The organism is Pseudonocardia sp. NPDC049635, assembly GCF_040659795.1.
Taxonomy (GTDB): Bacteria; Actinomycetota; Actinomycetes; order Mycobacteriales; family Pseudonocardiaceae; genus Pseudonocardia.
The window spans coordinates 1-110978 of record NZ_JBFAON010000002.1 but is presented as its reverse complement, the minus strand read 5'-3'; the positions used below and the strand labels follow the sequence as shown (position 1 = coordinate 110978).

Below are 110978 nucleotides of genomic sequence, written 5' to 3'. Positions count from 1 at the left end.
CATGAAGTTCTCGATGATGCCGTTGTGGACGACCGCGACCTTGCCGTCGCTGCTGCGGTGCGGGTGCGCGTTGCGGTCGGTCGGCGGACCGTGCGTGGCCCAGCGGGTGTGCCCGATCCCGGACGTGGCGACGAACCCGTCCCGGCCGATCTCGTCGAGGCGGGCCTCCAGGTTCGCGAGAGCCCCTGCCCGGCGCTCCACCAGCAGCTCGCCGTCGTGGGGGAAGGCCACGCCGGCGGAGTCGTACCCGCGGTACTCCAGGCGGCGCAGACCGCCGAGAACCACGTCGAGTGCGACCTGATGACCGACGTAACCGACGATGCCACACATACGGCTGAGCGTATCGACGCCCGGTCCGCGATCTTCCGGCGCCGGGTGCGACCGGCGCCACGCCCGGCGGCGGCACACGGCGGGCAGGTCGTGACCTGCACCGGTACGGTGCCGACCGTGGCTCGGAGCAGCGTGACCCGTCCCCCGTCCATGAAGGGGGCCAAGGACGCCCTCGGCGTGCTCTCCCGGCCGGGTCCCCACCCGGTCCGGTTCGGCGATCTCGGCCTGGTCGGGCTGCCGGGCATCGTGTACACCCCGGCCGAGGGTTACCAGCTGCCCGCCGTCGTGCTCGGGCACGCCTGGCTGCAACCGGTCCGCCGCTACCACGAGCTGTTGCGCCACCTCGCGACCTGGGGTTTCGTGGCCGCGGCACCGAACACCCAGCGCGGCCCGGTCCCCAGCGTGTCCCGCTTCTCGGCGGACCTGAACACCGTGCTCGACGTCTGCGTCGGTGTCCGGCTCGGCGACGGTCACCTCAGCGTGGACGCCCGCCGCACCGCCCTGGTCGGGCACGGCATCGGCGGCGGCGCGGCGATCCTGGCCGCCGCGGCTCGGGAGCGCCTCGGAGCGCTGGTCACGCTCGCCCCCGCCGAGACGGCGCCGTCGGCGATCGAGGCCGCGAGCCGGGTGACCGCGCCGACGCTGCACCTGGCCGCCGCGGTCGACTCGCTGGCCCCGGCCGCCGGGCACGCCGAGCCGATCGCCAGGGCCGCCGGTGGTGAGGTGACCCTGCGCAGCATCGAGAAGGCCGGTCACCTCGGCTTCTGCGAGGGCACCCACTGGTCGAGCCTGCTGCTGCAGAACCGCCCCCAGCACCGCACCCGCAAGATCACCCGGGCGCTGGTGACGGCGTTCCTCATGCAGGAGCTGCTCGGCGAGAAGCGGGTGTCGGCGCTCACCTCGGGCGACGTCCCGGGGGCCCCGCTGGTCGATCTCACCCCGCCCGAGGACGAGCAGGAGGCCCCCGCCGAGGGCCTCCTGGGCATCGGCCGCTGAACGGGTCCGCCCGCACCTGATCCCGGATCGGGCACCGGCACGCGCGCCGGGCGAACGGTCCGGTGCCCGATCCGGGATCAGCGGTCGGGGTGCGGGTCGAGCGGCGGGAGCAGCGGGGTGACGACGCCGCGGCGGTCGGTGGTGCGGGTTCCGGTCGGGGGCGGGGGTGTGGCAGTCGGCCATGCCGGACCGGGGCCCGCCGGACCGGAGGCGGCCGGGTCGGGGGCGGCCGGATCGGGGGCGGCGTCGAGCTGTTCCCGTTCGGCCGACGCGGCGGCGGCGAGCCGGTCCGTCGCCCGCCGCACCAGATCGAGCCGATCCGCCCACTCCCGGCCCGCAGGATCGTCCCAGGCGGCGGCGAGGGCACGACGCACCGCGACCAGCACATCGGCGGTGTCGTCGAGCCGCTCGACGAGCCGGCGCAGCGCGGCACTCTGCTCGCCCACCCCGGTCACCGACGCGGCTCCGTCCGGAACGCGGCGGCCGACATCTCGTCGGCCGCGCGGGCGGTGGCGGCGCAGCACCGGGCCGTCCCGGCCAGCGACTCCAGCTCGTCGGCTATCCGCAGGGCGTCGACGCCGTGATCACCGGTCGGGCCGGCGGCGCCCGCCGCACGCAGATCCACCACGACGTCGTCGAGCCGGGCCGCCGCCCGGTCCAGTGCATCGGGGTCGCGCTGCAGGTCCGGTCGCATCCGCCCACCCTGGCCGATCCGGGCCGCCGGTGCCCCCGCCCGTTCACGACCGCGAACGGCCGCCGGTCGGGCGCCGCGGTGCGCACGACGGCGACCGCGCACCGCCCGACCGGTCGCAGCTCAGCTCGCGGTGGCGACGACGTCGGCCAGCCGGGCGGCGACGGCGTCGGCCTCCTCGGAGGTGGGGGCCTCGACCATGACCCGGACCAGCTGCTCGGTGCCCGAGGGGCGCAGCAGCACCCGCCCGGTCTCCCCGAGCTCTGCCTCGGCCTTCGCCACGGCCTCGGCGACCCGGTCGGACGCGGCGACCGCGTCCCGGTCACCGACCACGACGTTGCGCAGCACCTGGGGCAGCGGAGTCATGACCGACGCCAGCTCGGCCAGCGAGGACCCGGTCGAGGCGACCCGGCTCATCAGCCGCAGCGCGGTGAGCAGGCCGTCACCGGTGGTGGCGTGCCCCGGCATCACGACGTGCCCGGACTGCTCACCGCCGAGCGAGAACCCGCCCGCGCGCAGCCGCTCCAGCACGTACCGGTCACCGACCTTGGTGGTGTCCAGGGTGATCCCGGCCTCGCGCATGGCGATGTGCAGGCCCAGGTTGCTCATCACGGTCGCGACGAGCGTGTCGTGGGCGAGCTCGCCGGCCTCGCGCATGGCGAGCGCGAGCACCGCCATGATCCGGTCGCCGTCGACGACGTTGCCGGCGCCGTCCACCGCGAGGCAGCGGTCCGCGTCACCGTCGTGGGCGATGCCGAGATCGGCCCCCTGCTCGACGACCGCCCGCCGCAGCGGCTCCAGGTGGGTCGAGCCGACGCCGTCGTTGATGTTCAGGCCGTCCGGCTCGGCGTGCAGCGCGATCACGTCAGCACCGGCCTGGCGGTAGGCCTCCGGCGCGGCGACCGACGCGGCGCCGTGCGCGCAGTCGACGACCACCTTCAACCCGTTCAACGAACCGGGGGCGGCCGACAGCAGGTGGTCGACGTAGACGGTGGTCGCGTCCGGCGCGTCCCACACCCGCCCGATGGCCTCCCCGGTGGGGCGGGTCGCGGCGTGGCCGATCCCGCGCTCGATCTCGGCCTCGACGTCGTCGGGCAGCTTGTGACCCCCGGCGGCGAACAGCTTGATGCCGTTGTCGGGCATCGGGTTGTGCGACGCGGAGATCATCACGCCGAGGTCGGCACCCGCCTCGACCACCAGGTGCGCGACACCCGGGGTGGGCAGCACGCCGACCCGGATCGCGTCGGCGCCGGCCGAGGTCAGGCCCGCGACGACGGCGGCTTCCAGCATCTCCCCGCTCGCGCGCGGGTCCCGGCCCACCACCGCGACGGGGCGGCGACCGGCTCCGTTCGACAGGGTTCGCGCGGCCGAGGCGCAGACACCAACGGCGAACTCCGGAGTGAGGAGTTCGCCGTTGGCCAGGCCCCGGACGCCGTCTGTCCCGAAAAGGCGACGCATCCGGTTCGCGATCAGCGCTTGGAGTACTGGGGCGCCTTGCGGGCCTTCTTGAGGCCGTACTTCTTGCGCTCGACGGCGCGAGCGTCCCGGGTGAGGAATCCGGCCTTCTTCAGGGCCGGGCGGTCCTCGGAGTCGAGCTCGACCAGCGCACGGGCGATGGCCAGGCGCAGCGCGCCGGCCTGACCCGCGGTGCCGCCGCCGCGCAAGTTCGCGAAGATGTCGAACCGCTCCGTCTTCTCGACGGTGACCAGCGGCTCCTTCACGATCTGCTGGTGCAGCTTGTTCGGGAAGTAGGTCTCGAGCGGCTTGCCGTTCAGCGTGAACCCGCCGGTGCCGGGCAGCACCCGGACACGGACGACGGCCTCCTTGCGGCGGCCGACGGTCTGCACCGGACGGTCACCCTGCAGCGGCGCCTCGGCGGCGAACGAAGCACCGTCGAAGTCGGCGTTCTCCTCGATCGAGTAGTCGACCTCGTCGACGGCCTCGAACCCTGCGGCCTCACCGACGGTCTCGGTCAGCTCGGTCTCGGTCTCGGTCGCCTCGGCGGCCGCACCCTCGGTCTCGACCGCGTCGACGACCTCGTCGGGTCCGTTCTCGGGGCTGGTCACGGGCTGTCCCTCTTCGTTGCTCGGGGTGGTCACTGGCTGACCTGGGTGATCTCGAACGGCTGCGGCTTCTGCGCGGCGTGCGGGTGGTCCGGGCCGGCGTACACCTTCAGCTTCTTGGCCATCGCCCGCCCGAGACGGTTCTTCGGCAGCATGCCCTTGATCGCCTTCTCGACCAGGCGGTCGGGCTGGCTGTCGATCATCTCGCCGACGGAGCGCTGGCGCAGGCCGCCCGGGAAGCCGGAGTGGCGGTAGACGTACTTGTCGGTCCGCTTGTTGCCGGACACCGAGATCTTCTCGGCGTTCACGATCACCACGAAGTCGCCGGTGTCGACGTGCGGCGCGTAGGTCGGCTTGTGCTTGCCGCGCAGCAGCGTGGCGGCGTGCGTGGCGAGCCGACCGAGGCGCACGTCGTCGGCATCGATCACGTGCCAGGCGCGGGTGATGTCGCCGGGCTTGGGGCTGTACGTGGGCACGGATCTACCTCGTCGTCGTTCTCGGCTGCGGTGGGCGGTACCGGCGGAATCGTCCGCTCGGCTCCGGCCCACACTGGTGTGGTTCCTAGCGTGCCGCTGGTGGACGCCGGAGGGACGCTCGCCCGCCGGAGTTCGCTGCCTCGTACCTGCTCGAGGAACGACGGTCGGCGCCCGCGGGTCTCCACCGCTGCACAACGAGTGTCAAGAGTACCGGGCGATCCCGGGAGCGGGCGCGAGGGGGGTCGGTCACCCGCTCCCGGGATGGTCAGACGCCGAATCGGCCCGCGTTGCGCCGTTCCACGTCCTGGTAGCTCTGACCGGCCGTGGACACGAGCGTCCGGATCCGCTGCAGCGTCGCGGTGAGGTCGGTCGCCGAACGGTCCCAGCGTTGCTGGGCCTCGTTGTAGCGACCCGCCGCGTCACCGGTCCAGCCCGCCACCACCGGGCTCAGATACTGCCGCAGGTCACCCAGCTGCCCGGTGATCCTCGCGCTGGCCCCGTCGATGTCCGCCGCCGCCTGGTCGATCGCCGCGAACGTGACCCTGATCTCCGATCCCATGACCCGTCCCTTCAGCCCAGCACCGATGTGATCGCGGAGACGTTCCGCGCGTTCTCGTCCTCCACCTGCTGATACGCGGCGGCCGTCCCGCCGAGCTGCTCGGCGATGTCGGCGAGTGCGACGTTGAGCCGCTTCGCCTCGGTGTCCCATTCCGCCATCAGCGCGGTGAACGCCGTCGCGGCCGCCCCCGTCCACTGCCCGCGGGTCGCCTCCAGCCGCGAGCGGAGCCCGCCCAGCTCACCGTTGACCGCCTCGCTCACCTCCCGCACCTGGCCCGCCGCGAGGGCCATCTCCTCGGTCGTCGTCCCGAATCCCTGGGCCATCCGCCTCACCCCGTCCCGTTCCGGCCGGGCGGTCGCCCGGCCGGCGCACCGTGGCAGGGCCACCGCGCGGGCGCTGCCGTTCCCGGGAGGACGTTCGCGGGCGGGAACGCCTCACGGCACCCGTCGCACCGATCCGGCGACCTCGGCGCAGGCGTCCGGCGGTTCGGCGGCGACCGGTCTGCGGCATCCGACGACGAGCTGATCGGTGCCGGTGAACAGCACGAACCAGTCGACGACGGTGCCGTCCCCCGGGCGCTGGGTGTAGTGGTGCGTGCCGGGAGCAGCACCGGGTCCCGGCGGGCTCACCCCGTCGGCGCCGGACAGTCCCGCGGCCAGCTCACGGCGGGCGCGGTCCGGCTCGCGGTCGGCATCGAAGCCGAGCAGGCTGCGTTCGACCAGCACGAGCTCGGCCCCGTCCGGGCGCCCCACCGGGGTGAGCAGGATGCGCCGGCGCGCCGGGTCGCCACCGGAGTGCTCCCATCCGGCGGGCAGCGCGACCGCGTACCCGTACTGGACGACGGTCCCGTCGTACTGCGGTGCCGGCCCCGGGCCACCGGCCAGCAGGCCCGCGGCGAGCAGGACCACCCCGAGCGCGACGACCGAGGGCAGCGCGGCCCGGCGCAGCGCCCGGTGTGCTCCGTGCCGGGTGCTGCGCCCCCGGCTCCCCGCCCCGGGCCACGACCGCCCGGTGACCACCGCTCCCGGCGGGCCGGGCCCGGTCGGTCCGGTACCCGGCCGCCCGGCTCCGGCCGGGCCCGCCCCGGGCGGCCGCGGCCCGCGTCCCACGCCGTCGAGGTCCCACCGCTGCGGGGTCTCCCCCGGCTGCCCGGCGACCAGCAACCCGGCACCCAGCAGCGCGGCACCCAGCACCGCGGCGGTGTCCGGCCCCGCTCCGGTGACCGCGGCCGGATCCTCCGGGTCACCCGGATCCGCCGGCCCGGCCGGTCGCACCGGGCAGGGTGCTGCCGGGACCGCCCCGGCCGGTTCGCCCGGCCACGCGCCCACCAGCACGATCTCCACCGCCCCGACCGCCCGTGCCGTGGCCGCGAGCGACTGTGGCTGAGAATATGGCTGGAGATGTGGCTGGAACTGTGGCCGGAGCTGCGGCTCGATCGTCCCGTCCCGGACCACCACCGTCTCGACCCGGCCCGACCTGGCCTCGGCCACCAGGACCGGCCCCGCCGGCGGGACCGGCCCGACCGCGAGCGCGGCCACCGCGACCGGGACCGTCTCCACCCGCGCGGTGCCGGGGAACGCGCCACCGGGGGTCGCCCCGACCCGCACGACGACCGACGGTGGGTGATCGCCGAAGAAGTCCGCGACGGCGACCGCGGGGGTGGTGCCGCCCGGCGCGGCGGTGAGCAGCCGGACCCCGTCCGCGTCCGCCGCGGCGAGCAGCACCCGGTCCGGGTGGGCGTGCACGGCCACCGCGTACCCGCTCATCCCGGTTCGGCCCAGGCGAGTTGCATGCGGCGGGCACCGTGCCTGCGGTCGACCAGCACCGTCCGCCCCGGCGGCCCGGGCCGCGGCTTCACCTTCTCCAGCAGCGCCCCCTCGTCGGGGCTCCCGGACCCGACCAGGCCCGGTGCGCCGAGCTCGCGCAGCCTGCCCAGCACCGGATCGAACAACGCCCTCGCCGCGCCACCGGTCCGACGGGTCAGCACCACGTGCAACCCGACGTCGCGGGCCTGCGGCAGGTACTCGGCCAGCGGCAGCAGCGGGTGCGGGGCCGCCCCGCCGGACGGGACGACCAGGTCGTAGTCGTCCACCAGCAGCCACAGCTCCGGCCCGCTCCACCACGACCGGTCGCGCAGCTGCTGTGCGGAGACGTCGGGCCCCGGCAGCCGTCGGCCCAGCGAGCCCGCGATGTCGGCACACGCCCGGGCGGTGGCCTGCGCGGTCGAGGTGTGCGCCAGCAGGTGCGCGGCGCCGATGCTCCCGAGCAGCGTCCGCCGGTGGTCGACGGCGACGATGCGGGCCTGTTCGGGCGTCCACCGGCGGGCGATGTCGCGGGCCAGCAGCCGGAGCAGGTTCGTCTTGCCGCCACCGGAGTCGGCGAAGCAGAGCAGGTGCGGCTCGTCCGGATCGAGCTCGACCGTCGCGAGCCGGTCCTCGTCGACCCCGACGGCGGCCCCGCGGCCGGGCCCGGCCGGCAGCTCCTCCACCGCGATCCGCTCCGGGAGCAACCGGACCTCCGGCATCGGTGGCCCCTCCCAGGCGGCCGCGATGCCGGGCGCGAGGTCACCGCCGGGCTCGGGCCACGGGGCGGCGACCACGGCGGGGGCGCCGTCCGGGGCGAGCCCGTGTCCGGGACGGACCGGCACCGACGCGGCCCGGCGACGGTCCACCTCGGACTCGCCGGGGTCACCGAGGCGCAGCTCGATCCGGGTGCCGAGCTGGTCCTTGAGCGCCGGCCGGAACTCGGCCCACCGGGCGGCGGTCACCGCCACGTGCACGCCGTAGGCCAGACCTGCCGACGCCAGCGCGGTGAACCGCTCGTCGAGGTCCTCGAACCCGGACCGCAGCGCCGCCCATCCGTCGATCACGAGCAGCAGGTCGGTGCACGGTTCGTCGGGCAGGGCCCCGGCCGCGCGCCGGGTCCGGAACTCCTCGATCCCGGTGATCCCGTGCGTGGCGAACAGCTGCTCGCGCCGGTCGACGGTCGCGACCACCTCCGCGACGACCCGGCGTACCAGGTCGGGTCGCCGCCGGTCGGCGACCGTCCCGACGTGCGGCAGCCCGGTGAGCGGCCCGAGCCCGCCGCCGCCCAGGTCCAGCACGTGCACACCCAGCTCGTGCGGGGTTCGGGTGAGCGCGAGCGCGGTCACGATCGTGCGCAGCGTCGTCGACTTGCCCGACCGCGGACCGCCGACGACGGCGAGATGCCCGGCCGCTCCCGACAGATCGACCGTGAGCAGGTCCCGTCTCTGCAGGTAGGGCCGGTCGACGAGGCCGACGGCCACCGCGGTCCAGCCGGGCGGGCCCGGTGCCTGCAGGCCACGTCCCGGCCGCGGGACCGGGTCACCGAGCACCGTGGTCAGCGGTGGCGGTTCCTCCAGCGGTGGCAGCCACACCCGGTGTGCCCGAGGGCCGGGGCCGTTCATCGCGGCGACCAGCCGGTCGAGCACGCTCGGCGCCGTGACCTGGTCGGGCACCGGGCCCGGGACCACCTCCGGACCCGGCAGCACGACCGGTGCGGTCGAGAACGGCAGCGCCCGGCGCGGCGCCCACGGCCCGCCCCGGCTGCCGGGGGCGTCGTCCTCCGGACCGGAGACGTAGGCGGCCCGGAAGCGGACCAGCTCGTCGGTCCCCGCCGACAGGTACGCCGAGCCGGGGGTCGGCGGGAGCAGATGGGCGTCCGGCACGCCGAGCACCGCACGGGACTCCGCGGCCGAGAACGTCCGCAGGGCGATCCGGTACGACAGGTGCGACTCCAGGCCGCGCAGCCGCCCCTCCTCCAGCCGCTGGGACGCGAGCAGCAGATGGATCCCCAGCGACCGGCCGAGCCTGCCGATGGTGACCATCAGGTCGATCATCTCGGGGCGCTGGGCGAGCAGCTCGGAGAACTCGTCGACGACCACCAGCAACGACGGCAGCGGATCCAGTGCCGCCCCGTCCCGCCGGGCCGCGTCGTGCTCGGCCAGCGAGGCGAGGTTCCCGGCGGCCCGCAGCAGCTCCTGCCGCCGGGTGATCTCACCGGCGAGCGCGTCGGCCATCCGGTCGACCAGCGTCAGCTCCTCGGCCAGGTTCGTGATCACCGCCGAGACGTGCGGCAACCCGGCCAGCCCGAGGAACGTCGCCCCGCCCTTGAAGTCGACCAGCACCAGGTTCAGCTCGTCCGGACCGGCGGTGGCGACCAGGCCGAGCACCAGCGTCCGCAGCAGCTCGGACTTGCCGGAGCCGGTCGCGCCGATGCACAGCCCGTGCGGCCCGGACCCGCCCTGTGCCGACTCCTTGAGGTCGAGCAGCACGGGCCGGCCCGCGGTGTCGGTGCCCAGGGGCACGCGCAGCCGCTCCACCGGCCCGCGACGCCCGCGCAGCGCCGCGATCCCGTCGACGTCCGGTGGCGCGAGGCCGAGCAGCGCCCCCAGCCCGGGGGGCCGGTCGTCCACCGGGCCGCCGGTGGGATCGGCGGCCCCGTCCGGCCGGTAGCGGGCCAGCCGTCGCGCGAGCGCGCGCGCCTCCGCCCCGGTGACCGCGTCCGGGACTCCGACGAGCCTCCCGCCGGGGCCGCCGCGACGCAGCGTCCGGACGCCGGACGGCCCGGTTCCGACCGCGAGCCGCAGCACCGACACCGCGGGCCGGCGCCCGCCGGCCGGGCCGATCCGCAGCACGGTGACGCCGGGCACGCCGGCCCACGCACCGGGGGTGTCGGCGGTGCCGTCGAGCACCACCACCAGGTGCCGGCCACCCGATGACGGCTCGTCCACCCACCAGCGACGGACCCGGTCCGGGTCGTCGGTGACCATCCGCAACGGACCGACCGCGTCGAATCGGCTCGGGTGCCCGTTGTGCGGCAACCACTTGACCCAGTCCCAGCGCCCGGCGGCCGATCCGGACGCGACGACGGCCAACCGCGCGTCGTCCGGGCCGTGCCACAGCACGTACTGCACGACGAGCGCGCGGGCCAGGTCGAGGGCGGCGCCGGCCGGGTCCGCGGGACCGGCGGGACCGGCCGGGCCCGCACCGGGGTCGGGCTCCACCCAGATCGTCGCCGACGCCCTGGCGTCCACCGCGACGGGGAGGTCGTCCACGGTGGAGTGACGCCGCAGGAAGCGGCGCAGCGCGAGCGCCGAGAGCGGTTCGAGGCTCTCCAGCGGACCGGTGTGCGGCGCACTGATCCGGGACGCGAGTCGCTGGGTGCCGCGGCCCGCGCGGAGCCGGCCGAAGTCGTCGGCGGGGCGGCGCTCCCAGAGCCGCCCCGCGGCCAGCACGTCCGGCCAGGCGGCCGGGTCGGGGTGCACGAACTCCAGCGCACGGCGCTGCCGGGCCGCGGTCTCCCGCGCACGCCCGGCGAGGACCTCGAGGTAGCGCAGGTAGTCGCGGCGGTCCTCGTCCATCGTGGCGGTGCGCGCGCCCGCCCCGCGGCCGGCGCCGGTGAACAGCATGCCCAGCGCGGAGAGCGCGAACATCCCGCCGAACAGCCACGTCCCGGTGTCCCCGCGGCCGAGGACCACGAACAGCACCGCGCCACCGACCATCAGCAGCGGCAGCAACCGCTGGGCCAGGCCGCCGGGGACCGGCCGCTCCGGCTCCGGCGGCGGTTCCGGTACCAGCTCGCCGCCGGGCAGCTCCGGCACCGACCGGCGGGGCCGCCGCAACCCGATCGTCCCGCCCACCACGAACCTCCTTCGTGGACCCGCGTCCCGTGGGCCCGAGTTGTCCCGAACGCCCACGGCCGTCACCGGGACCGGCGAATACTCGCAGCGGCCCGGCCCCGACGCGGCCGTTTCCGACAACTCCCCGGAGCCCGCCCGTGACCCTCCCCCCGCCCCCGGCCATCGAACCGACCGGCCGCTGGGTGCGGCTGTCCGTGCTCACCCCGCGCGGGCGGGCCGACCTGGCGCTTCCGGCGGACGTACCGGTCGCCGAGCTCGTCCCGATGGTCCGCGAGCTCGTCGGCGGCGCCGGCCAGGGCGGGGTGCCGCAGGCGTGGCGGTTCACCGGCCCGGCCGGGGGGCCGCTGCCGGCCGACGCCACCCTCGACGAGCTCCGGGTACGCGAGGGCGAACTGCTCCACCTCGGGCCCGCGCGACCGGCGCCGGCGCCCCCGCGCTTCGACGACGCCGCCGAGGCCCTCGCGCACGCCGTCGGCGAGGCCCGGGACCGGTCCCGTGCGGGCCGCGGCGGGGGGCTCGGTGCCGCGGTGCTCGGCACGGTCGCCGGTTGCGCGGCGCTCACCACGGTCGCCGGTCCGCTGCGGCCGGTGGCGGCCGCCGCGGCGGCGGTCGCGGCCCTGGCCGCGCTCGCCGTGACCCGACGCTGCGGCCGGTCCGAACCGGACACCGGGGCAGCTGCGGCGTGGTGTGCCGTGCCGGCCGCGGCGACCGCCGGGGCGCTGCTGGCACCCGGCCCGCCCGGGGCGGGTGCCGTGCTGCTCGCCGCCACCGGTGCGGTGATCGCCGCCGCGCTCGGCCAGATCCCGGCCCGCGCGGTCTCCCCGGTGCTGGTCGCGATCGCGGTCGCCGGGACCGGCACCGCGCTCGCCGCGCTCGCCCGGTTGCTGCTCGACGCGCCCGCGGCGGCCGTCGCGGCCGGACTGGCCGCCCCGGCGCTCGCGGTGGGGCCGCTGCTGCCGCGGCTGGCGCTGCGCCTCGCCGGCACGCCCGCACCACCGGTGCCGGCCGACGCCGGTGAGCTCGCGGCCGCCGAGCGGATGCCGCCCGGCGACACGCTCACCGTCCGTGCCGGGCTGGCCCGCACGCTGCACTCCGGCGCGCTCGCCGGGACCGCGGTCACCGCCGCCGGGGGCGCGCTGGTGGCCACCGTGTCCGGTGGTCCGGCCGGGGGTGTGCTGCTCGCCGTCACCGCGGCGGTCCTGCTGATGCGGTCCCGGGCACTCGCCGAACCGGTCCCGGCCCGGGTGCTCGCCGGGACCGCGGTGCTGGCCGTCGCGGTGGCCGCCGTCCCGGTCGCGCTCGCGTTCGGACCGGTGCCGCGGCTCGCCGTCGGTGCCGCCCTGCTGCTGGTGACGGCGGTCGGCGCGGTGGCGGTCCGAGCCACCCCGTCACCGCCCGCCCGCCGCGCCCTCGACATCGCCGAGCTGGTGCTGACCGCCGCGGCGATCCCGGCCTCGCTGGCCGCGATGGGACTGTTCACCCTGGTCCGCGGGCTGTGAGCCGCCCACGGAGGACGACACGGGGGGTGGCGGCGGTCACCGTCGGGGTCCTCGGCCTGCTCGGTGCCCTGTGGGGCCCCGCCGCCCCCCACGCACCCGCCGGGCCGGTCACGGCCGGCCGGGTCGCCCCGGGTCCGCCCGGCCCGGCCGACGGGCTCCGGCAGACCGTCGAGTGCACGCCGCCCGGCCCCGGCGGGCCGGGGGCCGCGCCACCGGCCGCGCCCCCACCGGACGGTCTGGCCACCGGAGCGGGCGAGCTCGTCGCGGTGATCGACACCGGGATCGCGCCGCTGCCCCGGCTCGCCGGCAGGTTGCGGGGCGGCGGGGACTACCTGACCGGTGGCGACGGGCTGTCCGACTGCGACGGTCACGGGAGCGCCGTCGCGCTGGTCCTCGCCGGGGCGGCCGATCCGGAGACCGGCACCGGGGCCGGGATCGCACCGGGCGCCGAGCTGCTGTCGCTGCGCCAGTCGTCGGCCCGGTTCGTGGTGAGCGACCCCGACGGGTCCGAACGCCCGGCCGGTGAGATCGCGACGCTCGCCTCGGCGATCGGACGGGCCGTCGCGCTCGGCGCATCGGTGATCAACGTGTCGCAGGTGGTGTGCGTGCCGGCGGACGAGGCCGACCGGGCCGGGGCCGCACTGCACGCCGCCGTCGCCGGGGCCGTCGCCGCGGACGTGCTCGTCGTGGCGGCGGCCGGCAACATCGACCCCGCGGGGACCTGTACCGACACCCCCGGGCTGCGGCCGCTGCCCGCGTCGTACGAGGAGGTGCTGGCGGTCGGCGCGGTGGACGCCCTCGACCGGCCGGCGGCGTTCTCGATACCCGGGCCGTGGATCGACGTCGCGGCGCCGGGTGTCGACCTGCCCGCTCCGGCCGGGCCGGACGGGGCGGTCGTCAGCGGCACGTCGTACGCGGCTCCGCTGGTCGCCGGAACGGCGGCGCTGCTGCGTGAACGGTTCCCGATGCTCACCGCGGACCAGGTCGCCGACCGGATCCTGACCACCGCACGTCCCCCGGCAGCCGGCCGCGACGACCGGGTCGGGACCGGCGTCGTCGATCCGGCGGCCGCGCTCACGGCTGAACCGTTGTTGCTGGTCCCGGGTCACCACGGTGGTGGTGCGAGCGGGGACCGGGCCCCGCTGCCCACTCCGGCGCCGCCACCGCCCGGGCTCCCCCCGGCGGCCGGGGTGGGTGCGGTCACCGCGGCGGGTGGTGCGCTCGCGCTGGCGCTCACCGCCGCGCGCCGCCGCGGCGCGGACCGCGACGGGCGTCCGGGTGCGTCAGCCGGGGACGTCGGTCGTGTCGCGCGCGGTCGCCAGGTCCAGCGATCCGGCTTTCGGCAGTAGCCGCACCAGCTCGGCCGGGGCGGCACCCGGTGCGGCCGCCCCGAGCGCGGCGGCCGTCGGATCGTCGGCGATGCCGTACACCGCCCCGGAGGACGCCAGCAGCCAGCGGGTGCCCCCGGCGCCCCCGGCCGGCACGGCCCGCAGCGGCCCGGGCCCCGTCCGGGGCAGCACCACCCGGTCGAGCCGCGGGCCGGGCCCGTCGGCACCGGTGAGTTCCACCGGCACCGAGCCGTCCCCGACCGGGAGCCGGTCACCGAGGTACAGCCCGCCGCGGCCGTCCCGCCAGGTCCGGCACAGCACCGCTGCGGCGGTCACGTCCACCCGGGCCGTGGGCCACGCGTCCACCCCCGGCAGGCTCCGCCCGACGGCGCCCGCTACCCCGCCGGGCGGGAGTTCGGCCGGGGAGCCCTGCCCGGTGCGGGAGAGCACGGCGTCGGCGAGAGTGACCGGGATCGGGGCCAGGCCGTCACCGGTCCTCAGGTGGTAGCCGGCCGGGCCGCCCTGCGGGCGGTCGACCACCACCTCCCCGGGGTCCTCCGGCAGCCGCAACGGCGGTCCCTCCGGGATCGCCGACAGCAGGCCGTCACCGACCCGGCGGGCCTCGGCGCCGAGCAGGCCGAGCCCGTCGAGGACGGCCCGGTCCTCGACGTCCAGCCGGTGTCGGCGGCCGCCGTGCACCAGGTAGGTCGCGCCGCCGTCGACGGTCAGCAGCGCCGTGTGCGGCGCGGCGTCGGGTACGGCACCGAGCGAACCGGCGAGCACGCTCGTGATCCCCGGCCCGGTCCCGCCGGGCGCGCCCGTGGTGCCGGTCCCGGCCGCGCTGTCGCAGACGGCCCATGCGGGCGGCACCGCGAGCCCGTCCAGGGGGGCGCCGATCGACGGCGGCACGGTGGCGGGCGGGGTGCGGGGGGCGGTGGCGAGCGCGTCGTCGGGGACCGCGACCGGTACCGCAGCCGCCCCGTCGGTGCGGCCGAGGGCGGCGAGCACCAGCCGGCCGCCGACCGCGTCCGGCACCGGGACCAGCCGCGGCGGGTCGGGGGTCACGGCGTACAGCACGCCGGACCGCTCCCCGCGGACCAGCGCCTGTGCACGCCAGTCCGGTGCCGGGTCGTGGCGGGCCAGTACCGCGGTGACCCCGAGCCCCAACAGCCCGACGAGCAGGCCCGCGAACACCGCACGACGCTGCGAACGGAGCTGCTCGTGCAGTGGCACCGGATCGGCCCGGACCAGCGCGGCCTCCATCCGGCGCAGGCCGAAGCGGTAGGCGTCGACCTGGTCGCGGGTGGTCGCCGGGGCCCGCTGCGGGCGGACCGCCGGACCTGCGGGGTCGGGATCGGGGCTCATCGCCCGGACGGTAGGCGGACCTTCACCCGCCCGCGGCGGTTCGGTGCGCCCTGCGTGGAACTACCCCTGGCCGTCCGGTCCGGGATCGTTGCCAGTGCACTGCAGTTGCCCATAACGTGCCACAGCGTGATCACGCTGCGGAACATCGCGGTCCCGTTGCTGGTGGGCCTGGTCGTCGCGGGTTGTTCCGCGCCGACCCCGGGGCCCGGCGAGACCGCCCCCGGGGGCGACGGCTCCACCATGACGCTCGCCGACGGGTACGAACCCGACGACCTCAACCCGTTGCTCGGGTACGGCGCGGAGGGGGCGAGCAAGTTCTACGACGGCCTGTACGCGCGTGACGCCGAGCGGACGCTGCAGCCCGCGCTGGCCTCCGGCCCGGCGACCCCGTCGGCCGACCAGCGGTCCTGGACCGTCCCGCTGCGCCAGGGCGTCACGTTCCACGACGGTTCGATGTTCGGCCCGGAGGACGTCGTCGCCACCTACGCTGCGGTGCTCGACCCGAACCGGGCGGCGACCATCCGGTCGAGCGTCCCGATGCTCACCGGTGTGGAGGCCGCCGGCCCGGACGCGGTCCGGTTCGATCTGGCATATCCCTACGGGGCGTTCCCGGAGCGGCTGACCTCAGGGATCCTGCCGTCCGAGGTGCTCGACGGCGGCGGCCCGGTCGCCGATCTCCCGGTGAACACCGAGGCGCTCGGGACCGGCCCGTACCGGCTCGCCGAGTGGCGTCGCGGGGACACGATGGTCATGGAGGCGAACGAGCAGTACTGGGGCGGCGCACCGGCGGTGAAGCGGGTCACGGTCGTCTTCGCCGCCGACGACAACACCCGCGCCCAGCGCACCGCCGCAGGCGAGTTCGACGGGACCGTGCTGCCGCCCGCGCTGGCCCGGGCGGTCGCCGAGCAGAGCGGCCTGACGCTGCGCGAACACGCCTCCGCCGACTACCGCACCATCGCCTTGCCGTTCGCGGACCCGGTCGCCGCCGACCCCGCGATCCGGGCTGCGCTGAACCGCTCGGTGGACCGTGAGGGCATGATCGACGCGCTGCTCGCGGGCCAGGGCGAACCCGCCTACCACCCGATCCCCGGTGTGCTGCCGGAACAGGTCGAGCCGTCCGCGACGTTCACCCACGACCCGGCCGAGGCCGCCCGGATCCTGGACGAGGCGGGCTGGGTCGCCGGGGCGGACGGCGTGCGGACCCGGGACGGGCAGGCGGCGAGCTTCACCCTGATGTACCCGGCCACCGACACCGTCCGGCGCGATCTCGCGCAGGCGTTCGCCTCGGACGTGCGCGCGGCCGGCATCGACGTCCGGCTGGAGGGGCTCGGCTGGGAGGCGATCGAACCGCGGATGGGGCAGGACGCCGTGGTCCTCGGTGGCGGGGACCCGTTCGACCCGGGGTTCAAGGCATGGCAGCTGCTGCACTCCGCGAACGCCGCCGACGGCTTCAACAACCCGGGTTCCTACTCCGACCCCCAGGTGGACGCGGCACTCGACGCGGCGCTGCGGGCACCCGACGAGACCACCCGGCACGAACGGATCAAGGACTTCCAGCGGGCCTACGTCGCCGATCCCGGCATGGTGTTCCTGGCCTTCCTCGGCCACAGCTACGTCTCCCGGGACGCCTGGGACGGCTACGTCGAGGTGGTCGAACCGCACACCCACGGGGTCACCTGGGGCCCGTGGTGGAACCTCGAGGACTGGACACCCCGGCAGTGATCACACCACCGACCGCGCCGGCGGCCGGGGCCCGCGGTCGCGGACGGGCCGTCGCCCGCCTCGTCGGGCTCCGGGCACTGCTCGGTGTGCCGACCGTGCTGCTGGTGGCGGTCGGAGTGTTCCTGCTGGCCGCGGCCTCGCCGTTCCGGCCGGTGTACCAGTACTTCGGGGTCGGGATCTTCTCCGCGAGCGACGCCGACATCGCCGCCGCCGAGCGGGCGCTCGGCCTGGACGGCGGCGTGTGGGTGCAGCTCGGTCGCTGGCTCGGCGGCCTGCTCGGCGGTGATCTCGGGCAGAGCCTGTCGATGCGTCAGCCGGTGACCCAGGTGATCGCCGAACGGCTGCCGTGGACGCTGCTGCTGGTCGGGTGCGCGCTGCTGGTGTCACTGGTGCTGGCGCTGGTGGCGGGCACGGTGGCCGCCTGGCGCCACGGTGGCTGGTTCGACCGGTGCGTGACCGCCGTCGGGCACACGCTGGAGGGGTTGCCGCCGTTCGTACTGGCGCTGGGCGCGATCGCGGTGTTCGCGGTGGCGTGGCCGGTGCTCCCGGTCGCCGGGCTCACCGACGCCGGTGCGGCGCCGACGCCCGAACAGGTGAGCCGCCATCTCGTGCTGCCGGCGGTGGTGCTGGGCGTCTCCCAGACGCCGTGGCTGGTACTGCACGTGCGGGCGTCGCTGATCTCCTCGCTGGACGACGACCACGTCACCGGGGCCCGGGCCCGTGGCCTTCCGGAGACGGCCGTGGTGCTGCGGCACGCGTTGCCGACGGCGCTGCTGCCGTTCGTGACGGTGCTGGGGAACCGGTTGCCCGAGCTGGTCACCGGCGCGGTGCTGGTGGAGACGGTCTTCTCCTGGCCGGGGATCGCCGCAGCGGTGGTGACGGCCGCGCTGGCGGTGGACTTCCCGCTGCTCGCCGCGCTCACCCTGCTCTCCGCCGCGGCGGTGCTGGCCGGGTCGCTGGTGGCGGACCTGATCGTGTTGCTGCTCGATCCGCGGGTGGACGCCGATGTCTGAGCACACCGCACTCGCGCCGCGCGGAACCCGCCCGGAACGGACGGACGGATGGCGGCCCGCGGGGCGGCCCCGGCCGGGGTCGCCGCGCGGCCGACGCTCCCCGGGCCGCGTCCGCCTCGTCGCCGGGGCGGCCGGGTTGGCGTTGCTGGTGCTGTCGGCGCTGCTGGTCCCCCGGCTCGGCGGGCTCGACCAGGGACTCGTGGACTACACCGCGATCCGCCTGCCGCCCTCGCCTGCGCACCCGTTCGGCACCGACTCGGTCGGGCGGGACGTGCTGCTCCGCTCGTTCGCGGGGCTCTGGGTGTCGCTGCAGGTCGCAGCGGCCTGCGCGGTGCTCTCGACGGTGATCGGGACGCTGTTCGGCGCGGTGTCCGGGCTGCTCGGCGGCTGGTCCGACCGGCTGCTGATGCGGCTGGTGGACGCCGTGAACGCCGTCCCGCACCTGCTGCTCGGCATCGTGATCGTCGCGCTGTACCGGGGCAGCGTGCTGGCGGTGATCGCCTCGATCGGGCTCACCCACTGGACGACGGTGGCCCGGGTGGTGCGCGCGGAGATCCTCTCGCTGCGGTCCCGGCCGTTCGTCGACGCCGCCGTCTCCGGTGGGGCGTCCCGGTGGCGGGTGCTGTCCCGGCACCTGCTGCCCGCGGTGCTGCCGCAGGCGGTGCTGTCGGCGGTGCTGATCCTGCCGCACGCGGTGTGGCACGAGACGGCGCTCAGTTTCCTCGGGCTCGGCCTGCCACCGCACCTGGCCAGCCTCGGGACGATCCTCGGTGAGGGCAGGCAGGCGGTGTTGCTCGGCTCCTGGTGGATCGTGGTCTTCCCGAGCGTGCTGCTGGCGGCGACGACGCTGTGCGTCGCCGGGATCGCCGCCTGGTGGCGGGACCGGTCGTTGCCGCGGCGGCGGTCGGAGCAGGCGCTGTGAGCGCGCCGGTGCTGTCGGTGCGCGGGCTGGACGTCGCGTTCCGGGTGGGCCGCGGCGCCAGGGCCCGGACCGTGCGGGCGGTGACCGGCGCCGACCTGGATCTGCGTCCCGGCCGGTTGACCGCGCTGGTCGGCGAGTCCGGTTGCGGCAAGTCGGTGCTCACCGAGGCGCTGACCGGCCTGCTGCCCGCGACCGCGGCCGTCCGCGGGTCGGCGACGCTGTCCACACCGGACGGCGATCTGGAGCTGCTGGACGCCCCGGAGAGCGACCTGCGCGACCGGGTCCGTGGGCGGTTGCTGGGGCTGGTCCCGCAGTCGGCCGCCACTCACCTCACCCCCACCAGGACGGTCGGGGCGCAGCTGCGCGAGACCCTCGCCCGGCTCGGCGCGGGCATCCCGGTGGCGGAGCTGATGGAGCGGGCCGCGTTGCCGCGCCACGTGCTGGAGCTGTACCCGCACGAGCTGTCCGGCGGGCAGGCCCAGCGGGCCGGGCTCGCGGCTGCACTGGCCGGGGACCCGCCGGTGCTGCTCGCCGACGAGCCGACCGCCGGGCTGGACCGGCCGCTGGTCGAGCACGTCACCGCGCTGCTGGCCGGGCTGGCCGACGAGGGCCGTGCCGTCCTGCTGATCACCCACGACCTGCGGGCGGCCCGCGACGTCGCCGACGACGTCGCCGTCATGTACGCCTCGCGGCTGGTCGAGACGGGCCCGGCCACCGAGGTGTTCACCGGCCCGTGGCACCCCTACACCGCCGGCCTGCTCGGGGCGCTCCCGGACGCCGGGTTCACCCCGGTCCCGGGGCATCCCCCCGAGCTGTCGGCGCTGCCCCCGGGGTGTCCGTTCGCGCCGCGCTGCCCGGAGCGCGAGAGCTGCTCGGGTGATCCCGAACCGGTCCGCCACGGCGACCGCACGGTGTCCTGCAGCGGGCCGGTGGGGTCATGAGCCTGCGTGCCGATGCGGTGACGGCCGGCTGGCGGCGCGGCCGGCCGGTGGTCGACCGGGTCGATCTCGCGGTGCCACCCGGGTCGGTGCTCGGGCTGGCCGGCCCGTCGGGCTGCGGCAAGTCCACGCTGACCCGGGTGCTGGCGCTGCTGCACGCCCCGTGGTCGGGCACGGTATCGGTGGACGGCGAGCCGGTGCACCGGTTCCGGTTCGCCGCCCCGGCGGCCCTGCGCCGCCGGATCGGTGTGGTCTTCCAGTCCCCCCGGGCCGCCACCGACCCGCGGCTCACCCTGGAACGGATCGTCGCCGAGCCGCTGCGCGCCGCGCGGGTGCCGGCCGCCGAGACGGCGCTGCGGGTCGCCGAGGTCGCCGACCTGGTCGGCCTGACCGGTGAGCTGCGCGGCCGCCGACCGCACGAGGTGTCGGACGGGCAGCTCCAGCGGGCCTGCCTGGCCCGCGCGCTCGCCCCCCGCCCGGACTACCTGCTGTGCGACGAGATGACCGCGATGCTGGACGCCTCGACGACGGCCGCGCTGGTCTCGGTGGTGTCGGCCGAGGTGACCGGCCGGGGTCTCGGCGTGCTGGCGGTCAGCCACGACGAGCAACTGCTCGACGCCTGGGCGGGCGAGGTGCTGCGCCCCTGGAGCTGACGCGTCAGTTCAGGACGTCCGCCACCGGGCCCAGCGGCGGCGCCCACTCCCGGATCTGCACGTCGGCGATGACGCCCGCCGTCGAGTACGGGTCGGAGTCGACGACGGCCTGCACCTCGGCCCGGTCCTGCGCGCGGAAGATCAACAGTCCGCCCGCGGGCTCGTCCGGGGCCCAGGCACCGGCGACGAGCAGCGTCGGCTGGGCGGCCAGGTACTCGCGGTGCGCCGGGCGGGTACGGAGCCGCAGCTCGTCGTCGTCGGTGTAGGTGTAGATCACGGCGAAGGTCGTCACGCCTTCACCCTACGATCTCCGGCCCCGGACCGGGGACGTCCGCCGGAGCGGGCCGAGCCTGCGCAGCAGCGTCGGATCGCCGGCTCCGCGCCGGCCGAACCGGAAGTTCTCGCCGACGACCACGTCCGTCGCCCGCAGGCGGCTTCCGACCGCGCGACGGGGCCCGGCATCACGTCCGCGGTGCACCGATGTCCTCGTTCCACAGCTCGGGTCGCTCGGCGACGAAGCGCTCCATCATCGCCACGCATCGCTCGTCGTCGAGCACCCGCACCCGGACGCCGTGCTCGCCAGCCAGCCGTGGCCGCCGTGGAAGGTCCGCGCCTCGCCGACCAGTACCGCGCCGATCCCGAACTGGCGGACCAGCCCGGAGCAGTACCAGCACGGCGAGAGGGTGGTGACCATCGTCGTCGAGCGGTAGTCACGCTGCCGGCCGGCGTCCCGGAACGCGGTGATCTCGGCGTGCGCCGACGGATCGCCGTCCTGCACGCGGCGGTTGTGGCCGCGACCCAGCACCCGGCCGTCCGGACCGACCAGAACGGCACCGATCGGGATCCCGCCCGAGGCCAGACCCACCCGTGCCTGCGCGACCGCCTCGTCCAGCCACACCGGGTCCACAGCGGTCAGCCTAGTGCCGATCCCGGGCGCCGCCACCGTTGCCGGACGAACCGATCGAACCAGCCCGACCGGCGTTGTGCATGGCGGACAGGGCCGGACGGAGGTACCGGGGGGCACCGCCACCGGCGGCTCCGACCGACCGCACAGGCCCTTCGGTATCAACCAGATAGATCACGGTGACATCGCCGCCCGCGCGTGATCCACTCCTCCCCGGCCCCGCAGTGGGGCAGCACCACCTGCACGTGGGAGGTCCTACTTGTCGCTCCGTATCCACATGCTCGCTGCGCTGACGGCTGCCACCGTCGTGCTCGGAAGCGGCGTGGCGTTCGCCGACACCGACGAGATCTCCTCCCGGGACGATGCACTGCAGTCTATCTCCGACGGTCTGGAGCTCATCGACGCGGGTACCCGTTCCGCCGCACTCGGGCACGCGAAGGTCACCGCCGGCCAGAACTGGCTCGTGGCCAACCCCGATACCGACACCCCGACGCAACCACCGGACACCGAGGTCACCGCGACCGCGACCCAGGTCGACGACCGGCGGGCGCGGGTCGACTGGGTGTCGACCCGCAACGATGTCACCGGTTGGCTGATCGGTCGCGACGGCACCGACACCCGAGGTCACGGCAGCTGGTCCACCGAGTTGCCCGCCGACGCCCGAACCTTCACCTTCGACCTGCTCGCCACCGGCAGCACCTACCGTTTCACCCTGCTCCCGCGCACGGACTCGGGTGAGCCGGTACCGGTGGTCACCACGGTGCGGATGACCGGCGGGCCGGTCACCCCGCCCACCACACCGCCGACCACACCGCCGACGACCCCGCCCAACACTCCGCCCACGACCCCGCCCACCACGGCCACCGAGGCCGCGGTGCGGTACGGCTGGGGCACCCCGATCCCCGGCTCCGACGAGTTCGACTACACCGGCCGGCCCGACCCGAACCGGTGGCACTCCGCGGGCGAGTGCTGGCCCGGACACGACGGCAACGGTCGCCGCTGCGCCTCGCGCAGCACCGTGAACGGATCCACGCTGGTCATGACCGGCCTGGCCAACGGTGACTCGGGATGGCTCGGCCACAAGGTGGACCGGCAGTACGGCCGCTGGGAGGCCCGCGTCCGCAGCCAGGGCACCGGCACCGGGCACGCCTACCGGCCGCTGCTCATCATCTGGCCGACGTCGAACCGCTGGCCGCAGGACGGCGAGTACGACTTCTGGGAGAACCGGACGCCGAACAGCGCCTGCGCCGGGCACTTCATCCACTATCCGCACCCGCCGGGTGCGGTGCAGCAGGAGGGTGGCTGGTGCGAGCGGCAGAACGTCGATCTGAACCAGTGGCACAACGTCGCCATCGAATGGACACCCCAGCACGTCAAGGGCTTCATCAACGGTGAGGAGTGGTTCTTCTACTCCGGTGGAGCCGGCCCCGGGGGGCGCAACGCCATCCAGGCGATGCCCTCGGGCCACCTGACCATCCAGCTCGACAACTTCCACGGCAGCGGCATGCAGCCGGCCAGCTACGAGGTGGACTGGGTACGGCTCTACCGCTGAGCCACCCCTCCGGCCCGGGACGACCGATCGGTCACCCCGGGCCGGGGTCGTCGACCGGCCGGTCGTCCTCGCGTGGCGCGATCTCCCGCGTCATGTCGCGCAGGAACCGGATCACCACGTCGCGCTCCCGCCTGCTCAGGCGAGCCGCGGCGTGGAATCGCCGCGCGTGCTGGCGGCCGATGCCCTCCCGGGCGGCGAGATGGGTACCCGGTGTGATCCGCACGGCCAGTGCCCGCCGATCCGTCGGGTGCGGCTCGCGGGTCACGTGCCCGGCCCGCTCGAGCCGGTCGAGCATCTTCGTCGTCGAGGCGCTGGAGATGTCCAGGTGCTTCGCCAGCCCGCCGGGCGTGGCGACCACGTCGCGGTTCGTGCAGACGATGAGGTAGTGCAGCGCCATCATGTCGGTCTCGTTGAGCTGCATGTACCGGCGGGACGCCTCGGCGATCCGCTTCTCGGTCGCCCGGAGCTCGCCGAGCGCGGCCATCAGCTCGGAGATGTGTGCGACGTCCTCGGGCGCCACCCCGGACCGGTCGACGAGGTCGCCGTCCGGGTCGTTGGCCACGACGTCGTAGACGGCACCCGGGCCCGGATCGAGGTCGGTCGTCCGCGCACCGTCCGGAGCGGCCCGCCGCCCTGATCGCCGCCCGTCCCCGGGAGACCCTGCGTCCGCCACGGACCGATCATAGGGCGAGAAATGTATCTAGCCTAGCTAGCATCTAGCCGCGCTAGGTATATGGTGCGGTGGCGGAGCGCCACCGCTCCCGGCCCCACCCGACTCGCCGACAGGGATCCACGAGCATGACACCGTCACACCTCCCGAGCGGGCGGACCCCGGCCGGGCGGACCACCAGGTCCTGGCCCAGGGTGCTGCTGCCCGCCCTGCTGATCCTCGCCTGGCTGGTGGCCGCGTCCTTCGGGGGCCCGCTGTTCGGGAAGATCGACGAGGTCTCCTCGAACGACCGGACCGCCTACCTGCCGGAGTCGGCCGAGGCGACCCGGGTCCAGGAGCTGCTCGGAGGCTTCCGCGACACCGACGAGATCCCGGCGATCGTCGTCGTCGCCGCACCGTCCACGCTCTCGGCCGAACAGCTGACCGCCGTCTCCGACGCGGTGGCGGCGCTGTCCGCGATCGACGGCGTCGGCGCCGAGGTCTCCCCCGCGCTGCCGTCCGAGGACGGCCTGGCCGTCCAGGCATTCGTCCCGATCAGCGCGGACGCCGAGATCGGTGAGGTCGTCGACGAGATCAGGGAGCAGCTCCGGGCGGGTGTCCCGAGCGGATTCGCCGTGCACCTGACCGGCCCCGCGGGTTTCACCGCCGATCTCGCGGCCGGCTTCGCCGGCATCGACGGCCTGCTCCTCGGGGTCGCGCTGCTCGCGGTACTGATCATCCTCCTGGTGGTCTACCGGTCGCTGCTGCTCCCGGTCGTGGTGCTCTCGACCAGCCTGTTCGCGCTCTGCGTCGCGCTGCTGGTGGTGTGGTGGCTGGCCAGGGCCGGTGTGCTGCTGCTCAGCGGCCAGACCCAGGGCATCCTGTTCATCCTGGTCATCGGCGCGGCCACCGACTACGCACTGCTCTACGTCGCACGGTTCCGGGAGGCGCTGCGCTCGCACCGCGACACCGGGGCCGCGATCGTCGCCGCCTGGAAGGGGACGGTCGAACCGGTCCTGGCGTCCGGCGGCACCGTCATCGCCGGTCTGCTGTGCCTGCTGCTGAGCGACCTGAAGTCGAACAGCGCCCTCGGCCCGGTCGCCTCGATCGGGATCGTCTTCGCGATGCTCTCCGCACTCACCCTGCTCCCCGCCCTGCTGTTCCTCCTCGGGCGGGCCGCGTTCTGGCCCCGGCGCCCGGTCCACGAACCGGATGCCGTCGCGGCCGAGGACGGCATCCCGGCCCGGGGCGTGTGGGCACGGTTGCCCGAGCTCGTCCGGCGCAGACCCCGGGCGGTCTGGATCGTGACCACCATCGTGCTGCTCTGCGGGGCGGCGGGCATCGTCCGGCTGGACGCGGTCGGGGTGGAGCAGTCCGAGCTCGTGCTCGGGGCCTCGGACGCGCGGGACGGCCAGGCCGTCCTGGGGGAGCACTTCCCCGGCGGTTCGGGCAGCCCGGCCTATGTGGTCGTCGCCGAGTCCGGGCTCCGGGCGGCCGCGGACGTCCTGCTCGCACATCCGGGGGTCGACGGGGTGACCGTCGCGACCGCCGACACCCCCGGTGGCGCCGCACCGGTCACCGGAACCGGGATCACCGCGTTCGGCCCGCCGGGGACCGCCCCGCCCGCACCGACCGTCGTCGACGGCGAGGTGCTGCTGCAGGCCACGCTGACCGACGCGGCCGACTCCGCCGCGGCCGCCGACACCGTCCGGGAGCTGCGCGTCGAGCTCGACGACGTCGGCGCCCTGGTCGGCGGGACCACGGCGACCTCGGTCGACACCAACGCCGCGTCCGTCCACGACCGCAACCTGATCATCCCGGTGATCCTGGTGATCATCCTGCTGATCCTCATGGTGCTGCTGCGCTCGGTACTCGCGCCGGTGCTGCTGATCCTCACCACCGTGCTGTCGTTCGGCACCGCGATGGGGGTGTCGGCGGTCGTCTTCGACACCGTGTTCGGCTTCCCCGGCGCGGACCCGGCCGTCCCGCTCTACGGCTTCGTGTTCCTGGTGGCCCTGGGGATCGACTACAACATCTTCCTGATGACGCGGGTCCGGGAGGAGTCGCTGCGGCACGGCACCCGGCCCGGGGTGCTGCGGGGGCTGGCCATCACCGGCGGCGTCATCACCTCGGCCGGGCTGGTCCTCGCGGCGACCTTCGCCGCGCTGGCGGTCATCCCGATCCTGTTCCTGGTCCAGCTGGCCTTCATCGTCGCGTTCGGCGTGCTGCTGGACACCTTCGTGGTGCGCAGCCTGCTGGTCCCCGCGCTCGTCCACGACATCGGGCCCCGGGTGTGGTGGCCCTCGCGGCTCGACCGGCGGGTGGATCCCGAACCCGCCGCCGCGGCGCCGGCCGGGACCCGCACCGGTCCGTGACCGGGCCGGCGTACTACTCGCCGCGGACCCGCACCCTGCGGGTGAGATCGGCACGGGCGGCGAGCTCGTCGTCGGGCGGGTAGTCGACGCCGGTCAGCGACAGCCCGTGCGGCGGCGCGACCAGCACCTCCGACGCCCGGGCCGCGCGGCTGAGCAGACCGGCGGGCCAGTCCACCGCACGGTGCCCCCGCCCGACCTCCAGCAGCGCGCCGACCAGGCTGCGGACCATCGAATGACAGAACGCGTCCGCCGAGACCGAGGCGACCAGCACCCCCGGTTCGCCGTCGGCGGGGGCCCAGTCCAGGCGCTGCAACGCGCGTACCGTCGTCGCGCCCTCGCGGCGCTTGCAGAACGCGGCGAAGTCATGCTCACCGAGCAGCAACCGGGACGCGGCGTTCATCGCGTCCGGGTCGACCGGGTGGGGCCAGGCGACGGTGTCCCGGGCGCGCAGCGGCTCCGCACCGTAGGGGGCGGTGCTGACCCGGTAGCGGTAGTGCCGGCGCAGCGCCGAGAAGCGGGCGTCGAACGCGTCCGGCACCCGGGTGACGCCGCGGACCCGGACGTCGGTGGGCAGGTACCGGTTGATCCGGCGGAGCAGTCCGTCCAGCTGCGGCGCGAGCGACCCGGCGAGGTCGAGATGGGCGACCTGTCCGCAGGCGTGCACCCCGGCGTCGGTCCGCCCGGCGACGGTCAACCGGACCGGGGCCCGCAGCACCGTGGCCAGCGCATCGGTCAGCACACCCTGCACGGTGCGGCGGGTCGGCTGCTGAGCCCACCCGGAGAAGTCGGTGCCGTCGTAGGCGATGTCGAGCCGCACCCGGAACGGATCGGGAACGCCGACGGGCCCGCCGTCCTGGTGGACGGCGGGCCCGCTCGGGTGGTGCGGCTGGCTCAGGAGTCGGACTCCTGCTGGGACGCCGGCTTCGAGAAGCCGGCGGCCTCGGCGGCCTCCTCGGTGGCGAACCAGACCTCGGCCACGGTGCGGTCGTAGTGCGACGAACCGGGCACGTGGTACAGCATCGAGTCGGCGTTGCCCTTGATCTCGAAGCCGTCCGGGGCCTGCGCCGGGTCCTCCAGCGGGGCGTGCGAGCCCTCGCCGTAGGGAGCCTCGGCGGGCTCGGTGACCTCGGCGGTCCCGGCCGGGGCCTCGGAGACCTCGGTGGCCTGCGAGGACTCCGCAGCCTCGGTGGCCTCCGGGGCGGCGGCCTGCGACGCGGCCGCGCGGCGGGCGCGGTTCGCCTCGTCGGTCACCGTCTTCTGCTGGACCAGCTCGATGACCGCCATCGGGGCGTTGTCGCCCTTGCGCGGCATCGTCTTGGTGATCCGGGTGTAGCCACCGTCGCGGTCGGCGAAGAACGGACCGATCTCGGTGACCAGCCGGTGCACGACCGACTTGTCGCGGATCACCTTCATGATCTGCCGACGGTTGTGCAGGTCACCGGCCTTGGCCTTGGTGATCAGCCGCTCCGCGTACGGACGCAGCCGCCGGGCCTTGGCCTCGGTGGTCGTGATCCGGCCGTGTTCGAACAGCGAGGTCGCCAGGTTGGCCAGGATCAGCCGCTGGTGCGCGGGCGACCCGCCGAGGCGGGCCCCCTTGGTGGGCTGGGGCATGGCTACAACTGCTCCGTTTCTGCGTAGTCCTGACCGTCGTCACCGAAGGTGCCGGGGTCGAACCCGCTGTCACCGTCGGCGCCGTAGTCGCTCGCCGCCGCCGACGGGTCGAACCCGGGGGGGCTGTCCTTGAGGGCCAGGCCGAGGCCGACGAGCTTCATCTTGACCTCGTCGATCGACTTGGCGCCGAAGTTGCGGATGTCGAGCAGGTCCGCCTCGCTGCGGCCGACGAGCTCGCCGACCGTGTGGATGCCCTCACGCTTGAGGCAGTTGTAGGACCGGACGGTGAGGTCCAGCTCCTCGATCGGCATCGCGAACGCCGCGATGGTGTCCGCCTCCTGGGGGGAGGGGCCGATCTCGATGCCCTCGGCGTCCACGTTCAGCTCGCGGGCCAGGCCGAACAGCTCGACCAGGGTCTTGCCGGCCGAGGCCAGCGCGTCCCGCGGGGTGATGGACGGCTTCGACTCGACGTCGAGGACGAGCTTGTCGAAGTCGGTGCGCTGCTCGACTCGCGTGGCCTCGACCTTGTAGGTCACCTTCAGCACCGGCGAGTAGATCGAGTCGACCGGGATCCGGCCGATCTCGGCACCGGTGGCCTTGTTCTGCATGGCCGGGACGTAGCCGCGACCGCGCTCGACGACCAGCTCGACCTCGAGCCGGCCCTTGTCGTTGAGCGAGGCGATGTGCAGGTCCGGGTTGTGCACGGTGACACCGGCGGGCGGCACGATGTCGCCGGCGGTGACGGCGCCGGGGCCCTGCTTGCGCAGGTACATCGTCACCGGCTCGTCCTCCTCGGAGCTCACGACGAGCTCCTTGAGGTTCAGGATGATGTCGGTGACGTCCTCCTTGACCCCCGGCACGGTGGTGAACTCGTGCAGGACGCCGTCGATCCGGATGGAGGTGACGGCGGCACCGGGGATGGAGGAGAGCAGGGTCCGGCGCAGGGAGTTGCCGAGGGTGTAGCCGAAGCCCGGCTCCAGCGGCTCGATGACGAACCGGGAACGGGTCTCGGTGACGACGTCCTCGGTGAGGGCGGGTCGCTGAGAGATCAGCATGGGTGTGTGCCTCCTTACGACACCTGCGGCAACCGCTATTTGAAGCCGCAGCGAGCCGCCGCCCCTCCCTGCGGGGCGGCGGGATGTCGAGCTACTTCGAGTAGAACTCGACGATGAGCTGCTCGGTGACCTGCGTGTCGATCTGAGCGCGCTCGGGCAGCTGGTGGACCAGGATCCGCAGCGTCGAGGGAACGACCTGCAGCCAAGCCGGAACCGGACGGTCGCCCTGGGTCTCCCGGGCGATCACGAACGGGTCGGCGTTCCGCGACTTCTCGCGGACGTCGATGATGTCGTAGCGCGAGACCCGGAAGCTGGGGATGTCGACGCGCTTCCCGTTGACCAGGAAGTGGCCGTGGTTCACCAGCTGGCGGGCCATCCGCCGGGTGCGGGCGAGGCCCGCCCGGTACACGACGTTGTCGAGGCGCGACTCGAGGATCTGCAGCAGCTCGTCGCCGGTCTTGCCCTCCCGGCGGTGCGCCTCCTCGTAGTAGCGACGGAGCTGCTTCTCCTGCAGCCCGTAGCCGAAGCGCGCCTTCTGCTTCTCCTGCAGCTGCAGGAGGTACTCGGTCTCCTTGATCCGGATCCGGCCGTGCTGGCCGGGCGGGTAGGGACGACGCTCGAACGCCTGGTCGCCGCCGACGAGGTCGGTCTTCAGTCGGCGCGACTTGCGGGTCATGGGGCCGGTGTAGCGAGCCATGGTTGTAGTCCCCTTCCCCTAGACCCGGCGCCGCTTGGGCGGACGGCAACCGTTGTGCGGCTGCGGGGTGACGTCGGAAATGGTGCCGACCTCGAGGCCGGCGGCCTGCAGCGACCGGATCGCGGTCTCGCGACCCGAGCCCGGGCCCTTCACGAAGACGTCGACCTTCTTCATGCCGTGCTCGGCGGCCTTGCGGGCCGCGTTCTCGGCGGCCAGCTGCGCGGCGAACGGCGTCGACTTGCGCGAGCCCTTCAGGCCGACGTTGCCGGACGAGGCCCAGGCGATGACGGCACCGGTCGGGTCGGTGATCGACACGATCGTGTTGTTGAACGTGCTCTTGATGTGGGCGTGGCCGTGCGCGACGTTCTTCTTCTCGCGACGGCGGACCTTCTTGGGTCCGGTGCCCTGGCGTGCGCGGGGCGGCATTACTTCTTACCTGCCTTCTTCTTACCGGCGACGGTCTTCTTCGGGCCCTTGCGGCCGCGCGCGTTGGTCTTCGTGCGCTGGCCGCGGACCGGGAGACCGCGACGGTGGCGGATGCCCTGGTACGAGCCGATCTCGATCTTGCGGCGGATGTCCGCCTGCACCTCGCGGCGCAGGTCACCCTCGACCCGCAGGTGCTCCTCGATGTAGTCGCGGAGCTTGGTGACGTCCTCGTCGGTCAGGTCCTTCGACCGCAGGTCAGGGCTGATCGCCGTGGCCTCGAGGATCTCCTTGGACCGGGCTCGTCCGACCCCGTAGATGTAGGTGAGCGCGATCTCCATCCGCTTCTCGCGGGGGAGGTCGACGCCGGCAACACGTGCCATGCGGCGTTGTCTCCGTTCGGTTCTCGTGCCAGGTCTTCCCGACGTCCGTCCCGCTCCGCCGCTGCGATGCGGGCCCCGGCCTGGTTCCGGGGGTGCCTCCGGGCCCTCGTGGCCCGGCGGGTACGTCGGGGGCTTCTCGCGAAAGCGATCAGAGGATCGCGACGCGTGTCCCGCCGTGTCCGGCGGTGATCAGCCCTGGCGCTGCTTGTGGCGCAGGTTCGAGCAGATCACGATGATCCGGCCGTTGCGGCGGATCACCTGGCACTTGTCGCAGATCTTCTTGACGCTCGGCTTGACCTTCACGTCGTCTGCCTCTGTCCGTTGTCGTGTGTCACTTGTAGCGGTAGACGATGCGGCCGCGGCTGAGGTCGTAGGGCGACAGCTCGACCACCACCCGGTCCTCCGGAAGGATCCGGATGTAGTGCTGGCGCATCTTCCCGCTGATGTGCGCGAGAACCCGGTGGCCGTTCTCCAGCTCCACCCGGAACATCGCGTTCGGCAGGGGTTCGACGACCCGGCCCTCGACCTCGATCGCCCCGTCCTTCTTGGCCATGTCCTCCGCTATCCGTGACAGGTGTCAGTTGCTCCGCCCTGCCGACCGGCACGGCCGGCGGGACGGCGGTGCGCGCGAGCCTGCGCGGACCCGGGGTGTGTGGTACACGACGGAACCGGCGCCGAAGGGCGCACCGACGGTCCAGTGTACGGACGCGCGGAGGAACGGGTGCACGCGGGGTGACCCCGCCCGCGGCACCGGCCCCGGCGCGGGGTGGCCGGGACACCGCGGCCGGGTAGGCCCGACACTTCACGAGCGTACCGGTCCGGGCGTCCCCGGGCACGGTGTCCGGGGCGAGCCGGCCGGCCGGGTCAGCGAGCCTCTCCGTACCGTCGTGTCGCCACCGCGTCGAGCAGGGCCGAGGACACCGGCCCGGGCCGGATACATCACCGAGCTGGTCACCGACGCCCCGACCGCCCGGTCGCTGATCGACGCCGCCGGCCCTACAGGGCCTTCAGCTCCTCGCTGACCTCGGTGACGCTCTTCTTGGCGTCCCCGAACAGCATCGAGGTGTTCTCCAGGAAGAACAGCGGGTTCTCGATGCCGGCGAAGCCCGAGCCCATCGAGCGCTTGAGCACGATGACGTTGCGCGACTCGTCCACGTTCAGGATCGGCATCCCGTGGATCGGGCTGGACGGGTCGTTGCGCGCGGCCGGGTTGGTGACGTCGTTCGCCCCGATCACCAGCGTCACGTCGGTGCGGGAGAACTCGTCGTTGATGTCGTCCATCTCCTTGAGCGCGTCGTAGGAGACGTCGGCCTCGGCGAGCAGCACGTTCATGTGCCCGGGCATCCGACCGGCCACCGGGTGGATCGCGTACTTGACCTCGACCCCCTTGCTCTCCAGCAGCTTGGCCATGTCCTTCACCGCGTGCTGTGCCTGGGCGACGGCCATGCCGTAACCCGGGACGACGATCACCTGCGAGGCGTACGCCATCTGGATCGCCGCGTCGGCCGCCGAGGTCGACCTGACGGTCCGCTCCACCCCGTCGCCGGTCGTCGCGGCCTGTGTCCCACCGAAGCCACCGGCGACGATGGACGGGATCGTCCGGTTCATAGCGACGGCCATCTGGTTGGTCAGGATCGAACCGGAGGCGCCGACGATCATGCCGGCGACGATCATCGCCGTGTTGTCCAGCGCGAGACCCGCGGCCGCCGCCGAGAGCCCGGTCATGGCGTTGAGCAGCGAGATGACCACCGGCATGTCGGCACCGCCGATCGGCAGCACGACGAGCACGCCGACGACCGCCGCGAGCAGCAGCACCGCGATGATCCAGATCTCGGACGCCCCGCCGAGCCCGGCCACCACGGCCGCGGCGACGGCGAGCACCAGCAGCAACAGGTTCAACGGTTGCTGCGCCCGGCCCAAGCCGATCGGGCGGCCGGGCAGGATCTCCTGCAGCTTGCCGAACGCGATCAGCGAGCCCCAGAACGAGATCGACCCGACGATCGCGGCGAACATCGTGGCGATGACGATGTAGAGGGCCGTGTCGACGAACCCGTCGGTGTGGCGGAACTCGGCCCAGGCGATCAGCGCGACGGCGCCACCGCCGACACCGTTGAACAGCGCCACCATCTGCGGCATCTGCGTCATCTTGACGTTGCGCGCGGACGGGACGCCGAGGATCGTGCCGACGACCAGGCCGAGGATGATCAGCCACCAGTTGGCCTGCACCAGCAGCAGGGTCGCGCCGACGGCGATCGCCATGCCGACCGCGGCGATCCAGTTGCCGCGCACCGCGGTCTTCGGCCCGGTCAGTCCGGACAGGCCGTAGATGAACAGGGCGAACGCGATGATGTAGAGAATGGGGACGATCACGGCCAGCGGGCCGGAGCCCGTCGTGTCGGTGGCCGCGAGGACCTGCACGTCGCCGCTCACGAGCCGCTCCCGTTCTTCTCCGCGCCGGCGTCGGCACCGGCCCTGCCCGGCTGCTTGCCCTTGAACATCCCCAGCATCCGGTCGGTGACCAGGAAGCCGCCGACCACGTTGATCACGCCGAACGCGATCGCGACGACCAGGATGATCGCGTCGACGACCCCGACCTCGGCCCGGCCGAGGACGACGATGGCCCCGAGCAGGACGATGCCGTGGATCGCGTTGGTCCCCGACATCAGCGGCGTGTGCAGGGTGTTCGGCACCTTCGAGATGACGGCGAAGCCCACGAACCCGGCCAGCACCAGGATGGCGATGTTCGCCAGCAGTCCGGAGTCCATCAGGAATCCTCCTCGTCACGCGTCACGCAGGATCTCGCCAGCACCTCGTCGGTGAAGTCCGGGGACAGCTCGCCGTCGGCGAGCATCAGCTCCAGCAGCGCGGTGACGTTGCGCGCGTAGAGCTCGGAGGCGTGCTCGGGCATCGTGGCGGGCAGGTTCAGCGGGGACAGGATCGTCACGTCGTGGCGCACGACGGTCTCACCGGGCTCGGTCAGCTCGCAGTTGCCGCCTGCCTCGCCCGCCATGTCGACGATGACGCTGCCCGGCCGCATCCCCTGCACCGCCGCCGCGCTGACCAGCCGCGGCGCGGGGCGGCCCGGCACCAGGGCGGTGGTGACGACCACGTCGAAACCGGTGATCGCGTCCTCCAGCGCCTTCTGCTGGGCGGCTCGCTCGTCGTCGGTGAGCTCCCGGGCGTAACCGCCCTCGCCCGCGGCGTCGATGCCGAGATCGAGCCATTGCGCACCCAGTGAGCGGACCTGGTCGGCGACCTCGGGCCGCACGTCGTAACCGGTGGTCCGGGCGCCGAGCCGTTTCGCGGTCGCCAGCGCCTGAAGGCCGGCGACCCCGACGCCGAGCACCAGCGCGGTCGCCGGCTTCACGGTGCCGGCCGCCGTGGTCAGCATCGGGAAGAAGCGGGTGGAGTGCTCCGCGGCGGCCAGGACCGCCTTGTACCCGGCCACGTTGGCCTGTGACGACAGCGCGTCCATGCCCTGGGCCCGGGAGATCCGCGGGATCGACTCCATCGCGAACGCGATCACCCCGGCGTCCCGCAGCTTCTGCACGGTCTCCGGATGCGTCAGCGGGGACAGGAACCCGATCACGACCTGGTCGCGGCGCAACCGCCCGATCTGCTCGTCGGTCGGCGGGTTCACCACCGCCACCACGTCGCACGACCACGGGTCGCCGATCGTCGCGCCCGCCCGGCTGAACTCCTCGTCCGGGATCAGCGCACCCGCCCCGGCGCCGGCCTCGACCACCACGGTCGCGCCGCGGCCCGCGAGCTTCCCGAGCACCTTCGGGACGACGGCGACCCGCCGCTCGCCCCGCCTGGTCTCCTTCGGTACACCGACCGTGACCGTCCTGCGCGGGTCGTCCCGCCCGGCCTCATCGCCCATGCCGGGAACCTAGACCACCCACGACTCCCCGTGGCCCCGCTACGTGACCGGAACTACCCGGTGGGCGAGCTCTTGATCGAACCCGGAATCGACCTGCATCGATCAAGAGCTGTGCGGCGCCCGTACGGTCAGGCGCCGGGACGGTCGGGAGCACCGGCCGGGGCGGTCAGCAGCCACGGCCCGTCCTCGGTCACGGCGACGGTGTGTTCCCAGTGCACCGCACGCCCGCCGGCGGCCGTGACGACGGTCCAGCCGTCGTCGAGCTCCCGGGTCTCCGGGTCCCCGGCGACGAGCATCGGCTCGATCGCCAGTGCCATCCCCGGCCGCAGCCGCGGGCCGCGGCCGGGCTCGCCGTGGTTGGGCAGGAACGGGTCCATGTGCATGGACGTCCCGATGCCGTGGCCGCCGTACTCGGCGACGATCCCGTAGTCGGCCCCGTCCGCCTCGGCCGCGGCGCGACACGCCTCCTGCACCGCGTAGGAGATGTCGGTGAGCCGCCCGCCCGGCCGCACGGCGCGGATCCCGGCGTCCAGCGCGGAACGGCAGGCCTCGGACAGCGCCAGGTCGGCGGCCGACACCGCACCCACCGCGATCGTCACCGCCGAGTCACCGTGCCAGCCGTCCAGGATCGCGCCGCAGTCCACCGACAGCAGGTCACCGTCGTCGAGCACCTGCGCCGCCGAGGGGATCCCGTGCACGATCTGCGAGTTCACGGATGCGCAGATACTGGCCGGGAAACCGTGGTAGCCCAGGAACGACGGGACACCGCCGCCGTCCCGGATCGTCTGCTCGGCCAGCGCGTCGAGCTCGGCCGTGCTCACACCCGGCTTCGTGTGCTCGGTGACCGCGGCGAGGGTGGCCGCCACCAGCGCGCCCGCCTCCCGCATCGCCTCGAGCTGACGCAGCGTCTTGAGCTCGATGTCCCGGCCCCGGTAGCGGGCGATGGCGCCACGGAGGCCGCCCCGTCCGTTCATGCGTTACCTCGGTTCCTCGCGGTGCGGGCCGACGCCGCCCGTCCGGGTCTCAGGCGCTGCGGTTCTCCAACGCCCTGAACACCCGCTCGGTGATCTCGTCGACCTCACCGACCGCGTCGATGGTGACCAGCTGGTCACGGTAGTGGTCCAGCAGCGGCGCGGTCTCCTCGCGGTACACGCGCTGCCGGTTGCGGATGGTGTCCTCGTTGTCGTCGCTGCGGCCGCGACCCAGCAACCGCTGCACGACGACCTCGTCCTCGACGTCGAACTGCACGACCGCGTCGAGCTCGAGGCCCTTCTCCTGGAGGATCTCGCCGAGCGCCGCCGCCTGGGCGGTGTTGCGCGGGAAGCCGTCGAGGATGAACCCGTTCGCGGTGTCGGCGTCGCCGAGGCGGTCACGCACCATCCCGACCGTCACCTCGTCGGGGACCAGGTCCCCGGCGTCCATGTACCGCTTCGCCTCGCGACCGAGTTCGGTCTCGTCGCGGAGGTTGGCGCGGAACAGGTCACCTGTCGAGATGTGCGGGACGTCCAGCCGCTTGGCCATCTGCTCAGCCTGGGTCCCTTTGCCGGCACCGGGCGGTCCCACCAGAACGAGTCGCACGCGAACCCGACCTCCTGAAGTCTCATCTGCTCGGCACCGGCATCACCGCCGGCGCCACGGTGCCCGAGGACACCCGATCCGGGGCCGGGGCCCCGACCGGGGATCCCGCACGGCCACGCTGCGGGGCAGCCTAACGCAGGAAACCTTCGTAGTTCCGCTGCATGAGCTGGCTCTCGATCTGCTTCAGGGTGTCGAGGCCCACTGTGACCATGATCAGGACGGCCGTCCCGCCGAACGGGAAGTTCTGGTTCTGACCGGTGCCGGTGATGCCGAGGAAGAAGTTCGGGAGCACCGCGATGATGCCGAGGTAGAGCGATCCCGGCAGCGTGATGCGGCTGAGCACGAAGTTCAGGTACTCGGCCGTGGGACGGCCCGGCCGGATGCCCGGGATGAAACCGCCGTACTTCTTCATGTCCTCGGCGCGGTCGTCCGGGTTGAAGGTGATCCCGACGTAGAAGTACGTGAAGAAGATGATCAGAGCCATGTACATGACGATGTGCACAGGACTGGACTGATCGACCAGATAGGTCTGCACGAACTGCTGGAACCAGCCGCCCTCGTTCCCGGCCAGCCGGGCCACCAGGTCGGGCAGGTACAGCAGCGAGCTGCCGAAGATCACCGGGACGACGCCGGCCTGGTTCACCTTCAGCGGGAGGTAGGTCGAGGTGCCGCCGTACATCCGGCGCCCGACCATCCGCTTGGCGTACTGGACCGGGATCCGGCGCTGGCCGTTCTCGACGAAGACAACGCTGGCGATGATCGCCAGACCGAACACGCAGACGCCGGCGAACACCAGGGCGCCGGAGTTCTCCAGGATGAGCCGGCCCTCGGCCGGGATCCGGTGCGCGATCGAGGCGAAGATCAGCAGCGACATGCCGTTGCCGACGCCGCGCTCGGTGACCTGCTCGCCCAGCCACATCACCAGCGTGGTGCCGGCGACCATCGTGGTCACGATGACGACCAGGGTGAATACCGACGAGTCCGGGATGATCGGCAGCACACAGCCCTGGAACAGCTGCCCGCGCTCGGCGAGCGCCACGAACCCCGTCGCCTGGAGGATCGCGATGCCGATCGTCAGGTAGCGGGTGTACTGCGTCAGTTTCGCCTGGCCGGACTGGCCTTCCTTCTTCAGCTGCTCGAACCGCGGGATGACGACCTGCAGCAGCTGCACGATGATGCTCGCGGTGATGTAGGGCATGATGCCCAGCGCGAAGATCGATAGCTGGAGCAGTGCCCCGCCGGAGAACAGGTTGATCAGCGAGTAGACGCTCGCATTGTCGCCGCCCTCGACCTGGCGGACGCACTCCTGGATGTTCGGGTACGACACCCCCGGCGACGGGATGTTCGCCCCGAGCCGGTACACCGCCACGATCGCCAGCGTGAAGAGGATCTTCTTGCGGAGATCCGGCGTGGTCAGGGCCGACCGGACTGCGCTGAGCACTCGGTGATCCTCCTACGACGTCGGCGGCCCGACACCGCCTGCACCGGCCCCGGACGGGGTCGGCCGGATGGAGGGGCGCGTTCCGCACCCCCCGGGGCCGGGTAGGGCCGGAACGGCCCTCCCTGCGGGGACGCCTCTGCGGCGCCGGTCCCGATGCACGTGGGCCCGAAGCCCGATCGTGACTCTAACAGCGGCCCGGAAACGCCTCGGCGCCGCCCACGGGCCCCGGCCGCCGCAGCGGATCACGGGGCACCCCGGGCGGCGCCGTGGCGATGTTGCTCTCGCGGAGCCGGCTCGTCAGAGCTCGGACACCGAGCCGCCGGCCGCGGAGATCTTCTCCCGGGCCGAGGCGGAGAACTTGTGCGCCTTCACGGTGAGGGCGACGCCCGAGAGCTCGCCCTCACCGAGCACCTTCACCAGCTGGTTCTTGCGCACCGCACCGGCCTCGACCAGCTCGGCCGGGCCGATCTCGCCACCCTGCGGGAACAGGACGGCGAGCTCGCCCACGTTCACGACCTGGTACTCGACCTTGAAGCGGTTCTTGAAGCCCTTGAGCTTCGGCAGCCGCATGTGCAGCGGCATCTGCCCACCCTCGAAGCGCGGCGACACCGTCTTACGGGCCTTGGTGCCCTTGGTGCCCCGGCCCGCGGTCTTGCCCTTCGAACCCTCACCACGACCCACGCGGGTCTTGGCGGTCTTCGAGCCCGGGGCCGGGCGCAGGTCGTGCAGCTTGATCACCGACTGCTCGGTGGACTCGCCCGCAGCGCTCACTGTGCCACCTCCTCCACGGTCACGAGGTGGCGCACCGTGTGGACGTACCCGCGGTTCTGCGGGGTGTCCGGGCGCTCCACCGTCTGCCGGATCTTGCGCAGGCCGAGCGAACGCAGCGTGTCGCGCTGGTTCTGCTTCGCCCCGATCCGGCTCTTCACCTGGGTGATCCTCAACGTGGCCATGTCGCTCACACCCTCGCCGCGTCGGCCTCGGCGCGCTGACGCATCATCCTGGCCGGCGCGACGTCCTCGACCGGCAGGCCGCGGCGGGCCGCGACCTCCTCCGGGCGCTGCACCGCCTTCAGCGCCGCCACCGTGGCGTGCACGATGTTGATCGCGTTGTCGGAGCCGAGGGACTTGGACAGGATGTCCGAGATGCCCGCGCACTCCAGCACCGCGCGGACCGGCCCACCGGCGATGACACCGGTACCCGGCGAGGCCGGGCGCAGCATGACGACGCCCGCGGCGGCCTCACCCTGAACCCGGTGCACGATCGTGCCGCCAATGCGCGGGACGCGGAAGAAGTTCTTCTTCGCCTCCTCAACGCCCTTGGCGATCGCGGCCGGCACCTCCTTGGCCTTGCCGTAGCCGACGCCGACCAGGCCGTCACCGTCGCCGACGATCATCAGCGCGGTGAAGCTGAACCGGCGGCCGCCCTTGACGACCTTGGCCACGCGGTTGATCGTGACCAGCCGCTCGATGTACGGGGTCTTGTCCTGGGCCGCCCCGCCACGGCCACCGTCGCGGCGGTCCCGGCTGTTGCGGTTGTCGTTGCTACCGCCGCCGGGCCCTCCGCCGTCACGCCGCGTACGTCCCGGCATCAGACGATCCCTTCAGTGTTCTCGGTCTGGTCCATCAGAACTCCAGGCCTCCCTCGCGGGCGGCGTCGGCCAGTGCGGCGATCCGCCCGTGGTAGCGCAGCCCGCCGCGGTCGAACACGACCGCGGAGATGCCGGCCTCCTTGGCACGGGCGGCGATCAGCTCGCCGACCTTGGCCGCCTTGGCCTTCTTGTCGCCCTCGATCCCGCGGACCTCGCTGTCCAGCGTCGACGCGTGCGCCAGGGTGTGCCCGGCCAGGTCGTCGATCAGCTGCACGGTGATGTGCCGCGACGAGCGGTTGACCGCCAGGCGCGGACGCACCGGCGTCCCGGAGATCTTCTTGCGGAGCCGGGCGTGCCGGCGGATGCGCGAGTCGCGACGCGCCCGCGCCACCTGCGACGCCATCCGCCGCCGGGCGGCACCCGACACGGTGTCGTTCGTCTCGGCCATCACTTACCCGTCTTCCCGACCTTGCGGCGGACCTGCTCGCCGGCGTACCGCACACCCTTGCCCTTGTACGGGTCCGGGCGACGCAGCTTCCGGATGTTCGCGGCGGTCTCGCCGACCAGCTGCTTGTCGATACCGGAGACCGAGAACCGGGTCGGGGACTCCACCGCGAAGGTGATCCCCGCCGGCGGCTCGATCACGACGGGGTGCGAGAAGCCCAGGGCGAACTCGAGGTTCGAGCCCTTCAGGGCGACCCGGTAGCCGACGCCGTGGATCTCCAGCTTCTTCTCGTAACCGGCGCTGACGCCGACCACGATGTTGTTGACGAGGGAGCGGGACAGGCCGTGGAAGGCCCGGACCTCTCGCTCCTCGTTCGGGCGCTTCACCAGCACCGCACCGTCGTCGTCGCGCTCGACCGTGATCGGCTCGACGACGGTGTGCGACAGGGTGCCCTTGGGGCCCTTCGCGGTGACCGTGCGGCCGTCGATGGTGATCTCCACGCCGGACGGGACGGTGACGGGCAGCTTTCCGATGCGAGACATCGTTCGTTACCCCTCTCTCACCAGACGTAGGCGAGGACTTCCCCGCCCACGCCGCTCCGGTAGGCCTGCTGGTCGGTCATCAGACCCCGCGAGGTCGAAATGATCGCCACCCCGAGGCCACCCAGGACCCGCGGCAGGTTCGTCGACTTCGCATAGACCCGCAGACCGGGCTTGGAGACGCGCCGGAGGCCGGCGATGCTCCGCTCACGGTTGCGGCCGTACTTCAGCTCGACGACCAGGGACTTGCCGACCTCGGCGTCCTCGGTGTGGTGGGCGGCGATGTAGCCCTCCTTCTGCAGGATCTCCGCGATGGAGACCTTCAGCTTGGAGTGCGGCATCACCACGCGGTCGTGGTAGGCCGAGTTCGCGTTCCGCAGACGGGTGAGCATGTCTGCGATCGGATCGGTCATCGTCATGGTGTCTGTCTCTTTCCCACCGTGGTTCCGCGTACCGGCGCGGCGCCCCTGCTCGGGGCGCCGTACCGATGCGGGCCTTCGGCGATCGGGTCGACCCGGGCCCCGCGGCGCGGGGCCTGTCGGATCACCAGCTGGACTTGCTCACACCCGGCAGCTCGCCGGCGTGCGCCATGTCGCGCAGGCACACGCGGCAGAGGCCGAACTTGCGGAAGACCGCACGCGGCCGGCCGCACTTCTGGCAGCGGGTGTAACCGCGAACCGCGAACTTGGGCGTCGCGTTCGCCTTGTTGATGAGCGCCTTCTTCGCCATTCGCTCAGTTCTCCTTGAACGGGAAGCCCAGGTGACGCAGCAGCGCCCGGCCCTCGGCGTTCGTGGTCGCGGTGGTCACCACGGTGATGTCCATGCCCCGCGGGCGGTCGATGGTGTCCGGGTCGATCTCGTGGAACATCGACTGCTCGGTGAGGCCGAACGTGTAGTTGCCGCGACCGTCGAACTGGTCACCGGAGAGGCCCCGGAAGTCCCGGATACGCGGCAGCGCGATGGTCAGCAGCCGGTCCAGGAACTCCCACATGCGGTCGTTCCGCAGGGTCACCTTGGCGCCGATCGGCATCCCCTCGCGCAGCTTGAACTGCGCGATCGACTTCGTCGCGCGCCGCAGCTGCGGCTTCTGGCCGGTGATGGTGGCCAGGTCCCGCAGCGCGCCGTCGATCAGCTTCGAGTCCCGGGCGGCGTCGCCGACACCCATGTTCACCACGACCTTGGTCAGGCCGGGGATCTGCATGACGTTGGTGTAGCCGAAGTCCTCGCGGAGCTTGTCGAGGATCTCGTCGCGGTAGCGCTGCTTGAGACGCGGGAGGGTCTTCTCTGCCGTGGTCATCTCAGATCTCCTTCCCGTTGCGCTTGGAGATCCGGACCCGGCGGGACACGCCGTCCTCGCCCTCGACCGTGGACCGGCCGACGCGGGTCGGCTTGCCGTCGGAGTCGACGACCATCACGTTCGAGACGTGGATGGCCGCCTCCTGGGTGACGATCCCGCCGCTCTCGGCTCCGCGCTGGTTCTGGCTGATCCGGGTGTGCTTCTTGATCCGGTTCACGCCCTCGACCAGCACGCGCTGACGCTCCGGGTAGGCCGCGATGACCTTGCCCTTGGCGCCCTTGTCCTTACCGGCGATCACCAGCACGGTGTCGCCCTTCTTCACCTTCATCTTCGCCTTCATGGATCAGAGCACCTCCGGAGCGAGGGAGATGATCCTCATGAACTTGCGGTCGCGCAGCTCGCGCCCGACCGGGCCGAAGATTCGGGTCCCTCGAGGTCCGTTGTCCGGCTTGATCAGGACAGCGGCGTTCTCGTCGAATCGGATGTAGCTGCCGTCGGGACGGCGCTTCTCCTTCTTGGTGCGCACGATGACCGCCTTGACGACGTCACCACGCTTCACGCCTGCACCGGGGATGGCCTCCTTGACCGTGGCGACGATGACGTCGCCGATCCCGGCGTAGCGCCGCGCGGAGCCGCCCAGCACCCGGATGCACAGGATCTCCTTGGCACCGGTGTTGTCGGCGACGCGCAGCCGCGACTCCTGCTGGATCACTGTGTCTCCTACTTGGCCTTCTCGAGGATCTCCACCAGCCGCCAGCGCTTGGTCGCCGACAGCGGACGGGTCTCCATGAGGCGGACACGGTCGCCGATACCGGCCGTGTTCTCCTCGTCGTGCGCCTTGACCTTGCTGGTCCGGCGGATGACCTTGCCGTACAGCGGGTGCTTCACCCGGTCCTCGAGGGAGACGACGATCGTCTTCTCCATCTTGTCGGACACGACCAGGCCCTCACGGACCTTCCGCTCGCCCCGCTGCCCCTCGGGCTTCTGCTGGGCGGTCTGCGGCTCGGTGGCCGCCACCGCGTCCTCGGTCACGCTGCTCGCGCTGTCACTCATGCCGCGCCCTCGCTCTCGGTCGGGGCGGCGGACAGGCCGAGCTCACGCTCACGCATCACCGTGTAGCAGCGCGCGATGTCGTGGCGGACGGCCCGCAGCCGCCGGTTGTTGTCCAGCTGCCCGGTGGCCATCTGGAAGCGGAGGTTGAACAGCTCCTCCTTGGCCTCCCGCACCCGCACGACCAGCTCCTCGTCGGAGAGCTCGCGCAGCTCGGCGGCCTTGGTGTTGCCACTGCTCGCCATCAGATGTCACCACCCTCACGGGACACGATCCGGCACTTCATGGGCAGCTTGTGGATGGCCCGGCGGAGCGCCTCGTGGGCCGTCTCCTTGTTCGGGAAGCTCATCTCGAACAGCACGCGCCCGGGCTTGACGTTCGTGACCCACTTCTCCGGCGAGCCCTTGCCGGAACCCATCCGGGTCTCGGCCGGCTTCTTCGTCATCGGGATGTCCGGGAAGACGTTGATCCAGATCTTCCCGCCACGCTTGATGTGCCGGTTGATCGCGATACGCGCCGACTCGATCTGCCGGTTGGTCACGTAGGCCGGCTCCAGCGCCTGGATGCCCCAGTCGCCGAAGGTGACCGCGGTGCCGCCACTGGCCATGCCCTTGCGCTTGGGCCGGTGCTGCTTGCGGTGCTTGACCTTGCGTGGGATCAGCATCTCTAGCTCTCCCCACCGTTGCTCTGGTTGTCACCGGACGCCGGGGCCTCGACGGTCGCGGTCGCCGCGCCGCCCTGACCGCTCTGCGCGGCGCGCCCCGCCTCGGTGCTGGTCGCGGTGGTGCCCGAGGCACCCGAACGGCGACGGGCCGGACGCTCGCGGCGCGGACCGCGGCCCGGTGCCTCGGCGGCGGGCGCGCCCTCACGGCGGCCACCGACGACGTCACCCTTGTAGATCCAGACCTTCACGCCGATCCGGCCGAAGGAGGTCCGGGCCTCGAACAGGCCGTAGTCGATGTCCGCGCGCAGCGTGTGCAGCGGGACACGACCCTCGCGGTAGAACTCCGACCGCGACATCTCGGCACCGCCGAGGCGGCCCGAGCACTGGACCCGGATGCCCTTGACCTGCGGGCTGCGCATGGCCGACTGGATGGCCTTGCGCATGGCCCGCCGGAAGGCGACCCGGTTCGACAGCTGCTCGGCGACGCCCTGGGCGACGAGCTGCGCGTCCGACTCCGAGGCCTTGACCTCGAGGATGTTCAGCTGGACCTGCTTGCGGGTCAGCTTCTCCAGGTTGCCCCGGATCCGGTCGGCCTCGGCGCCGCGCCGGCCGATCACGATGCCCGGACGGGCGGTGTGGATGTCCACCCGCACCCGGTCACGGGTCCGCTCGATCTCGACCTTGGAGATGCCGGCCCGCTCCATGCCCTTGGAGAGCATGCGGCGGATCTCGACGTCCTCCTTCACGTACTCGGAGTACTGCTTGTCCGCGTACCACCGGGACTTCCAGTCCGTGGTGATGCCCAGGCGGAAGCCGTGCGGGTTGATCTTCTGCCCCATCAGCGGGCCCTCCCCTTCGCACCACGACGGCCGGCCTTCCCGGTCCGCTGCGGGACCGACTCGACCTCGATGGTGATGTGGCTCGTCCGCTTGCGGATCCGGTAGGCGCGCCCCTGGGCGCGCGGCCGGATGCGCTTGAGCGTCGGGCCCTCGTCGACCATCGCCACGGCCACCACCAGGGTGTCCGGGTTCAGGTCCAGGTTGTTCTGGGCGTTGGCCGCGGCGCTCGCCACGACCTTCGCCACCGGCTCGGCCGCGGCCTGCGGCGAGAACCGCAGGATCGCGAGCGCCTCGTCGACCGGCAGGCCGCGGACCAGGTCCACGACGCGGCGGGTCTTCATCGGCGAACTGCGGACGAACCGGGCCACGGCGCGCGCACGAGTCGGCTCGAGCGCAGCGCCGGTGGTGTCGGCTGCTGTTGTCACAGCGTCAGCCATCTCTCTCCACCTCTCCTAGTCGCTACTCGGGCCGGCTTCTAGCGCCGACGCGCCTTGCGGTCGTCCTTGATGTGTCCCCGGAAGGTCCGGGTCGGGGCGAACTCGCCCAGCTTGTGCCCGACCATCGAGTCGGACACGAACACCGGCACGTGCTTGCGGCCGTCGTGCACCGCAATCGTGTGGCCGATCATGTCCGGGATGATCGTGGACCGGCGGGACCACGTCCGGATCACGGTCTTCTTGCCGGACTCGTTGAGGGCGTCCACCTTCTTGAGCAGGTGGTCGTCCACGAAGGGGCCCTTCTTCAGGCTCCGCGGCATTACTTACCTCCCTGCTCGGTGTCGTTCTGTTCACTCACGAGTTCACTCACCGCTTCTTGCCGGTACGGCGCCGGCGGACGATCAACTTGTCGGAGGGCTTGCTCTTGCGGGTGCGGCCCTCGGGGGTGCCCGCCGGGTTGACCGGGTGCCGGCCACCGGAGGTCTTGCCCTCACCACCACCGTGCGGGTGGTCCACCGGGTTCATGGCGACACCACGGACGGTCGGGCGCTTGCCCTTCCACCGCATCCGGCCGGCCTTGCCCCAGTTGATGTTGGCGTGCTCCGAGTTGCCCACGGCGCCGATCGTGGCGCGGCAGCGCACGTCGACGTTGCGGATCTCGCCGGAGGGCATCCGCAGCTGCGCGTAGGGCCCGTCCTTGGCGACCAGCTGGACGCCGGCACCGGCCGAGCGGGCGATCTTGGCCCCGCCCCCGGGACGGAGCTCGATCGCGTGCACCACGGTGCCGGTCGGGATGTTGCGCAGCGGCAGGTTGTTGCCCACCTTGATGTCGGCCCGGGGGCCGTTCTCGATCCGGTCGCCCTGCTTGAGCCGGGCCGGCGCGATGATGTAGCGCTTCTCGCCGTCGGCGTAGTGCAGCAGTGCGATCCGCGAGGTGCGGTTCGGGTCGTACTCGATGTGCGCGACCTTCGCCGGGACGCCGTCCTTGTCGTTGCGACGGAAGTCGATCAGACGGTAGGCGCGCTTGTGGCCGCCGCCCTGGTGCCGGGTCGTGACCCGGCCGTGGACGTTGCGGCCGCCCTTGTTGTGCAGCGGGCGCAGCAGCGACTTCTCCGGGTGGTCCCGGGTGATCTCGGCGAAGTCCGAGACGCTCGAACCGCGGCGGCCCGAGGTCGTCGGCTTGTACTTACGAATGGCCATGGGTCAGCTCGCTCCCTCAGCTCGCCGGGCCACCGAAGACGTCGATCGCCTTGCTCTCCTGCGAGAGCGTGACGATCGCGCGCTTGGTGTCCTTGCGCTTGCCGTAGCCGGTGCGGGAGCGCTTGCGCTTGCCCGGGCGGTTCAGCGTGTTCACGCTGGTCACCTTGACCCCGAACACCTTCTCCACGGCGATCTTGATCTGGGTCTTGTTCGCGTCCGGCGCGACGACGAAGGTGTACTGGCGCTCGTCGAGCAGCCCGTAGCTCTTCTCCGACACGACCGGCCGCAACAGCACGTCCCGCGGGTCCGTGATCACTTGTCGGCCTCCTCAGCGGTGCCCGCCGACCGCCGGCCTTCGGCCTTCGGCTTCGCGATCGGACCGGCCAGGAACTCGTCGAGCGCCGTCTGCGTGAACAGCACGACGTCGTTGACCAGCACGTCGTGGGTGTTCAGCTGGTCCGGCGCGATCAGGTGGACCTGCGGCAGGTTCCGCAGGCTCAGCAGCGTGGTCTCGGCGCCGCGCTCGACGACGGCCAGCACCCGGCTGCTCCCGGCGTCCGGCAGCACGGTCTCGAGGACCTTGCGGGCGGCCTTCGTCGAGGGCGTGCCCTCGGCCAGGAACTCCGTCACGACGTGCACGCGGCCGGCGCGGGCCCGGTCGGAGAGGGCACCGCGCAGCGCGGCGGCCTTCATCTTCTTCGGGGTCCGCTGCGAGTAGTCCCGCGGCGTCGGGCCGTGCACGATGCCGCCGCCGGCGAACTGCGGCGCGCGGACCGAGCCCTGACGGGCGCGGCCGGTGCCCTTCTGCCGGTACGGCTTGCGGCCACCACCGCGAACCTCGCCACGGGTCTTCGTGTCGTGCGTGCCCTGGCGGGCCGCGTTCAGCTGCGCCGTCACGACCTGGTGCATCAACGCGATGTTCGCCGTCGTGTCGAACACGTGCTCCGGCAGCTCGACGCTGCCCTTCGCGGTGCCCTCGGGGGTCTTGATCTGCACGGTGCTCACTTGCCATCACCCTTCGCGGGGGTCTTCACCACGACGAGCCCACCGCGGGGACCGGGGACCGCGCCCTTGATGAGCAGCAGGCCGCGCTCGGCGTCCACCCGGTGAACCTTCAGGTTCTGCGTGGTCTGGCGGTTCGAGCCCATCCGGCCGGCCATCCGCACACCCTTGAACACGCGGCCCGGGGTGGCGCACCCGCCGATGGAGCCCGGCGAACGGTGCTTGCGCTGGGTGCCGTGCGAGGCGCCCAGGCCGTGGAAGCCGTGGCGCTTCATGACACCGGCGAAGCCCTTGCCCTTGGTCACGCCCACCACGTCGACCTCGGCCACCTCGGCGAACGCCTCGACGGTGACCTCCTGGCCCGGCGTGTAGTCGGCGGCGTCGGAGGTGCGCAGCTCCAGCAGGTGCCGGCGCGGCGTGACGCCCGCCTTGGCGAAGTGGCCGGTCTCCGGCTTGTTCACCTTGCGCGGGTCGATGGCGCCGTAGGCGAGCTGGACCGCGGTGTAGCCGTCGGTCTCCTCGGAGCGCACCTGGGTCACGACGTTCGGCTCGGCCTGAACCACGGTGACCGGCACGACGCGGTTGTTCTCGTCGAACACCTGGGTCATCCCGAGCTTGGTGCCCAGGATCCCGGTGACCTTCTTCGTCTGCTTGGTCGCAGTCGTCTTCATCGTCTTCGCCCCCACGCCTACTGGATGTTGACGTCGACGCTCGCCGGCAGGTCGATGCGCATGAGCGCGTCGACGGTCTTCGGCGTCGGGTCGAGGATGTCGATCAGCCGCTTGTGCGTGCGCATCTCGAAGTGCTCCCGCGAGTCCTTGTACTTGTGCGGCGAGCGGATGACGCAGTACACGTTCTTCTCGGTCGGCAGCGGCACGGGGCCGACGACCCGGGCACCGGTACGCGTCACGGTCTCCACGATCTTGCGAGCAGACGCGTCGATTGCCTCGTGGTCATAGGCCTTGAGCCTGATGCGGATCTTCTGTCCCGCCATGGTCGTCGGTCGTCCTCTTCTTCCTGCCGCGGGGGTTGCGCGGTGTCGGCCCCGTTCGAGACAGCACGGCGCGAGCTCCACCGTCTGCGGCCGGCTGCGGCCCGTGCTCTGTTCAGGTCTGTCGGTATGGAGCGGCCCGGGCGTCCGGGGTGTCGCTCCTACCGGGGTTCTCCGGTCCACGAGGTCGGGCGTGTCGCGCTCGGTCCTCATGGCTCTGCCCGGGTCACCGCGTCCCTCCCCCTTGGGGCGGGCATGTAGCTCGGTTATCCCGGCCTCGCGGCCGGGGGCTCACAACGAACATGGCGCGTGGGGCGCGACACCTGGACTACCGGAGGTCCGGGAACAGGAGCGACGCGTCCGCGCGCCATGCTCATCGTGCAACCCGTCAAGGATGCCACACGCTCGTGCGGCCCCCTCGACCGGGGGGGGTGTTCGGGGGCGGGGGGGGGGGGGGGGCGGGCCGCGCCCCCCCCCCCCCCCCGCCTCACCTCACGCCTTGATCTTGGTGACCTGTCCGGCGCCCACGGTCCGGCCACCCTCACGGATGGCGAACTGCAGGCCCTCCTCCATCGCGATCGGCTGGATCAGCTGAACGCTCATGGTGGTGTTGTCACCCGGCATGACCATCTCGGTGCCCTGCGGGAGGGTCACCACACCGGTCACGTCGGTCGTCCGGAAGTAGAACTGCGGACGGTAGTTGTTGAAGAACGGGGTGTGACGGCCGCCCTCGTCCTTGCCCAGGATGTACACCTGGCCCTCGAACTCGGTGTGCGGGGTGATCGAACCCGGCTTCACCACGACCTGGCCGCGCTCGACGTCGTCGCGCTTGATGCCGCGCAGGAGCAGACCGACGTTCTCGCCGGCCCGGCCCTCGTCGAGGATCTTGCGGAACATCTCGACACCGGTGACGGTGGTCTTGGTCGACTTCTCGCGGATGCCGACGATCTCGACCTCCTCGTTCACCTTCACGATGCCGCGCTCGACGCGGCCGGTGACGACGGTGCCGCGACCGGTGATCGTGAAGACGTCCTCGACCGGCATGAGGAACGGCTTCTCGACGTCCCGCTCCGGCTCCGGGATGGCCTCGTCGACGGCGTCCATCAGCTGGACGATCGACTCGGCCCAGGTGTCGTCGCCCTCGAGCGCCTTCAGCGCCGAGACACGAACGATCGGGAGGTCGTCGCCCGGGTAGTCCTGAGCCGACAGCAGCTCGCGGACCTCCATCTCGACGAGCTCCATGATCTCCTCGTCGTCGACCATGTCCGCCTTGTTCAGGGCGACGACGATGTAGGGCACACCCACCTGACGGGCGAGCAGCACGTGCTCACGGGTCTGCGGCATGGGGCCGTCGGTCGCGGCGACCACCAGGATCGCGCCGTCCATCTGGGCGGCACCGGTGATCATGTTCTTCACGTAGTCGGCGTGCCCGGGGCAGTCGACGTGCGCGTAGTGCCGCTTCTCGGTCTGGTACTCGACGTGCGCGATGGAGATCGTGATACCGCGCTGGCGCTCTTCCGGCGCCTTGTCGATCATGTCGAACGCCGAAGCCTCGTTGAGGTTCGGGAACTTGTCGTGCAGAACCTTGGTGATGGCCGCCGTCAGCGTGGTCTTGCCGTGGTCGATGTGACCGATGGTGCCGATGTTGACGTGCGGCTTGGTCCGCTCGAACTTCGCCTTCGCCACTGCTGGGTCCTCCTGGACTGTCTTGTTCTCCGCCGAGCTGACGGCAGGTCTGTGGGGTGTGAGGTGCGGGCCGCGGACCTTACCGATCCGCGGTCCGCAGCCTGCGAGCGGTGGGCTTACTCGCCCGTCGCCTTCGCGATGATCTCCTTCGCCACGTTCTGCGGCACCTCCGCGTAGGAGTCGAAGACCATCGTGTAGTTGGCCCGGCCCTGGGTCCGCGACCGCAGGTCGCCGACGTAGCCGAACATCTCGGACAGCGGCACGAGCGCCTTGACGACGCGAGCGCCTGCCCGCTCCTCCATGGCCTGGACCTGGCCGCGGCGGGAGTTGAGGTCACCGATGACGTCGCCCATGTAGTCCTCGGGCGTGGTCACCTCCACGGCCATCATCGGCTCGAGGATGGCCGGGCTCGCCTTGCGGGCGGCCTCCTTGAACGCCATCGAACCGGCGACCTTGAAGGCCATCTCCGAGGAGTCGACCTCGTGGTACTGCCCGTCCAGCAGCGTCAGCTTCACACCGACCACCGGGTAGCCGGCCTGGATGCCGTACTGCATGGCGTCCTGGACACCCTGGTCGACCGACGGGATGTACTCCCGCGGGATGCGACCACCGGTGACCTTGTTCTCGAACTCGTACAGCGCACCGTCGCCGCCGACCAGCGGCTCGAGGCTGATGATGACGCGGGCGAACTGACCCGAGCCACCGGTCTGCTTCTTGTGCGTGTACTCGTACTTCGCGACGGGCTGCCGGATGGTCTCCCGGTAGGCGACCTGCGGCTTGCCGATGTTCGCCTCGACCTTGAAGTCCGACTTCATCCGGTTGACCAGCACCTCGAGGTGCAGCTCGCCCATGCCGGCGATGATGGTCTGGCCGGTCTCCTCGTCCAGGGAGACCTGGAACGTCGGGTCCTCCTCGGCCAGCTTCTGGATCGCCAGGGAGAGCTTCTCCTGGTCCGCCTTCGACTTCGGCTCGACGGCCACCTGGATGACCGGGTCCGGGAAGGTCATCGACTCGAGGACGATCGGGTTCTGCGGGTCGCAGAGCGTGTCCCCGGTGGTCGTGTCCTTCAGACCGATCACCGCGTAGATGTGGCCCGCGATGGCCTCGTCGACCGGGTTCTCCTTGTTGGAGTGCATCTGGAACAGCTTGCCGATGCGCTCCTTCCGGTCCTTGGTCGAGTTGATGACCTGCGCACCGGCGGCGACCCGGCCCGAGTACACCCGGACGTAGGTCAGCTTGCCGAAGAACGGGTGCGCGGCGATCTTGAACGCGAGCGCCGAGAACGGCTCGTCCTTCGACGGCTTGCGGCTCGCCGGGGTCTCGCCGTCGGTCAGGAAGCCCTCGACCGGCGGCACGTCGTAGGGCGAGGGCAGGTAGTCGATGACCGCGTCCAGCATCGGCTGGACACCCTTGTTCTTGAACGCCGAGCCGCACAGGACCGGGTACGCGGCGCGGTTGGTCACCAGCGTCCGGATCCCGGTCTTGATCTGCTCGGTGCTCAGCTCCTCGCCGCCGAGGTAGAGCTCCATGAGCTCGTCGTCGGTCTCGGCGACGGCCTCGACCAGCGCGGTCCGGTACTCCTCGGCCTTCTCCAGCAGGTCGGCCGGGATCTCCTCGACGGTGTAGTCCTCGCCCTTGGCCACCTCGCCACGCCAGGTCAGCGCGCGCATCTGGACCAGGTCGACGACGCCGATGAAGTCGTTCTCGGAGCCGATCGGGATCTGCAGCGGCAGCGGGGTCGCGTTCAGCCGCTCGGAGATCGTCCGGACGGTGAAGTAGAAGTCCGCGCCCAGCTTGTCCATCTTGTTGACGAAGCAGATGCGGGGAACGTCGTACTTGGTCGCCTGGCGCCAGACCTGCTCGGACTGGGGCTCGACGCCCTCCTTGCCGTCGAACACCGCGACGGCGCCGTCGAGCACCCGCAGGGACCGCTCCACCTCGACGGTGAAGTCGACGTGCCCGGGGGTGTCGATGATGTTGATCTGGTGGTCTTTCCAGAAGCAGGTCGTCGCGGCCGACGTGATCGTGATGCCGCGCTTCTGCTCCTCCTCCATCCAGTCCATGGTGGCTGCGCCGTCGTGCACCTCACCGAGCTTGTAGTTGATCCCCGTGTAGTACAGGATCCGCTCGGTCGTGGTGGTCTTGCCGGCGTCGATGTGGGCCATGATGCCGATGTTGCGGACCTTTGTGAGGTCCGTCAGCACATCTTGTGCTGCCACTGCTCAGCTCTCCCTCGATCGCGAGTTGGCGCCCGACGCCTCGCCGGTCACCAGCGGTAGTGGGCGAAGGCGCGGTTCGACTCCGCCATCTTGTGCATGTCCTCGCGCCGCTTCACGCTCGCGCCGAGGCCGTTGCTGGCATCCAGCAGCTCGTTCATCAGCCGCTCGATCATGGTCTTCTCGCGGCGCTGGGCCGAGTAGGTCACCAGCCAACGGAGGCCGAGGGTGGTCTGCCGAGAGGCACGCACCTCGACCGGGACCTGGTAGGTCGCGCCACCGACACGGCGGCTGCGCACCTCGAGGGCAGGCTTCACGTTGTCCAGCGCACGCTTGAGCGTGACGACCGGATCGGTGCCGGTCTTGTCCCGCGTGCCCTCCAGGGCGGCGTAGACGATGCGCTCGGCGAGCGAACGCTTGCCGTCCTTGAGCACCTTGTTCACCAGCTGGGTGACCAGCGGCGAGCCGTAGACCGGGTCCGAGACCAGCGGCCGCTTCGGGGCGGGGCCCTTGCGGGGCATCAGCTCTTCTCCTTCTTCGCGCCGTAGCGGCTACGGGACTGCTTGCGGTTCTTGACGCCCTGGGTGTCCAGCGACCCGCGGATCACCTTGTACCGCACACCCGGGAGGTCCTTCACTCGCCCGCCGCGCACCAGCACGATCGAGTGCTCCTGCAGGTTGTGGCCCTCACCGGGGATGTAGGCGGTGACCTCGATGCCGCTCGACAGGCGCACGCGGGCGACCTTGCGCAGCGCGGAGTTCGGCTTCTTCGGGGTGGTCGTGTAGACGCGCGTGCAGACTCCGCGGCGCTGGGGGCTCCCCTTCAGCGCGGCCGTCTTGGTCTTCGCGACCTTGTCCTCACGGCCCTTTCGGACCAGCTGCTGGATCGTGGGCATGAACCGTCTACTTCTTCCCGTCGGTGGCTCGACTGTCTCGCTCGTCGCTGCTCTGTGTTTCGCACTGTTCTGTGTTCGCACTGCTGCCCTGCCGGCACTCCGGGGGCGCGGGCGCCGGAGCGGCTCCGGCGAGTCGCTGCTCGCGGGCCACCCGTCGCTCCGGTTCCCGAGGTCGGGCGTGTCGTCCCGGGCACGCTCGGGACCGGAAGGGCCCCGCGGAGGCTGTCGGGACGTCCACCGTGCCCTTCACCGGGGCGCAGTGCCGGTCCGGCCGGGACAACCGCTCGGACCTGTACGCCACGGGGCACGCGGACTCGCCCGACCGGAGCCGGGCGCAAGACACGAGAGTACTCGGCCCTCTCGAAGGCGGTCAAAGCGGGTCCCTCACGGACACCGCTCCGGGTCCTCCGGGGGCTTCGGAAGACCTCTGATCCGCCGGAGATGCGCTCCGGCGGAGACCTGCTGAACCGGACCTTGCCCTAGCGGACGACCCCTGGCAAGCGGACTCACCCGCTCGTCGCAGAACGTCGGCCGCTCGGCGCGCCCGGTTCGGAGATGGGCGATCGGTCTCCTACCGGCTCGGGGCCGCCTCTCGGCCGCCCGCGATTCCGGTTACCGTCCGGTATGCACCTGCCGACGGCCGTCAACCGATTCGCCACGCGCGCGCTCGTCGCGCCGCTCCTGTCCCCCACTCTACCCGTAGGCCTGCGCCGCCGCGGTCTCGACCTCGTGGGTGCGGCGCTCCCGCTCCCCCGTGGCACCCGTCGCGCGCACGGCGAACTCGGCGGCGTCCGCACCGAGGTGGTCGCCCCACCCGGTCCGTTCGGTCCGCACCGGGTGATCTACCTGCACGGCGGTGGTTACCTCGTGGGCTCGGCCGCCTCGCACCGCCCCCTGGTCGCCGGCCTGGCCCGGGCGACCGGTACGCCGGTGCACGTGCCCGCCTACCGGCTGGCACCCGAGCACCCGTTCCCGGCCGCGCTGGACGACGCGCTCGCCGTGTGGCACGCACTGCGTGCCGCCGGGCACCCGGCCCGGCGGATCGCGGTCGCCGGTGACTCCGCGGGTGGCGGCCTCGCCATGTCGTTGGTGCTGCGGCTGCGCTCCGAGGGCGAGGAACTGCCCGGCGCGATCGGACTGATCTCGCCGTGGCTCGACCTGACCTGTACGGCGGACGCCCTGTCGCGCAACGCCTCGAGCGACGCGATGCTCGACCCGTCGTGGCTGGCGTCGGCCGTCGCCGACTATGCGGGTTCCGGTGTCCGCGCCCCCGAGCTCACCCCGCTCGACGGCGATCTGGGCGGCCTTCCGCCGCTGCACGTGGTGGCGGGCGCCGAGGAGGTCCTCGTCGACGACGCGGACACCCTCGTGCAGCGCGCCCGGGCGGCGGGCACACCGGTGACCTACTCCCGGGTCGAGGGGATGTGGCACGCCTTCCCCGTGCTGGCCGGCCTGCTGGCCGAGGCGGACGACGCGCTGCGCACCCTGGGTCTGGCCCTGCGCGCCGACTGCGCGCCGCCTCCTCCCACCGAGATGCAGCTCAGCGGGAATTGTTGATCTTCGGCGCCCGCTGGGCCGCATCTCGGCGCGGGCGGGCCCGAATCCGACCGGCAACGCACGGACGGGGCCGGTCACCGCCACGGGAGAGCGGTGTCCGGCCCCGTCCGGGACCTCTCCGGCGCCCCGAGCCCACCGTCGCGGGCCCGGGGCGTGCGATCCACCTAGCGGTAGTCGCGTCCGAAGTCGTAGTCGTCCAGCGGCACCGCGGCACCGGTGCCCGTGCCGAAGACGTCGGGGCTGTAGAACCCGTCGTCGTAGGTCGGCAGGGCGTAGGCGGCCGCACGGGCCTCCTCGGTCGGCTGGACCTGGATGTTGCGGTACCGGTTGATGCCGGTGCCCGCCGGGATCAGCTTGCCGATGATCACGTTCTCCTTGAGCCCGACGAGCTTGTCGCGCTTGCCGTTGATCGCGGCATCGGTGAGGATCCGGGTCGTCTCCTGGAACGAGGCCGCGGACAGCCACGACTCCGTCGCCAGCGACGCCTTGGTGATCCCCATCAGGACCGGCCGGCCCGAAGCGGGCTCCAGTCCCTCGGCGACGACCCGGCGGTTCTCCGACTCGAACTCGCCGCGCTCGGCGAGCGCGCCGGGCAGGAACTCGGTCGCACCGGAGTCGATGATCGTCACCCGGCGCAGCATCTGCCGGACGATGACCTCGATGTGCTTGTCGTGGATGTCCACGCTCTGCGTGCGGTACACCTTCTGCACCTCACGCACCAGGTGCAGCTGCACCTCGCGCGGGCCCATGACGCGCAGCACCTCGTGCGGGTCCGCCGTGCCCTCCAGGAGCAGCTGGCCGACCGTCACGTGGTCGCCGTCGGCCAGCGGCCGCTCGACACCGTCCACCGTCGTCATCCCGAGCCACTGCCGCTTGGACAGCTTCTCGTAGACGATCTCCTCGCTGCCGTCGTCCGGGATCAGCGTGATCTTCCAGAAACGGTCGCCGTCCTCGATGCGGATCCGGCCGTCGACGTCGGCGATCGGCGCCTTGCCGCGCGGGACCCGGGCCTCGAAGAGCTCGGTGACACGCGGCAGACCGGTCGTGATGTCGTCGCCGGCCACACCACCGATGTGGAAGGTACGCATCGTCAGCTGGGTCCCCGGCTCACCGATGGACTGCGCGGCGACGATGCCGACGGCCTCGCCGACGTCGACCAGCTTGCCGGTCGCCATCGAGCGGCCGTAGCACATCCCGCAGATACCGGTGGCCGACGCGCAGGTCAGCGCGGACCGCACCCGGATCGTCTTCACGCCGGCCTCGACCAGCGCGTCCAGTGCGGGGTCACCGAGGTCGTCGCCCTTGCGGACGATGACCGTGCCGTCGGGCGCGGTGACCTCCTCGCCGGAGGTCCGGGCGTACACCGAGGTGCGCAGGTACCGGTGCGGGATGAGCCGCCCGTCGCTGGTCTCCTCGGTGACCGCCATCGGGATGGCGCGCTCGGTGCCGCAGTCGACCTCGCGGACGATGACGTCCTGCGACACGTCGACCAGACGCCGGGTCAGGTAACCCGAGTCGGCGGTCCGCAGCGCGGTGTCCGCCAGACCCTTCCGGGTGCCGTGCGTGGAGATGAAGTACTCCAGCACGGACAGGCCCTCGCGGAAGTTCGACTTGATCGGCCGCGGGATGTACTCGCCCTTCGGGTTCGCCACCAGGCCCTTCATGCCCGCCAGCTGGCGGACCTGGGCCATGTTGCCCGCGGCACCGGACTGCACGATCGTCGGGATCGGGTTGTCCTGGGGGAAGTTCTCCTCCATCGCCCGCGCGACCTCCTCGGAGGCCTGCGACCAGATCTTGACCATCTCGTCGTTGCGCTCCTGGTGCGACAGGGCACCGCGCTGGTAGCGCTTGTTGATCTGGTCGGCCTTCGCCTCGTACGAGTCGAGGATCTCCTGCTTGCGCGGGGGAACCACGACGTCGTCGATGGCGAGGGTGACGCCCGAGCGGGTCGCCCAGTAGAAGCCCGCGTCCTTCAGCCGGTCCAGGACCTGCGCGACCTCGGTCATCGAGTAGCGCTCGGCCAGGTCGTTGATGATCGCGGCCTGGCGCTTCTTGGGCAGCGGCTCGTTGACGTACGGGTAGTCCGCGGGAAGGAGCTCGTTGAAGAGCACCCGGCCCAGCGTCGTCTCCGCGGTCCAGACGCCGTCCTCGGTGACCGTCTCGGCCGCGGCACCCGGCGTCGGCACCACCTGCGGGAGCCGGATCTTGATCGGCGCCTGCAGGTGCAGCACCTTGCGGTCGTAGGCCATGATCGCCTCGGCCGACGAGCCGTAGTGGTTGCCGGCGCCCTCGGCGTCGTCGCGCTGGCGGGTCAGGTGGAACAGACCCGTCACCATGTCCAGGCGCGGCATCGCCAGCGGGCGGCCGGACGCCGGGGACAGGATGTTGTTCGACGACAGCATGAGGACCCGGGCCTCGGACTGAGCCTCGGCCGACAGCGGCAGGTGCACCGCCATCTGGTCACCGTCGAAGTCCGCGTTGAACGCCTCGCAGACCAGCGGGTGCAGCTGGATGGCCTTGCCCTCGACCAGCTGCGGCTCGAAGGCCTGGATGCCGAGCCGGTGCAGCGTGGGCGCCCGGTTCAGCAGCACCGGGTGCTCGGAGATGACCTCCTCCAGCACGTCCCACACCTGCGAGCGGCCGCGCTCGACCATCCGCTTGGCGGACTTGATGTTCTGCGCGTGGTTGAGGTCGACCAGGCGCTTCATCACGAACGGCTTGAACAGCTCCAGCGCCATCTGCTTGGGCAGACCGCACTGGTGCAGCTTCAGCTGCGGGCCGACGACGATGACCGAACGGCCCGAGTAGTCGACGCGCTTGCCGAGCAGGTTCTGCCGGAACCGGCCCTGCTTGCCCTTGAGCAGGTCGGACAGCGACTTGAGCGGGCGGTTGCCCGGCCCGGTCACCGGCCGGCCGCGTCGGCCGTTGTCGAACAGCGCGTCGACGGCCTCCTGCAGCATCCGCTTCTCGTTGTTGACGATGATCTCGGGCGCGCCGAGGTCGATCAGCCGCTTGAGGCGGTTGTTCCGGTTGATGACCCGGCGGTACAGGTCGTTCAGGTCGGAGGTGGCGAAGCGGCCACCGTCGAGCTGCACCATCGGGCGCAGGTCCGGCGGGATGACCGGCACGCAGTCGAGCACCATGCCCATCGGCGAGTTGCCGGTCGACTGGAACGCCGCGACGACCTTGAGCCGCTTGAGGGCACGGAGCTTCTTCTGGCCCTTGCCGGACCGGATGATCTCGCGCAGCTTCTCGGCCTCGGCCTCGATGTCGAAGCTCTCCAGGAGCTTCTGGATCGCCTCGGCACCCATGGCACCGGTGAAGTAGTCGCCGTAGCGGTCGTACAGCTCGCGGTAGATCGACTCGTCCGCGATGAGCTGCTGCACGTCCAGCTTGGTGAAGGTGCTCCAGATCTCCTCGAGCCGGTCCAGCTCGCGCTGGGCCCGGTCACGGAGCTGGCGCATCTCCCGCTCGCCGCCGTCCTTGACCTTGCGGCGGACGTCGCCCTTGGCACCTTCGGCCTCGAGCTCGGCGAGGTCGGCCTCGAGCTTCTGGGCCCTGGCCTCCAGGTCGGCGTCGCGGGTCTGCTCGATCCGCCGCCGCTCCACGGTCATCTCGTTCTCGAGCGTGGACATGTCGTTGTGCCGCAGCTCGGTGTTCACCGAGGTGATCACGTAGGCCGCGAAGTAGATGATCTTCTCGAGATCCTTGGGGGCCAGGTCGAGCAGATAACCCAGCCGGCTCGGGACACCCTTGAAGTACCAGATGTGCGTGACCGGCGCGGCCAGCTCGATGTGGCCCATCCGCTCACGACGCACCTTGGCGCGGGTGACCTCCACCCCGCAGCGCTCGCAGATGATGCCCTTGAAGCGCACGCGCTTGTACTTGCCGCAGTAGCACTCCCAGTCCCGGGTCGGACCGAAGATCTTCTCGCAGAAGAGCCCGTCCTTCTCCGGCTTCAGGGTGCGGTAGTTGATGGTCTCGGGCTTCTTGACCTCGCCGTGCGACCACTGGCGGATACCCTCGGCGGTGGCCAGGCCGATGCGCAGTTCGTCGAAGAAGTTGACGTCGAGCACGTAAGTCCTCTGTTTCTTCGTTATCTCGGCTGTTCGGTCTGCAGCGGGGTCAGTTGACGACGTCGTCGACGGTCATCGACTCCGAGCCCGGGCGGCTGGACAGGTTGATGCCCAGGTTCGCCGCGGCGCGCTCGAGGTCCTCGTCGTCGGCGTCCCGCATCTCGATCGCCGCACCGTCGCTGGAGAGCACCTCGACGTTCAGGCAGAGCGACTGGAGTTCCTTCAGCAGCACCTTGAACGACTCGGGGATCCCCGGCTCCGGGATGTTCTCGCCCTTGACGATCGCCTCGTAGACCTTGACCCGGCCCACGACGTCGTCGGACTTGATCGTCAGCAGCTCCTGCAGGGTGTAGGCCGCGCCGTACGCCTGCATCGCCCAGCACTCCATCTCACCGAAGCGCTGGCCACCGAACTGCGCCTTACCGCCCAGCGGCTGCTGGGTGATCATCGAGTAGGGCCCGGTCGACCGGGCGTGGATCTTGTCGTCCACCAGGTGGGCCAGCTTCAGGATGTACATGTAGCCGACCGCGACCGGGAACGGGTACGGCTCACCGGAGCGGCCGTCCAGCAGGTTCGCCTTGCCGTCCGGCCCGACCATCCGCTCGCCGTCCCGGTTCGGGAGCGTGCTCCCGAGCAGCCCGGTGATCTCGTGCTCGCGGGCACCGTCGAAGACCGGGGTGGCGGTCTTGGTGTCCGGCGGCACCGAGTACAGCTCCTCGGGCATCCGCGAGGCCCACTCGGGCTCGCCCTCGATCTCCCAGCCCGTCTTGGCGATCCACCCGAGGTGGGTCTCCAGGATCTGGCCGATGTTCATCCGGCGCGGGACACCGTGGGTGTTCAGGATGATGTCGACCGGCGTGCCGTCCGCGAGGAACGGCATGTCCTCCACCGGGAGGATCTTGCCGATGACGCCCTTGTTCCCGTGCCGGCCGGCGAGCTTGTCGCCGTCGGAGATCTTGCGCTTCTGGGCCACGTAGACGCGGACCAGCTCGTTGACACCGGGAGCCAGCTCGTCGTCGTCGTCGCGGGAGAAGACCCGGATGCCGATGACCTTGCCGTTCTCACCGTGCGGCACCTTCAGCGAGGTGTCGCGCACCTCGCGCGCCTTCTCACCGAAGATCGCGCGCAGCAGCCGCTCCTCCGGGGTCAGCTCGGTCTCGCCCTTCGGGGTGACCTTGCCGACCAGGATGTCGCCCGGCTGGACCTCGGCGCCGATCCGGATGATCCCGCGCTCGTCGAGGTCGGCCAGCACGTCCTCGGAGACGTTCGGGATGTCCCGGGTGATCTCCTCGGCGCCGAGCTTGGTGTCCCGGGCGTCGACCTCGTGCTCCTCGATGTGGATCGAGGTGAGGACGTCGTCCTGCACGAGGCGCTGCGACAGGATGATCGCGTCCTCGTAGTTGTGACCCTCCCACGGCATGATCGCCACGAGCAGGTTCTTGCCGAGCGCCATCTCACCGTTCTCGGTGCACGGCCCGTCGGCGAGCACCTGGCCCACCTCGACCCGCTGACCCTCGTCGACGATCGGCTTCTGGTTGTTGCAGGTGCCCTGGTTCGAGCGGCGGAACTTGTTCAGCCGGTAGGTCTGACGCTGGCCCTCGTCGTCCATGACGGTGATGTAGTCGGCGCACAGCTCCTCGACCACACCGGCCTGCTCGGCCACCACGACGTCGCCGGCGTCGACCGCGGCACGCAGCTCCATCCCGGTGCCGACCAGTGGCGACTCCGAACGCAGCAGCGGCACGGACTGACGCTGCATGTTCGCGCCCATCAGCGCGCGGTTCGCGTCGTCGTGCTCGAGGAACGGGATCATCGCGGTCGCGACCGACACCATCTGGCGCGGCGACACGTCGATGTAGTCGACACCCGAGGGCGAGATCAGGTCGACCTCGCCGCCCTTGCGGCGGACGAGCACGCGGTCCTCGGCGAAGGAGCCGTCGTCGTTCAGCCGGGCGTTGGCCTGGGCGACGACGAAGCGGTCCTCCTCGTCGGCGGTCAGGTAGTCGATCTGGGAGGTGACGACGCCGTCGACGACCTTGCGGTACGGGGTCTCGATGAAGCCGAACGGGTTGACCCGCGCGAACGACGACAGCGACCCGATCAGGCCGATGTTCGGGCCCTCCGGGGTCTCGATCGGGCACATCCGGCCGTAGTGCGACGGGTGGACGTCACGGACCTCCATGCCCGCCCGCTCCCGGGACAGACCGCCCGGGCCGAGCGCCGAGAGCCGGCGCTTGTGGGTCAGGCCCGCGAGCGGGTTGTGCTGGTCCATGAACTGGGACAGCTGCGAGGTGCCGAAGAACTCCCGGATCGCGGCCGTGATGGGCCGGGTGTTGATCAGGGTCTGCGGCGTGATGGCCTCGACGTCCTGCGTGGTCATCCGCTCGCGGACGACCCGCTCGGTCCGGGACAGGCCGACCCGGACCTGGTTCTGGATGAGCTCGCCGACGGTGCGCAGACGCCGGTTCCCGAAGTGGTCGATGTCGTCGGTCTCGACCGGGATCTCGTTCCCCCCGACCGTCATCGTGGTCTCGCCGGCGTGCAGCCGGACGAGGTACTCGATGGTGGTCGCGACGTCCTCCTCGGTCAGCGTGCCGACCGAGGTGTCGATGTCCAGGCCCAGCTTCTTGTTGGCCTTGTAGCGCCCGACCTTGGCCATGTCGTAGCGCTTGTCCTTGAAGAACAGGTTCTCCAGGAGGGCCTGGGCGCTCTCGCGCGTGGGCGGCTCGCCGGGGCGCAGCTTGCGGTAGATGTCGAGCAGCGCCTCGTCCTGACCCGCGGTGTTGTCCTTCTCCAGCGTGGTCATGATCGTCTCGGAGAAGCCGAAGCGCTCCCCGATCTGCTCGGCGGTCCAGCCGAGGGCCTTCAGCAGCACGGTGACCGGCTGCCGGCGCTTGCGGTCGATCCGGACACCGACGGTGTCCCGCTTGTCCACGTCGAACTCCAGCCAGGCACCCCGGCTCGGGATGATCTTGACGGAGTAGACGTCCTTCTCGGTCGTCTTGTCGATCGCGTGGTCGAAGTAGACGCCGGGCGAGCGGACCAGCTGGGACACCACGACACGCTCGGTGCCGTTGATGATGAAGGTGCCCTTGTCGGTCATCACCGGGAACTCGCCCATGAAGACCGTCTGGGACTTGATCTCACCGGTGGTGTTGTTGGTGAACTCCGCCGTGACGAACAGCGGGGCACCGTAGGTCATGTCCTTGTCCCGGCACTCCTCGACGGAGGCCTTGACCTCGTCGAAGCGCGGGTCGGAGAAGGACAGCGACATCGACCCGGAGAAGTCCTCGATCGGGGAGATCTCGGTGAGGATCTCCTCCAGACCGCTGACCGGAAGGTCGTCGCCGGCCTCGATCCGGCGCTGGAACCAGGCCTCGCTGCCCACCAGCCATTCGTAGGACTGGATCTGCAGATCGAGCAGGTCCGGGACCTCCAGCGGCTCGGCGATCTTCGCGAAGGTGACCCGGGTGGGTGCGCCGGGGTAGTTCGGGTTCGCCGAAGCGGAGAGGGTCGAGGTGGTCGCGGCGGCGCGGGAGACAGCCAAGATGCGTCCTTCCGAGAACTGCGCTTCTCGTCTGGCGTACGCCGGTGGCGAGCGCTACCGTCTCCCCCGGATCGAGGACTCGGCAGTCGGCCCACGTCGCACGCCGTCTGTTGTCAGGCGCTGCCGTGGCCGGTCGGGCCCCGCGCGTGCTCCGCCGGACCCTCTCCGGCGGTCGGCCTGGCAGAACCAGTCCCGGCCCGGATACTTCCCGGTAGCAAACGCGCAGAACCTGGCCGCAGGCAGCGCAAAGAATGACTATAGCTGCTCAGAACGCAGCTGTCGAGACAGGTCGCCGATTCCAGCACTCAGGCAACCATCGTTGTCCAAGGGTGACCTGCTGGGCGCACCGAGTCAAGCCCCGATCCGTCGATGAACGGTCGAATGTCCGGGACGACCGGTAGTCACACTGCCCGCTCCGGGTGAACGACATGATCGTCGCCACCGTCGGACCGGCCACCGGTCGGACATCCCGCGCAACGACGGAGGGGCGGGACCCGATGCGGGCCCCGCCCCTCCGGGCAAGTGGGCGTGCGCAGCACGCCCGGCTCAGCGTGAGGTCACTTGAGCGAGACCTTCGCGCCTGCCTCCTCGAGCTTGGTCTTGGCCGCCTCGGCGGCGTCCTTGCCCACGGCCTCCAGCAGCGCCTTCGGGGCAGACTCGACGAGGTCCTTGGCCTCCTTCAGGCCCAGCCCGGAGACGACCTCGCGGACGACCTTGATGACCTGAATCTTCTTGTCGCCGGCGCTCTCGAGGACGACGTCGAACTCGTCCTTCTCCTCCTCGGCGGGAGCAGCGGCGCCACCGGCGGCCGGGCCGGCGGCCGCGACGGCGACCGGGGCGGCGGCGGTGACGTCGAAGGTCTCCTCGAACTTCTTCACGAAGTCCGAGAGCTCGATCAGGGTGAGCTCCTTGAAGGCGTCGAGCAGCTCGTCGGTGGACAGCTTCGCCATGATGGCGTCCTTTCTCTACAGCAGACTGGGGGTGGTGGAGATCAGCTCTCGGCGGAGTCGCCGTCGGCAGCGGCCGGGGCGGGCTCGCCCTCGGCCTTCTTGTCGGCCAGCGCCTGGGCGAGCCGGGCGACCTGGGAGGCCGGCTGGCTGAACAGCGTCGCGGCCTTCGACAGGTTGGCCTTCATCGCGCCGGCGAGCTTGCCGAGCAGCACCTCGCGGGACTCGAGGTCCGCGAGCTGTTCCACCTCGGCGCTGGACAGGGCGCGCCCGTCCATGTACCCGCCCTTGATGGACAGGCCCGGGTTCTCCTTGGCGAAGGTCTTGATCGCCTTCGCCGCGTCGACGGGCTCGCCCTGGATGAACGCGATCGCGGTCGGGCCGGCGAGCAGGTCGTCCAGACCCTGCACCCCGGCATCCGCTGCTGCGCGCTTGACCAGGGTGTTCTTCGCGACGCGGAAGTTCGCGCCCGCACCCAGGTCCCGGCGCAGCTGGGTCAGCTTGGCGACGCTGAGCCCGCGGTACTCGGTGACGACCGACGCGGATGACTCGCGGAACCGGTTGGCGATCTCGTCGACCGCCGCGACCTTGTCAGGTCGTGCCATCGCTGCCCTCCTCTCGGGTGGTTGGTCCTCGTGCTCTTGCGGTGTGCCACCGCACGGACCCCGAGAGACGACGAACGCCCCGTGCGCAGGGCACGGGGCGTGACATGTCGTGCGGGCGCCGGGCGCCCTGCATCGCCTCGTCCTCCTGCGCGGGTCGCCCGGTGCTCCGGGACCTTCGTGCTCCCGGACGAGTCCGGAAGCAGACCTGCGGTCTTCGGTGGATCGACGACGAGCGTACGCCTGGGGACCGCACCCCCGCGCACCGGGGGTGCGGGGCCGGTCAGGCCGGGGTCATCGCGGAGATCTTCCACCGGCCGTCGACGAACTGGGCGTCGACCCGCAGCCGGGCCGCGGCAGCGCCCTCCTGCGGCACGCCGGCGTCGTCCTGACGGCGGATGACCTGGTTGACGAAGACGTACACCGATGCGTCGTCACCGTCGATCCGGGCGACCGCGGACTTCGGGACGGTCGCGGTGACCACGGCGTTCTGCTGCGGCGCCAGCTCCCGGACGCTGCCGAAGATGCGGTCGAACTCGGGCTGGAACTCAGGGGTGATGACGGCGCGGGCGTCGTCCTCGGCCTGCTGGAGCCGGGCGTGGTCGAACGAGTAGACCTTGGTGACGGCCTCGGTGACCTGCTCGCTCACCGCAGCGGTGGCGCCGACGTCGGTGAGCGCCGCGTTCCCGGCCGAGCCGGTGAACGCGGTGGTGTACCAGGAGACGCCGAAGAACACGGCCGCCGCGGTCAGCAGGGCGGTGACGGCGAGCAACGCCGCGGCACCGCGGGTCGTGGCCGGGGCGGCGAGCAGGGCGGGCCGGCGACCGGGCGCGGCCGGGTCAGCGGCGGCCGGGTCGTCCCCGGCCTGTCCCTCCGGTCCGGGCCCGGCGGGCCCGGAACCGGCATCCCCGGCGGGCCCGGCGTCTCCGGCGGGCCCGGCGTCTCCGGTGGGCCCGGAACCGGGTCCCCCGGCGGCGTCGGCACCGGCAGCGGGACCGGTGTCCCCGGTGTCCCCGGTGGGCCCGGGGTCCCCGGTGGAGCCGGCCCCGCGGCGGGCCGGCGCTGAGGCGCGGTCGTCGAGGGCCAGGCTGCCGGCGTCGTCACGGGCACCGTCGTCGGTGCCGGTCTGCTCGGCCCCGGGGCGGGACGTACGGGGCCGCCCGGCGACCTGTGGTCTGCGGCCACCCGCGGGGCGGCGACGGGGGGTGGACATGCGGTGACCTCCTGGGGTGGTCGACCTGGGGGCGGGGGCGGCCGGACGGCCGCCGGTGGGAATGCGCCGGACGGGTCCGGTCATCCGCCTGCGCCGGGCGTCACGAGCGGTTCCAGGGCGTCGATCTTCCAGCCGTCGTCGGTGCGGGTCATGCCGAGCTCGATGCGCTGCCGGGTGACGGTCGGCTCACCGCCCTGGGCGGTGACCGTCACGTCGACTCCGGCCAGCACCCGTGCGGTACCCGCCCGGGGGTCGACCTCGGTGACGGCGGCGTCGGTGACCTCGGCCGAGGTGGTGCGGCCCTGCTCGGTCACGAGCTGCGCGTACGCGTCGCGGTTCTGCACGAACTCGTCGCGCACCGAGCCCGCCGACGACTGGATCCACAGGTCCAGTCCGCGCTGCGGGTCGGCGTGGTCGAGCGTGTTGAGGTTGACGACGGCCTGCCGGGCGTCGCGCAGCGCCTCGTCGCGGGCCTGCGCGACCTGCACCGAGTCACTGTTCAGCGCGAGCAGCCACAGCGCTCCGGACAACAGGGCCGCGAGGGCCGCCGCCACCGCGGCGAGCGGCAGGACGCGGGTCCAACGGCCGCCGGGTGCCGGCCGCTCCGGATCCGCGGCGGCGGGCGGGCGGTCGTCGAGTCGGGTGTTCATGGGGAGCGTTCCTCCTCCCGGCTGCGGGGGCACAGCCGCTCGGGGGCCGCCCCGGAGGGCGACCGGTGAACCGGTCGAGGGTCGGGCCGTCCGGGTGGACGGCCACGGCTCCCTCGGCCGTCGTGCCGGCCGCGTCCCGTCCGGGACGTGGCCGCGATCGTGTGCTCCGGGATGCCGCCGGTGTGCACGGGACCCACGGCGCTCATCCGCGCAGCAGGATCTGGGCGGCGTCGGAGACCAGGTCCGGGCCGCTCGTCCGGCGGACCGCGTCGTCGCCGAGGGAACCGGCGTTCGGTCGGGGTGCGGGCCCGAAGTCACGGGGCCGGTCCACCGGCCCCCCGCCGAAGCTCGGGTGGCCGGAGTTCCCGGAGTGGTCCGGCACCTCCACCGGTTCCGGACGGGGCGCGTTCTGCATCCCGCGGACCGAGGTCGGGCTGCCGGGGGGCTCGGCGCAGCGGGCCTCGTCGTTGACCGGGGTCTCGCTCACGTCGAGCGCACCGCGGTTGGCCGTCCCCTCGTAACCGCGGGCGCACACCGGCGGGTCGAACAGGTTCACGACGAGTCCCAGGTGAGCCGTCCCGTCACCGGGCACCACCTTCGGTGCGACGGCGACCAGGCCGGGATAGGTCACGAGGATCTGGCGCAGCCCGGCCTGCCGCGGTTCGAGCAGCTCGGCGACCGTCCGCAGGTTCGCGACCGACTCGCCGAGCCCCGGGCCGCTCTCCCGGATCAGCGCGCCGAGCTGCTCACCGGTCCGCGGACCGTCGTCGACGATCCGGCGGATGTCCGGGTCGGACTCGCGCAGCTGTTCGGCGATCTCGCGCAGGCCACCGGCGAACTCGCGGAACTGCGGCGCGATGTCGTTCTGAGTGGTCAGCACCGGACGGGCGTCCCGGATCAGGGCGGTCGTCTGCGGCAACGCCTCGGTCGCGGCCCGGGCGAACTCACCGGAGGTGTCGAGGAGCTGCTGCAGCGGCTGGGCGGTGTCGGCGAAACCCTGACCGAGCTCGGCGACGACGGTGCGCAGCGAGTCCTGCGGCACGGTGGACACGAGCTGGTCCAGCTCGGTGAGGAAGGTGTTGATCTCGACCGGCGTGCGGGTGCGCTCCTGCGGGATGACGGCACCCGCGGCGAGTGTCTCACCGCCGTCCGCGACCGGCTGCAGGTCGACGAACTGCTCACCGATCGCCGACAGGTTCCCGACGACGACGGTGGTGTCGGTCGGGATCTCCGGGGCGCCGTTGTCGATGTCGAGCTGCACGTCGACCCCGGCGTCGGAGAGGGTGAGCGGGCCGACCCGGCCGACCGTCACACCCCGGTAGGTGACGTTGGCTCCGGTGAAGATCCCGCCGGACTCGGCGAGCTGCACGGTGACCGGATAGGTCGTCGCCCCGAAGATCCGGTCCAGGCCGGCGTAGCGGAAGCCGGCGTAGCCGACGCCGACGACCGTGACGATCGCCAGCGCGATCAGCTGCCAGCGGACGGTCCTGGTGATCACGATCCACCTCCGAAGAGCCCGCCGAGCAGGCCGCCGCGCCCCGGCTCGGGAGCCGGGGTCGGGGCCGGTGCCGGGGTCTGGCCCTGGGTCGAACCGGGCGGTGCCGGCGTCGCGGCCCCGTCCTCCGGTGCGGGCTCCGGCGTCGCCTGTTCCGGCCCCAGCAGCGGCAGCGGCGGCGCACCGGGGGCGGGCGCCGTGACCGGTGGCTCACCGCCGAGCAGCGGGACGAGCAGCTGTGCCGTCGGCGGGAGCTGCGCGAGCTGCGCCGGGTCCAGCGGCAGCCCGGACTGGCGGGTGTTCAGGATGTTGCGCAGCACCGAGCCCAGATCGAGGTCGAGCTTCACGTAGAGGTTCGCGTAGTCGCCGGCGACCGCGTCGGTCGCGGCGTCGGTGAACGGGATGGTGAGCAGGAGCTCCAGCGAGTTCGGCAGGTCCTGCCCGGAGTCGGCCAGGTTGCGCAGGATCGGCCGCAGCGCCTCCAGATCGGCGAGCAGGTCGTCGCGCGAGCGGTCGACCACGTCGGTCGCGACGCCGGAGAGCCGGTCGAGCGCCTGCAGCATGCCGACTAGCTGGGCCCGTTGGGACTCCAGCTCGCGCAGGCCCGGGCTGATGTCGTTCAGCGCGGTGCGGATCTGTCCGCGCCGTTCGGCCAGCGTCGCGGACAACCGGTCGATGCTGTCCAGCGCGCGGTTGATGTCGTCGCGGCTGTCGTCGAGCGAGCCGACCAGCTGGTCCAGGTTGCTCAGCAGCGCACGGATCTCCGGCTCCCGCCCGGACAGCGCGTTGTTCAGTTCGGTCGCGATCGTCCGGATCTGCGCGACGCCGCCACCGTTGAGCAGCAACGACAGCGCGCCGAGCACCTCCTCGACCTCCGCGGCCCGGCTCGTGGCGGCCAACGCGATCTGTCCGCTCTCGGCGAGGTCGCCCTGCCCGGGCCCGTCCGGGGAGGCGAGCTCGACGAACTTCTCACCGAGCAGCGACGTCGTGCGCACCCGGGCGGTGGCGTTCGCCGGGAGCTGCACGTCGCCGTTCACCTGGACGGTGACGACGGCGTTCCAGCGCTCCGGCTCGACCGCGACCGACTCGACCGCCCCGACCGGCACGTCGCCGACCCGCACGATCGACTGCGGCACCAGGTCGACGACGTCCGGGAACTCGATGCGGACCGAGTAGGGGTCGTCGCCGAGGTTCGCGCCGCCGGGCAGCGGGACCCCCCGGAGCCCGCCGTCGATCACCCCGCAGCCGCTCGCCGCGACCGCCGTCGCGGTCAGCAGCGCGGCGGTTCTCCCGAGCCTGCCGGTCACGATCCACCTCCGAACAGGCCGCCGAACAGGCCGCCGCGGCTCTCCTGCGGCTCGGGCACCGGGGTCGGTGTCGCCTCCCGGCCCGACGACGGCGCCGGGGTGGCGGGGACGGACGGGGCCGACGGGGTCGGTTCCGCGTCCGGGACGGCTCCGGGTTCCGGTGGCGGTGCGGTGCCCGGGTCACGCAGCTGCGAACCGGGATCGGTCAGCGACAGCGGCGAGCCGGGCATCAGCTGCGGCACGACCGGGTTGAGGGCCGGGCCGCCCTGCTGGACCTGGGTGAGGATCTCCTGCGGCGAGGGCAGCGGCACGATCCCGTCCAGGATCGGGGCGAGATCACCGCACAGCCCGGTGACCGGTTCGAGCAGGTCGCCCGGGATCGTCGCGCCGGTCCGCCGCAGCAGCTCACAGACGATCACCGGTGCCGGGTAGGCCAGCTCGTTGATGTTGGCCCGGGTGTCGAGGGTCTCCGACGATCCGTTGTAGATGTTCGCCAGGTTCCCCAGTGCGGCGGGTGCCGAGTCGGCGATCTCGGCCAGCGCGCGCTGGTGGTCGACGACCTCCTGGGTCACGCCCGCGAGCCGGTCCACGTTGGAGCGCAGCGCACCGCGGTTGTCCTCGACGAACGCGGAGACCTCACCGAGCGCGAACGACAGCTCGTGCAGGGCCCCGCCCAGCTCACCCCGCTGCCCCGCGAGGAACCCGGTCACGTCGGCGAGCCGCTCGTTCAGCTCCCGCACCCCCGGATCGTTCTCCCGCAGGGTGGCGACGAACTTCTGCAGCTCGGTGACGGTGCCGAACAGGTCGTCGCTGGAACCGCTCAGCGTCGCCGAGAGCCCGCCGAGGTTGCGGATCGTGTCGTTGAGGGCACGCCCGTTGCCGTCCAGGTTCTCGGCGGCGACGTCGAGCACCTCGTTCAACGATCCGTCGGCGTTGGCGCCCTGCGGTCCCAGCGCCCGGGACAGCTCGGTGGCGGTCCGGGTGAGATCGTCGACGCCGAGCGGGAACGCGGTCCGCTCCAGCGGGATCGGCGAGCCGTCCCACTCCGGGCCGCCGGTCCACACCGGCGTCAGCTGCACGTACCGGCCGGTGACCAGGCTCGGTGAGATCACGGCGGCCCGCACGTCGGCCGGGAGCCGGACGTCGTCGTCGGTGATCGTCATGTCGACCCGCACCCGGTCGCCCTCCGGTGTGATCCGGTCGATCCTGCCGACCGGCACGCCGAGCACCCGGACGTCGTTGTCCTCGAACAGCGCGGCCGCGTTCGTGAAGTACGCGGTGACCGGACGCCCGCCACCGGAGCTGATCGTCCAGATCGCGGTGGCCGCGAGCACGGCGACCACGGCGACCAGCGCGCCGACCTGGATCGTGCGGCGGTCCTGGGCCCAGGAGCCCATCAGCAGTCACCCCCGAGCACGATCGCCGGCGGGAGCAGCCCGCACAGGTAGTTGTCGAACCAGCGGCCGTTGCCGAGCGCGTTGCCGAACACCCGGATGAACACCGCTTCCTTGTCCAGGATCTCGCCGAGGTCGTCCCGGTGGGTCTCGAGCACCGCGAGCACCCGGTCCAGGGTCTCCAGGGCCGGCCGCAACTGCTCGGAGTTGTCCGCGACCAGGCCGCGCAGCTGCACCGACAGCGTCCGGACGCCCTGGAGCAGGTCGGAGATCGCGTCCTTGCGGCGCTGCAGCTCGGCGAGCAGCAGGTTGCCGTCCTCGACCAGCTTCACGACGTCACCGCGGCGGTCGGCCAGCGTGGTCGAGAGCTGCCTGGTGTTGGCCAGCAGCTGCTTGAGCTCGGCGTCCCGGCTGGAGATCGTCGTGGACAGCCGGGACAGCCCGTCGAGTGCCCCGCGGATCTCCGGTGGGGTGTCACGGAAGGTGTCCGACAGCGTGTCCAGGCTGGTCGCCAGCTGGCCGGTGTCGAGCTGGTCGATGGTCCCCGAGAGCTCGTTGAAGGCGTCGACGACGTCGAACGGGGACGTGGTGCGGTCCCGGCCGATCGGTTCGCCCGGGTCCTGCTCGGCGTCCCCGCGCGGGTCCAGTGCGAGGAACTTCGAACCGAGCAGGGTCGCGATCTCGATCGAGGCCGTCGTCCGGTTCCCGACCCAGGCGTCGTCCACGGTGAAGGCGACGAGCACGTGGTCGCCCTCCAGCTCGACGCTCTGCACCCGGCCCGCCTCGACGCCGGCGATCGTCACCCGGTCCTGTGCCTGCAGACCGGCCGCCTCCGGGAACTCCGCGGTGTATCGGGTCGCCCCGGAGAACAGCGCCTCGAAGTTGAATGCGGCCAGCGTCAGCGCCACGACGGTCACCAGGCCGATCGTGGCGACCAGGACGGGCCGCTTCTGCCCTGCCTGTGCCATCAGTTTCCTCCCGGCGCCAGCAGCGCGGTCGGGTCCCCGACACCGACACCGACGCCGTCGCCGTCGCCGTCGCCGAGGGCGCCCTGCCCGAGCGGCGCGGTCGGCTCCAGGAGCTGCCCGACGGACTCGGTGCCCGGGTCGCGCATCAGCGGGTTCGATTCCGGCTGGGCCCGGCTGTCGCCGTCCTGCGCACCGGGCGCCGAGCCGTCGGTTGGGACGGTGTTGCCCGCGCCGATCCCGGACGGGTCCGGTCCGCAGCGCCGCTCGGGATTCTGCGCGAGCCCATCGAGGCCGAGGTCCTCCAGCGAGGTCGGCGGGATGATCGGGGAGAGCCCGACCTGGCCGTCCAGGCCGCAGAGGTAGAAGTTGAACCAGCTGCCGTGCGAGCCGACCCGGGCGATCCGGTTGAGCTTGAACGGCGCGTACTCCAGGAACCGTTCGATCGTCGGCCTGCCCTCGTCCAGTTCGGCCGCCAGGTCGCCGAGGTTAGCGATGTCGTCGCGCAGCGGCGGCCGGGCGTCCTCCAGGAACGAGCCGGTGACCTGGGTCAGCGTCCCGATCGACTCGATCGCCTCGCCGATCGGCTCCCGGTCCTGCGCCAGGCCCGACACCAGCGCCTGCAGCGAACTGATCAGCTCGTTGAGGCCCTCGTCGTTCTCGTTGACCGTCTGCAGGACGACGTTCAGGTTGTCGATCACCTGGCCGATCACCTGGTCCCGGTCGGCGATCGAGTTGGTCAGCGACGACGTCGACGCGAGCAGGCTCTGCACGGTGCCCCCCTCGCCCTGCAGCACCTGCACGATCTCCATCGAGAGCCGGTTGATCTGTTCCGGGTCGAGGCCCTGGAACAGCGGCTGGAAGCCGTTGAACAGCACCGTCAGGTTGAGCGCCGGACGGGTGCGCTCCAGCGGGATCTGTGCGCCCTCCGGCAGCGTCTCACCGGTCGGGCCCGGGCCCTGTTCGAGCGCCAGGTAGCGCTGCCCGATCAGGTTCTTGTACTTGAGCCCGGCGCCCACCGACGCGGGCAGCGGGGTGGTCGAGTCCACGTTGAACGCGACCTCGGCGATCCGCTCCTCGACGATCCGGACGTCGGTGACCGAGCCGACGACGACCCCGGCGATCCGGACGTCGTCGCCGCGCAGCAGGCCGCTGGCGTCGGTGAAGCGGGCGGTGTACTCGGTGACGTCGCCGCCGCGGGCGTTCGCGATGGTCAGGCCGAGCACGGTCGTCCCGAGCGCGGTGACCACCGCGAACACCAGGAACTTGATCAGCGGGGAGAGCGGGAAGCGGCTCATGTCAGCGTCACCTCCGCGCCGCGCAGCAGCGGGCCGACCATGGTGCTGCTCCACGCGGGGACGGCCTCGGGCGAGCCACCCTGCTGGGCGGCCAGCAGTTGCGCGACGACCTGCTGCTCACCGGCCGAGTTCGCGACGCCCATGTCGACCGGGCCCCGGTGCGACGCCGGCTCGATGCCGAGTCCGCCGAGCACGCCGGTCAGCGGGGGCAGCAGGCCTGCGCTGTTCTCCGAGCCCTGGTCCTGCACGAGGTCCCAGCTCTGCGTGCCGTCGTACGTGCCGAAGGTCTCGACCCCGAACTCCTCCGGGTTGCCCATCGGCTGGCCGGCGGGCGGCGGGGTGGCGACCGAACCGTCCCGGAACGGCCCGTCCGGTGGGTACTGGGTGCCGTCCGGGGTCGGGATCGGGTAGCAGCGCGGGCCGCGGTCGTCGGCGTACTCGGGCTCGTCCTGGCCGGGGAGGTACTTGCCCTTGTTCGCGACGATCTCCAGCGTGATGTTGACGCCGACCCGGTCGGTGCCCGGCCGGATCGCGTCGTTGATCTTCGGGACGAGATCGACGAGCTGGCGGGTGAGGCAGGGGAACTCCGGCGAGTAGCGGGCCAGGGTCTCCAGCGTCGGGCGGCTGGCGGCGGCGACGCCGATCAGGTTCTCGCCGTTCGCGTCGAGGAAGGCGCGCAGGTCGTCGGAGGCGCCGGTGATCGACCGGTAGAGGTCGCGCAGGCCCTCGCGCTTCTCGACGATCGTCGCGCTGGTGACGGCCAGGTCGTCGACCGCGTCGAGCAGGTCGGGTGCGGCCACGTCCAGGTTGTCGGCGAACGTCGCGAGCTGGCGGATGTCCTCCTGCAGGTCGGGGACGGCCGGGTTGAGCCCCTCGGCCAGCGTGTTCAGCGCGACCAGGGTCTCGCCGAGCTGGTCCCCGCGGCCCTGCAGCGCCTGGGAGAGCGAGCCGAGCGTGGTCGCCAGGTCCTGCGGGCGCACCGCCTGCAGCAGCGGCAGCAGCTCGTCGAGGACGCGCTCGACCTCGATCGCGGCCCGGCTGCGGTCCTCCGGCACGGTCGCGCCGGCGACGAGCCGGGCGGTCGAGGGGGCGGCCGGTGGGACCAGCGACACGAACTTCTCGCCGAACAACGTCTTGGGCAGCAGTTGCGCCTGCACGTTCGCCGGGATCAGGTCGATCATGTCCGGGTCCATCGACATGCGGATGCTGGTGGTCTCGCCGTCGGTGGTGACCTCGTCCACCTGGCCGACGATCAACCCGCGCACCTTGACGTCGGCGCGCTCCTGCATCTGGGTGCCGACCCGGGCGATGTTCAGCGTGACCGGGACACCGCTGGAGAACAGTCCCGCGTACTGGCCGATCGCGAGCCCGATCAGCACCACGATCGCGGTGACGAACGCCAGCCCCTGCACGACTCTCTTCGTGGATCTCATCCGGCCACCCGTACCGAGGTCGAGGTACCGAACATGACCAGCGTCAGGAAGAAGTCCATGATCGCGGTGCTCACGATCGACAGCCGGACCGCCCGGCCGACGGCGACGCCGACACCGGCCGGGCCGCCCTTCGCCGAGTACCCGTAGTGACAGTGGATCAGGATGATCACCGTCGCGAAGATGATCACCTTGAGGTAGGACAGCAACACGTCGCTGACCGGCAGGAACAGGTCGAAGTAGTGGTCGTACGTGCCACCGGGCAGACCGTTGATCAGGGTGACGTTCAGCCGGGCCGCGGCGTAGCTGGCCAGCAGACCCAGGGTGTAGATCGGGACGATCGCAACGATTCCGGCGATCACCCGGGTGGTCACCAGGTAGGGCACCGACGGCACCGCCATGACCTCCAGTGCGTCGATCTCCTCGGAGATCCGCATGGCGCCGAGCTGGGCGGTGAAGCCGGCACCGAGCGTCGCGGTCAGTGCCGCGGCCGCGACCAGCGGCGCGATCGAACGGGTGTTGAAGTAGGCGGTGATGAACCCGGTCATCGCCTCGACACCGAGCGCGTCGAGGGCCCGGAAGCCCTGCAGGCCGACCAGCGACCCGACGAACAGCGACAGCGACGCCATGACGCCGACGGTGCCGAGGATGACGATCAGTGCGCCGGAGCCGAAGGACACTTCGGCCAGCAGCCGGCCGACCTCCTTGCGGTACCGGGTGAGCGTCTTCGGGATCCAGAGGATCGACCGGATGTAGAGCGACAACTGGTCGCCCAGCTCCTCGAGCTGGTTCAGCGGGGCCTGCGCGGCCCTGCGGACCCGCGCGCCGACTCGGGTGGTGGCCATGTGTCAGAAGCCCTTCGGCGGGACGAGCTCGAGGTACAGGGCGGTGAGGACGAGGTTGATCAGGAAGACCAGGACGAACGAGATGACCACGGCCTGGTTCACCGCGTCACCGACGCCCTTCGCGCCGGGCGGCGGGTTGAGGCCGCGGTAGGCGGCGACGACGCCGGCGACGATGCCGAACAGGAACGCCTTGATCTCGGACACGACGATGTCGGAGACCTGGGCGATCGCCGAGAAGCTGGAGATGTAGGCGCCCGGCGAACCACCCTGGATGATCACGTTGAAGAAGTAGCCGCCGGACACGCCGACGACGGTGGCCAGCCCGTTCAGCACGACCGCGCAGAGGCCCATCGCGAGCACCCGCGGCACGACCAGGCGCTGGATCGGGGAGATGCCGAGCACCTCCATCGCGGCGATCTCCTCGCGGATGGTCCGCGCGCCCAGGTCCGCGCAGACCGCGCTGCCACCGGCGCCGGAGATGAGCAGAGCGGTGACGATCGGCGCAGCCTGCTGCACGATCGCCAGGACCGCGCCGGCACCGGTCTGGGACTGGGCGCCGAACTGACGGGTCAGCTCACCGAGCAGCAACGCGATCGTCGCGCCGAAGGGGATGGTGAACAGCGCGGTCGGCAGCGCGGAGACCTTCGTGACGAACCAGATCTGCTCGATCAGCTCACGCCACTGGAACGGGCGGCGCAGCGACTGCCTGCCGATCTCGACGCCCAGGCCGATGAACTTCCCGACCGGGGTGAGCGCACGCACGACCGGGCTGGGCGCGGTCACCGGTCGCCCTCGGAGAGCTGGTGCCGTCCGGGGGGCGCCGGGGTGTCGTCGGTGATCCGGGGATGGATGTCGGTGGGCCGGTCGTCGGTGTCGACCTGCTCCCGCGCCACCTCGTGGGTGCTGCCGTCGCGCGCCGGTGCCCACTGCGACGTCGGGCCCTCCCCACGGGACGCGAGGATCGCCCGCCGGGCGGGCTCGGGCAGCTCGTGCAGCATCGCGTCCACCCGCTTGCGGCGCCGGTGCACCGCGGCCCGGTCCGGCATCCCCGACGACGCCTCCAGCTGCGGCTTCATCGGTGGCAGACCCTGCAGCTCCCCTGCCTCCTCCATCTCCCGCGCCGCCTGTGCCGCGTCCTTCTCCTCGCTCATCCCGATCGGGCCCTCACGGCGCCCGTTCAGGAACTGGGCCACCACCGGCTCGTCCGAGGTCAGCAACACCTCGCGCGGCCCGAACATCGCCAGATGCTTGCGATACAGCAACCCGATGTTGTCCGGCACGGTCTGCGCCGAATTGATGTCATGTGTCACGATCAAGAACGTCGCGTCCGTCTGCGCGTTCAGGTCGATGATCAGCTGGTTGAGATACGCCGTCCGGACCGGATCCAGGCCCGAGTCCGGCTCGTCGAACAGCACGATCGCCGGATCCAGCACCAACGCCCGCGCCAGTCCCGCCCGCTTGCGCATCCCGCCCGAGATCTCCCCGGGCAGCTTGTTCTCCGCGCCCTGCAGGCCGACCATCTCCATCTTCTCCGCCACGATGTCGCGGATCTGGGCCTCGGACTTGCGGGTGTGCTCCCGCAACGGGAACGCGATGTTGTCCACCAGGTTCATCGACCCGAACAGCGCCCCGTCCTGGAACAGCACGCCGAACAGCTTGCGGATCTCGTAGAGCTCGGCCTCCGAACACCGCACCAGGTCCACACCGTTGATCACGATCGAACCCCGCTCGGGCTTCAGCAGCCCGATCAGCGTCTTCAGGAACACCGACTTGCCGGTACCCGAGGGCCCCAGCAGCACCGACACCTCACCCGGGGGCAGCGTCAGCGACACGTCCGACCAGATGTTGGCCCGACCGAAGGACTTCGTCAGCCCCTCGACCTTCACCTCGACGCCGGTCACGTGCCGCCTCCTTGCGCAATCGACCGCTCGGTAGCACCGGGAGCCCAGGAGGCGCGGGGAGCGCGGGCCACTCGACGGTGCTGAACGGCACAACGAGACGGAACGACAGGGGTTACTCGAGGTATGGATCAGACTGCGCGGCTTTACCACACCGTAGAGTACGTTATGGTAACCGAGCGTCAGATCGGCGCCGAAATGTAGCGGACCGTGGGTAACAGTTACTCCCGAGCGGCCAGCCTGCTAGGCCGAACGGCCGGACCGTCACCGTTTCCGGATCGAGATCGGACGAGCGCCATCCCGTCGCATGATCACCTGATCGGCGGCGCCGCGACCCGCATCGACTCGGGTGCATGACTGAGGATCAGCCGCTGGAAGTCGTCGAACAGGTCCCGGAGCAGATCACGGTCACGCGGGTCGCAGGTCTGCTGGAACCCGGCCATCAGCGAGATACCGAACACCGCGAGCCGGCGCGCGTCGGCCCGGTCGTCCACGACGTCGGCGATCACCCGCTCCAGGGCGAGCCGGCGCTGGAGGTCGACCCTGGCCTGCGCCCGGCCGACCTCGCCGTCGATCTGCGCCCAGGCCCGGATCGCCGCCTCGGCGTCGTGTCGCAGCTCGACGGTGAGCCGCTTCACCACCGTCATCCGCTCGACCGGATCGACACGGGCGCGGGCCAGCTCCACCACCCGGTCGGTCTGCTCGGCCTCCCAGTGCTGCAGCAACCCGCGCACGAAACCGGCCCAGCCACCGAAGTGGTGGTAGAAGGATCCGCTGGTCACACCGAGCGAGCGACAGAGCGGGCCGATCTTGAGACCGGCCGCGCCGTCGCGGGCGAGAATCGACATGGCGGTCTCGTAGTACTGCTCGGCGGCGATCTGCCCGCCGGCTCGCCTGGCCACCGACCTCGCCCCCCTCGTCCGCCGCGCGCGGCCAAGGGTGCCACGCGGACGGGACCGGCACCCCGTCCGTCGGGTCAGCCCGCCACCGATCCATAACATACGTTATGTCATGTTCGGCGGGTTCCGTGCGGTAGCCGGACGGCCGGACGCACATCGGGAAACCCCCGATCGGGCGGGCCCGGCCGGCCCGGGATCAGCGGGCGGGGTCGGCCCCGCGCACCTCGTGCGACACCGGACAGCCCGCCGGGAAGGTGCCCAGCTCGCGGACGTCGTAGCCGTCCGGGTAACTGCGGATGCTCGGCGACCGCTCCAGCGAGAACGGCTCGGTCCGTACCGGCATCCGGCGCACCACCGCGGCCCTGGCCCGCAGCGCCGCGTCGGCCGCGACCCGGACCGGCGCCGGCGGACACGGGTAGCCGAGAGCGTCGAGCAACGGCTCGTCCAGCAGCGCGAGCAGGAACGTCCGGCTCAGCGCCGTGGGCACCCGGTCGTTGGGCGGGAACGTGATCGCCAGGTCCAGGGTCGCGTCCGCCACGGCCCGGCCACCCGGGTCGTACCCGAAGTGCTCGGCCTCGTAGGCGTCGAGCAGGGCCTCGAAGTCCTGCCAGGTCCCGGGCACGTCCCGGATCCCCATGCGCCGGCCGAGCTCGCGGTAGTAGTTCGCGGTCGCGACCTTCTCGACCTCGGTGTGCCTGCGCCATCCCCAGCGCTGCACCCAGCGCAGCGGCACCACGACGAAGGTGCACAGGACGTAGCGCAGGTCGTCGTTCGAGATGTCGTAGGAACGGTGTATCTGGTTCATCCGGCGGATCGCCGCCCGGCCCTCGGCGTGCTCGAAGCCGTTCGTCAGCACCGTCTCCAGGATCAGCCCGGTGTCGTCGTAGCGCTTCTGGGTGCGCTCGGTGAACTCGCCGGTCCCGGCCAGGAGCCGGCCGATCGACGGGACCGCGTAGGTCCGGAACAGCGCCATCGAGAGCGCCTGCTGGATGTCCCACGGGAACTCCAGCCCGGACAGCGCCCGGTAGATCTCCACGTACTCGGTGGCCGGATCCAGCGCGGCCAGCTCGTCGCGCCGGTCGTAGCGGTCCGGCCGGACCCGGATGCCCGGGGTGGTGATGCGCAACGTGCGGCCCCTTCGCCGTCTGTTCGGTGCCGTCTGTTCGGTGCCGTCTGTTCGGTGCCGTCTGTTCGGTGCCGTCGGATCAGTACCGGATGAGACCCCTGATGTTGCGCCCCGCCCGCATGTCCTCGTAACCCTCGTTGACCTGGTCGAGGGAGTACTCGCGGGTGATCAGCTCGCGCAGCTTGAGCTGCCCCAGGTTGTGCATCTCCAGCAACCGCGGCACGTCGTGCTGGGCGGCCGAGCTACCGAACAGGGCGCCGCGGATCTGCTTCTCGTAGAGCGTCAGGTCCAGCAGGGACAACGTGGCCGTCTCCTCGTCGGCGTTCGCCAGCGCGGTGACGACGACCCGTCCGCGCTTGCCGACGAGCTGCAGCGCCGGCTGCAGCTCGGCGCCCGCGGCCACCCCGGTGCAGAGGATCGCGGCGTCCGCTAGCTGCCCGCGGGTCAGCTCGCTGACCGTCTCCCACGCCTGGTCGACGCTCGCCGCGACGTGCGTGGCGCCGAGCTCGAGCGCGCGCTCACGCTTGTACTCGACCGGGTCGACCGCGACGACGTACCGGCAGCCGGCGATCCGCGCCCCCTGCACCGCGTTCGCGCCGATCCCACCGACACCCACGACCACGGCCGTGTCACCGGCCCGCAGCTCGGCGGTGCGCACCGCGGAACCGAAGCCGGTGGTGACCCCGCAGCCGACCAGCGCGGCCAGGTCCAGCGGGAACCCCTCGTCGATCTTCACGACCGACTTCACCGGGACCACGGTGTGCCGGGCGAACGTGCCGAGCAGGCACATCTGCCCGATGTCGGTGCCGTCCGAGCCGTGGAAGCGGTACGTGCCGTCGAGCTGCGGCCCGAGCGTGGCGCCCGCGCCGTCGTTGCACAGGTTCGGCAGGCCTCTCGAGCAGTACGGACAGCGTCCGCAGGAGGGCAGGAAGGTCATCACGACCGGGTCGCCGACCTCGACCTCGGTGACCCCGGGCCCGACCTCGATCACCCGGCCGGCGCCCTCGTGCCCGCCGACCATCGGCAGCACGGCGGGCAGGTCCCCGGTCACCAGGTGCTCGTCGGAGTGGCACAGGCCCGACGCCGTGAGCTCGACCAGCACCTCACCGGCGTTCGGCGGGTCGAGGTCGAGCTCCTCGATCTCCCACTTGCCGCCCGGTTCCCACAGCACCGCTGCCGTCGTCCGCATGGCGGACGATCCTGGCCCGTTCCGGTGCAGCGGGGCACCCGCCGTCCGCGCCAGCCGTGGCCCCCGGGTGCCACACCGGCTCAGGCGGCGGGCAGCGGCAGGATGAGCCGGGCGACCAGACCGCCACCGTCGCGCGGGAGCAGGCTCAGCTCACCGTCCATCGCGGAGGCGAGCGCCTCGGCGATCCACAGTCCCAGACCGGCGGTGCCGCGCCGCTCCCCCAGCGCCACGCCCTTCGCCGTCACCACCCCCTCCTGGCCCGGCGGCAGGCCGGGGCCGCGGTCGCGTACCTCCGCGGTCAGGATCCCGCCGTCATGGGCCAGGTACAGCTCGACCGGTTCGTCCCCGCTGTGCCGGGCCGCGTTCTCGGCCAGGTTGGTGAGCAGCCGGCGCAGCCGTTGCGGATCACAGTGCACGGCGGCCCCCGGCACCGGGACGATCGGCCGGCGCCGGTGCACGGCGACACCGGCGGCGTCGAGGACACCCGCGGCCAGATCCGCCAGCGGAACCCGCCGCGGCCGGTCCCGGCCCAGCGGACTGCCGTCGGCGACGGCGAGATCGGCCAGCCCGTCCAGCATGTCCTGCAGGTGCGACGCGTGGTCGGCGAGCAGCCGCGCCGCGGTCCGGCGGGCGTCACCGGTGAGCCGCTCCGCGGCGAGATCGGCCGACAGCGCGGACAGCGACGCCACCGGCGTGCGGAACTCGTGCAGCACCACCCGGGCGCCGTCGAGCCGGGCCCGGCTCTGGGACACCAGCCGGTCACGCAGCGCCCGCTCCGACAGGTAGCGCTCGTGCTCGCTCTCCGCGCGGGCCCGGGTGGTCGCGATGTCGACGAGCTGTCGTTCCAGCAGCCGGACCAGGACCCCGACCAGCACCGCGGTCCCGAACAGGAAGCCGGTCCACCACACGCCGAGGAAGATCCGCTCGGTGACCGGCACCGCCGGGTCCGAACCCAGCAGGCCGGCCGCGCCGAGGGCGACCCCGAGCACCAGTGCGGCGACCCGCCCGACCCGCGGGCCGCCGCGCAGTGCGATCGCGATGACCACCAGCGGCAGCGCCGCCACCATCGGGCTGTGCACCCCGCCGGTCAGCCCCACCGCGACCACGGCGAGCGCGCCGTCGACACCGGTGAGCACCGCCGGACGGACGGGCAGCGCGCCGCGGCGGACCGCGGCCGCGGCGAGCGCCACCGAGTACACCGCGGCCAACCCGATCAGGGCGGCGGCGACCGCGGTCCCGGCGCGCGCCGCCTCCGGCCGGAACGCCAGCAGCAGCACCGCGGCGGCCACCACGCACAACCGCAGCACGACCGCCGCGCGCTCCTCGGCCGTGCGCTCCGGGAGCTCGGCCACGAGATCGGTCGGCGGACCGTCCGGTGCGGTTCGGCTGATCATCGCGGCGGCCCGCTCCCTACCGGAGACGTCGTCCCCGGCGCCACCCGGGATGGTCGGCGACGACCACACTAGGCTCGCCGCCGTGCCCGCCGAGCCGCACGTCGTCGTCATCGTGGACGATCACGCCCTGTTCTCCCAGGGGCTGGCGCTACTGCTCGAGTCCCGGGCGGGCGACTCGTTCCGGGTCGCGGGATCGACCACCGCGGGCGAGGAGGCCGTCGCCCTCGTCGGCCGGCACGACGCCGGCATCGCGATCGTCGACCTGGCGCTGCCCCCGCTGGGCGGGGTGGAGACGATCCGCCGGATCAAGGCGGCCTACCCCCGGACCCGGGTCCTGGCCCTGTCCGGCACCGAGGACCTGGATCTCGCCGCGGCCGCGATGCGTGCCGGCGCGGAGGGTTATCTCGGCAAGTCGGCCGATCCCGAGGTGCTGGTGGCGCCTCTGCTCGCCATCGCCGCCGGGGTCCGGGTGCTCCGGGCGGAACTGCTGGACGCGCTGCTCACCGCCGCCGACCGGACCGCCGACGGGCTGCTCGACCGGCTGGGCGAACGGGACATCGAACTGTGGACGCTGCTCGCCCGCGGTCTGGAGACCGCCGACATCGCGCGGCCGCTGCTGGTGAGCGAACGGACCGCCAAACGGATGATCGCCTCGCTGCTGCACAAGCTCGGAGCCGCGAACCGGATCGAGGCGGCCGCGCTGGCCGGCCGCTGCGGGCTGCTCGACTGAGCGGGCCCGGCCGGGCCCGTGCGGGCCAGCGCTGGCCCGGTGGCGGGGCGCGGCACCGGTCGATCACCGGGCAGACTCGCCGGCGCCGAACGGCGGTCCGACCGCCGAACATCTCGCGAGGAGGCGCTGATGGCCGTGTTCGCCGACGAGGCCGAGGTCTACGAGTACCTGGGCGGGGTCTTCCGGCTCGGTCTAGAGGACCCGGACCTGGTCGCCAAGCTGGCGCCGACCGGGATCGTCCTGCGCATCACCTACACCGACCCGGACGCCGTGCTCACCGTCGACATGCCCAACTCCGAGATCCACACCGGGGCGGGCAACGGTCCGGCGCCGAACATCGAGCTGTTCATGTCCGCCGACACCGGCAACCGCTTCTGGCTGGGCAACGTGGTGCTCCCGGTCGCGATGGCCAAGGGCGAGGTCCGTGCGAAAGGACCGGTGTCGAAGCTGCTGAAGCTCCTGCCGACCGCGAAGCGGCTCTTCGGCCCCTACCGGCAGAAGCTGGAGGCCGAGGGCCGTCAGGACCTTCTGGTCGCCCGATGATCACCTGATCGGGTGGTCGTCGCGCGTCCGTACGAACCATCCCGGGTACTCCCCGGTGATACTGCCGATCCGGTCCCGAGGATCGGCGGCCGTGCTTCGGCACGGCCGGACCCGGCTCCCGGAGGTTCGATGATGGCCAGTGCGACGACCGGCGACGCGGGGCCCGAGAGCATCTGGCTGGACGTCCAGATGTGGCAACCGCTGCGCGGCGTCCTGCACCCGATCAGCGAGATCGAGTGCGACGTTCCCGAACCGCTCCCCGAGGGGTTCGACGAGTGGCACGACTGGGCCGAGGCCTGCCTGCTGGAGGTCGCCCGCCGCGACGGCTGGCAGCACGGCCGCTACACCTACACCATCCAGGAACGGGACAGCAGGGACCATCCGGTCCGCGACCTGGGCAAGGACGTCTGGGACTACGAGTAGCCGCGCGACGGCGGTTATCGTCCCCGGTACACGCAGAGCAACGGGGAGGCCGCCGGTGACACGGGGCAAGGGTCCGCTGGCCGGACTGAGGGTGATCGAGCTCGCCGGGATCGGCCCGGGACCACACGCGGCGATGATCCTCGGTGATCTCGGCGCCGACGTGGTGCGGATCGACCGCCCGTCGGGCGGGTTGCAGATCGGCTCCGGCACGGTGCCCGATCCCACCGTCCGCGGCCGTCGCACGGTCGCCGCCGACCTGAAGACCGCGGCGGGACGGGAGACCGTGCTGCGCCTGGTGGAGAAGGCCGACGTGCTCCTGGAGGGCTACCGGCCGGGCGTCACCGAGCGTCTGGGGGTCGGCCCGGAGGACTGCCACGCCCGCAACCCGCGCCTGGTGTACGGCCGGATGACCGGCTGGGGCCAGGACGGCCCGATGGCGCCGCGCGCCGGGCACGACATCAACTACATCTCGTTGACCGGCGCGCTGCACGCGATCGGCCGTGCCGGGGAGCGGCCGGTGCCACCGTTGAACCTGGTGGGTGACTTCGGCGGCGGCTCGATGCTGCTCGTCGTCGGCGTCCTCGCCGCGCTGTGGGAGGCCCGAGCCTCCGGTACGGGGCAGGTCGTCGACGCCGCGATGGTGGACGGCGTCAGCGTGCTGAACCAGATGTTCTGGGGTTTCCTCGCCCAGGGCGCCTGGGTCGACGAGCGTGGCGTGAACCTGCTCGACGGGCACGCACCCTTCTACGACACCTACGAGTGCGCCGACGGCGGCCACATGGCGGTCGGCGCGCTGGAGCCGCAGTTCTTCGCGCAGCTGCTCGCCGGCCTCGAGGTGAGCGCCGAGGAGATCGGCGACCAGTACGACCGGGCCGGCTGGCCGGCGATGCGCGCCCGGTTCACCGAGGTGTTCGCCTCGAAGCCGCGCGACGAGTGGGCCGCCGTGTTCGAGCACACCGACGCCTGCACCACGCCCGTGCTGTCGTTCGAGGAAGCCGCCGCGAACCCGCACCTGGTCGCGCGCAACACCGTCGTCACCGCCGACGGGGTCCGCCAGGCCGCGCCGGCGCCGCGCTTCTCCCGTACCGGCACCGAGACCGCGACCCGCGGCACCGGCCCGGAGGACGTCGACGGCGTCCTCGCCGACTGGTCCTGATCCGACACGGCGACGCCCCCGGCTCCGAGGTCGGAGCCGGGGGCCTCGTGGCCGTGGGGCAGCAGGTCAGTCCTGCTCCTCCGTGTCCGGAGCCAGCAGGTTCCGGGTGCGGTTCGGGTCCACCGGGATGCCGGGGCCGGTCGTCGTCGAGACGGTGACCTTCTTGACGTACCGTCCCTTGGCGGCGGACGGCTTGAGCCGCAGGATCTCGTCCAGGGCGGCGCCGTAGTTCTCGACCAGCTTCTCGGTGTCGAACGAGGCCTTGCCGATGACGAGGTGCAGGTTGGCCTGCTTGTCGACCCGGAAGTTGACCTTTCCGCCCTTGATCTCGTTGATCGCCTTGGTGACGTCCGGGGTGACGGTGCCGGTCTTCGGGTTCGGCATCAGGCCACGCGGGCCGAGGATGCGGGCGATCCGTCCGACCTTCGCCATCTGGTCCGGGGTCGCGATGGCGGCGTCGAAGTCGAGCCACCCGCCCTGGATGCGCTCGATGAGGTCCTCGGAGCCCACGGCGTCGGCGCCGGCGGCCTCGGCCTCGGCGGCCTTGTCACCGGTGGCGAACACGATCACCCGGGCGGTCTTGCCGGTACCGTGCGGCAGGTTCACGGTCCCGCGGACCATCTGGTCCGCCTTGCGGGGGTCGACGCCCAGCCGGAGCGCGACCTCGACGGTCGCGTCGGTGTTCTTGCTGGAGGTCTCCTTGGCCAGGGCCGCCGCGGCGAGCGGCGAGTAGAGGCGGTCCGCGTCGATCTTCGCGGCGGCCTCGCGGTAGGCCTTGCTGCGCTGTGCCATCTGTCCTCGTCTCCTTGTATGAGGTCAGGTCGTGGTCCGAGCCGCGCCCGGCTCTCCCACGCGTACGGAAAGTGTGTGGCGGGCCGTTCTCAGCCCTCGACCGTGATGCCCATCGACCGCGCGGTCCCGGCGATGATCTTCGTCGCCTGGTCCAGGTCGTTGGCGTTCAGGTCCTGGAACTTGGTCTCGGCGATCTCGCGGACCTGGGCCCGGGTGACCGTCGCGACCTTCGTCTTGTGCGGCTCGCCGGAACCCTTGTCGACACCCGCCGCCTTGAGCAGCAGCTTGGCCGCCGGCGGGGTCTTCAGCTCGAAGGTGAACGAGCGGTCCTCGTACACCGAGATCTCGACCGGCACGACGTTGCCGCGCTGGGCCTCGGTGGCCGCGTTGTAGGCCTTGCAGAACTCCATGATGTTCACGCCGTGCTGGCCCAGCGCGGGCCCGACCGGCGGGGCGGGCGTCGCGGCGCCGGCCTGGATCTGGAGCTTGATGATCGCGGAGAGCTTCCGCTTCTTGGGGGGCATGTCCGTTCCTCAGTGATCGATGTGCACGCCGCGCGGCCCTGCCATGCCACGGACGTTTCTCACAAGGTGCGTCAGATCTTGGAGACCTGGTTGAACCCGAGCTCGACCGGAGTCTCCCGGCCGAAGATCGAGACCAGCACCTTGAGCTTCTGGGCGTCGACGTTGACCTCGCTGATGCTCGCCGGGAGCGTCGCGAACGGCCCGTCCATGACGGTGACCGACTCGCCGACCTCGAAGTCGACCTCGACGGCCGGGGCCCCGCTGCCCGAGGTGGAGCCACCGGAGGCGGCACCGGCCTTGCCGGCCTCGGCCTTCTTCTCCGGGGCCTCGGTCTTGGGCAGCAGGAACTTCACGACCTCGTTGATGGACAGCGGCGACGGCTTGGACGTCGCACCGACGAATCCGGTGACGCCCGGGGTGTTCCGCACCGCGCCCCAGGACTGGTCGTTGAGTTCCATCCGGACCAGGATGTAGCCGGGCAGCACCTTGCGCTGGACCTTCTTGCGCTGCCCGTTCTTGATCTCGGTGACCTCCTCGGTGGGCACCTCGACCTGGAAGATGTAGTCCTCGACGTCCAGGGTCTGCGCCCGGGTCTCGAGGTTGGACTTCACCTTGTTCTCGTAGCCGGCGTAGGAGTGCACGACGTACCAGTCACCGGGGGCCCGGCGCAGCGCTGCACGCAGCTCCTCGGCCGGGTCGACCTCCTCGGCGGGCTCGCCCGTCTCGTCCTCGCCCGCCTCGCCGGCCGCTGCCGGCCCGTCGGTGTCCTCACCGGTGGTCGAGTCGGCGCCCGCACCGGTGGCCGACTCGCCGCCCTCGCCGGCGATCGACTCGGCGGCCGCGCCGGCGGTCGAGTCGTCGTCGGCCTCGGTGTAGTCACCGGAGGCCGTGTCGTCGCCGTGCGCCGCCTCGATGTCGGCGTCCTGGACGGACTGCTCGGGCAGCGTCTCGTCGGCCGCCTGCTCGGCGACCGCGTCGAGCGCGGCCTGGTCGGCCGTCTCGCCGTACGCGTTGCTGTCGGAGGTCACGTCCTACTCGCTTCCTTATCGATGTCGGTCGTCACCGGCCGGTCCGGTCCACCGCTCGTGTCAGTCCCTGCCGAACAGGAACGCGACGCCCTCGGCGAACGCCGAGTCGAGCAGGAACACCAGGGCCACCATGAACGACACGAAGATCAGAACGGCGATGGTGTACTTGACCATCTGGGAGCGGTTCGGCCAGATGACCTTGCGGAGCTCGGCGACGACCTCGCGCAGGAACCGGACCACCCGGCCGATCGGCGAGACCTTCTTCTCCTTGGTGGCCGCCGCCGCGGCGCGCGACGGCGTCGCCCGCCCCTTGGACGGGGTGCCCTCCGCACCGGACCCTCCGGAGGCCCGTCGTCCACGACGGTCGGCTGCGTTGCTCGGGCGCTCCCGCCCGGGCCGCTCCGACTCGTGCTCGTCGCTCACGAGCCCTCCTCGCCCTCCGCATGCGGCGGGCCTCCGCCCGCCGTCGGTCACGTCCTCCGTGTGAGAGAACCTGCTCTGCTTCGTCGTCCGTGCCGTCGGCCGCACCACCGGACGGTCCGGCGATCTGCGGCGTCGTGGCAGGGGTGACAGGACTTGAACCTGCAACCTGCGGTTTTGGAGACCGCTGCTCTGCCAATTGAGCTACACCCCTATGCCCCGAACCACCCCTGAGGGCGGCGGGACGGGCGCGACCGATCATCCGGTGCGCCCGGCGTGACCGAGTGTACGGCACCCCCCGCAGGCGGCCCGCACCCCGGGTCCTAGTGGGGCAGAACGACCTCGGCGCGGGCCCGGCCGAGGACCGTCCGGCCGTCGAAGACCGCCGTGAGGTCGACCACCGCGACCCGCACGCCGTCCTGCTCACGCACCTCGGCGACCGTGCCGCCGAGCTCGACGACAGCGCCGGCGTCGTCGTCGGGCACCACGACGGGCCGGGTGAACCGGGTGCCGTAGCTGCGCACCGCCGCCGGATCACCGGTCCAGGCCGTCAGCACCCGGCCGGCCAGCGCCATCGACAGCATCCCGTGCGCGATCACACCGGGCAGCCCGGCGACTCCGGCCACCCGGTCGCTCCAGTGGATCGGGTTGAAGTCGCCGGAGGCGCCCGCGTAGCGGACCAGATCACCCCGGGTCAGCCGCACCTCGAACGAGGGCAGAGCGTCGCCCTTGGCGACCGCGGCGGCGGACCCGGGCGTCAGCGGGGTGCTCACGCGTCCTCCCCGGCCGGGCTGACCAGCATCGAATGCGTGGTCACCACCGGCTCGCCCGTGGCGTCGGCGACCTCGCAGCGCAGGGTCAGCATGTGGTTGCCGGCCCGGGTGCGCAGCTCGTCGACGTGCACGACCGTGGTCAGCTCGTCACCGGCGCGGACCGGCCGGTGGAAGGAGATGCGCTGGTCGCCGTGCACCATGCGGGTGTAGTCCCAGCCGAGGGCCGGGTCCTTCAGGAACGCCTCGATCACCGGCATCGTGAAGCACACCGCGAACGTGGGCGGGGCGAGCAGATCCGGATGGCCGGCGGCGCGGGCGGCGGCGAGATCGTGGAACAGCGGATCGCCGTCGCCGATGGCGACGGCGAACTCGCGGATCTTCTCCCGGCCGACCTGGTACGGCCCGACCGGGGCGAGCGCGCGCCCGACCCAGGACTGGTCGACCACCAGGGTCAGCGGGTCTCGCGGTGCGCCCGGTGGGTGCCGCAGTTCGGGCAGAACTTCTTGATCTCGAGCCGGTCCGGGTCGTTCCGCCGGTTCTTCTTGGTGATGTAGTTGCGGTGCTTGCACTCCTCGCAGGCCAGAGTGATCTTCGGCCGCACGTCCGTGGCCTTGGCCATCGCGGGTGCCTCCCAGCAGGTGTTCCGTGTCGTACGCCGACGTGTCACGTCGGCACTCGGTGACGATGGCCGGACTCGAACCGGCGACACAGCGATTATGAGCCGCTTGCTCTACCGACTGAGCTACACCGTCATGAAAGAAGCCTCGCCGTGCCACGGCGAGGCGACTTCCAGAGCCCCCTTACGGAATCGAACCGTAGACCTTCTCCTTACCATGGAGACGCTCTGCCGACTGAGCTAAGGGGGCCGGTACCGCCGGTACGCGAAGGGCTTTCGCCCTCCCCGCTCACCGGCCCGACCAACTTTACACACCCGTTCCGGGGCCCCGCAGCGGGGGCCCCGGAACCGGTTTCCTGCAGGTGGGAGCCCAGCTACCAGCTGGACTTGCGCACCCCGGGGAGCGCGCCGTCGTGCGCCAGCGCGCGCAACCGCACCCGCGAGACCCCGAACTTGCGCAGGTGCCCGCGTGGGCGCCCGTCCACCGAGTCGCGGTTGCGCACCCGGGTCGCGCTGGCGTCCCGCGGCTGGCGCCGGAGCTCGGCCGCGGCGGCGGCCTTCTCCTCGTCACTCGCCGACGGCCGCGCGAGAACGGCCTTCAGCTCGGCGCGACGCTCGGCGTAGCGCGCGACGATCCGCTTGCGCCGCTCGTTCTTGGCGATCTGCCCGGTGGTGGCCATCAGACGCGGCCCCCACGCGCACGGATCCGCTCGACGGCGGCGTCGACACCGATCCGGTCCACCGTCCTGATGCCTTTCGCGGAGAGCCGCAGCCGCACCCAGCGACGGCCGGCCGGGTACCAGTAGCGCTTCTGCGCCACGTTGGGATCGAACCGCCGGCTGGTGCGGCGGTGCGAGTGCGAGACGTTCTTGCCGAAGCAGGGCTCGCGCCCGGTCAGGTCGCAGCGACGGGACACGGGCTCACCGCCCCGCGTTCGGGTAGGGCAGCAGCGCCATCTCCCGTGCGTTGCGGATCGCGACGGCGACCCGGCGCTGCTGCTGCCCGGTGAGGCCGGTGACCCGGCGGGCGCGGATCTTGCCGCGGTCGGAGACGAACGTGCGCAGCAGCGCCGCGTCCTTCCAGTCCACGTGCTCGATCCCGCGGGCGTGCAGCGGGTTGGGCTTGCGCCGCGGTGCGCGCAGCGACTTGTTCGCGCTCCTCATTCAGCGCTCCTCCTTGAACTCGACGTGCCTGCGGACCTTCGGGTCGTACTTGCGCAGCACCAGCCGGTCCGGATCGTTGCGGCGGTTCTTGCGCGTGACGTACGTCGTGCCGGTGCCCGCCGTGGACCGCAGCTTCACGATCGGCCGGACGTCCGTCGACCTGGCCATCGGACCCTCCTCTCCAACAATGGGAATCGTTTTCGTTTACGCTACACCGGACCGCGACCACGTCGACCCGGGAGGAAGGCATGACCGAGCTGGTGGTGTTGTGCGGCACGTCGCACGACGGGACCGAGCAGACGATCGCCCGGATGGGGGAGCTCGATCCCGACCTGGTCGTGCTGCACCACGACCTGAGACACCTCGCCCGGGGCCGGGTGCACCGGCGGCTGCGGACCGGGCACCGCGACGAGCGCACCGTGCTGGAACTGGCCCACGGCTGCGTGAGCTGCACCATCCGCGAGGACGTGTTGCCGACCCTGGCGCGACTGGCGGGACACGTGGCCCGGGTCGTGCTGCACCTGGACCCACGACTGGAGCCGGAGCCGGTCTGCTGGGCGCTCGGCTCGGTGCTGCTCGAGCCCGAGGACGGGCAGCCCTGCCCGATCACCGACCTGCTCGATCTGCGGGGCGTGGTGACGGTGATCGATCCGGACGGCTGGCTCGACGACGCCACCGGGGACGCGACGCTGTCCGAGCGCGGCCCGAACACACTGCCCGACGACGAGCGCACCGTGGCCCAGCTCGCCGTCGGTCAGGCGGAGTTCGCCGACGTGATCGTGACCACCCGGACGCTGCAGGGCCGGGACGCCACCGACCGGCGGACCGCGGCGGTGCTCGACCGCCTCGCCCCGACCGCGCCGCGGCTGCTCGCCGCCGGCGGTGACCACCGGTTGTTCTGCGACGGCCTCGGGGAGCAGGCCCGGCGCGGGGTCCCCGGCGGGGTGCACGACCCGCTGCTGCGCGGGACACCACCGCTGGACGCCGCCGACGACGTCCGGACGCTGCTGTTCTCGGCCCGCCGCCCCTTCCATCCCGACCGCCTGCACGAGGCCCTCGACAGCCTGCTCGACGGCGTCGTGCGGACGCGTGGCCGGATCTGGCTCGCCACCCGGCCGGACGCCGTGCTGTGGCTGGAGAGCGCGGGCGGCGGACTGCGGATCGGGCACGCCGGGACCTGGCTGGACGGCGCGGACGAACAGGCGTGGGCCGAGGCGGGCGACCAGCGACGGGCGATGGCCGCGATGGCCTGGCACCCGCGCTGGGGGGACCGGGCCCAGGATCTCGTCGTGCTCTGCCACGGCGCGGATCCGGACGAGATCGACGCGGCACTGCGCGGTGCGCTGCTCTCCGACGCGGAGGTCGCGGCCGGCGAGGCCGCGTGGGCCGGGCTGGCGGACCCGTTCGGCTGGACGCACGACGAACCCTGCGCCGAACCCGTCCGGAACGACCCGACCGTCGGGATCGAACGAGAAGGAGAGAGCTGATGGCAGTCCCCAAGCGGCGGATGTCGCGCGCGAACACCCGGCACCGCCGGTCGCAGTGGAAGGCGCAGGCTCCGGACCTGGTGCCGATCACCCTCGCGGGCGGGCGGCACCTCGTCCCGCGCAACCTGGTGGCGGCCTACCGCCGCGGGTTGTTGCCACCGCCCACCTGAGAAGCCGGACAGACGATGATCCGCGTTTCGGGAACCCCGGTGCGCGCATCGGGGCCCCGGAACTCCCGAAACAGGGATCATGGGTCGGCCGGGGGCGGGACCCGGCACGGGCCGATGCGATGCCGGCCCGATCGGCCGTCCCGGCACCGGCGGACGCGGACAGCAGGGTGACGGGCAGCGACGGTGCGTGACACCTCGGGCGGCGTACGGGTGTTTCGCTCCACCTGACGAGTGGAGCACTCACTCCAACGATTGGCGTAACCCGTCACCGGATAACAGGGTGAGTGTTCGACACGACAAGACGGGCAGAAGCAGGAACCGGCGGCGCGCACCGGATCCCGAAGACCCCGTATCGACTCCCCCGAGATCGTGGTGATCGTCATGTCCGCGCCCGCCGTCCGCATCCCGAGCCCGCGCCGCCCCGTCGGCGGCTCCGCTCAGGCCGGGCCCCGCGCCCTGCCCGAGGGCGACGTCCGGCACCTGGACCTCACACGCGGGTCGGTCGTCCCGGCTCCGCGGCGCGGCGGCGCGGCTCCGGCGGGCCCCGGCCTGCCGGCCCAGCGGCGCGACGGTGCGCCGCCGCAGGGCCCCCGTCCACCGGCCCAGCGGCGCGACGGTGCGCCGCCGCAGGGCCCCCGTCCACCGGTCCGGCAGCGCGACGGTGCGGCCCCGGCGGGTCCCCGCCGACCGGCTCCGGCAGCGCCGGCGGGTCCCGGCCTGCCGGCTCCGCGCCCGGCGCCGTCTCCGTCCGGTGCGCGTCCCGGCCCCCGGCCCGCGCACCCGCACCCCACGGCGGGCGGGCGGCCGGGCGGGCCGGCTGCACCCGGGCAGAGCGGCACGGTGCGGCCGACCCCGTCACCGGTCGAGGACCGCAGGGGCCTGCCCGCGCACCACCGCGTCGAGGTGAGCACGGCGGCACGCGTCTTCACCGCGGCCGCGCGGCTGGGCAGCCTGACCACACTGGCCGCGATGGTGGTGCTGGCCGCCGCCCTCGCCGGGCTGGCCGACGGGGAGCCGCCGACCGGCCCGGCAGCCGAGGTCGCCGACAGCACGCTGCGCTGAGCGCCCGCGGGATCAGGCCGCGTCGGACCGTGTCGCCGGCTGCGACTTCAGCACGTCGTCGACCAGATCCATCACCAGGCGGTTCCCGCCGAGGCGGTACCCGAAGTCCTCCCAGGAGAGCAGCTCCCGGGAGATCAGCTCGCCGACCGGACCCGGGTAGATCCGGGTGGCCCGGAACGCGGCGGCCCGCATCCGCATCTTCTCGTGGTGCTCCATGGGCGCCGGTGCGCTCATGCCCTCACCTCCGCGATAGGGGGACTTGACGTCGGCGCGCTCTCCGCGCTGAGCCGCCCGCCTCGTTCCATGGTGACGGGCCCGCCGCCGTTCGCCGCCTCGAAGTGCGCAGCGTCTCACCGGTGTGTCACCACCTCGTGAACGCTCCGTCGACCAGGTGTAACCGGGACTTCCACGGTGCGGTCCCGGGCCGCGGGCAGCCGCCCGCGGCCCCGTACCGCCACTACGGTGATCGCCATGGCGCACCGCACACGTGACCTGCTCTGGTCGGACGTCGAGACCATCCACGAGAAGATCCTGGCGCACCCGTTCGTCACCGGGCTGACCGACGGATCGCTGCCGCACGAGGCGTTCCGGCACTACATCGTCCAGGACGCGCACTACCTGCGCGGCTACGCCAAGGCCCTCACGGTGTGCGCGGCGAAGGCCCCGGACGACGACGACACCGTCATGTTCGCCGAGCACGCCGCGGGCGCGATCGCCGCCGAGCGTGAGCTGCACACCGATCTGCTCGGCGGGCTCGGCCTGACCTCCGAGCAGGCCAGGACGACGCCGGTCGCGCCGGCCACCAGCGCCTACGTCAGCTACATCCTGGCCGCGGCGCACGGCGGCTCGTACGCCGAGGGCGTCGCCGCCGTACTGCCCTGCTACTGGATCTACGCGAAGGTCGGCGAGCACCTGGTCGGGTCCGGTTCCCCGGACCCGCTCTACCAGCGCTGGATCGACATGTACTCCGGCGAGGAGTTCCGGGCCGTCGTCGACGCCGTGCTGGACGCGACCGACCGGCTCGGCGCGACCGTCTCGGACACCGAGCTGGACCGCATGCGGGCGCACTTCACGACGACCTCGCGCTACGAGTGGATGTTCTGGGACGGTGCGTACCGCCGGGAGACCTGGCCGGTGTGACGGCGCGACCGGTGGGCGGGCGGCGGCGCCCGCCCACCGGGTGTCAGCGGTTGTCGAGCCGGTCCGGGATGACCAGGTGCAGGAAGAACGACACGATCGACACGATGATGGCGCCCCAGAAGGCCGCCCAGAACCCGTCGACGACGAACGGCAGGTTCAGCACCCCGGACAGCCAGCCCGTCAGCATGAACATCAGCGCGTTCACGACCAGCCCGAACAGGCCCAGCGTGAGGATGTAGAGCGGGCAACCGATCGTCGCCACGATCGGCTTGACCACCGCGTTCACCACACCGAACAGCAGGGCCACCCCGAGCAGCGTCCCGATCCGGGCGCCGGTCGTCCCGGTGGCCAGGTCGATGCCGCTGACCAGCACGGTCGCCACCCAGAGCGAGGCCGCGACGACCACCGTCCGGATGGCGAACGCGAGCGCGGGCGGAGCCGGTTGCATCAGTCGATCACCGCCTGCTGGACCAGCGTCTGGAGCTGGGAACGGATCGGGTAGGTGCTGGACGGGACGAGCTGGGTGAAGAAGAGCGCGACGACGTCGTCGACCGGGTCCACCCAGAACGCCGTCGAGGCGAGCCCGCCCCAGGCGAACGTGCCCTCGTTGGCCAGCTGTTTGGTGGCCGGGCCGTCGATCACGACCGAGAACCCGAGACCGAACCCGACGCCGGCGAACGCCGACTCGGAGAAGATCGGCCGGCCGACGGTCTCCAGGTCCCCGCCGCCGGGCAGGTGGTTGCGGGTGGCGCGGGCCAGTGTCCGCGGCCCGAGGATCCGGGCGCCGTCGAGCTCGCCGCCGCGGGCGAGCATGCGGGCGAACCGGAGGTAGTCCCCGGCGGTCGACAGCAGGCCACCGCCGCCGGAGAGGTAGCTCGGTTCGCGGGTCGCCGCGCGCGCCAGCACCTTGTTGACGACCAGGCCGCCGTCCGGGCGGGCGTTGTAGAGGGTGGCGAGCCGCGCCGCCTCCGGCGAGTCCGGCGAGACCCAGAACGTCGTGTCGGTCATCCCGAGCGGGTCGAGGATCTCGGCGCGCAGGAACTCGTCGAGCCGCCGCCCGGAGGCGACCTCGACGACCCGGCCGAGCACGTCGGTCGCCACCGAGTAGTTCCACTCGGTGCCCGGCTGGAACAGCAGCGGGAACGACGCGAACTGCTCGGCCGCCCGCGCCAGGTCGACACCCTCGGGGGCGCCGAACTCGTACCCCTTGGACCGGTACATCTCGTCCACCGGGTGCGCGTGGTGGAAACCGTAGGTGAGACCTGCGGTGTGGGTCAGCAGGTGGTGCACGCGGACCGGCTCCAGGGCGGCGTCGGTGCCCGGGTTCAGGGCGGAACCGCCGCGGTAGACCCGCTGGTCGGCGAACGCCGGGATGTAGCGCGACACCGGGTCGGTGAGTTCGAGCGCGCCCCGCTCCCACAGCATCAGGGCCGCGACCGACGTGATCGGCTTGGTCATCGAGTAGATGCGCCAGATCGTGTCGTCGGTGACCGGGAGCCCGGCCTCGACGTCACGCCGGCCGTGGTGAGACAGGTGTACCAGCCGGTCCCCCCTGGCGACCGCGATGGTCCAGCCGGGGAGCCTGCCGTCGTCGACGTAGCGGCGGAAGTGCGTGTCGATCCGGGCTAGCCGGGCCGCGTCGAGCCCGACCTCCGCCGGATCCGCCTCGATCTTCGGAACGGTCACGGTGCCGAGCCTACCGACCGGGCCCCGCTCGTCACTTCTGATGATCCGGCCGGTCGCACCGTCACCGGTGGCTGCCCCGGTCGTCGTACCGGTCGTGCCCGGCGCCGCGCCGGGCGGGCGCGGCCTCGGGGGTCGCCGTCACGTCGTGGCCGGTCCGACTGGGGAGCCGGGTCCGGCCACGACGCCCCCGCCGGGGGCGTCGCCGCCCGGTCAGCCGGGCAGGATCTGGTAGCGGGCCAGCCGGTGCCCGCGCAGCGCGGGGGTGGCGCGCAGCGCGGTCGCGAGCGCCCGGGTGGTCCGCGGCAGCCGCCCGGCGACATCGGCGGGCGGATCGGCCACTCCGCACGCGTCGAGCAGGCGCAGCCCCCACGGCTCCAGCTCGCGCGGGTCCTCGCAGGTCCAGTCCACCTCCAGGGCGCGCAGCGGCCCGCTGCCCAGCCGTGCCGCCGCGGCCCGCGACAGCACGTCGGTGACCAGCTCCGCGCCGGGCAGCATCCGGCCCGCGGTGAACACCAGCCGCTGCACACCCTGTTCCGGGAGCAGCGAGAGGACCTGGTCGGACACCACCAGGTGCGGGCCGGGCAGGTCACCCGCCAGCTCCAGCCAGTCCTCGTCGAGTGCCGATCCGGCCACCAGGTGCGCCGGGCCGGGCAGCAGCTCGCGGCGCAGGTCCGCGACGGCGGGGAGCTCCACGTCGATCCAGTGCGCGGGGCCAGCGGTGCCGAGCCGGCCCGCCCGGGAGTCCAGTCCCGGGCCGAGCTCCACCACCGTGCCCGACGGGTTCCGGCGCGCGAACTCCCGGACCCAGTGGTCGAGCACGGCGGCGCGCAGCAGCGTGCACAGCGCGTCCGTGCGCCCCGGCGCCGCCCCCAGATCGAGATCGTCGGCCAGGCCTGCGGCCGCCGGATCGTCCGCCAGCGGACGTCGTCGACGGGCGTCGCGGGCGCGGGCGTGTGCGGCCGGAAGCGACGTCGACTCGATCGCCCCCAACCGCGGCTGACGTCGTTGCGTCACGTTGTACCCCCCTGGTCGCGCGAACCTACTAGGGCCTCGACCCGCCTCCGCCGCGGGGCGGTGGGCGGTGGACGGGCCGCGACCGGTGGCACGCGAACGGTCCCGGCGCGGTCCGCCCGACCCACCGTGCCGACGGGGCGGCAGTGGGGCCGAGGATGGGGTCATGAGCCATCACCCCGTCTCCCCCGGGGCCCACGGCGACACCGAGGTCCTGCGGCTGCTCGCGGCCCGCCGGGCCGCCGGGCGCGGCCCCGGGCGCCACGCCGACGGCCGGCGCCTCGCGCTGGTCGTCGGCGGTGGCGGCATGCGCGGCGCCTACGCGGGCGGAATGGTGCACGCGCTCGCCGATCTCGGTGCGGCCGGGCTGTTCGACGAGGTGTGGGGCAGCTCGGCAGGTGCGTTCGTCGGGACGGCGCTGGTCCTGGGCCACGGTGCGGACGCCGCCCGGATCTTCGGCGACGACATGGCGTGCCGCGAGTTCATCGACCCGCGCCGGTTCGGCACCCGGCGGCCGATGGTGTCGCTGGACCACCTGTTCGACCACATCCTGGTGCGGTCCCGGCCCACCGACTGGTCGTCGCTGGTGACCAGCCCGGTGCCGTTGCGGGTGGTGGTCACCCGGGCCGGTGACCTGACGCCGCACGTGCTGACCGACCTGCCCGACGGGGCCGGGTGGAAGGCCGCGATGCGGGCCACCGCCACGATCCCGCTGCTGGCCGGCCCGCCGGTGCGGATCGGTGACGACGAGTGGATCGACGGCTCGGTCGGTGACCCGCTGCCGGTGGCCAGGGCGCTGCGCGGGGGCGCCACCCATGTGCTCGCCCTGCTGACCCGCACGGCGGACGAGCTGAGTGCCCCGCCCACCGACGCCCGGGTTCCGCTGTGGGCGCGGTCGCTGGACCGGCTCGCGCCGGGCCTGGGCCGGATGGCGCAGGACTCCGCCCGGCACGGTGAGTGCCTGTCGCTGCTGACCGACGCCGCCCACCCCGACCGGGCCGGGGCGCACCTGCTGACGATGACCCCGCACCGCTCGACGGGTGTGCGCGGGCTGACCACGGACCGCGCGAAGGTCACCGCCGCCGCCCGGGTCGGCTACGAGACCGTGCGCGAGGTACTGGAGCGACCTTGCGCCGCGTGAGGGTCACCGATGACTTCGGTGCGCGCGGCCGGTCGTACCCGTGATGCCGGGAACGACGCCGGCGGCGGGAGGAGCAGGTCCGTGCCGGGTTCACCGTCGTTCCGCACGCGGACCGTCACGCTGCCGCCGGGCGGTTCCCGACCGCACCACGAGGACGAGTGGCGGGGAGCGCTGATCGTCGTGGACGCCGGGGTGATCGAGCTGCGCTGCACGGCGGGTGGCCGCAGGCGGTTCGGCGCCGGATCGGTGCTGTGGTTCACGGGCCTGGATCTGGTGCTGGTGCACAACCCGGGCGAGCGGGACGCGGTCTTCCGCGGGATCACCCGCCGGACCGGGTGAGGTCGGGTCAGCCGGCCTCGTCGAGCGGGCGCAGCCAGATCCCGTTACGGGTCGCGACCAGGCCGAGCTCACCGGGGTCGGCGACGCAGGCGCCGCGCGGCCGGTGGATGTCCCACAGCTCCGCGTCGTCGAACACGGCACCGCAGCCGCCGAAACGGCTGCAGCAGTGGGCCCGGTCCGCCCCGACCCATTCCCGATCACAACACACCATCCGCAGCACCTGCACCCGGCGGAGGTTACGCGGGGTGACCGACGGTTCCCGACGTGCGCCGCGGACGTGTCGATCACCGGTCGGACGCGAGCAGCTCGTACCAGACGCCGTCGGACACGATCTCGCCGTCGGGGCCGCAGACACCGGAGGACCGGAAGGTCCCGACGCGCCGGAACCCGGCCCGCTCGGCCACCCGCCGGCTCGCGCTGTTGCCGGCGGAGGTGCCCAGGGCCAGCCGGTTCCTGCCCAGCCCGCCCGCCGCGACCGGGGCGAAGACGTGCGCGACCACCCGCCGCAGCGCCGCCGAGACGTGGCCGCGGCCACGGGCGTCCGGATGGGCGCGGTAGCCGATCTCACCACCCGTCGGCGCGTAGGATCGGTCCATCCCGGACACGGTGACCGTGCCGAGGTAGTGGTCGTCGTCGCGGGCGGCGATCACCCAGGTCACCGCCGCGCCGAGGGACCGGGCCAGCTCGGTGTCGCACAGGTGGGCGCGGGCGTCGTCGACCGTGCAGCGACGCGGCAGCGTGGCGTCCCACCAACGGCTCACCGGGTCGTCACGGGCCTCCGCGTGACGGGCCGCATCGGACTCCGAGGCCGGACGCAACCGGATCGGCCCGTGCTCCAGGACCGGTACCGGCCACCAGGTGGTGCACGGCACCCGCGACGCCACCGACGCCGCGGGATCCGGCAGCAGCACGGCCGTCCAGGCGTCGACCAGCCCACCGGCGGCGGGCAGCGCGCGGGTACGGACCCCGTCGAAGGCGAACCCGCAGGCGTGCGCCACCCGCCAGGACGCGAGGTGCCCGGCCCGGCACTCCCAGTGCAACACCGCGAACCCGGCCACCGAGAACCCCCAGTCGGCGGCCAGGCGCAGCGCCCGGCTCATCCGGCCCGCGCCGCGGGCCCACGGCGCGAGCAGGTAGCCCACGCTCGGCGGCGGCCCCGGACGCAGGTCGATCTGCCCGGCATATCGCGGACACCCGTCGGGCCCGCGAGCGGCGACCGCCCAGCCGAAGCCGCGGCCGGTCGACCAGTTCTCCGCGACCCGCTCGGTCCACCGGCGGGCGTCGGCGGCACCCAGGTGCGGACCGAGCGAGGTCCATCGCCGGGTCCCGGCGTCCCGGTACACCGCGGCGATCTCGGCCACATCGGACTCCACGAACCCGCGCAGGGTGACGACGCCGTCGTCGAGCACGGGTGGGACGGCCGGAACAGGAGGAGCCACCCGGACTGGCTACCGTCACCGGCCGGGCCCGGCAACCGGGTTCTCCTACGATCGACCCGGTCCCGCGGCCGCGCGGGACCGGAGGGGGAGGTGGCGATGGTCGGGCTCGTGGAGCGCCTCGTCGACCGGCGGCTGGGTTTCAGCGAGCCCGCGGTGCCGTACGTCCGGGAGCGTGACCTGCGCGTCCCGGTGTCCGACGGGGTGGTGCTGCTGGCCGACCTCTACCGGCGTCCCGGACCCGTGCAGCCGCGCCCGACCGTGCTGATGCGCACGCCCTACGGCCGCGAGGGCCTCGGTTCGCTGATCGCCTCGCTGCTGGCCCGCCGCGGCTTCCAGGTGGTGGTGCAGAGCACCCGCGGGACGTTCGGCTCCGGCGGGCAGTTCCGGCCGTTCCTGCACGAGAGCCCGGACGGCCTGGACACACTGGACTGGGTCCGGGCCCAGCCGTGGTGCGACGGCCGGGTCTCGATGGTCGGCCCCAGCTATGTGGGTCACACCCAGTGGGCGATCGCCCCCTACGCCGACCCCGGCCTGTGCTCGATGAACGCCGACATCACCGCGTCCGAGTTCACCAGCACCTTCTACCCGGGCGGCGCCCCCGGACTGCTGAACCTGGCCGGCTGGGTGAACCAGATCGGGCGCCAGGAGCGGATCGGGGCCGTCACCGGGTACCTGGCCACGCCGGTGTTCAGCAGGCGCAAGCGGCGGGCGGTGGCCTCGCTGCCGCTGCAGGCCGCCGACGTCGCGCTGACCGGCGCTCCGGTGGTGTTCTGGCGGGACTTCGTCGAGCACGCCGAGCAGCCCAGGGAGTTCTGGGCACCGGCCGAGCACGACGGGTTCGACGCCGCGGCGATGCCCCCGGTCTGCATGGTCACCGGCTGGTGGGACCTGTTCCTGGACCGCCAGCTGGTCGACTTCACCGCGCTGCAGCGTGGTGGCGCGACCGCCCGCCTCACGATCGGCCCGTGGACCCACGGCGACACCGGTTCGCTGCCCACGCTCGCGCACGAGATGGTGCACTGGCTGGGGCGGCACCTGCACGACGGCGCGGACGACGGCCGGGCACCGGTGCGCGTCTACGTCCAGCACGCCGACCGGTGGACCGATCTGCCGTGCTGGCCGCCGCCCGACGCGCAGCCCAGCGAGTGGTACCTCGCCCCGGGCGGGCGGCTCAGCCCCGAGGCGCCGGGTTCCGCCGCCGCAGCTGCCTCCTGCGACTCGTTCGTCTACGACCCGGCGGACCCGACGCCGTCGGTCGGCGGGCCGATGCTGCAACCGCCGTCGAAACAGCACGACAACCGGGACGTCGAAGCCCGCGACGACGTGCTCGTCTACACCGGACCGCCGCAGGAGACCGACCTCGATCTGCTCGGCCAGGTCTCGGCGGTGGTGTACGTGCGGACCGCGGCCGAGGGCACCGGCGCCGCGGAAGGGGACGTGTTCGTACGGGTCTGCGACGTCGCCCCGGACGGGACCTCGCTCAACGTCACCGACGCGATGCACCGGCTCGTCCCGGGCCGGGAGGCGACCGCGCCGGACGGCACCACGGTCGTCCGGCTGGCGCTGAGCCCGACCGGGTACCGGGTGCGGGCCGGGCACCGGATCCGGGTGCAGGTCGCCGGGGCCGCGTTCCCCCGGTTCGCCCGCAACCACGGCACCGGTGAGCGGATGTCCACCGCGGTCACCGGCAGGCGGATCCGCTACGAGGTGCTGCACGGGCCGGACCATCCGTCACACGTCGTGCTGCCGCACCACCCCTGAGCGGAGCGGACATGGCGTTGCGCGTGGTGGCGGCCGAGGACAGCTACCTCATCCGGGAGGGGCTGGCGGCGCTGCTGCGGGCCGATCCCGACCTCGACCTGGTCGCCCGGGTGCCGACGCTGCCCGAGCTGCAGCGGGCCGTCGCCGAGCACGACCCGGACGTGGTGGTGACCGACGTCCGGATGCCGCCCGGCCTGGGTGACGAGGGCATCCGGGCGGCCGAGGAGCTCGCGACCACGCACCCGTCGACCGGCGTGGTGGTGCTGTCCCAGTACGTCGAGCCGGACTGGGCGCTGCGCCTGTTCGGTCCCGGCGCGTCCGGACGGGCGTATCTGCTGAAGGAGCGGATCGGTGACCTGGACGCGCTGCGGCATGCGATCGTGACGGTCGCCGCAGGCGGCACCGTGCTGGACCCGCAGGTGGTGGAGGCGCTGGTCGGCGCCCGGACCGGCCGCACCGCGTCGCCGCTCGCCGCGCTGACCGGGCGGGAGCGGGAGGTGCTGGAGCTGGTCGCGGAGGGGCTGTCGAACGGCGCGGTCGCCGAGCGGCTGCACCTGGGCGAGCGGGCCGTGGAGAAGCACATCACCGCCGTGTTCACCAAGCTCGGCCTCGACGCCGGCGACGACACCGTGCACCGTCGGGTCCGGGCCGTCCTCGTCTATCTCTCGGCGACCTCCACCTGACGCGGGAGCCGGCCCGTCACCCGGGTGCCCGCCCCCGCGCCGCTCTCGACCCGAACGGTGCCGCCGAGCGCCGCGACCCGGTCGGTGATGTTCGCCAGGCCGGCACCCGGTCCGGCCCGGCCGGGTTCGAACCCGGCCCCGTCGTCGGTGACGGTGAACGACGCCGCGGTGCCCCGTACCGCCAGCTCCACCGTGATCGTCGACGCCGCCGCGTGCCGGACGGCGTTGTGCACGGCCTCCAGGCAGCTGAAGTAGATCGCGGTCTCCACCGCGGCCGGGTGCCTGCCGAAACCCTCGGCGCGGACGGTGACCGGGACCGGCAGGGCCCGGGTGGCGGCCCGCAGCGCGGCTCCGGCCCCGTCCTCGTCGAGCAGCGGGGGCCGCAGCCCCCTGGCTAGGTCGCGCAGGTTGCGCACGACGGCGTCCACCTCGGCCCCGAGCTCGGCCAGCCGGGGATCGGCGCCGCTCTCGGCGACCAGCCCGCCGATCCGCATGCGCAGCGCGACCAGCCGGGCCTGGGCGCCGTCGTGCAGGTCCCGCTCGACGGCGCGGCGGGCCTCGTCGTGCGCGGTGACCAGCCGCCGCCGGGACTCCTCGAGCTCGGCCAGCCTGCTGGTCAGCTCGTCGGCGAGGCGGGCGGTGCGCACCACCGGAGCGAGCGCACGGGCCACGTCGTCCAGCAGCACGGGAGCATCGCGGACCAGGTCGGCGCGGGCCACGGCGAACAGCCGCAGCTCCCCCGGCACCGGGTCGCCAGCGTCGACCGGGGCGCGAAGCTCCGCCGGCCGGGGCGGCGCGACCCCAGCCACCGCGGCCCGCCTGTCCTGCAACCACACCTCGGCGCACGCCGCGCCGGTGCTGCGGACCAGCAGGTTCGCCACCTCGTGGCAGACCTCGGGCAGGCCCGTCGCACCGCCGGAGTGCTCGGCGAGCCGGGACATCACGCCGAGCCGGTCGGTGTCGCGCCGGTACAGCAGCCGGTCGGTCAGCGACCGGGTACGTCGGTGCAGCGGCTCCACCAGCAGCGCCACCACCGCGGCGCCGACGAGGACGGCGAACGACTCGGAGCCGCCGCCGAGGCGGGCCAGCCACCCACCACCGGCCACGACGACGACCAGGTAGACCGTCCCCACCAGGGCGGAGAGCACCAGTGCGGCCGCCGCCCGGCCGAGCACCGGTTCCACCTCGTGCAGCCGGTAGCGGGCCGCGGCGATCCCGTAGCAGACCACCAGCAGGTTGATCAGGACGAGCATCGCCGGGACCCACACCTGCTGCCACGGGTGGGCGAGCACCCCGACCAGCGCGAACAGCACCAGCACCCCGCCGATCACCCGGTACGGGCCCCGGTCGGCTGGGTCGGCCCGGTGCCACCGCACGCCGAGCCCGCCCAACGCGACCAGCGCTGCCACCAGCACCGCGGCACCACCCAGGGCGAACAGCACACCGATGCCGGCGGGGCGGTCGGTCACCGCCCACATCGCGGCGGGCCAGGCGTCCCAGGAGGTCGCGGCGACCAGGAGCGCGCATCCGAGGGCGGCGGCCGGTGCGACGACGCGGCGACCCCACCGGGTCCAGGCGCCGTCCGGGAACAGGGCGGGCAGCGCCGTCACGGTCAGCACGGCGGCCGGGACCCAGAGCCAGTTCGTCGCCCACAGCGGGCCGGTCGCGGCGAGCGGCAGGTCGAACGGCATGAGGTCCTGGGTCAGCGCCACCGTCAGCGGGGCCGTGAACCCGGCCCGGACCAGTGCGGCGTCGGCGATCGCGGCGAGCACCGTGTGGACGGTGTGCAGCGCACCGATCACCATCAGCACCTGGCCGCAGCGGTGCCCGGGGCGCCGCAGCAGCACGAACCGCCCGGTCCACAGGAGCACCACGGCCGACGGCGCGTTGTGCCAGACGAACAGCCCGTAGAGCACCGCGGGGCCGCGGCCCCGCGCGAGCAGGAACGCGACGGCGAGGAACACCACGACGGTCCCGCCGGTCGCGAGGACCGTCGGCAGCCGGGGACGCCCGGTCATCGCTGCGGCGGCAGGGTCATCCGGTGAGTATCGGGCTCCCTGCCACCGCCGGACAGCGGGCGGACCGGCCGCCGCGGGTGCGGCCGGCCGAAGCCGGGCCGGTCGGGTCGCACGCTGGGCGCCACGACAGCACCAGCTGAAGGTGGGACCGGTCCCGGGAGTGGGTCCCGGGGGTGAGGAGATCTGTCGTGACCACCATGACCGAGCGCACCGCGCCGACGACCGGAGAGCGCGTCGCCGGGGTCGCCGTCGTCGCCGGGCCGGTGCTGTTCCTGGCCAGCACCCTGCTCTACCTGTTCCTGGAGAACGGGATCAACAACGGTGTGCTCGGCGGCACCGTCGGCATGTGGTCCTGCTTCGCGATGGCGATCGCGGTGCCGGGCATGTTGCGCGTGCTGGAGCCGGTGGCACCGCGGGCGGCGCCCCGGGTGGCCGCGGTCGCGGCGATCGGCTTCGTCGCCGGGGCCACGTTCAACATCCAGGCGATGTACGAGGCCGGGACCGGTGTGGTCCTGCTCGACCGGCTCGGCGACGGCGTGTCCCCCGTCGCGCTGCTGGCGTTCCTGCCGTGGGGGTGGTTCGCCCCACTGAGCCTGGCCCTGACCGGATGGTTGCTCGTGCGCGCCGGGATCCGTCTGCCGGGTGTGCTGCTGGTGGCGTGCGGGGTGCTGTTCGTGGCCGGCCGGCCCACCACGATCGGGCCGCTCGTGCTCGCCTCGGACCTGCTGATGGTCGCGGCGCTGGCGCCGCTGGGAATCGCGCTGACCCGCGGCCGGTTCCCGTCGGCGGACCGCACCCGCCGCTGAGCCGGAAATGCCGAATTCCCCGCTCCGGTCCGGAACGGGGAATTCGGAATGGCACCGGTGCCGGTCCCGCGAGAGACGGCTCGCGGAACCGGCGTCGCGGGACCCGCAGATCAGTCCTGGATGTTGGTCTGCGAGGCCGAGCCCGGGGAGCACTCGGAGGCGTGCGGCGCGTCCGCACCGTTGGTGGCCGGGCCACCCAGGATGCCGAGCACGCTGGCGGCGATGTCGGCGCTGTTCAGGGTGCAGGACAGCACGTTCGCGTTGTTCAGGGCGTTGATGTCGCCCACGTTGATCAGGCCACCCTGCTCCGAGGTACGAGCCTGGTCGAGGTTGTTGACCTGGTCGGCGTTGACGACGGTCCGGTCGCCGTGCTTGTGGCCGCGGTCGTAGCCACCGTCGCCGGCGAACGCCAGCGGCGAGACGGCGAGCAGCCCGGCGGTGACGCCGGCGGTGACGATTCCAGCCTTCTTCAGCACAGTTAGTTCTCCGTTGTGTACGGGGTCCGTGTCGGACCGGCGTGTTCGGCATGGGTTCGGGAGCCCTGCCGATGCACAGAACGCTATCCGGTCCGTCCCCGATCCAACGAATTCCTTACCACTATCGGACCACAGGCATTACTTTCAGCGAGGATACTGCTCTTTTCCGGCACCTCGATCGCCGACATTTCGTCGCTTCCGGCGGAACTTCGCGACGGAGCGTCACCGGACGGAACCCGAACGGACGCGTATCCTTTGCCCGCGACACGCACCGTGATCGACCCGCTGTCACGGCCGGCCGGCCCGGACACCTGGTCGCGACGACACCCGCCACCACCGGACCACTGCGGGACGCAACGGATCGTCACATCCGTCGCGCTCGGCACGACCGACGGTCACACCCATGAACCGCGGGCGACGTCGGGGGACCCGTCACCGGCGCGGCCCTGGGCACCCCCGCCCCGTTCGTGCTGTACTCGGCCTCCGGTCGCGGCACCCCGTCCGGTGGCCGCACCGGACGGGAGTTCGCGGCGCCGGGCGGGGCGGAGGACGAGCTGACATGACGCGGCGCAGGGCCACGCTCGGCGGGCACACCTACGAGTTCGGGAACCTGGCGGCCCTGCTGGGCGCGGCGACGCCGGAACGTTCCGGGGACGTACTCGCCGGAGTCGCCGCGTCGTCGGAGCAGGAGCGGGTCGCCGCCCAGGGCCTGCTCGCCGACGTGGAGCTGGCGACGTTCCTGACCGAGCACGTCGTGCCCTACGACACCGACGACGTCACCCGGCTCATCGTCGACTCGCACTCGCCCGAGGCGTTCGCACCGGTCTCGTCGATGACCGTCGGCGAGTTCCGCGAGCACCTGCTCTCGCCGTCCACCGACATCCCCGCGCTGGCCCCGGGCCTGACCCCGGAGATGGTGGCCGCCACCGCGAAGCTGATGCGGTTGCAGGACCTGATCGCGGTCGGGCGCCGCGCCCCGGTGGTGACCGCGTTCCGCTCCACCGTGGGGGCCCCGGGGACACTGGCGACCCGGTTGCAGCCCAACCACCCGACCGACGACCCGGCCGGGGTGACCGCGTCCATCGTGGACGGTCTGCTGCTCGGCTGCGGTGACGCGGTGATCGGGATCAACCCGGCCACCGACTCACCGCAGCGCACCACGGAGCTGCTGCACCTGATCGACGAGGTGCGCGACCGCTACGAGATCCCCACCCAGTCCTGCGTGCTCGCACACGTCACGACGTCGATCGAGATCATGGAGCGCGGCGCCCCGGTGGACCTGGTGTTCCAGTCGATCGCCGGGACGCAGGCCGCCAACGAGGGGTTCGGCGTCACCCTGGAGCTGCTCGCGCAGGCCCACGAGGCGGCGCTGTCGCTGGACCGTGGCACCGTCGGCAGCAACTGCATGTACTTCGAGACCGGCCAGGGCAGCGCGCTGTCCTCCGGCGCCCACCACGGTGTGGACCAGCAGACCCTGGAGGCGCGCGCCTACGCCGTCGCCCGGGAGTTCGATCCGCTGCTGGTCAACACCGTGGTCGGGTTCATCGGGCCGGAGTACCTGCGGGACGGCAAGCAGATCACCCGGGCCGGCCTGGAGGACCACGTCTGCGGGAAGCTGCTGGGCGTCCCCATGGGGGTCGACGTCTGCTACACCAACCATGCCGAGGCCGACGCCGACGACACCGACGCGCTGCTCACCCTGCTCGGTGCCGCCGGGTGTTCGTTCGTGATCTGCGTGCCCGGCGGGGACGACGTGATGCTGCACTACCAGTCGCTGTCGTTCCACGACGCGCTCTACGCCCGCCAGGTGCTCGGGCTGCGACCGGCGCCGGAGTTCGAACAGTGGCTGACCACGATGGACATGCTCGCCCCGGACGGGCGGGTGCGCGAGCTGCCCGGTTCCGCGATCCGGGCGTTGACGGCGGGTGTGCGATGAGCGGGACCGATCCGCTCGACGTGCTGCGCGCCTCCACCCGCGCCCGGGTCGCGCTGGGCCGGGCCGGGGACGCGCTGCCCACCGCCCGGCTGCTGGAGCTGCGGGCCGCGCACGCCGCCGCCCGGGACGCGGTGCACTCGCCGCTGGACGTCGACGCGCTCACCGGTGACATCGCCGCGCTCGGGGTGGACACGCTGCGCGTCGCGGGCGCTCCGCGGGACCGCGCCGAGTACCTGACCCGGCCCGATCTCGGCCGGCTGCTCACCGCGGGGACCGAGCTGCCCGCCGGTGAGCACGACGTCGTGCTGGTCGTCGCCGACGGGCTCTCGCCGCGCGCGGTGCAGGAGCACGCGCCGGGGATGCTCGCCGAGATCCAGGCCCGGCTGGACGGCTGGCGGGTCGCGCCGGTCGTCGTCGCCACCCAGGCCAGGGTGGCGCTGGGCGACGAGATCGCGGCCGCCCTCGGCGCGCGCAGCACCGTGGTGCTGATCGGGGAACGGCCCGGGATGAGCTCGGTCGACTCGCTCGGTGTCTACTTCACCTACGACGCCCGTCGCGGCTGCCGCGACTCCGAACGCAACTGCCTGTCCAACATCCGGCCGCCGCACGGCACCGGGTATGCGGCCGCGGCGACGACGCTGGCGATGCTGATGAGCGAGGCGAGACGGCTCAAGCTGTCCGGTGTGGCGTTGAAGGCGGACCCGGCGCTACCGGCCGGTTGAGGAACCGGCCGGTCACGAAAGCGGCGAATGAACCGTCCCGCCGTGCGTCAGCCGCGGAGCTCCGCGAAGTCCTCGTCCAGCTCGGCGAGCGAGCTCGCGACGTGCTCGCGACGCTGCGCGATCCACTCGTCCTGCGCGGTCAGCCGCTCCCGCGCCTGCGCGATCATCCGCTCCACCTCGGCGGGCTGCGACCCACCGGACGTCGTCCGGCCGTTCACGATCGCGACCGGGTCGAGCGCCGCCCGGAACTCGGCCTCGGTCAGCGGCAGCTCCTGCGGGTGGTCCGTCCCGGCGACGGCCTCGGCGTAGATGCGCTGGGCGTCGGCGTAGGGGAACTCCAGCGGACCGATGTTCTTCGACCGGGCGACGGTGACGATCTCCGACGCGACGTGGTGGCCCTCGCGGAACGGCAGCCCGTGGTCGCGCATGAGGATGTCGGCGACCTCCTGGGACGCCGTCCAGTCGCTGTTGACCTCCTCCAGCGCCCGCTCGGGGTTGACGACGAGCGCCTTCAGTACCTCGTCGAGGCCGGCGAGTGCCGCGATCCCGGCGTCGACCACCTCGGTGTTGTTGTCGACCTCCTTCGGGTCGGGCATGCCGGGGGTGATGTTGTGGGTCTGGAAGACCGGGCCCTGGGCGAGCGCGAGGGCCTGCGAGGCGTCGCTGCGGGTGTCGTTCAGCAGGCCGGGGTTGCGCTTCTGCGGCATCGCCGAGGAGACGAACGTGTTCCCCTCGCCCTCCTCCAGCAGGATCCACGGCCGGGTCTGCGCGTACTGGGTGAGGACGTCCTCGACGAAGTTCCCGCTGTGCAGTGCCACCGAGGTGACGATCGAGCCGACCTCGACGGGGTGCTCCATCGAGGAGATCTGGGAGGCGTCGTAGGCGTTGTCGACGAGTGCGCCGAAGCCGAGGTAGTCGGCCATCCGCTGCCGGTCCAGCGGCCAGCCCGTGCCGTTGAGGACGGTGGTCCCCATCGCGGAGCGGTCGACGCGGGCGTAGGCCTCGCGGATCCGCTGGGCGTCCCGGTCGAAGCCTGCGGCGTGGCCGAGCAGCTGGTGGGCGTAGCTGTTCGGCTGGGCGGCGACGCCGTTGGTGTAGTTCGGCACGATCGTCGCCGTGTGGTTCGCGGCGAGCTCCACCAGCGTGCGCGACGTGGTGTTCAGCTGTTCGGCGAGCTCCAGCAGCTTCTCCCGCAGGATCGCGGCCCGGTAGGTGGCGTGCATGTCCTGGCTGGACCGGCCGGCGTGCAGCAGCGTGACGTCGGTGGAGCCGGCCTCGATGAGCAGCGGCTCGAAGCCCACGACGGTCGACGGACGCTCGGCGCCCGGCGCGGCGCCGTCGTCGATCACCTTCTGCAGGGCGGCGGCGATGCCCGGCACCATCACCGGGTCCAGCAGCCCCTCCTCGCTGTTGATGACGGTGGTCGCCTTGTTGATCTCGGCGAGCCAGAAGAACTCGTCCCGGACCTGCTCGTCCTGCTCCTGCCGGGCGACCGGCCCGACGGGGCGGTACCCGTGATCCGGAGCGGAGGCCGCACCGGTCGACAGCAGGATCAGGATCGCCGTCGTCGGTACGGCGAACCATCGCGTTCGGACCCATGCGGAGTGGGTGGACGTCCTCGTCACTGAGAATCCTCTCGTCATGTCGTCACCGGTCACCGCCGGATTCGCCTCCCGGGTGACGACCCGTGGGGAGAATCCCGGCCAGGGGCGGCTCCTTCCATCGGACGGCGGAATTCTTGGGACTCGCTTGGGATTGGCACCCGGTCTCTCGAATCCGGGGCCCGGGCCGGGGACGATGGTGCGCATGATCCGCTCTCATGTCGTCACCGGTGCCGGCCGCGAATCTCGCACCGGTCGTCGTGGGCTCGTCGGTCGCGGTGCGCCACTTCCGCGCGCACGCCACGTCCGGCTCGATCGTGAACGTGTCGAGCCACCAGGCCCGACGTGCGGTCCGCGGGGCGCTCCCCTACGCCACCGCGAAGGCAGCGATCGAGGGCCTGACCCGGGCCACCGCGGTGGACCACGGCCCGGACGGCATCCGGGTCAACGCGGTCGCACCGGGCTCGGTCACCACCGACCGCTACGAGGCACTGCTCGCCGAACGGGGTGCCGACGCCGCAGCCCGGACACGAGCGGAGATGGCCGAGATCCACCCGCTGGGCCGGGTCGGGCGGCCCGACGAGGTGGCGGCCGTGATCGCCTACCTGCTGTCCGACGCAGCCGGTTTCGTCACCGGAGCCGTGCTGCCGGTCGACGGGGGCCGGGCCGCCCGGGGCCAGGACCCCGAGCAGGCCCGTCTCGGGCCCACCGGCACCCAGGTCGATCCGCGGCCCCGATCAACCCCGGACGAGCGACGCGAGCGATGAGGGAACGACGACGCGCGGCACGGACCCACCGGCCTTCGGCCCGGGGCAGCAGCGGGTCCGCGGGTGGCCGACGGTCGTCACCTTGTCGATCACGAGGTGTCCCGCGCGGGTCGGATGGTGCCGGTGACGACGGCGGGGATCCGGCCGCTCACGCCGCTCACGAGACAGGCCCCCGTCCCGACCATGACCACGCATAGGCGGGGTCCTCGGCCGCCAGGCCCCCCTCACCGAGCTCCAGTGGCCGGAACGTGTCGACCATGACCGCGAGCTCGTCGAAGAACTCCGCACCCAGCGAGCGCTCGATCGCGCCCGGCTGCGGGCCGTGGCTGTGGCCGCCCGGGTGCAGGCTGACCGAGCCCTGCGCGATGCCCGAGCCCTTGCGTGCCTCGTAGTTCCCACCGCAGTAGAACATGACCTCGTCGGAGTCCACGTTGGCGTGGTAGTAGGGCACCGGGACCGACAGCGGGTGGTAGTCCACCTTGCGCGGCACGAAGTTGCAGATCACGAAGTTGTCGCCCTCGAACACCTGGTGCACGGGCGGCGGCTGGTGCACGCGTCCGGTGATCGGTTCGAAGTCGGCGATGTTGAAGGTGTGCGGGTAGAGGCAGCCGTCCCAACCGACCACGTCGAACGGGTGGGTCGGGTAGACGTAGCGGGTGCCGGTGATCCCTCGCGATCCGCGGTGCTTCACCAGGACCTCGACGTCGGTGCCCTCGACCAGGAAGGGCTCGGTGGGGCCGTGCAGGTCCCGCTCGCAGTAGGGAGCGTGCTCGAGGAGCTGCCCGTAGCGCGACAGGTACCGCTTGGGCGGGGCGATGTGTGAGCTCGCCTCGATCACGTAGGCGCGCAACGGGCCCGGCCCGACGGGGAGCCAACGGTGGGTCGTCGCCCGCGGAAGCAGCACGTAGTCGCCCTGCGCCGCGGCCAGCACGCCGAACACCGTCTCGACGGTGGCCGAACCGGACTCGATGTAGACGCACTCGTCGCCGATCGCGTTGCGGTACAGCGGTGACGACTCGCCGGCGACGACGTAGGAGATCCGCACGTCGCCGTTGCCCAGCACGAGCCTGCGGCCGGTGACCACGTCCACCGCCGTCCAGTCCTCGCTGCCGAGCCGGTGGAGCTGCAGATGGCGCGGCAGCAGCGGATGGTTCTCGGTCAGGGTCTGGTCGGGCAGCTCCCAGGGCGTGGCGTCGACGATCGCCGACGGTATGCCGATGTGGTAGAGCAGCGAGGAGTCGGAGGAGAACCCCTCCTCCCCCATCAGCTCCTCGTAGTGCAGGCCGCCTTCGGCCCGCCGGTGCTGGGTGTGCCGCTTGGGCGGGACGCTACCCACCCGCGTGTAGTGCGCCATCGTGGTTCTCCTCCCGGATGCCGTGGGGGGTCGTGGTCCGTGCGGTGGCGCGGTGCAGCGCCGTGGTGATCTCGTCGATGGTCGGTTCGGTCAGGACCGCGGCGACGTGGGCGTCCGGCCGGACCAGCCAGACCTCTCGGGCACGCGCGTCCAGCGCGCCCGTCAGGGTGCCGTCCGGGTCGAGCTCGGCGAGCCCGAGGACGCGGACGGGCCCGGGCAGGGCCGAGGCCGCCGTCCGTGCGGTGTCGAGGTCGGCACCGTCGGTGGTGAGCAGCATGAAGCCGTCGCGGGCCAGGCCGCGGATCCGCCCGACGCCACTGCCCGGGGTGGTGATCGGGGCATCGGGCAACAGCACGCCGGGTCCTGCCGAGGGCACCTGACCCCGCGGCGGACGCCCGGCGAAGGGGCGCTCGGCGGCCGGGGTGGTCAGCTCGGAGTCGACGTACCAGAACGGCTCCGCCAGCCGGCCCGAGTCCACCCTGGCCCGGGCGTCCGGATCGGTGCCGGCCGCGGCCAGCACCTCCGCGCGGTGGCGGGCCTGCTGCTCGTCCTGCGGCACGAGGAAGTCCATCGTCGCCGTGGTGACCGCGATGTTCTCCACGGCGGCGGCGTGCCGCTCGGTGTGGTAGCTCTCCAGCAGGTCGGCGGGCGCCCAGCCGTGACCGACGTAGGCGATCTTCCACGCCGCGTTCTCGGCGTCCCCCACCCCGGAGTTCAGGCCCCGCGCGCCGAAGGGTGACACCAGGTGGGCCGCGTCCCCCGCGATCAGGATCCGGTCGCACCGCATGCGGTCGACGACGCGGGAGTGGAAGCGGTACACCGACTTCCACACGATCTCGTAGTCCCGCTCGCCGATGATCGCCCGGATCCGGGCGTCGAGGTCTCCGGAGATCACCTCGGCGTCGAGGTCGTAACCCGCCGGGACCTGCCAGTCGATCCGGAAGGTCGAGTCCGGGCACGGGTGGATCAGGACCTGACGGCCGGGATTCCACTCCGGATCGAAGTAGAACCGTCGCTCGGTGGCCCATCCGGGGAGGTCGGCGCGGATGTCGCAGATCAGGAACCGGTCGTCGAAGGTGCGTCCGTGGAAGCCCACACCGAGCAGCGACCGCAGCTCGTCGCTGCGCGCCCCACCGCACGCGACGAGGTACGGCGCGCGCACCTCGACCGAGCCGTTCCCGGAGTCACACCGCAGCACGACCTGTTCGTCGTCCTGGACGACGTGGACGACCTTGTGGCCCCACCGGACGTCGATCAACGGCTCGGCCGCGATGTGCTCGTCGAGGATCTGCTCGGTGCGCGTCTGAGAGATGTTGACGAACGGGGGGAACGCGGAGCGGCCCGCCTCCGCGAACTCGATCGCGAACAGCTCGTGGTCGCGGTGGAACGTGCGGGCCGTGGTCCAGGTGACCCCCTCGTCCGCGATCCGCCGACCCGCGCCCACGGCGTCCCAGATGTCGAGGACGTCGCGTTGCTGGCAGATGGCCTTGGACCCGATGGGGTCGCGCGCGGGGCGCTGGTCGAGAACGACGGTCGGCACGCCCCAGCGCGCCAGGAGCAGGGCGGTGGTCTGTCCGACGGGCCCGGCACCGAGCACCGCGACCGGGCCGTGCGGCCAGGTGAGGGACATCGTGACTCCTGTCCTCGGGGGTGGTCGGCGGCTCAGCCTGAATCCACCGATAGTTCGGGCTGTGTCGGCGTGGTGACGGGAAGAGGGTGCTCCTGAGCAGGACGATTGCGGTTCTCACGCCAGCAACGT

General features: G+C 72.5%; 119 protein-coding genes, 3 tRNA genes and 2 pseudogenes (1 of these 124 running past the window's edge). 27 read left to right on the top strand and 97 right to left on the bottom strand.

Going from position 1 to position 110978, the window contains the following annotated elements; all coding sequences use genetic code 11:
* Window positions 1-330: the beginning of a glutamine--fructose-6-phosphate transaminase (isomerizing) gene (gene glmS / locus AB0J24_RS03260; RefSeq protein WP_358674676.1), read on the bottom strand. The gene continues 1530 nt to the left of window position 1, outside the view; 330 of the gene's 1860 nt are visible here — the first part of the coding sequence; it begins with the start codon at window positions 328-330; the stop codon falls past the left edge of the window.
* A 117-nt stretch (window positions 331-447) separates the two neighbouring features.
* Between glmS and AB0J24_RS03255 the strand changes: the two genes are divergently transcribed.
* Complete coding sequence (locus AB0J24_RS03255) at window positions 448-1326, top strand: dienelactone hydrolase family protein (RefSeq protein ID WP_358674673.1); 879 nt, start codon at window positions 448-450, stop codon at window positions 1324-1326.
* Window positions 1327-1403: 77 nt separating this feature from the next.
* On the opposite strand, the gene AB0J24_RS03250 is transcribed toward AB0J24_RS03255, so the two are convergent.
* The 9 genes from AB0J24_RS03250 to eccCa all read right to left on the bottom strand — a co-directional run bounded on the left by AB0J24_RS03250 (window position 1404) and on the right by eccCa (window position 10777).
* Window positions 1404-1781 carry a hypothetical protein gene (locus AB0J24_RS03250; RefSeq protein ID WP_358674670.1) on the bottom strand — a complete coding sequence of 126 codons (378 nt, stop codon included), beginning with the start codon at window positions 1779-1781 and terminating at the stop codon, window positions 1404-1406.
* Window positions 1778-2020 (bottom strand): hypothetical protein, encoded by a 243-nt coding sequence (locus AB0J24_RS03245; protein WP_358674668.1) that lies wholly within the window; start codon window positions 2018-2020, stop codon window positions 1778-1780. Before AB0J24_RS03245 ends, AB0J24_RS03250 begins: the two co-directional genes overlap by 4 nt.
* A gap of 120 nt (window positions 2021-2140) precedes the next feature.
* Window positions 2141-3475, bottom strand: a complete 1335-nt coding sequence (glmM, locus tag AB0J24_RS03240) for a phosphoglucosamine mutase (protein WP_358674665.1) — start codon at window positions 3473-3475, stop codon at window positions 2141-2143.
* An 11-nt stretch (window positions 3476-3486) separates the two neighbouring features.
* On the bottom strand, window positions 3487-4083 hold the full coding sequence (rpsI, locus tag AB0J24_RS03235; protein WP_358674663.1) for a 30S ribosomal protein S9: 597 nt from the start codon (window positions 4081-4083) through the stop codon (window positions 3487-3489).
* A 29-nt stretch (window positions 4084-4112) separates the two neighbouring features.
* The gene (gene rplM, locus AB0J24_RS03230; protein WP_358674660.1) at window positions 4113-4556 is read right to left on the bottom strand and encodes a 50S ribosomal protein L13; all 444 of its coding nucleotides are present in this window, start codon (window positions 4554-4556) and stop codon (window positions 4113-4115) included.
* A 265-nt stretch (window positions 4557-4821) separates the two neighbouring features.
* Window positions 4822-5115 (bottom strand): WXG100 family type VII secretion target, encoded by a 294-nt coding sequence (locus AB0J24_RS03225; RefSeq protein ID WP_358674657.1) that lies wholly within the window; start codon window positions 5113-5115, stop codon window positions 4822-4824.
* Window positions 5116-5126: 11 nt separating this feature from the next.
* Entirely contained in the window at window positions 5127-5438 is a 312-nt protein-coding gene (locus AB0J24_RS03220) for a WXG100 family type VII secretion target (RefSeq protein WP_358674654.1), read from the bottom strand.
* 111 nt (window positions 5439-5549) lie between these two features.
* Complete coding sequence (locus AB0J24_RS03215) at window positions 5550-6881, bottom strand: hypothetical protein (RefSeq protein ID WP_358674651.1); 1332 nt, start codon at window positions 6879-6881, stop codon at window positions 5550-5552.
* Window positions 6878-10777 (bottom strand): type VII secretion protein EccCa, encoded by a 3900-nt coding sequence (gene eccCa / locus AB0J24_RS03210; protein ID WP_358674648.1) that lies wholly within the window; start codon window positions 10775-10777, stop codon window positions 6878-6880. Before eccCa ends, AB0J24_RS03215 begins: the two co-directional genes overlap by 4 nt.
* 137 nt (window positions 10778-10914) lie before the next feature.
* On the opposite strand from eccCa, the gene eccD reads away from it, so the two are divergent.
* Window positions 10915-12276, top strand: coding sequence for a type VII secretion integral membrane protein EccD (gene eccD, locus AB0J24_RS03205; protein ID WP_358674645.1), 1362 nt, complete (start codon window positions 10915-10917; stop codon window positions 12274-12276).
* Between the two features lie 26 nt (window positions 12277-12302).
* Window positions 12303-13625 carry a type VII secretion-associated serine protease mycosin gene (gene mycP / locus AB0J24_RS03200; RefSeq protein WP_358674643.1) on the top strand — a complete coding sequence of 441 codons (1323 nt, stop codon included), beginning with the start codon at window positions 12303-12305 and terminating at the stop codon, window positions 13623-13625.
* Here the strand turns inward: mycP and eccB are convergent.
* Window positions 13560-14969, bottom strand: coding sequence for a type VII secretion protein EccB (gene eccB / locus AB0J24_RS03195; protein WP_358674640.1), 1410 nt, complete (start codon window positions 14967-14969; stop codon window positions 13560-13562). The genes mycP and eccB overlap by 66 nt on opposite strands.
* A 126-nt stretch (window positions 14970-15095) precedes the next feature.
* Between eccB and AB0J24_RS03190 the strand changes: the two genes are divergently transcribed.
* From AB0J24_RS03190 to AB0J24_RS03170, 5 genes are read left to right on the top strand one after another with little or no spacing between them, the layout of a single operon-like run.
* Complete coding sequence (locus AB0J24_RS03190; protein WP_358674637.1) at window positions 15096-16691, top strand: ABC transporter substrate-binding protein; 1596 nt, start codon at window positions 15096-15098, stop codon at window positions 16689-16691.
* The gene (locus AB0J24_RS03185; protein ID WP_358674634.1) at window positions 16688-17704 is read left to right on the top strand and encodes an ABC transporter permease; all 1017 of its coding nucleotides are present in this window, start codon (window positions 16688-16690) and stop codon (window positions 17702-17704) included. The genes AB0J24_RS03190 and AB0J24_RS03185 overlap by 4 nt, the downstream gene beginning before the upstream one ends.
* Window positions 17697-18626: an ABC transporter permease gene (locus tag AB0J24_RS03180; RefSeq protein WP_358674631.1), complete on the top strand. Its 930-nt coding sequence runs from the start codon at window positions 17697-17699 to the stop codon at window positions 18624-18626. The genes AB0J24_RS03185 and AB0J24_RS03180 overlap by 8 nt, the downstream gene beginning before the upstream one ends.
* Window positions 18623-19567 (top strand): ABC transporter ATP-binding protein, encoded by a 945-nt coding sequence (locus AB0J24_RS03175; protein WP_358674629.1) that lies wholly within the window; start codon window positions 18623-18625, stop codon window positions 19565-19567. The genes AB0J24_RS03180 and AB0J24_RS03175 overlap by 4 nt, the downstream gene beginning before the upstream one ends.
* Window positions 19564-20217 (top strand): ATP-binding cassette domain-containing protein, encoded by a 654-nt coding sequence (locus AB0J24_RS03170; protein ID WP_358674626.1) that lies wholly within the window; start codon window positions 19564-19566, stop codon window positions 20215-20217. The genes AB0J24_RS03175 and AB0J24_RS03170 overlap by 4 nt, the downstream gene beginning before the upstream one ends.
* A 4-nt stretch (window positions 20218-20221) precedes the next feature.
* On the opposite strand, the gene AB0J24_RS03165 is transcribed toward AB0J24_RS03170, so the two are convergent.
* Both AB0J24_RS03165 and AB0J24_RS03160 read right to left on the bottom strand, forming a co-directional pair.
* Window positions 20222-20509 carry a YciI family protein gene (locus tag AB0J24_RS03165; protein WP_358674623.1) on the bottom strand — a complete coding sequence of 96 codons (288 nt, stop codon included), beginning with the start codon at window positions 20507-20509 and terminating at the stop codon, window positions 20222-20224.
* Window positions 20510-20678: 169 nt separating this feature from the next.
* Window positions 20679-21133: pseudogene (locus AB0J24_RS03160) on the bottom strand (nucleoside deaminase).
* 265 nt (window positions 21134-21398) lie between these two features.
* On the opposite strand from AB0J24_RS03160, the gene AB0J24_RS03155 reads away from it, so the two are divergent.
* Window positions 21399-22673 (top strand): glycoside hydrolase family 16 protein, encoded by a 1275-nt coding sequence (locus AB0J24_RS03155; protein WP_358674620.1) that lies wholly within the window; start codon window positions 21399-21401, stop codon window positions 22671-22673.
* A gap of 31 nt (window positions 22674-22704) precedes the next feature.
* Here AB0J24_RS03155 and AB0J24_RS03150 read toward each other — a convergent pair whose 3' ends face one another.
* The gene (locus AB0J24_RS03150; RefSeq protein ID WP_358674617.1) at window positions 22705-23346 is read right to left on the bottom strand and encodes a MarR family transcriptional regulator; all 642 of its coding nucleotides are present in this window, start codon (window positions 23344-23346) and stop codon (window positions 22705-22707) included.
* Between the two features lie 125 nt (window positions 23347-23471).
* Here AB0J24_RS03150 and AB0J24_RS03145 point away from each other — a divergent pair, with 125 nt between their 5' ends.
* Window positions 23472-25697, top strand: coding sequence for an efflux RND transporter permease subunit (locus AB0J24_RS03145; protein ID WP_358674614.1), 2226 nt, complete (start codon window positions 23472-23474; stop codon window positions 25695-25697).
* Window positions 25698-25710: 13 nt separating this feature from the next.
* Here the strand turns inward: AB0J24_RS03145 and truA are convergent, their stop codons facing one another.
* The 39 genes and pseudogenes from truA to rpsL form a co-directional block, all read right to left on the bottom strand.
* Complete coding sequence (truA, locus tag AB0J24_RS03140) at window positions 25711-26514, bottom strand: tRNA pseudouridine(38-40) synthase TruA (RefSeq protein WP_358674612.1); 804 nt, start codon at window positions 26512-26514, stop codon at window positions 25711-25713.
* 323 nt (window positions 26515-26837) lie between these two features.
* Window positions 26838-27308, bottom strand: a pseudogene (gene rplQ, locus AB0J24_RS03135) (50S ribosomal protein L17); the annotation flags it as partial.
* 2 nt (window positions 27309-27310) lie between these two features.
* On the bottom strand, window positions 27311-28363 hold the full coding sequence (locus AB0J24_RS03130) for a DNA-directed RNA polymerase subunit alpha (protein ID WP_344028904.1): 1053 nt from the start codon (window positions 28361-28363) through the stop codon (window positions 27311-27313).
* Between the two features lie 91 nt (window positions 28364-28454).
* Window positions 28455-29060: a 30S ribosomal protein S4 gene (gene rpsD, locus AB0J24_RS03125; RefSeq protein ID WP_358674609.1), complete on the bottom strand. Its 606-nt coding sequence runs from the start codon at window positions 29058-29060 to the stop codon at window positions 28455-28457.
* An 18-nt stretch (window positions 29061-29078) separates the two neighbouring features.
* Window positions 29079-29486 carry a 30S ribosomal protein S11 gene (rpsK, locus tag AB0J24_RS03120; RefSeq protein ID WP_344028899.1) on the bottom strand — a complete coding sequence of 136 codons (408 nt, stop codon included), beginning with the start codon at window positions 29484-29486 and terminating at the stop codon, window positions 29079-29081.
* Window positions 29486-29866, bottom strand: coding sequence for a 30S ribosomal protein S13 (gene rpsM / locus AB0J24_RS03115; RefSeq protein ID WP_358674606.1), 381 nt, complete (start codon window positions 29864-29866; stop codon window positions 29486-29488). Before rpsM ends, rpsK begins: the two co-directional genes overlap by 1 nt.
* 189 nt (window positions 29867-30055) lie before the next feature.
* Window positions 30056-30169, bottom strand: a complete 114-nt coding sequence (gene rpmJ, locus AB0J24_RS03110; RefSeq protein ID WP_010228516.1) for a 50S ribosomal protein L36 — start codon at window positions 30167-30169, stop codon at window positions 30056-30058.
* Window positions 30170-30197: 28 nt separating this feature from the next.
* Window positions 30198-30419, bottom strand: a complete 222-nt coding sequence (infA, locus tag AB0J24_RS03105) for a translation initiation factor IF-1 (RefSeq protein ID WP_010228514.1) — start codon at window positions 30417-30419, stop codon at window positions 30198-30200.
* A gap of 443 nt (window positions 30420-30862) precedes the next feature.
* Window positions 30863-32242, bottom strand: a complete 1380-nt coding sequence (locus AB0J24_RS03100; protein WP_358675405.1) for an NAD(P)(+) transhydrogenase (Re/Si-specific) subunit beta — start codon at window positions 32240-32242, stop codon at window positions 30863-30865.
* Window positions 32243-32292: 50 nt separating this feature from the next.
* Window positions 32293-32631 (bottom strand): NAD(P) transhydrogenase subunit alpha, encoded by a 339-nt coding sequence (locus tag AB0J24_RS03095; protein WP_358674603.1) that lies wholly within the window; start codon window positions 32629-32631, stop codon window positions 32293-32295.
* Entirely contained in the window at window positions 32631-33749 is a 1119-nt protein-coding gene (locus AB0J24_RS03090; protein WP_358674600.1) for a Re/Si-specific NAD(P)(+) transhydrogenase subunit alpha, read from the bottom strand. Before AB0J24_RS03090 ends, AB0J24_RS03095 begins: the two co-directional genes overlap by 1 nt.
* A 128-nt stretch (window positions 33750-33877) precedes the next feature.
* Complete coding sequence (gene map, locus AB0J24_RS03085) at window positions 33878-34723, bottom strand: type I methionyl aminopeptidase (RefSeq protein WP_358674598.1); 846 nt, start codon at window positions 34721-34723, stop codon at window positions 33878-33880.
* A 49-nt stretch (window positions 34724-34772) separates the two neighbouring features.
* On the bottom strand, window positions 34773-35327 hold the full coding sequence (locus AB0J24_RS03080) for an adenylate kinase (RefSeq protein ID WP_358674595.1): 555 nt from the start codon (window positions 35325-35327) through the stop codon (window positions 34773-34775).
* Window positions 35328-35457: 130 nt separating this feature from the next.
* Entirely contained in the window at window positions 35458-36768 is a 1311-nt protein-coding gene (gene secY, locus AB0J24_RS03075; protein WP_358674592.1) for a preprotein translocase subunit SecY, read from the bottom strand.
* 297 nt (window positions 36769-37065) lie between these two features.
* The gene (gene rplO, locus AB0J24_RS03070; RefSeq protein ID WP_358675402.1) at window positions 37066-37506 is read right to left on the bottom strand and encodes a 50S ribosomal protein L15; all 441 of its coding nucleotides are present in this window, start codon (window positions 37504-37506) and stop codon (window positions 37066-37068) included.
* 29 nt (window positions 37507-37535) lie between these two features.
* Complete coding sequence (gene rpmD / locus AB0J24_RS03065) at window positions 37536-37721, bottom strand: 50S ribosomal protein L30 (protein WP_344028880.1); 186 nt, start codon at window positions 37719-37721, stop codon at window positions 37536-37538.
* A 5-nt stretch (window positions 37722-37726) separates the two neighbouring features.
* On the bottom strand, window positions 37727-38359 hold the full coding sequence (rpsE, locus tag AB0J24_RS03060; RefSeq protein WP_358674590.1) for a 30S ribosomal protein S5: 633 nt from the start codon (window positions 38357-38359) through the stop codon (window positions 37727-37729).
* 34 nt (window positions 38360-38393) lie between these two features.
* Window positions 38394-38807, bottom strand: a complete 414-nt coding sequence (gene rplR, locus AB0J24_RS03055; protein ID WP_358674587.1) for a 50S ribosomal protein L18 — start codon at window positions 38805-38807, stop codon at window positions 38394-38396.
* The gene (gene rplF, locus AB0J24_RS03050; protein WP_358674584.1) at window positions 38807-39346 is read right to left on the bottom strand and encodes a 50S ribosomal protein L6; all 540 of its coding nucleotides are present in this window, start codon (window positions 39344-39346) and stop codon (window positions 38807-38809) included. The genes rplR and rplF overlap by 1 nt, the downstream gene beginning before the upstream one ends.
* A 17-nt stretch (window positions 39347-39363) precedes the next feature.
* Window positions 39364-39762, bottom strand: coding sequence for a 30S ribosomal protein S8 (rpsH, locus tag AB0J24_RS03045; RefSeq protein WP_344028868.1), 399 nt, complete (start codon window positions 39760-39762; stop codon window positions 39364-39366).
* A gap of 124 nt (window positions 39763-39886) precedes the next feature.
* Window positions 39887-40072, bottom strand: a complete 186-nt coding sequence (locus AB0J24_RS03040; protein ID WP_068797778.1) for a type Z 30S ribosomal protein S14 — start codon at window positions 40070-40072, stop codon at window positions 39887-39889.
* A 4-nt stretch (window positions 40073-40076) separates the two neighbouring features.
* Window positions 40077-40640 (bottom strand): 50S ribosomal protein L5, encoded by a 564-nt coding sequence (gene rplE, locus AB0J24_RS03035; RefSeq protein WP_358674581.1) that lies wholly within the window; start codon window positions 40638-40640, stop codon window positions 40077-40079.
* A gap of 1 nt (window position 40641) precedes the next feature.
* Window positions 40642-40968 carry a 50S ribosomal protein L24 gene (gene rplX, locus AB0J24_RS03030; RefSeq protein ID WP_358675399.1) on the bottom strand — a complete coding sequence of 109 codons (327 nt, stop codon included), beginning with the start codon at window positions 40966-40968 and terminating at the stop codon, window positions 40642-40644.
* 15 nt (window positions 40969-40983) lie between these two features.
* Window positions 40984-41352, bottom strand: a complete 369-nt coding sequence (gene rplN, locus AB0J24_RS03025) for a 50S ribosomal protein L14 (RefSeq protein ID WP_068797776.1) — start codon at window positions 41350-41352, stop codon at window positions 40984-40986.
* 8 nt (window positions 41353-41360) lie between these two features.
* Window positions 41361-41693 carry a 30S ribosomal protein S17 gene (gene rpsQ, locus AB0J24_RS03020; RefSeq protein WP_358674578.1) on the bottom strand — a complete coding sequence of 111 codons (333 nt, stop codon included), beginning with the start codon at window positions 41691-41693 and terminating at the stop codon, window positions 41361-41363.
* The gene (gene rpmC, locus AB0J24_RS03015) at window positions 41690-41935 is read right to left on the bottom strand and encodes a 50S ribosomal protein L29 (RefSeq protein WP_020622931.1); all 246 of its coding nucleotides are present in this window, start codon (window positions 41933-41935) and stop codon (window positions 41690-41692) included. The genes rpsQ and rpmC overlap by 4 nt, the downstream gene beginning before the upstream one ends.
* Window positions 41935-42354 carry a 50S ribosomal protein L16 gene (gene rplP / locus AB0J24_RS03010; protein ID WP_358674575.1) on the bottom strand — a complete coding sequence of 140 codons (420 nt, stop codon included), beginning with the start codon at window positions 42352-42354 and terminating at the stop codon, window positions 41935-41937. Before rplP ends, rpmC begins: the two co-directional genes overlap by 1 nt.
* A 2-nt stretch (window positions 42355-42356) precedes the next feature.
* Window positions 42357-43193 (bottom strand): 30S ribosomal protein S3, encoded by an 837-nt coding sequence (gene rpsC, locus AB0J24_RS03005; RefSeq protein ID WP_358674572.1) that lies wholly within the window; start codon window positions 43191-43193, stop codon window positions 42357-42359.
* Window positions 43193-43630 (bottom strand): 50S ribosomal protein L22, encoded by a 438-nt coding sequence (rplV, locus tag AB0J24_RS03000; protein WP_358674570.1) that lies wholly within the window; start codon window positions 43628-43630, stop codon window positions 43193-43195. Before rplV ends, rpsC begins: the two co-directional genes overlap by 1 nt.
* 38 nt (window positions 43631-43668) lie before the next feature.
* Entirely contained in the window at window positions 43669-43950 is a 282-nt protein-coding gene (rpsS, locus tag AB0J24_RS02995; RefSeq protein WP_020622935.1) for a 30S ribosomal protein S19, read from the bottom strand.
* 46 nt (window positions 43951-43996) lie between these two features.
* Window positions 43997-44830 (bottom strand): 50S ribosomal protein L2, encoded by an 834-nt coding sequence (gene rplB, locus AB0J24_RS02990; protein WP_358674568.1) that lies wholly within the window; start codon window positions 44828-44830, stop codon window positions 43997-43999.
* Window positions 44831-44846: 16 nt separating this feature from the next.
* Entirely contained in the window at window positions 44847-45146 is a 300-nt protein-coding gene (rplW, locus tag AB0J24_RS02985) for a 50S ribosomal protein L23 (RefSeq protein WP_358674566.1), read from the bottom strand.
* On the bottom strand, window positions 45143-45835 hold the full coding sequence (rplD, locus tag AB0J24_RS02980; RefSeq protein WP_358674564.1) for a 50S ribosomal protein L4: 693 nt from the start codon (window positions 45833-45835) through the stop codon (window positions 45143-45145). Before rplD ends, rplW begins: the two co-directional genes overlap by 4 nt.
* On the bottom strand, window positions 45832-46503 hold the full coding sequence (gene rplC, locus AB0J24_RS02975; RefSeq protein ID WP_344028838.1) for a 50S ribosomal protein L3: 672 nt from the start codon (window positions 46501-46503) through the stop codon (window positions 45832-45834). Before rplC ends, rplD begins: the two co-directional genes overlap by 4 nt.
* Window positions 46504-46520: 17 nt before the next feature.
* On the bottom strand, window positions 46521-46826 hold the full coding sequence (gene rpsJ, locus AB0J24_RS02970; protein WP_003938093.1) for a 30S ribosomal protein S10: 306 nt from the start codon (window positions 46824-46826) through the stop codon (window positions 46521-46523).
* A gap of 489 nt (window positions 46827-47315) precedes the next feature.
* A complete protein-coding gene (gene tuf, locus AB0J24_RS02965; protein ID WP_358674561.1) occupies window positions 47316-48509 on the bottom strand; it encodes an elongation factor Tu in 1194 nt (397 codons plus the stop codon).
* A 116-nt stretch (window positions 48510-48625) separates the two neighbouring features.
* Entirely contained in the window at window positions 48626-50728 is a 2103-nt protein-coding gene (fusA, locus tag AB0J24_RS02960) for an elongation factor G (protein ID WP_358674559.1), read from the bottom strand.
* Between the two features lie 47 nt (window positions 50729-50775).
* Entirely contained in the window at window positions 50776-51246 is a 471-nt protein-coding gene (gene rpsG / locus AB0J24_RS02955) for a 30S ribosomal protein S7 (RefSeq protein ID WP_344028829.1), read from the bottom strand.
* Window positions 51246-51620 carry a 30S ribosomal protein S12 gene (gene rpsL, locus AB0J24_RS02950; RefSeq protein ID WP_010232377.1) on the bottom strand — a complete coding sequence of 125 codons (375 nt, stop codon included), beginning with the start codon at window positions 51618-51620 and terminating at the stop codon, window positions 51246-51248. Before rpsL ends, rpsG begins: the two co-directional genes overlap by 1 nt.
* Window positions 51621-52244: 624 nt before the next feature.
* Here rpsL and AB0J24_RS02945 point away from each other — a divergent pair.
* Window positions 52245-53177: an alpha/beta hydrolase gene (locus AB0J24_RS02945; protein ID WP_358674556.1), complete on the top strand. Its 933-nt coding sequence runs from the start codon at window positions 52245-52247 to the stop codon at window positions 53175-53177.
* Window positions 53178-53341: 164 nt separating this feature from the next.
* On the opposite strand, the gene AB0J24_RS02940 is transcribed toward AB0J24_RS02945, so the two are convergent.
* The 19 genes from AB0J24_RS02940 to AB0J24_RS02850 all read right to left on the bottom strand — a co-directional run bounded on the left by AB0J24_RS02940 (window position 53342) and on the right by AB0J24_RS02850 (window position 79452).
* Window positions 53342-57253, bottom strand: coding sequence for a DNA-directed RNA polymerase subunit beta' (locus AB0J24_RS02940; RefSeq protein ID WP_358674553.1), 3912 nt, complete (start codon window positions 57251-57253; stop codon window positions 53342-53344).
* A gap of 49 nt (window positions 57254-57302) precedes the next feature.
* A complete protein-coding gene (locus AB0J24_RS02935; protein WP_358674551.1) occupies window positions 57303-60800 on the bottom strand; it encodes a DNA-directed RNA polymerase subunit beta in 3498 nt (1165 codons plus the stop codon).
* Window positions 60801-61357: 557 nt separating this feature from the next.
* Window positions 61358-61750 (bottom strand): 50S ribosomal protein L7/L12, encoded by a 393-nt coding sequence (rplL, locus tag AB0J24_RS02930; protein ID WP_344028818.1) that lies wholly within the window; start codon window positions 61748-61750, stop codon window positions 61358-61360.
* A 41-nt stretch (window positions 61751-61791) separates the two neighbouring features.
* Complete coding sequence (gene rplJ, locus AB0J24_RS02925) at window positions 61792-62352, bottom strand: 50S ribosomal protein L10 (RefSeq protein WP_358674548.1); 561 nt, start codon at window positions 62350-62352, stop codon at window positions 61792-61794.
* A 280-nt stretch (window positions 62353-62632) separates the two neighbouring features.
* Window positions 62633-63562, bottom strand: coding sequence for a hypothetical protein (locus AB0J24_RS02920; protein ID WP_358674545.1), 930 nt, complete (start codon window positions 63560-63562; stop codon window positions 62633-62635).
* An 80-nt stretch (window positions 63563-63642) separates the two neighbouring features.
* Window positions 63643-64212, bottom strand: coding sequence for a hypothetical protein (locus AB0J24_RS02915; protein ID WP_358674542.1), 570 nt, complete (start codon window positions 64210-64212; stop codon window positions 63643-63645).
* Window positions 64213-64414: 202 nt separating this feature from the next.
* Window positions 64415-65710: an MCE family protein gene (locus tag AB0J24_RS02910; RefSeq protein WP_358674539.1), complete on the bottom strand. Its 1296-nt coding sequence runs from the start codon at window positions 65708-65710 to the stop codon at window positions 64415-64417.
* Entirely contained in the window at window positions 65707-67014 is a 1308-nt protein-coding gene (locus tag AB0J24_RS02905; protein ID WP_358674536.1) for an MCE family protein, read from the bottom strand. The genes AB0J24_RS02910 and AB0J24_RS02905 overlap by 4 nt, the downstream gene beginning before the upstream one ends.
* Window positions 67011-68411: an MCE family protein gene (locus AB0J24_RS02900; protein WP_358674534.1), complete on the bottom strand. Its 1401-nt coding sequence runs from the start codon at window positions 68409-68411 to the stop codon at window positions 67011-67013. The genes AB0J24_RS02905 and AB0J24_RS02900 overlap by 4 nt, the downstream gene beginning before the upstream one ends.
* Window positions 68411-69376, bottom strand: a complete 966-nt coding sequence (locus AB0J24_RS02895; protein WP_358674531.1) for an MCE family protein — start codon at window positions 69374-69376, stop codon at window positions 68411-68413. Before AB0J24_RS02895 ends, AB0J24_RS02900 begins: the two co-directional genes overlap by 1 nt.
* Window positions 69376-70671 carry an MCE family protein gene (locus tag AB0J24_RS02890; RefSeq protein WP_358674528.1) on the bottom strand — a complete coding sequence of 432 codons (1296 nt, stop codon included), beginning with the start codon at window positions 70669-70671 and terminating at the stop codon, window positions 69376-69378. The genes AB0J24_RS02895 and AB0J24_RS02890 overlap by 1 nt, the downstream gene beginning before the upstream one ends.
* A complete protein-coding gene (locus AB0J24_RS02885) occupies window positions 70668-72104 on the bottom strand; it encodes an MCE family protein (RefSeq protein WP_358674526.1) in 1437 nt (478 codons plus the stop codon). Before AB0J24_RS02885 ends, AB0J24_RS02890 begins: the two co-directional genes overlap by 4 nt.
* Complete coding sequence (locus tag AB0J24_RS02880; RefSeq protein WP_358674523.1) at window positions 72101-72946, bottom strand: ABC transporter permease; 846 nt, start codon at window positions 72944-72946, stop codon at window positions 72101-72103. Before AB0J24_RS02880 ends, AB0J24_RS02885 begins: the two co-directional genes overlap by 4 nt.
* A 3-nt stretch (window positions 72947-72949) precedes the next feature.
* Window positions 72950-73729, bottom strand: a complete 780-nt coding sequence (locus AB0J24_RS02875; protein WP_358674521.1) for an ABC transporter permease — start codon at window positions 73727-73729, stop codon at window positions 72950-72952.
* A complete protein-coding gene (locus AB0J24_RS02870) occupies window positions 73726-74847 on the bottom strand; it encodes an ATP-binding cassette domain-containing protein (RefSeq protein WP_358674518.1) in 1122 nt (373 codons plus the stop codon). Before AB0J24_RS02870 ends, AB0J24_RS02875 begins: the two co-directional genes overlap by 4 nt.
* Window positions 74848-75155: 308 nt before the next feature.
* The gene (locus AB0J24_RS02865; protein WP_358674515.1) at window positions 75156-75746 is read right to left on the bottom strand and encodes a TetR/AcrR family transcriptional regulator; all 591 of its coding nucleotides are present in this window, start codon (window positions 75744-75746) and stop codon (window positions 75156-75158) included.
* 193 nt (window positions 75747-75939) lie between these two features.
* Window positions 75940-76869, bottom strand: a complete 930-nt coding sequence (locus AB0J24_RS02860) for an oxygenase MpaB family protein (RefSeq protein WP_358674512.1) — start codon at window positions 76867-76869, stop codon at window positions 75940-75942.
* A gap of 79 nt (window positions 76870-76948) precedes the next feature.
* Window positions 76949-78058 (bottom strand): NDMA-dependent alcohol dehydrogenase, encoded by a 1110-nt coding sequence (locus AB0J24_RS02855; protein WP_358674509.1) that lies wholly within the window; start codon window positions 78056-78058, stop codon window positions 76949-76951.
* A gap of 80 nt (window positions 78059-78138) precedes the next feature.
* Complete coding sequence (locus tag AB0J24_RS02850; protein ID WP_358674506.1) at window positions 78139-79452, bottom strand: HAMP domain-containing sensor histidine kinase; 1314 nt, start codon at window positions 79450-79452, stop codon at window positions 78139-78141.
* Window positions 79453-79534: 82 nt separating this feature from the next.
* Here AB0J24_RS02850 and AB0J24_RS02845 point away from each other — a divergent pair, with 82 nt between their 5' ends.
* The 4 genes from AB0J24_RS02845 to AB0J24_RS02830 all read left to right on the top strand — a co-directional run bounded on the left by AB0J24_RS02845 (window position 79535) and on the right by AB0J24_RS02830 (window position 82304).
* Window positions 79535-80182 carry a response regulator transcription factor gene (locus tag AB0J24_RS02845; RefSeq protein ID WP_358674503.1) on the top strand — a complete coding sequence of 216 codons (648 nt, stop codon included), beginning with the start codon at window positions 79535-79537 and terminating at the stop codon, window positions 80180-80182.
* 129 nt (window positions 80183-80311) lie between these two features.
* Window positions 80312-80725 carry a sterol carrier protein gene (locus AB0J24_RS02840; RefSeq protein WP_358674501.1) on the top strand — a complete coding sequence of 138 codons (414 nt, stop codon included), beginning with the start codon at window positions 80312-80314 and terminating at the stop codon, window positions 80723-80725.
* Between the two features lie 132 nt (window positions 80726-80857).
* Entirely contained in the window at window positions 80858-81148 is a 291-nt protein-coding gene (locus AB0J24_RS02835; protein WP_358674499.1) for a hypothetical protein, read from the top strand.
* Between the two features lie 55 nt (window positions 81149-81203).
* Entirely contained in the window at window positions 81204-82304 is a 1101-nt protein-coding gene (locus AB0J24_RS02830; RefSeq protein ID WP_358674496.1) for a CaiB/BaiF CoA-transferase family protein, read from the top strand.
* Between the two features lie 66 nt (window positions 82305-82370).
* Here AB0J24_RS02830 and rplA read toward each other — a convergent pair whose 3' ends face one another.
* The 14 genes from rplA to rpmG (AB0J24_RS02760) all read right to left on the bottom strand — a co-directional run bounded on the left by rplA (window position 82371) and on the right by rpmG (AB0J24_RS02760) (window position 87788).
* The gene (gene rplA, locus AB0J24_RS02825) at window positions 82371-83096 is read right to left on the bottom strand and encodes a 50S ribosomal protein L1 (protein ID WP_358674493.1); all 726 of its coding nucleotides are present in this window, start codon (window positions 83094-83096) and stop codon (window positions 82371-82373) included.
* Window positions 83097-83185: 89 nt separating this feature from the next.
* Window positions 83186-83620, bottom strand: a complete 435-nt coding sequence (gene rplK / locus AB0J24_RS02820; protein WP_358674490.1) for a 50S ribosomal protein L11 — start codon at window positions 83618-83620, stop codon at window positions 83186-83188.
* Between the two features lie 71 nt (window positions 83621-83691).
* Window positions 83692-84648 carry a transcription termination/antitermination protein NusG gene (nusG, locus tag AB0J24_RS02815; RefSeq protein WP_358674487.1) on the bottom strand — a complete coding sequence of 319 codons (957 nt, stop codon included), beginning with the start codon at window positions 84646-84648 and terminating at the stop codon, window positions 83692-83694.
* Between the two features lie 60 nt (window positions 84649-84708).
* On the bottom strand, window positions 84709-85071 hold the full coding sequence (gene secE, locus AB0J24_RS02810) for a preprotein translocase subunit SecE (protein ID WP_358674484.1): 363 nt from the start codon (window positions 85069-85071) through the stop codon (window positions 84709-84711).
* 135 nt (window positions 85072-85206) lie between these two features.
* Window positions 85207-85282, bottom strand: a tRNA-Trp gene (locus AB0J24_RS02805).
* 109 nt (window positions 85283-85391) lie between these two features.
* A complete protein-coding gene (locus AB0J24_RS02800) occupies window positions 85392-85841 on the bottom strand; it encodes a MaoC/PaaZ C-terminal domain-containing protein (protein ID WP_358674481.1) in 450 nt (149 codons plus the stop codon).
* Window positions 85838-86287: a MaoC family dehydratase N-terminal domain-containing protein gene (locus AB0J24_RS02795; RefSeq protein WP_358674478.1), complete on the bottom strand. Its 450-nt coding sequence runs from the start codon at window positions 86285-86287 to the stop codon at window positions 85838-85840. Before AB0J24_RS02795 ends, AB0J24_RS02800 begins: the two co-directional genes overlap by 4 nt.
* A gap of 5 nt (window positions 86288-86292) precedes the next feature.
* Window positions 86293-86460: a 50S ribosomal protein L33 gene (rpmG, locus tag AB0J24_RS02790; RefSeq protein ID WP_020623293.1), complete on the bottom strand. Its 168-nt coding sequence runs from the start codon at window positions 86458-86460 to the stop codon at window positions 86293-86295.
* A 60-nt stretch (window positions 86461-86520) separates the two neighbouring features.
* Window positions 86521-86593: transfer RNA gene (locus AB0J24_RS02785), tRNA-Met, on the bottom strand.
* 41 nt (window positions 86594-86634) lie between these two features.
* Window positions 86635-86707, bottom strand: a tRNA-Thr gene (locus tag AB0J24_RS02780).
* Between the two features lie 124 nt (window positions 86708-86831).
* The gene (gene rpsN / locus AB0J24_RS02775; protein WP_358674476.1) at window positions 86832-87137 is read right to left on the bottom strand and encodes a 30S ribosomal protein S14; all 306 of its coding nucleotides are present in this window, start codon (window positions 87135-87137) and stop codon (window positions 86832-86834) included.
* Entirely contained in the window at window positions 87137-87373 is a 237-nt protein-coding gene (gene rpmB / locus AB0J24_RS02770) for a 50S ribosomal protein L28 (RefSeq protein ID WP_358674473.1), read from the bottom strand. The genes rpsN and rpmB overlap by 1 nt, the downstream gene beginning before the upstream one ends.
* A 4-nt stretch (window positions 87374-87377) precedes the next feature.
* Window positions 87378-87620, bottom strand: coding sequence for a 30S ribosomal protein S18 (gene rpsR, locus AB0J24_RS02765; protein WP_358674470.1), 243 nt, complete (start codon window positions 87618-87620; stop codon window positions 87378-87380).
* Complete coding sequence (gene rpmG, locus AB0J24_RS02760) at window positions 87621-87788, bottom strand: 50S ribosomal protein L33 (protein ID WP_358674467.1); 168 nt, start codon at window positions 87786-87788, stop codon at window positions 87621-87623.
* An 80-nt stretch (window positions 87789-87868) separates the two neighbouring features.
* Between rpmG (AB0J24_RS02760) and AB0J24_RS02755 the strand changes: the two genes are divergently transcribed.
* From AB0J24_RS02755 to AB0J24_RS02745, 3 genes are all read left to right on the top strand, one after another.
* On the top strand, window positions 87869-89107 hold the full coding sequence (locus AB0J24_RS02755; RefSeq protein WP_358674464.1) for a GTP-binding protein: 1239 nt from the start codon (window positions 87869-87871) through the stop codon (window positions 89105-89107).
* Window positions 89107-89277: a 50S ribosomal protein L32 gene (gene rpmF / locus AB0J24_RS02750; RefSeq protein ID WP_358674461.1), complete on the top strand. Its 171-nt coding sequence runs from the start codon at window positions 89107-89109 to the stop codon at window positions 89275-89277. Before AB0J24_RS02755 ends, rpmF begins: the two co-directional genes overlap by 1 nt.
* 903 nt (window positions 89278-90180) lie before the next feature.
* Window positions 90181-90339: a hypothetical protein gene (locus AB0J24_RS02745; RefSeq protein ID WP_358674458.1), complete on the top strand. Its 159-nt coding sequence runs from the start codon at window positions 90181-90183 to the stop codon at window positions 90337-90339.
* Window positions 90340-90351: 12 nt separating this feature from the next.
* On the opposite strand, the gene AB0J24_RS02740 is transcribed toward AB0J24_RS02745, so the two are convergent.
* The gene (locus AB0J24_RS02740) at window positions 90352-90573 is read right to left on the bottom strand and encodes a hypothetical protein (protein ID WP_358674455.1); all 222 of its coding nucleotides are present in this window, start codon (window positions 90571-90573) and stop codon (window positions 90352-90354) included.
* A 237-nt stretch (window positions 90574-90810) separates the two neighbouring features.
* Between AB0J24_RS02740 and tenA the strand changes: the two genes are divergently transcribed.
* A complete protein-coding gene (gene tenA, locus AB0J24_RS02735) occupies window positions 90811-91479 on the top strand; it encodes a thiaminase II (RefSeq protein WP_358674452.1) in 669 nt (222 codons plus the stop codon).
* A 43-nt stretch (window positions 91480-91522) separates the two neighbouring features.
* On the opposite strand, the gene AB0J24_RS02730 is transcribed toward tenA, so the two are convergent.
* From AB0J24_RS02730 to AB0J24_RS02720, 3 genes are all read right to left on the bottom strand, one after another.
* Window positions 91523-91927 (bottom strand): phage holin family protein, encoded by a 405-nt coding sequence (locus AB0J24_RS02730; protein ID WP_358674449.1) that lies wholly within the window; start codon window positions 91925-91927, stop codon window positions 91523-91525.
* A complete protein-coding gene (locus AB0J24_RS02725) occupies window positions 91927-93165 on the bottom strand; it encodes a serine hydrolase domain-containing protein (RefSeq protein WP_358674446.1) in 1239 nt (412 codons plus the stop codon). Before AB0J24_RS02725 ends, AB0J24_RS02730 begins: the two co-directional genes overlap by 1 nt.
* 210 nt (window positions 93166-93375) lie before the next feature.
* Window positions 93376-94179 carry a class I SAM-dependent methyltransferase gene (locus AB0J24_RS02720; RefSeq protein ID WP_358674443.1) on the bottom strand — a complete coding sequence of 268 codons (804 nt, stop codon included), beginning with the start codon at window positions 94177-94179 and terminating at the stop codon, window positions 93376-93378.
* 163 nt (window positions 94180-94342) lie between these two features.
* On the opposite strand from AB0J24_RS02720, the gene AB0J24_RS02715 reads away from it, so the two are divergent.
* Together AB0J24_RS02715 and AB0J24_RS02710 are read left to right on the top strand one after the other, a co-directional pair.
* Entirely contained in the window at window positions 94343-95317 is a 975-nt protein-coding gene (locus AB0J24_RS02715) for a patatin-like phospholipase family protein (RefSeq protein WP_358674440.1), read from the top strand.
* Between the two features lie 81 nt (window positions 95318-95398).
* Entirely contained in the window at window positions 95399-95656 is a 258-nt protein-coding gene (locus tag AB0J24_RS02710; protein ID WP_358674437.1) for a hypothetical protein, read from the top strand.
* 7 nt (window positions 95657-95663) lie between these two features.
* Here AB0J24_RS02710 and AB0J24_RS02705 read toward each other — a convergent pair whose 3' ends face one another.
* Window positions 95664-95882 carry a hypothetical protein gene (locus AB0J24_RS02705; RefSeq protein WP_358674435.1) on the bottom strand — a complete coding sequence of 73 codons (219 nt, stop codon included), beginning with the start codon at window positions 95880-95882 and terminating at the stop codon, window positions 95664-95666.
* Window positions 95883-95940: 58 nt separating this feature from the next.
* Window positions 95941-97095, bottom strand: coding sequence for a GNAT family protein (locus AB0J24_RS02700; protein ID WP_358674432.1), 1155 nt, complete (start codon window positions 97093-97095; stop codon window positions 95941-95943).
* Window positions 97096-97191: 96 nt separating this feature from the next.
* Between AB0J24_RS02700 and AB0J24_RS02695 the strand changes: the two genes are divergently transcribed.
* The gene (locus AB0J24_RS02695) at window positions 97192-98856 is read left to right on the top strand and encodes a CocE/NonD family hydrolase (protein WP_358674429.1); all 1665 of its coding nucleotides are present in this window, start codon (window positions 97192-97194) and stop codon (window positions 98854-98856) included.
* 11 nt (window positions 98857-98867) lie between these two features.
* Window positions 98868-99539, top strand: a complete 672-nt coding sequence (locus tag AB0J24_RS02690) for a response regulator transcription factor (protein ID WP_358674425.1) — start codon at window positions 98868-98870, stop codon at window positions 99537-99539.
* Here the strand turns inward: AB0J24_RS02690 and AB0J24_RS02685 are convergent.
* A complete protein-coding gene (locus tag AB0J24_RS02685) occupies window positions 99515-101557 on the bottom strand; it encodes an ATP-binding protein (protein ID WP_358674422.1) in 2043 nt (680 codons plus the stop codon). The genes AB0J24_RS02690 and AB0J24_RS02685 overlap by 25 nt on opposite strands.
* 188 nt (window positions 101558-101745) lie before the next feature.
* Here AB0J24_RS02685 and AB0J24_RS02680 point away from each other — a divergent pair, with 188 nt between their 5' ends.
* Complete coding sequence (locus AB0J24_RS02680; RefSeq protein WP_358674419.1) at window positions 101746-102363, top strand: hypothetical protein; 618 nt, start codon at window positions 101746-101748, stop codon at window positions 102361-102363.
* A 110-nt stretch (window positions 102364-102473) separates the two neighbouring features.
* Here AB0J24_RS02680 and AB0J24_RS02675 read toward each other — a convergent pair whose 3' ends face one another.
* Window positions 102474-102839, bottom strand: a complete 366-nt coding sequence (locus tag AB0J24_RS02675) for a hypothetical protein (RefSeq protein ID WP_358674416.1) — start codon at window positions 102837-102839, stop codon at window positions 102474-102476.
* Window positions 102840-103398: 559 nt separating this feature from the next.
* On the opposite strand from AB0J24_RS02675, the gene AB0J24_RS02670 reads away from it, so the two are divergent.
* Together AB0J24_RS02670 and eutC are read left to right on the top strand one after the other, a co-directional pair.
* On the top strand, window positions 103399-104775 hold the full coding sequence (locus AB0J24_RS02670) for an ethanolamine ammonia-lyase subunit EutB (RefSeq protein WP_358674413.1): 1377 nt from the start codon (window positions 103399-103401) through the stop codon (window positions 104773-104775).
* Window positions 104772-105497 carry an ethanolamine ammonia-lyase subunit EutC gene (gene eutC / locus AB0J24_RS02665; RefSeq protein ID WP_358674410.1) on the top strand — a complete coding sequence of 242 codons (726 nt, stop codon included), beginning with the start codon at window positions 104772-104774 and terminating at the stop codon, window positions 105495-105497. Before AB0J24_RS02670 ends, eutC begins: the two co-directional genes overlap by 4 nt.
* A gap of 47 nt (window positions 105498-105544) precedes the next feature.
* Here the strand turns inward: eutC and AB0J24_RS02660 are convergent, their stop codons facing one another.
* The gene (locus tag AB0J24_RS02660; protein WP_358674407.1) at window positions 105545-107122 is read right to left on the bottom strand and encodes an argininosuccinate lyase; all 1578 of its coding nucleotides are present in this window, start codon (window positions 107120-107122) and stop codon (window positions 105545-105547) included.
* A gap of 194 nt (window positions 107123-107316) precedes the next feature.
* Here AB0J24_RS02660 and AB0J24_RS02655 point away from each other — a divergent pair, with 194 nt between their 5' ends.
* On the top strand, window positions 107317-107865 hold the full coding sequence (locus AB0J24_RS02655) for an SDR family oxidoreductase (protein WP_358674404.1): 549 nt from the start codon (window positions 107317-107319) through the stop codon (window positions 107863-107865).
* Between the two features lie 157 nt (window positions 107866-108022).
* Here AB0J24_RS02655 and AB0J24_RS02650 read toward each other — a convergent pair whose 3' ends face one another.
* Together AB0J24_RS02650 and AB0J24_RS02645 are read right to left on the bottom strand one after the other, a co-directional pair.
* Window positions 108023-109219 carry a homogentisate 1,2-dioxygenase domain-containing protein gene (locus AB0J24_RS02650; RefSeq protein WP_358674401.1) on the bottom strand — a complete coding sequence of 399 codons (1197 nt, stop codon included), beginning with the start codon at window positions 109217-109219 and terminating at the stop codon, window positions 108023-108025.
* On the bottom strand, window positions 109194-110849 hold the full coding sequence (locus AB0J24_RS02645) for an FAD-dependent monooxygenase (protein WP_358674398.1): 1656 nt from the start codon (window positions 110847-110849) through the stop codon (window positions 109194-109196). The genes AB0J24_RS02650 and AB0J24_RS02645 overlap by 26 nt, the downstream gene beginning before the upstream one ends.
* Between the last annotated feature and the right edge of the window lie 129 nt (window positions 110850-110978).

Coding starts and splice junctions, on each gene's coding strand:
- rplJ (WP_358674548.1), bottom strand. CDS start 62,352: ATGGCACGACCTGACAAGGTCGCGGCGGTCGACGAGATCGCCAACCGG.
- AB0J24_RS03225 (WP_358674657.1), bottom strand. CDS start 5,115: ATGGGATCGGAGATCAGGGTCACGTTCGCGGCGATCGACCAGGCGGCG.
- AB0J24_RS02855 (WP_358674509.1), bottom strand. CDS start 78,058: ATGCGGACGACGGCAGCGGTGCTGTGGGAACCGGGCGGCAAGTGGGAG.
- AB0J24_RS03170 (WP_358674626.1), top strand. CDS start 19,564: ATGAGCCTGCGTGCCGATGCGGTGACGGCCGGCTGGCGGCGCGGCCGG.
- rplK (WP_358674490.1), bottom strand. CDS start 83,620: ATGCCCCCCAAGAAGCGGAAGCTCTCCGCGATCATCAAGCTCCAGATC.
- AB0J24_RS02850 (WP_358674506.1), bottom strand. CDS start 79,452: ATGATCAGCCGAACCGCACCGGACGGTCCGCCGACCGATCTCGTGGCC.
- AB0J24_RS02690 (WP_358674425.1), top strand. CDS start 98,868: ATGGCGTTGCGCGTGGTGGCGGCCGAGGACAGCTACCTCATCCGGGAG.
- rplP (WP_358674575.1), bottom strand. CDS start 42,354: ATGCTGATCCCACGCAAGGTCAAGCACCGCAAGCAGCACCGGCCCAAG.
- AB0J24_RS02835 (WP_358674499.1), top strand. CDS start 80,858: ATGGCCAGTGCGACGACCGGCGACGCGGGGCCCGAGAGCATCTGGCTG.
- eccB (WP_358674640.1), bottom strand. CDS start 14,969: ATGAGCCCCGATCCCGACCCCGCAGGTCCGGCGGTCCGCCCGCAGCGG.
- map (WP_358674598.1), bottom strand. CDS start 34,723: ATGAACGGACGGGGCGGCCTCCGTGGCGCCATCGCCCGCTACCGGGGC.
- rplE (WP_358674581.1), bottom strand. CDS start 40,640: ATGACCACGGCAGAGAAGACCCTCCCGCGTCTCAAGCAGCGCTACCGC.
- AB0J24_RS03215 (WP_358674651.1), bottom strand. CDS start 6,881: ATGAGCGGGTACGCGGTGGCCGTGCACGCCCACCCGGACCGGGTGCTG.
- rpsG (WP_344028829.1), bottom strand. CDS start 51,246: ATGCCCCGCAAGGGCCCCGCCCCGAAGCGGCCGCTGGTCTCGGACCCG.
- AB0J24_RS03245 (WP_358674668.1), bottom strand. CDS start 2,020: ATGCGACCGGACCTGCAGCGCGACCCCGATGCACTGGACCGGGCGGCG.
- AB0J24_RS02755 (WP_358674464.1), top strand. CDS start 87,869: ATGACCGAGCTGGTGGTGTTGTGCGGCACGTCGCACGACGGGACCGAG.
- AB0J24_RS02885 (WP_358674526.1), bottom strand. CDS start 72,104: ATGAGATCCACGAAGAGAGTCGTGCAGGGGCTGGCGTTCGTCACCGCG.
- rpsE (WP_358674590.1), bottom strand. CDS start 38,359: ATGCCGGGACGTACGCGGCGTGACGGCGGAGGGCCCGGCGGCGGTAGC.
- rplA (WP_358674493.1), bottom strand. CDS start 83,096: ATGGCACAGCGCAGCAAGGCCTACCGCGAGGCCGCCGCGAAGATCGAC.
- rpsD (WP_358674609.1), bottom strand. CDS start 29,060: ATGGCTCGCTACACCGGCCCCATGACCCGCAAGTCGCGCCGACTGAAG.
- rpsM (WP_358674606.1), bottom strand. CDS start 29,866: ATGGCACGTGTTGCCGGCGTCGACCTCCCCCGCGAGAAGCGGATGGAG.
- rpsS (WP_020622935.1), bottom strand. CDS start 43,950: ATGCCGCGGAGCCTGAAGAAGGGCCCCTTCGTGGACGACCACCTGCTC.
- AB0J24_RS02895 (WP_358674531.1), bottom strand. CDS start 69,376: ATGGCACAGGCAGGGCAGAAGCGGCCCGTCCTGGTCGCCACGATCGGC.
- rplX (WP_358675399.1), bottom strand. CDS start 40,968: ATGAAGGTGAAGAAGGGCGACACCGTGCTGGTGATCGCCGGTAAGGAC.
- AB0J24_RS03220 (WP_358674654.1), bottom strand. CDS start 5,438: ATGGCCCAGGGATTCGGGACGACGACCGAGGAGATGGCCCTCGCGGCG.
- rpsL (WP_010232377.1), bottom strand. CDS start 51,620: ATGCCCACGATCCAGCAGCTGGTCCGAAAGGGCCGTGAGGACAAGGTC.
- rpsC (WP_358674572.1), bottom strand. CDS start 43,193: ATGGGGCAGAAGATCAACCCGCACGGCTTCCGCCTGGGCATCACCACG.
- AB0J24_RS02890 (WP_358674528.1), bottom strand. CDS start 70,671: ATGAGCCGCTTCCCGCTCTCCCCGCTGATCAAGTTCCTGGTGTTCGCG.
- eutC (WP_358674410.1), top strand. CDS start 104,772: ATGAGCGGGACCGATCCGCTCGACGTGCTGCGCGCCTCCACCCGCGCC.
- AB0J24_RS03040 (WP_068797778.1), bottom strand. CDS start 40,072: ATGGCGAAGAAGGCGCTCATCAACAAGGCGAACGCGACGCCCAAGTTC.
- AB0J24_RS03095 (WP_358674603.1), bottom strand. CDS start 32,631: ATGGACTCCGGACTGCTGGCGAACATCGCCATCCTGGTGCTGGCCGGG.
- infA (WP_010228514.1), bottom strand. CDS start 30,419: ATGGCCAAGAAGGACGGGGCGATCGAGGTCGAGGGCCGGGTCGTCGAA.
- rpsK (WP_344028899.1), bottom strand. CDS start 29,486: ATGCCGCCCCGCGCACGCCAGGGCACCGGACCCAAGAAGGTCCGCCGT.
- rplB (WP_358674568.1), bottom strand. CDS start 44,830: ATGGCCATTCGTAAGTACAAGCCGACGACCTCGGGCCGCCGCGGTTCG.
- AB0J24_RS02880 (WP_358674523.1), bottom strand. CDS start 72,946: ATGGCCACCACCCGAGTCGGCGCGCGGGTCCGCAGGGCCGCGCAGGCC.
- AB0J24_RS02945 (WP_358674556.1), top strand. CDS start 52,245: ATGCACCTGCCGACGGCCGTCAACCGATTCGCCACGCGCGCGCTCGTC.
- rpsJ (WP_003938093.1), bottom strand. CDS start 46,826: ATGGCGGGACAGAAGATCCGCATCAGGCTCAAGGCCTATGACCACGAG.
- AB0J24_RS03090 (WP_358674600.1), bottom strand. CDS start 33,749: ATGGGCGATGAGGCCGGGCGGGACGACCCGCGCAGGACGGTCACGGTC.
- rplC (WP_344028838.1), bottom strand. CDS start 46,503: ATGAAGACGACTGCGACCAAGCAGACGAAGAAGGTCACCGGGATCCTG.
- AB0J24_RS03155 (WP_358674620.1), top strand. CDS start 21,399: ATGCTCGCTGCGCTGACGGCTGCCACCGTCGTGCTCGGAAGCGGCGTG.
- rpmG (WP_358674467.1), bottom strand. CDS start 87,788: ATGGCCAGGTCGACGGACGTCCGGCCGATCGTGAAGCTGCGGTCCACG.
- rpsN (WP_358674476.1), bottom strand. CDS start 87,137: ATGGCCACCACCGGGCAGATCGCCAAGAACGAGCGGCGCAAGCGGATC.
- tenA (WP_358674452.1), top strand. CDS start 90,811: ATGGCGCACCGCACACGTGACCTGCTCTGGTCGGACGTCGAGACCATC.
- AB0J24_RS03145 (WP_358674614.1), top strand. CDS start 23,472: ATGACACCGTCACACCTCCCGAGCGGGCGGACCCCGGCCGGGCGGACC.
- AB0J24_RS02730 (WP_358674449.1), bottom strand. CDS start 91,927: ATGCAACCGGCTCCGCCCGCGCTCGCGTTCGCCATCCGGACGGTGGTC.
- AB0J24_RS02840 (WP_358674501.1), top strand. CDS start 80,312: ATGGCCGTGTTCGCCGACGAGGCCGAGGTCTACGAGTACCTGGGCGGG.
- rplL (WP_344028818.1), bottom strand. CDS start 61,750: ATGGCGAAGCTGTCCACCGACGAGCTGCTCGACGCCTTCAAGGAGCTC.
- AB0J24_RS02670 (WP_358674413.1), top strand. CDS start 103,399: ATGACGCGGCGCAGGGCCACGCTCGGCGGGCACACCTACGAGTTCGGG.
- rpmC (WP_020622931.1), bottom strand. CDS start 41,935: ATGGCGAGCAGTGGCAACACCAAGGCCGCCGAGCTGCGCGAGCTCTCC.
- AB0J24_RS02715 (WP_358674440.1), top strand. CDS start 94,343: ATGAGCCATCACCCCGTCTCCCCCGGGGCCCACGGCGACACCGAGGTC.
- AB0J24_RS02645 (WP_358674398.1), bottom strand. CDS start 110,849: ATGTCCCTCACCTGGCCGCACGGCCCGGTCGCGGTGCTCGGTGCCGGG.
- AB0J24_RS02650 (WP_358674401.1), bottom strand. CDS start 109,219: ATGGCGCACTACACGCGGGTGGGTAGCGTCCCGCCCAAGCGGCACACC.
- glmM (WP_358674665.1), bottom strand. CDS start 3,475: ATGCGTCGCCTTTTCGGGACAGACGGCGTCCGGGGCCTGGCCAACGGC.
- rplR (WP_358674587.1), bottom strand. CDS start 38,807: ATGGCCGAGACGAACGACACCGTGTCGGGTGCCGCCCGGCGGCGGATG.
- AB0J24_RS02900 (WP_358674534.1), bottom strand. CDS start 68,411: ATGGGCTCCTGGGCCCAGGACCGCCGCACGATCCAGGTCGGCGCGCTG.
- rpsR (WP_358674470.1), bottom strand. CDS start 87,620: ATGAGGAGCGCGAACAAGTCGCTGCGCGCACCGCGGCGCAAGCCCAAC.
- rplV (WP_358674570.1), bottom strand. CDS start 43,630: ATGGCTGACGCTGTGACAACAGCAGCCGACACCACCGGCGCTGCGCTC.
- AB0J24_RS02695 (WP_358674429.1), top strand. CDS start 97,192: ATGGTCGGGCTCGTGGAGCGCCTCGTCGACCGGCGGCTGGGTTTCAGC.
- rplF (WP_358674584.1), bottom strand. CDS start 39,346: ATGTCTCGCATCGGAAAGCTGCCCGTCACCGTCCCGTCCGGCGTGGAG.
- rpmF (WP_358674461.1), top strand. CDS start 89,107: ATGGCAGTCCCCAAGCGGCGGATGTCGCGCGCGAACACCCGGCACCGC.
- rpsQ (WP_358674578.1), bottom strand. CDS start 41,693: ATGAGTGACAGCGCGAGCAGCGTGACCGAGGACGCGGTGGCGGCCACC.
- AB0J24_RS03180 (WP_358674631.1), top strand. CDS start 17,697: ATGTCTGAGCACACCGCACTCGCGCCGCGCGGAACCCGCCCGGAACGG.
- rpsH (WP_344028868.1), bottom strand. CDS start 39,762: ATGACGATGACCGATCCGATCGCAGACATGCTCACCCGTCTGCGGAAC.
- rpmG (WP_020623293.1), bottom strand. CDS start 86,460: ATGGCCAAGGCCACGGACGTGCGGCCGAAGATCACTCTGGCCTGCGAG.
- AB0J24_RS02655 (WP_358674404.1), top strand. CDS start 107,317: ATGTCGTCACCGGTGCCGGCCGCGAATCTCGCACCGGTCGTCGTGGGC.
- AB0J24_RS02740 (WP_358674455.1), bottom strand. CDS start 90,573: ATGAGCGCACCGGCGCCCATGGAGCACCACGAGAAGATGCGGATGCGG.
- rpmD (WP_344028880.1), bottom strand. CDS start 37,721: ATGGCCACGTTGAGGATCACCCAGGTGAAGAGCCGGATCGGGGCGAAG.
- AB0J24_RS02685 (WP_358674422.1), bottom strand. CDS start 101,557: ATGACCGGGCGTCCCCGGCTGCCGACGGTCCTCGCGACCGGCGGGACC.
- AB0J24_RS03130 (WP_344028904.1), bottom strand. CDS start 28,363: ATGCTGATCTCTCAGCGACCCGCCCTCACCGAGGACGTCGTCACCGAG.
- AB0J24_RS02920 (WP_358674545.1), bottom strand. CDS start 63,562: ATGTCCACCCCCCGTCGCCGCCCCGCGGGTGGCCGCAGACCACAGGTC.
- AB0J24_RS02915 (WP_358674542.1), bottom strand. CDS start 64,212: ATGAACACCCGACTCGACGACCGCCCGCCCGCCGCCGCGGATCCGGAG.